Source organism: Algoriphagus sp. (assembly GCF_024305035.1).
Taxonomy (GTDB): domain Bacteria; phylum Bacteroidota; class Bacteroidia; order Cytophagales; family Cyclobacteriaceae; genus Algoriphagus.
In genome coordinates this window covers 1-113371 of record NZ_JAMWZB010000013.1, presented here as the reverse complement: position 1 = coordinate 113371, position 113371 = coordinate 1, and the positions used below count along the sequence as shown (strand labels likewise).

Here is a 113371-nt window from a genome sequence, read left to right as displayed (position 1 = left end):
AAGACCTATTCCCAGGGATTAGCAGACCTGCGTATCGGTGCAGGATATTGGCTTTTTTCAGATAAGCCGGAACGAAAAGGAAATATGGCTCTCGGACTGGGGCTGAAGTTGCCGACCGGTGATTATGCAGCCAAAAGCACCTTCTTTAATGTGGGCCCAAATGGCAGTTCAGAAATTCGAACTGTGGATCAATCCATTCAACTGGGTGATGGAGGTCTGGGTTGGATGGTGGATACCCAAGGAATCTGGGAATTGAAGCAAGGTCTTTATGCCTATTACAGTGGGTTTTACCTATTCAATCCAAGAAATACCAATGGTACTCCTACCAATCGAAGCCGACCCAGTGAAGCGATTATGAGCGTTCCAGATCAGTTTGCGCTAAGGGCCGGTTTTTTTTATGGGATCAAACCCGTGCATGGATTGGGGTTTATCCTAGGAGGTCGGGCTGAAGGAGTGCCCGTTCGAGATCTTTTGGGCGAAAGCGAAGGGTTTCGACGTCCGGGCTATGTGATTTCTGTAGAGCCCGGAATTAGCTATATGTTGGGAAATGTCACCGCAACAGTCAATGTCCCGATTGCTTTGGTGAGAAACCGGACTCAAAGTCTGACTGATATCGCCGATAGTACCCCAACGGATGTGGTTCACGGAGACGCAGCTTTTGCGGATTATTTGGTCAATTTTTCTTTGGCCTGGAGAATACCCAGAAAAGCGCCTGAGATTTTTAATACACTCAAATGAAAAGGGTTAAACTTAGCACTATGAAAATGAAACTAGAAAATAAAATCTGGATTTCGATCTCATTCCTACTCTGTCTGCATCTCATTTCTCAGAGTGCATTTGGACAGACACCGTTGGATGAATTAATGATGCCAAAACAGGATGTGTGTATTTTAGTCAACTATGAATTTGGAAAATTCGATCAGTATTGGGAAGGAGAGGTGCTGAGGAAAAATGGTACCATTGCTACGGTGCAGCGTAGGACAGCCATGGTCATGGCTGCTTATGGGATTACCGATCAGCTGGACTTCTACTTAGGATTGCCGTATGTCCAGACCAATTCAACGATTCCCAATGGAGGCAAGTTTGCCGGAACATCTGGATTACAGGATCTTTCAACCGGGCTCAAATACCAAATTTTGGATAAACGAACTGAAAAACGTCAGGTAAGCCTACTAGCATCTGCGATGCTTTCGGTACCGGTTTCGAATTATTTATCCGATTATCAGCCCTATAGTTTGGGCTTGAAAACCCCACAGTTGGCTTGGCGACTACTGGGACATTACCAATTAGCCCGAGGATTTTATGCTCGGGCAGTAGCTGGCTATTCATGGAAAGGATATACCAAGGCTGAGCGAGAATATTATTATAACAATGGGAGTTACTTCACGCCTTGGATGGATGTGCCCAATTCGATCAATTTTGATTTATCTCTTGGAAAATGGTTCTGGCAGAATTCTTTGCGAGTAGAAGCTACACTTTCCACCCAAAGTTCAACTTCAGGTGATGATATCCGGGCATACAATGCACCACAACCAACCAATAAGGTAGATTTTACCCGATTGGGTGGATTTGCACACTATTATTTCCAAAACCTCAAAGGATTGGGAGTTTTGGGTTATTGGAATCAAGTGGTGGACGGCAGGAATATGCCTGAGATGTCCTCATGGGGGATGGGAGTCACCTACCAATTCGGAATAAAAAACTAAAAGCATGAAATGCCCATGAGAATAAATCTCACACAGTGGAATAATTATCCAGGGCATTCCATCTGACTGCTAAAAGACAATTATAAACACATGAAAAAATTACTAATATTACTCCTACTAGCAGGGATTTTTTATTCTTGCATTAGAGACCTTCCTACCGAGCTGCAATTTGAAAGCTATGCTTTTTCGTCACTGGATGAACATGGAGGAACTTGGAAACCGGTTTTGGTTCAAAGCGGGTCCACGATTGAAATTCCAACTCCTTCGCCGGTAGGCTCTGGAGAATACCAAGTGGAGCTGGAAGAGCTCAAGCAGTTACTTGCCCAGGCAAGTCAGCAGGAAAGAGCCTCAGTTCAGCGGTGGACCAATAATCCTGTAGTCAGGTGGAATGAAATTGCTTTGGAGTTGATTGCCAAGTATAATTTGATTCCGGGTCCCAATGCGGACGGAACCTACACCCTTCCCAATCCGGCAAACCCAGCAGGACCACCTGCCTTTCCATTTGCCCACCCGCCTTACGCGAGTAGGGCACTGGCTTACCTATCGGTGGCTCAATTTGATGGATTAATTACTGCATGGCATTACAAATTCACTTTCGATAGAGCCGCTCCTTACCAAGTTGATTCTTCCATTTCCCATGAATGGGTGTCCCATCCCATTCCTTCCTATCCTTCAGATGGGGCGGTGGTAGCGGCCGCATCTGTTGCTGTTTTGAAAGCAATGTTTCCCTTGGAGGCGGATTACCTTGAAAATCTTGAGAAAGATCATCTTCAAGCCTTAATGCTTTCTGGCAGCCATGTGGAAAGTGATCTGGATGCAGGGGTGATTATTGGGAAAGAAATTGCCGCTATAGCGCTACAGCGAGCAGGCAGTGATGGAATGAAAAATGCCCAAGCACCCAAGTCTGTCTCGGACTCCCTAGCCAATGCGGCATTTGAACGATTTGGATGGAAATGGGAAAACTTGGAGGTGCCTCAGCGTCCAGTTGGATTGACCCCTTTATTTGGACAGGTGACTATGTGGAATGTTCCCAACGTGGAGGTAACTCGACCCCCTGTTCCTCCTGCTCCAGGTTCTCCAGAATATTTGGAGGATGTGAGATTGCTTAAGGAATACGAGGCAAACCGAACCGTAGAACGTAGGCGAATTGCCAATTTTTGGCAGGATGGATTAGGGACCTATACCCCTCCCGGGCATTGGAATGAATTTGCTAACCGCTTTATTGTCAAGTATAGATTAAATACCCTGAAATCTGCCCGTACCCTAGCCTATCTTAACATGGCGATTATGGATGCAGGGATAAGTTGCTGGGATGCGAAATATTACTATTATTACCCACGTCCCATTCAAATGATCGATGGATTTGAAACCATCGCCGGCACACCTAATTTTCCGGCTTATACTTCAGGCCATTCTGCATTTTCAGCAGCTGGAGCAGAAGTCTTGGCTTATCTATTTCCTCAGGAGGCCAATCAGGTAAGAGGATGGGCGAAAGAAGCCGCGCAATCTAGAGTTTATGGAGGGATTCACTGGACCTTCGATGCGGATGTTGGAACTACTCAAGGAATCCAAGTGGCCCAGTATACCATTGATCAGGCAAAAAGTGATGGTGCTGACTGAAACGTATAGAAATCAAAGTGCCTTTGCGGGCTCTTTGATTTCTTTTTTGATGCTTTGGGTAGCCAATACTAGCAAGGCGATCGCCAAGCTAAATAATAAAGTAGCAATAATGGAAAGCACGTAGACTTGATTCTGAAAATTTTTCCAAGCAAAAAGCCCCAAAGAAGCTAAGGTAACCGTGAACATAAAAAACATGGGAATGGTGACAAAAAGCGCATTTTCTTTCTTTCGAATCATCCAAACGGCGATGGTTAACAAGGCAAGCGCTGCCAAAAGTTGATTGGCAGAACCAAAGATCGGCCAAAGCGTGGTGAATTCTCCGGAGGCAAGTAATAAGACCGAAAAGATCACCACCAAAGCGGTGGAGATATAGCGGTTTTTTGAAAGGAATTGCGCCGAAGGATGAGGCATGTCCTCAAAATATTCCTGAACCGTAAATCGCGCCAATCTCGTGCAGGTATCCAAGGTGGTCAGTGCAAAGGCTGAAACGGTAAGGGCTACAAATCCAACGGCAAATTGCTCAGAAATCCCCAAGCTGGCGATCATTCCCCCAAGTCCGGTTGAAAAAAGCGCTACCGGGCCTTCCACTCCCAACCGCTCCATGTATTCCCCTTTTGTCAACACAACCACAGCTCCTACCGAGATAATAGCCAAAAATGACTCGATCAGCATTCCACCAAAGCCTACCATTTTGGCATCGGATTCTTTGTCTAGTTGTTTGGAAGTGGTTCCTGAAGCAACAAGCGAATGAAATCCACTGATGGCTCCGCAGGCAATGGTGACGAAGAGAACAGGGAAGATATAGCCCAAGTTTTCCGAAGAAAGGCTCACCTCATTGCTCATCTTGATTTCTGGATTGGCGACAAAAACCCCTGCAATGGCGGCGATCATCATTCCATAAAGCAAAAAGCTATTCAAATAATCCCGGGGCTGCAAGAGCATACTTACTGGAGTAACCGAAGCCACAAATGCATAGCCCAAAAGCAGTAAAATCCAGAGTCGATAGTCAAGTGCAAAAGGAATTTGCATGCCCAAGTAAACAAAATAATACATCAACATGACCCCGATGACGCTGATCAGAAAGAAAGCGGTTTTTCGGTTTCCAAGGAACCGGTTTGCTAGTCCAAAGGCCAGGGCAAGAAGAATAAAAAGAATAGATGCGGAAGCTACTCCTGGATTACTCACAAAGGTCTTAGCAATGATATCCGCAAAGACCCCAATGACCAAGATCAGGGTAGAAAAGCTGAAAATAATAAATAATTGTTTTCCCCGAAGTCCAATTTGATTTCTGATAATCACTCCAATGGATTTGCCCTCCGTGCGCAGAGAGGCTGCCATGCTTCCCAAATCATGCACTGCTCCAAAAAATATTCCCCCAACCAGTATCCAAATCACCGCTGGAATCCATCCAAAAGTTACTGCGATAATCGGACCGACGATCGGTCCTGCTCCGGCGATGGATGCAAAATGATGACCCAAAACGACGATGGGTTTGCTGGGTTCATAATCTACTCCATCCCTCAGGGTATGAGAGGGAGCTTGATTTTTGTCCGAAAGTCCAAATTTTTTGTAAACAAATGAACCGTAAAACTTGTAAGCCAGAAATAACAATCCAGCCGATAATACCAGTAAGAGAGGAAGATTCATTTCTTTGGGCTTAGTTATGATGGGTTTTGAAAAGGTTAATTTTCTTTCTATTTCAAAATTAGAAGAAATATGCGAGCAGAGAAATTGAATTTTAGGGCAATGGATAGTGCCCGCTTTCTGGCTTCATTCCAGTCACATCTCCCGCTTTCATTTTATTTAATGGAATTATGGTCTAAATTTGTACTCTTTGACTCGTCAAAAAAATCTAAAAACTCAATATGGCTTGGTTTAAACGAACTGATAAAGGGATCAAAACCTCAACCGCAGAGAAGAAAGATGCGCCGGATGGTTTGTGGTTCAAAACTCCGAATGGAAATATCATCCATACCCGAGAACTGAAAAATAATGCCTTTGTGTGTCCTGATGATGACTTTCACGTCAAAATTGGTTCCAAGGAGTATTTCGAAATTCTTTTTGACAATAATAAATTCACGGAGCTGGACAAAGACATGAAATCCGGTGATCCACTAAAATTTTCAGATACCAAACCCTATACTTCCCGGATTTCGGCCACCATCGAAAAAACCGAGCTCAATGACGCAGTGCGGACTGCCCATGGCAAAATGAATGGCTTGTCCTTAGTGGTAGCTTGCATGGACTTCAATTTTATTGGGGGATCCATGGGATCAGTAGTGGGAGAAAAAATCGCTCGAGCGATCGATTATTCCCTGAAACATAAAATTCCTTTTTTGATGATTTCCAAGTCTGGGGGAGCCCGGATGATGGAGGCAGGATTTTCGCTTATGCAAATGGCCAAGACTTCCGCCAAGCTGGCACTTCTAGACCAAGCAGCTATACCTTACATTTCCCTGCTCACCGATCCTACTACTGGGGGAGTAACTGCATCCTATGCGATGTTGGGGGATTTTAACATCGCTGAGCCCGAAGCGTTGATTGGTTTTGCCGGTCCTCGGGTGATTAGAGAGACCATTGGCAAGGATTTACCGAAAGGATTCCAAAGTTCAGAATTTGTTTTGGAACACGGATTTCTGGATTTCATCATCGATCGGAGGCAGTTGAAAAACAGGTTGACCACTTTGTTAAACCTCTTGAACAATTAATCAGTTATCCTATAAAAATCTAAGGTTTAAATTGGGCAAAATTGAGCAAAATTGAGCCTGGTTTTGGCCGCATTTGTTGATTAATAAATATATTTGTGTTCCCAATTGTGGGATTCAATCCATACGAAAAGTAAAACCAAAATTTCATGGGTTCTGTAATTATTACATCCATCGTAGCATTTACGCTGATTATTTTGCTACTGGTATTTATCCTCCTTTTTGCCCAGTCCAAATTGGTCAATTCTGGAGATGTTAAAATTGTCATCAATGGGGATGACAGCAAGCCAATTGTCACCTCTGCTGGTGTGAGCTTGTTGTCCACGTTGGGCAATCAGAAAATTTTTCTTCCATCTGCCTGTGGTGGAGGCGGTACGTGTGCCATGTGCAAGTGCGTGGTCGAAGAAGGAGGAGGGGAGGTTCTTCCCACTGAAGTAGGGCATCTCAGCCGAGCTGAGCAGCAAGGAAACGTTCGTCTTGCCTGTCAGGTAAAGGTGAAGCAGGATATGAAAATTCGAGTACCAGAAGAAATTTTTGGTATTAAGAAGTGGGACTGTGAGGTAATCTCCAATTACAACGTTTCAACCTTTATCAAAGAATTTAAAGTAAAGCTACCAGAAGGAGAAAATTTAGATTTCGAATCGGGAGGCTATATTCAAATTGATGTTCCTGAGATTACGGTCAATTTCAAGGATATGGATATCACTCCACATCCTGAGTTGGGTCACCCGGCCGATGTGTACAAAAGCGATTGGGACAAATTTGGCCTTTGGGATCTGGTGATGAAAAATGATGAGGAGCTCTTCCGTGCTTACTCTATGGCCAATCACCCAGCGGAAGGAAACATTGTGATGTTGACCATTCGTATTGCTACTCCACCATGGGACCGGGCCAATAACAAGTGGATGGATGTCAATCCGGGAGTATGTTCCTCCTACGTTTTCTCCAGAAAGCCAGGAGATAAAGTAACCATCTCTGGACCTTATGGTGAATTCCACATCAATCCTACTGATAGAGAAATGATTTACATCGGTGGTGGTGCAGGTATGGCTCCGCTTAGATCACACATCTTCCACCTTTTCCACACGGAAAAGACCAGTAGAAAAGTTTCCTATTGGTATGGAGGTCGATCTAAGAAGGAATTGTTCTATACTCCTCACTTCAGAAATATTGAAAAAGACTTTCCAAACTTTAATTTTCATATCGGACTTTCCGAACCGCTTCCTGAGGATAACTGGAAAATCAAAAAATCACTCGATGATAAGGAAGGGGATGGCTATGTAGGGTTTATTCACCAGGTATTGTACGACAACTACCTGAAGGATCATCCCGAACCAGATGAAGTAGAGTACTACCTTTGCGGCCCTCCTTTGATGAATGCGGCAGTTTTGAAAATGCTCGATGATCTAGGAATTCCGCAAGAGAATATTAGATTTGATGACTTTGGAGGATAATCTCCTTGAATAATCCCGCTTCGGCGGGATTTTTTTATTTTTGGGCGGGTTTTTGATTATTTTTACCGCATATCCACCCTTCTTTTATGAGTATACATTCTTTTTTTGAACCGGTAGCCGAGTTTCTTTGGCAAAAAAAATATGCTGAAAATTCCTTCTTCAAGCAGATCCATTGGTTTGGGGAAGAGTTTCCTGATTTGAAAGGGATTCAGATTGCCCTTGTTGGTCTCAAGGAAGATCGTGGAATAAAAAAAGGGGAAAGTATTGCACGTGGCGCAACTGAAATCAGGGAAAAGCTCTACGAGCTAAAAAGAGGAATGGGAGCCTATCGGATAGCTGATTTGGGAGACTTGATACCCGGCGATACCCTAAATGAAACCTATGAACGGATCCAGAAGGTCGGGGAATATTTGATGAAGCAGCAGATTCTCCCAATCTACATCGGAGGGACTCATGACTTGGATTTTGGCCAATACCTGTCTTACCAAAAGATGAAAAAATTGGTCAGTTTATTGACTGTGGACGCCAAACTGGACTTGGAGGAATCCGGACCCATGGCCGATCAGCATACTCAGGAAATCATCCTACATCAGCCCAATTTTTTATTTTCCTATGCGCATCTTGCCTATCAGAGCTTTTTGGTCGATCCATCTTTAATCAATGTCATGGAGAAATTGTATTTTGACCATATGCGACTGGGGATTGTGCGAAAAGAACTCAAAGAAATAGAACCAATGATCCGAAATGCGGATTTGTTGAGTTTCGATCTTTGTGCGATTCAATCGGCCGATGCACCTGGAGTCGTCGATGCCCAGCCATTTGGTTTGACGGCGCAAGAAGCCTGTCAAATCTGCTGGTTTGCTGGAATGAATGAGAAGCTCAGTTCTATGGGGATTTACGGTTATGAACCCTATTATGATGATGCCCACAATAAAACTGCAAAAGTTGCTGCAGTCATGATATGGTACTTCATAGAGGGATTTTATTCCAGAAAAGACAGCCTTTCCTTCAAGAGTAGTGATTACATTAAGTACACCGTTTCCTTAGACACCAAGCCTAATACTTTGGTTTTTTACAAAAGTAAAAAGAGCGGAAAATGGTGGATGGAAATTCCGCATAATGAGACCGAAAAATTTGACCGGGTGAGTACGGTGCCCTGCAGCTATTCTGACTACCAGATCGCCCAAAAAGGAGAAATCCCGGAGCGCTGGATCAATGCGCAGATTAAGCTACTTTGATGAAGGTTTATACCAAGCAACAGCTGGCCTTACGAAATGGGCAGGATAGACCTGAAATTTGGGTGGCCTACCAAGGAATTATTTATGATGTGAGTGCTTCCAAACTTTGGAGAAAGGGAAAACATTATGAACATTGGGCAGGTCAGGATTTGACAGAGGAACTTTCCGATGCTCCGCATACTCATCGGGTATTTGATCGATTTGAGCCCGTAGGAAAATTAGAGAATTTATGATAGTAATAGCAGATAGTGGCTCGAGTAAAACCGACTGGCGTGTCATCCATCCCGATGGAAAAATCACCCAGCATCGAGGAGTGGGATTTAATCCCTATTATCAAACCTCCGAAGAGATGGCGTTACAGATGCGGGATGAATTTCTGCTCAACTTGCAGGGGTCGGTGAAGCAAATTTTTTATTATGGGGCCGGGTGTTCTGCTCCCGAACGAAAGGCAGAGGTAGTTCAGGCGTTGCAGACCCTGTTTGCAGAGGCCCATATTGAGGTAGATCATGACCTCTCTGCTGCTGCCCATGCTACCTGCGGCCATGAAGCAGGGATTGCCTGTATTTTGGGCACTGGATCCAATAGCTGCGATTACGATGGTGAAAAAATTATTGATTCACGGCCAGCACCAGGCTATATTTTGGGAGATGAAGGTGGAGGGGGATACGTGGGAAGAAAATTTCTCCAAGACTTCATTAACGATGAAATGCCTCAACAGATCAAATCCGAAGTCTTATCACGCTTTCATCTGACTCGTGAAATTATTCAGGATCACGTCTATCGCCAACCCTTTCCTAATCGTTACATGGCGAGTTTCTGCCGGTTTATTACCGAGCATAGCTCCAATCCTTATTGTTACCGGCTTTTTTACGATTCCTTTCAGGAATTTTTCTCCAAACATGTACGCAAGTATCAAGACTATGACAAAAAGCCAGTAAACTTTGTAGGCTCAATAGCCCATTACAACTCGGACATTCTTCGAAAGGCGGCTATGGATATTGGATTACATGTTAAATTGATTCTTGAAAGCCCGATTGCGGGTCTTACACTTTACCATCAAAAGAAATTATAAATTCGAGCATGACTAAAAAGTCACACAGAGGGATGCCCCGATACACCGAGGTCACCCTGCTACATTTTCCAGGATCCCGATAAATCAGGACCGAGCAAGCTAAGTGACCTTTGAAAATCAACTAAAGACCTATGAAAGTAACAGAAAGCACTTCTCACTACGATAACTTAGAGCTCATGTCCGTACAGGAGCTTTTGCAAAATATCAACCAAGAAGATCATCGGGTTCCAGATGCTGTCAAGGAGGTCATTCCGACGATCAGTGCTTTAGTCGAGAAGATTGTTCCCCGGATGGATGCCGGCGGGCGCTTGTTCTACATCGGAGCAGGAACTTCAGGTAGATTGGGAATTTTGGATGCATCGGAATGTCCACCGACTTACGGTGTCCCGCATGATTGGGTGATAGGTTTGATTGCCGGGGGAGATGATGCAATTCGTAAAGCCGTCGAAAATGCAGAGGATGATCAGGAACAAGCCTGGAAGGATATGTTAGCCTATGGATTTAATGAAAAAGATACCGTAATCGGTATTGCTGCCTCGGGTACCACTCCATATGTTATCGGTGGAGTGAAGGAAGCAAGAAGCAAGGGGCTGTTGACTGCCTGTATTACTTGTAATCCCAACTCTCCTTTGGGCCAAGTGGTTGATTTCCCCATAGAGGTCGTGGTGGGGCCTGAATTTGTTACAGGAAGTACCCGAATGAAGGCCGGAACTGCTCAGAAACTGGTGCTTAATATGATCTCGACCACGGTCATGATCAAATTGGGACGAGTCAAAGGGAACAAAATGGTCGATATGCAGCTTTCCAATGCCAAACTGGTTAATCGAGGAACGCGTATGATTATGGAAGCTACAGGGCTCAATGAGCGGGATGCACGGGCTTTGTTATTATCTGAGGGCTCAGTCCGTAAGGCGACTGAGTATTTTTACAAGAATCAGTGATTTTGTTTAGTAATAAGTAAATTCCAATAATTGGTCGTACATTTGCAGCCCAATTAATGACTTGAGATCCAAGTCTTTATTTTACAAATCTTACTACAGCAGTGATGTTGCATATTCTATGAAAAAAGACAATTCAAAAAGACCATTTTTTAGCTCCAAATCCGAGACTGAAGAATCAAAAAGTCAATCAAAGACCAAATTTTCTGGAAAAGACGAGCCTAAGCGGGGCCCTAAGAAATTTGAGCCAAAGAAGGACGGTAGACGAGCTTCGAGTTCACGCAACTGGAAACAAGAAGAAAATCAAGAGCGAAAACTTCGATTTAAAAAAGACGAAGAACAGAAATTTCCAAAAAGGACACTTAAGCCAAGACCGGATTTTGCAAAAGAGGAGACTCCCCCAAAGTTTGAAAAGAAATTTGAAAGGGGAGATCGTAGAGATGAACGAGAACCTCAAAAGCGCACCTATTTAGGTAGGGGGAAGGATCAAAAGCCCATCTTTGGAGAAAAGGAACAGACACAAAGATCAAGTTCACCAGCTAAAAGAGGGTTTGGTAAAAACCGACCCAAGTCCCCGATTTTAGATGCGGATAGACCGGATTATAATTTCGATGCTTTACCTTCCAAAAAATCCAAAGCTGGGGTCAATGAAGAGATCCGACTCAATAAATACATTGCCAATTCGGGGATTTGTAGTCGAAGAGAAGCAGATGAGTTGATCAGTAAGGGTTTGGTGAGTGTAAATAATGAGGTCATCACCGAACTAGGCTATAAAGTAAAAAAATCGGATCGTGTGGTTTACAATGGGAAACGGATCAACCCGGAGAAGCCGGTTTATTTACTTTTAAATAAGCCTAAGGATTTTATCACTACCACCGATGATCCCATGGATCGAAAGACAGTGATGAATCTGGTTGGAAATGCCTGTGAAGAACGGATTTTTCCAGTGGGAAGATTGGACCGGAATACTACAGGTCTTCTTCTTTTCACCAATGATGGGGAATTGGCAGCCAAGCTTTCTCATCCTTCCAATGAGATTAAAAAAATCTACCAAGTCACCTTGGATAAGCCTTTGACAAAGAAAGACGAAGAGGCTATTTTAGAAGGCTTGACCTTAGAGGACGGTGCGGCAAATGTGGATGACATGCAGGTTCTTTCCAAGGACCGGACTATCTTGGGTTTGGAGATTCATATCGGAAGAAATCGGATTGTTCGCCGGATATTTGCGCACTTGGGTTATGAGGTGACCGCCCTTGATCGGGTGATGTTTGCCGGATTGGATAAGAAAGATCTGAAACGAGGACATTATCGTTTTTTATCCGAAAAGGAAGTGATTAAACTGAAGTTCTTTATCTAATATCCAAAAGCTCCTGAAAAGGAGCTTTTTTCATGAATAGGCCCAATGCTTATTCATTCCAATCATACATGTTGACTTTTTTTGAAACTCATGTTGGAATTCTTATGAGTTTTAAGTCATCCCCTGTTGTCTCCAATAATCGGAAAAGTTAAAGTGATTTCCGCCGCTTAGCGCCTCCGGCCTACCCCCCCCTTAGTTTTTATTCCCAAGCTCTTGTTTTTCCCTTTATTTAGTTCCTTTCTCTCATATTACATTGTTGATTTCCCTTCGTTGACTAGTTAAATCACCATGAAACAGCCAATTCTAGCTTCTTTTAAAAAAAATATAATCTGTGGAGACTGGCTCGATGCCAGTTTTCCGGAAATCTGAAGCAATCTGACCGCGATGATAGGTAGAGTGGTTAATGAGGTGAAAAAGTGTATCGCGAATACTATTGTCAAAGTGCAACCCCTTACTGTTGGTGTAATTAATGGATTGGTCTAGGTCGGCATATTGCAAAATATGGGTTGATCGTTGATAACTAGTTAAATTCAATTGTGGGAAATCATCAATAGGATGAATATCCCAAACGGCAAAAGGAGCTTCTTCGCCTTGAATCCTGCTGTTCCAGATATGATGGGCATTTAGGATATGACTAAACAGTTGCTGTGATTTTTCCGAAACTTGATTAGAATGGTTGAGAAAAACTTCGATTAATTTCTCATTGCTTTGAAAATTGTATTCCAGCAGTTGGGAGAAAAATGCTCTCATGGGAGGGTAAAGTTAAGTTTTGACCAATACCTCGTTTAGTTATCTAAAGTTTCTTTTAGATATGGGAACTCGTATTTTTTGTGGGTGAGGTAGTTATGCCAATTCCAAAATTTTAGCGGGTTTCTTTTACATGTGCGGTAAAGGGTAAGGTCTGAATAGTGAGGGTTCTCTTTTTTAAAATTAGAGAATTGTTCTTTCATCATATTGATTCCCCTTCCCTTTGAAGGGATGGAAGTAAATTGAAATTCCGCGTTTGGGGTTTGATACAAATCATGTGTACCAATGCCCTCTGTCAAAGCATTGATGTAGCCGGAAAAGATATTTGTTAAAATTAAAAACCCTAGGATGCTGATGAATAGGATGAGTTGATTTTTGCTCATTTGTTATGAGGGTTAAAAGTGGATCAACGATTAGTTATTTCTAGGTCATTTTAGGGTCTACTATTTCCCAGGTTTGATAATGGAGTAAGTGATGATCTGAAGACCATTCTCAAATTGCTCTGAATCTAGTAATTCTAATTTAAGTCTTTTTTGTGAATGACCAAATAGTCGGGTGCCTTCACCTAATACGATGGGATTGAGTTTGACTTTGAGCACATCGACCAGATCATTATCCAAAAGCCAGCCGGCAAATTCTCCGCCTCCACATAAGTAAATGTCTGTTCCCGATCCATTTTTGATTTCTAGAATTTTTTCCAATTCCACAGGATAAACATGAACTTTAGGGTCGGGATTTTCTAACATAAGCTGATTAGAAAAAATGTAATGAGTCATGTGCTGGTATGCCCGCTGACCGGGCTTCAGACCGAATTGGTAACCGAATTCGTAGGTATTTTTTCCCATGATGACCGTATCATACTCTTTGAGATCAGCTTGGTATTTGGTGAGGCCGGACCCTTCGCCAACGAATGTACTAATGTCGCCATTTGGTCCGGAGATAAACCCGTCTATTGAGGTTGCTACATAATATACAATCTTTCTCATAGGGAATATCGTCGTGGTGTTTTTATGGCTTTCAATCACTTCCATTCAATTTTACGAATAAAAAGCCTTGCAGGGGCTTACACCAGAAATAAAAATCCTAGAAAAATGCTTCGTCCCTATGGGACATTCAAGTTGGATCTCAGCCATTTTTCCAGCCGTTAAAACGGTTGGAAAGAAAACCGCCTGTCACTCCAAGCCTTTACACCTCGTTTTGTGTCCACACGAATCGAAAGAATAGGATTGATGTCGGTGTCATTTCTTTCGGTCTGCTATCTCCCGCCTTCCCTTCTACTTCTGTTTCCGGTCTCTTGTCTTCCCTCTCATTTCTATTTTCTCCTCACACAAACCCTTTCAAAGCCTGACTCAGATCCTTTTTGGTCATGATCCCTCCTTTGCGCCAAAGGATTTTCCCTCGTTTGAATAAGGCATAATGGGGGATGGATCTTACGGCAAATTGCTGGGCGAGTTGGGGGTGTTTTTCCACATCAATCTTGAGGAGCTTGATTTTTCCCTGCATGGAATCCAACACCTCTGAAATGATCGGCTCCATGGTCTGGCAAGGGCCGCACCAATCTGCATGAAAATCAACCAATAGGAGATCGGGACTTTTGCTGAGGAGTTCTTTGATGTTCTTTTTTGCCATGTTTCCTAAAATAAAAAAACCGGCTGAAAAACCGGTTTTTTTGAGAGTTGAGTGGAAGATTAATTTTGATCTGCCGGAGGAGTTGGCATTTGTAATCCCAACTTAGCCAAGACTAATTCTGTGAATTTATCTTCTTCTTTGGTATAAAGAAGAATGGGTGCCTGGCCTGCAGTCTCAGCAAATACATGGGTGTAATTGTTTTCTGCCGCTACCGCATTGATGGCATTGATGACTTTGGTTTGCACAGGCTCTAGTAGCTCTTGCAGCTTTCGCTGATAGCTGGTAGAGGCATCCTGATCGTATTTCTGGAGATCCTGCTGCAGTTTGCCAAGCTCTTGCTCTTTGGCAGCTCTGGCTTCCTCAGTCATTGTGGCTGCAGCCTGCTGATAGGATTGAACCTGTCTTTCAAAATCGCTGGCCTTAGTCTGGATACTGGCCTGAAGTTGGGCCTGATAATCCTGAAGGTCTGCTCCGATCTGCTCCATTTCTGGCATCAGATCCATGATAAATTCGACATTGGTATAACCAATTTTTAATTCTTGCGCTTGGGCGACAAATCCTACGCAAAGCATTGCGATTGCGGAAAGGATAACTTTTGCTTTCATCATTCTTGTTTTTGTATTTTAATTATTGTCTTCTATTCCTAATTCATCGAGTACAAATTCTGAGTAATCGTGTCGGGGATCTGACCAGATTATCGCAGTGGCACTCGCTGCTTTATCGTAAAGAATGCCCAGATTGTTACGTTTGGACACTCGGTCAAGGGCATCATAGATTTTGGACTGAAGAGGCTGCATGAGTTCAGCCTGTTTTTGATAGTATTGTCCATCGATCCCAAAGATCCGGCTGGTAAATGCCCGGGCTTCTTCTTCTTTCTTTTTGATGTCTTGTAATCTAGTTTGATACATTTCCTCCGTGAGAAGAACCTCCTCAGCTTTGAGTTGGCTATACATTTCTTGGATTTCTTTATCCAAACTTTGTGCCTCATTCTTCCAAGCGTCACTGAGCTTTTTTAGTTCCTCCTGCACGATTTTGTAATCGGGATGCTTGTTGAGAATGTATTCTGTATCCACATAACCCCATTTTTGTGCTGTCAGCGTACCTGAAATCAGCATAAAGAGCAACAAAAGTACGATTTTTGGCGATTTATTCATTGGTCTGTTTTTAAGATTTGACCCTTGACAACGAATCAAGGCTCAATAAATTTTGACATAAATTAACCAATTCGTCTTGTATTTCAACCTTATCTAAACTGTTGACCGATGGTAAAGTGGAATTGTGGTCCACTTCTTCGCGTGACGGGTATACCGTTTTCGAACGTGGTGATATCATCAAAGCCATATCCCCAGTCCACACCCAGTAATCCAAAGGCAGGCATAAAGATCCGTGCACCTACACCTGCTGATTTTTTCAAATCATAGGGGTTAAAGTCTCGATAGGACCCCCAGTTGTTTCCTGCCTCAGCAAATCCCAAAAGGAATATAGTAGCCGAAGGATTTGGAGATACCAAGAATCGCATTTCCATCACATATTTATTGTATACAATCCCTCCAAATGGATCGGGGTCTGGCTGGCCTCGAGTTTCTCTCCCCGGAGTGATGGACTGATTTTCATAGCCACGAAGTCCGATGATTTCCTGACCAAGAGCAAAGTTGTTGAATGTCATTCCATCCCCACCCATGACAAAACGCTCCAAAGGAATCATTCCGATTTTATTCCCATAGGACCCCAAAAAGCCCATGTGTGCTCGGGCACTGGCCACGAGTTTTTGTGAGCCAAATAGTGGGGTATAAACCGAGGCATCAAACATCCACTTGTGATACTCCAGCCATTTGTATTTTTCTTCATCTGGCGTTTCGCCATTGATGTTCTTATTTAGGGAAGAATAAGGAGGCGTTAGCGAGGTAGAAAGGGTGAAGTTTGACCCAAATCTTGGATAGATGGGATTATCTACGTTATTTCTACTGATCGTATTATTGAGCGTTAAGCTATTTGATCTTCCGGTAGGATAGCTCAAACCAAATGAAGTCCCAAATCGATCAAATTCATAAATCTGGAATTGGAGCGAATTACTGATGCTGAAGTTATCATCCGGCCACGTGACTCTTCGGGCCAAACCCAGCGTTGCTCCAGTGATTTTAAAGAATCCAAGTTCATTTCCGAAGTTATTTTGGCTAAACAGGTCAATTTGACGCTGTACAGAATGATTAAAGCTAAAGCTCAATGCATTGGGCTTTTTACCTCCAAACCAAGGTTCGGTCAGGGATACGGAGTAATTTTGGAAGGATCGACCATTAGCTTGTACACGAAGGGAAAGCTTCTGTCCATCTCCCACGGGTAGGGGATCCCACTTGTCAAAGTTTCTCACATTTTTGAGTGAGAAGTTGTTAAATACTAAGCCGACCGTACCGACGAATCCATAGAATCCACCCCAACCTCCGGAAAGTTCGATCTGGTCATTGGGACGCTCTTCCAACTCAAATGTAATATCCACGGTGGCAGCTTCGAAGTTGGGTCGAAGATCTGGATTGATTTTTTCCGGGTCAAAGTACCCCAATTGGGATAGTTCACGAATCGTACGAACTAGCAAGCTTCGGTCAAATTTTTGTCCAGGAAGAATCCGGATTTCCCGCATGACCACATGATCAGAAGTTCGCTCGTTTCCTTTAATCTTGACTGAGTTCACCGTAACCTGAGGACCTTCAAAAATCCGCATCTCCAAATCAATTGAGTCACCGACTACATTCACCTCAACCGGGTCGATATCAAAAAAGAGGTAGCCATTATCTTGGTAAAGTGAACTGACATCATCTCCTTTTTGTGGATCGTAATTCAAACGTTTATCGAGTTTTTCTTTATCATAGACATCTCCTTTTCGAATACCTAATCTAGCGAGTAAGACTTCGTCCGGGTGGATGAAATTTCCTTCAAAGGTGATGTTTCGGTAATAGTATTTTTGTCCTTCTTCGACCTCGATATCGATGTTGATTTTTTCATCGTTAAACTTATACACCGAGTCTTCCAGGATTTTCACATCTCTGAATCCTCTACTCTGATAGAAACTAAGGACATTTTCTTTGTCATTCCTGTATTCTTTAGGGATGTATTTTGACCCATTAAAGAAATTCAGCTTGAAGTTTTTGTGGATGTAGGTTTTTACACTTTCCTGAGAAACAGAGTCTGTACGGAATGCAGCATTTGCATAATCCCTGGCAGAAGCTGTCGTCAGTCGTGAGTAAATATCTCTGAATACGGATACCCGTGCATGTTCCTTGGTCTTTTTAAGTTTCTTTTTGACCTTGGAGTCTGCAATCTCTTCGTTTCCGAAGATTCGGATTTCGTTGATTTTTACTTTGGTTTTGGGATCGACATCGAAGCGTAGTTTTACGGAGTTGGGCAGGGTGGTGTCTCGAACCTGAACTACTTTGACTTCTGTATTAAGGAAGCCCTTGTCGAGAAAGTATTTTTCGATGTTTCGCTGTGCGGTATTCATGACATCCTCTCGGACGACTCTTCCGCGAATATTGACTTTGTCCCGAAGCTCACCTTCCTGAGTTTTATTTACCCCAGTAAATTCCACGCGTGAGAAGCGCGGGCGTTCAGTCAGGTCGAGTAAAAGGTAGATGTCTTCTCCTTCAATTTTGGTCACCAGAATTTGTACATCACCGATGATTCCCTGCCCCCAAAGTTTTTTGAGTGCATCGGAAATCGCATCTCCTGGCACTTGAATTCTATCGTCTAGTTTAAGCCCTGATAAAGAAATAATGGCATTTTCATCCAAAGTGGACAGCCCGACTGCTTTGATTTCGGCAATGCGGAAAGTCTGAGGTTTGGAATAATTCAATTCCAAAATATTCACAGGCTTGGGCGAAGTGTAGCGGCTTTGGCCCAGACGAATTTGCGCCGTAGCTGCTGTTGTCCAAATCAGACAAAACAGGATCAATAAACTTCTTTTCATTAATTACTTAAGATTTAACTTGCTCACCGGTTTTTCCAAACCTTCTTTCTCTGTTTTGGTAATCCGCAATCGCGGCCACCAAATGTTCCCTTCTGAAATCCGGCCATAATACGGGCGTAAAATGCAACTCCGTATAGGCCAATTGCCACAGGAGGAAATTGCTGATTCGAAATTCCCCACTGGTCCTGATCATCAATTCTGGATCAGGAATACCGGCTGTTTCGAGATGGTCAGCAACGACCTGCTGGGTGATTTCTTCCACCTTGAGTGTTCCTTCTGAGATTTTTTGAGCAATGCGTTGGGTCGCCTGAGTAAGTTCCCACTGCCCACTGTAGCTGAGTGCCAAAATGACTTTCAACCCATCATTTCCAGCAGTAGTTTTTTTAGCCTCCATGAGTTTTTCGTAAGCGGCTTGAGGGAGGCTGTTCAGGTCTCCGATGCTTTCCAGACGAATATTGTTTTTCATCATCATGGGGACTTCATCGGTGATGGTTTTCACTAAGAGCTCCATCAGCCCGTTGATTTCTTCCTGAGGACGGGACCAGTTTTCAGTAGAAAACGAAAATAAAGTGAGGTATTCTACCCCGAGATTTTCAGCTCCTTCAATGGCATCTTTAACTGCCTGAATGGCATGACGATGTCCAAATATCCGCATGGCTCCTTTCTTTTTGGCCCATCGGCCATTACCGTCCATGATGATTGCAATATGTCTGGGGATCCGCTCTCGGTCTAGTACTTCCTTCATTACTTGGTTTCCGATACCTTACATTTTTGGAGGTACAAAAATGGGATTTCTTTTCCAATAATTAAGCCTATGGCTCAATTAATTAATAGGCGTAACACTTTGTACTGGCAAAGGTATAGCTCAGCGTAAGGCCTAAAAAGTAATACCAATCTTTGTCATAGGGATTTCCATAATTGATCCCGTAAGGCTGATCTGGATTGGCAGGGTCCTGAAAACGCGGCACTGGCGGTGTACTGCTGTCCACTTTATCCAGATAATCGGTAAAGGTCGCTCTAATGCCTGCTTCTAAGGCCAATGTCCATCGATCATTCATCCGGTATTTGATCCCTCCTCCAAAAGGGACGACCACCGTGCCTACATTGTATCGTTCGGATATATTGTAAGCATAGGTATTTCCTTTGGCGAAAAGATGCGTGTATCCCAAGCCAAAGAAGGCATAAGGCGACCAGAAGAATTCTGAATCATTTCGTAAGAAATCCAGAAAATTAAACTCCATGACTGCCGAGCCTTCTACGAATCCGCCCCGAAAACGTGCATCCCTTCGTTCCATCGCCAGATCCAATGGGCGTACACTGTCAGTCGCCCGAAGTGTGCCCAATGTGATTCCTACCCGAAGAGTCCACACATTGTCAAAATTTCTCTTGCCAAACAACGTTCCTTGAAGACCTAAATGGTCTAGATCAATGTGACGGAGAATATCGCCGGTGTAAGCCGTCGTACCCAGTCCGCCTCCGATTTCGTATTTCTGAGCTTTCACTTCCTTTGACCAAAAGGCTACTAGAAATAAAAGCAAGAGACTGAGAATCTGAAATTTGACCTTTTTCAAGACGATGCAAGTTAGGAAGTACACGACGTTTAAAAAACGCTGTTTCGCATTTCTGCGGTTAATAATTGTTAAGCCTATTTTTGCTTAGTTTTTTAACGACCGAGAATCAATTTCTCATATCGAAGCCCCAATTTAATTTATATCTCAAGGTATCAAAAAAATTATAATTGGGTAATTTGATTAATCGGGCATGAAATCGCTCTTTTCGTACACTAAGTTTTAATTCTGATGAAATTGAGGTTGATCGTGAATCTAGCGAAATCAAAAACTTCTCTGTCCTGCCTTCAATCTCGAAGCTGATCTCGCTATCATCGGAAACGATGATGGGCCTCACATTCAAATTGTGGGGACTGACTGGAGTGATGACCAAATTCTTTGCCTCTGGCGATATCAAGGGACCACCGCAACTCAAGGAATAGCCGGTAGAACCCGTGGGAGTCGCCACAATTAAGCCATCAGCCCAGTAGCTATTTAAGTATTCTCCATTAATATAGGTGTGCACGGTAATCATCGAGGAGGTGTCCCGCTTATGAATGGTAAACTCATTGAGACCAAAGTTTAATCCGTTGAACAGCTTCCGCTTGCTCTGCAATGAGATGAGTGTTCGATCTTCGATTTGGTAATTCTCCTTTGCGATGTGATCAATTGCCTCTTTGATTTTATCGGTGGCAACGGTGGCCAAAAAACCTAATCTTCCGGTATTTAAACCCAAAATGGGGGTTTCCAAACTGCCCACTTGACAAACCGCATCCAAGAGGGTCCCATCTCCGCCAATAGAAATGAGAAAATCCATGGCTTTCATGTCTTTTTTGCTGTCCAATACCGCATAACTTAAGCCTATGTTTCCATGCATTCTAATTTGGCGGTCAAACTGTTTGGTTACAAAAATCTCAAATTGGTAGCGTTCTAATGCAATAAATAAGGCTTGGACATCTTTGAGGAATTCTAACTTTAAGGCCAAGCCGTGCAAAGCGACTTTCATATCTTAAATATCTAAAAATCTCAGCAAGTTTCCGATTCGGTCTTCCTCACTGCTTACGCCGGTTTCCTCCTGATAATGATCCAAAATCTTAAATCCAAAGCGTTCCAGCGTTGCCTTGATGTGTCGTAATTCAGGTTTGTCTAGTTTTAAGGTAAGTTTGATTTTGGAATCATCCAAAGGATCATTGCTGATAAAAGAGCTTAGAACTTTGGTGTTTTCCGATTCGATGATTCGACAAATTTCAGCGAGTGAATAATCGGTCATATTCATCGAAAGGATTAAAACAGAACCTTGAGATTGAATCGAAAGGCTGTCTGCAAAAGCCGAAATGGCATCTTCCATGGTCACGACACCCAGGTAGCTGAGCTCCCGGTCCAAAACCGCCACAACGTTGGACTGATGTTCAGCACTGGCTTTGAGTACATCATAAATATGTTTATCACTAAAAACCCAGCAATTGGCTGATTCCGGCTCTAGACTGCCTACATTTTCATCCGGATTATTTTGATCAAAAATCATTTCATCGCGAAGTAATCCTAAAAATTTACCCTGATCCACCACCGGCAATACGTCAGTACGGATTTCTTCCATCCAAGCAAGCGCCATTTTGAGTTTGTCGGTCAGCTTGAGCGGGGGAATCAGATTATTGATAAATTCGTAGGCCTGCATGAAAGAAAGATAGGGAATGATTTAGAACTTTTAAAACGCTGAAACCTGCTTTCTTGTTCCTTTTTTAAAATACGATAAATTCTGCGGGTTAAATTAGCCGATAAAATAGTTGTACCCCAGTCCCAAAATTATACCTCCGGCAATGATGAGCGGGGAGGTGATTTTGGTAAACTGCAGCAGAGCGTAGGTGCCCAGCACCATGAAAATATTGATCAAATTAGCCTCCATAGGCTCAAAAAGCAGGTAAGCAGCGGCGATCAGCATTCCACAGGAGACCGCATTGATCCCTTCCAGGGCCGCCCGGACGGGTCGGTATTTTTTCAATTGCTCCCAAAAGCGAATCACGAAGAAAATCATAAATATGCCAGGTAAAAAAATTCCTGCAGCCGCGATTAATCCACCCGATAAAAACCCCAAAAATCCATATTCTCTCATCGATAAGGCACCCACATAGGATGAAATACTGAAGGTAGGTCCGGGTACCCCTTGAGAAATCGCATAACCGGTGAGAAATTCCTCCGAACTCAAGAATTGTTTGAAATCCACAAATTCCGTGTAGAGGTAGGGAACCAATACCTGTCCGCCTCCAAAAATTAAACTCCCGTTCCGGTAGAAATTTTCGAATAAAATTACCGGTTGGTATTGGGTAAGCGCACCCAAAGTTGCCGCAAAAACAAGCACTCCAGCCCAGAGGTAAAAATTGCTCCATTGAATCACCAGCGGTTGGTCCTGTTCGATTTTGGGTTGTTTTTTGTATTTGATGGAGGTGCTGAGTCCACCTACTATCAACAATATAGGGAAGACATAAGGTGAAGAATAGAAAAATGAAATAAAGGTTGAGATCAAAACCAGAACCATCGCTTCGGTAGTTTGAATCATTTTACCAATGGTTTTCTGGGCAGCAAAAATGATAAAGCCTATAGCCATGGGCTGGATAAACTTGGCAAAGTTGAGTGCACCTGGCGTATATTCCTGCAGAAAAAAGATCAATGCCGCGGCAGATGTCATCAATAAGGTAGCTGGAATTATCCACACCAAAAGTGCCAAATACGCAAGATTTGGGCCACCAACCCGAAATCCTATCGCCGAAACCAGTTGGGTGGAGGAGGGGCCAGGAAGCATATTGCAAAGGGCATTAAGCTCCCAGAGTTCTTCTTCAGAAATGTAATTCCTCCGCTGAACCATGCGCTCCAAAAGCATGGCTAAAAATGCTTGGGGACCCCCAAAAGCGGTAACTGAAAGGGCCAGAATGTCCTTTAAAAACAAGTAATATCTGACCCTTTTTACAGACATGGGCTTACTTACGTAATCCTAGTTCGCGAAGTCGCTCTTCCAAAAACTCTCCGGCAGTTGCATCGGAAAATTGCTTTGGATGCTGCTCGTCTACACAGTTTGGCAAACAAGTCAAATCCATCTCAGATCTAGGATGCATGAAAAACGGAATAGAGTATCGACTCGTATTCATGAGTTCTTTGGGAGGGTTAACCACGCGGTGGATGGTAGATTTTAATTTTTTATTGGTCAGACGCTCCAACATATCGCCTACATTTACCACCAGCTGATCTGGCAATGCTGTGATAGGGATCCATTTGCCATCTTTTCGAAGGACCTGCAAGCCGTCAGCACTTGCCCCCATCAGAAGGGTGATTAAATTGATGTCTCCATGTTCGGCTGCTCGGACAGCATCAGCAGGAACTTCCTCTGGATTTTCGATGGGGAAATAATGAATTTGACGCAGGATTGAATTTCCATAGGCCACTTTTTCTTCAAAATAATCTTCTGGTAAATCCAAATTCAGGGCAATCGCTTTTAGCATATTTCTACCGGCATTTTCCAAAGTTCGGAAAGCCTCCAAAGCATCATTCTTAAACTGGGGAAGCTCTTTGGGCCAAATATTGTCTGGGTATTCACTTTTTACTGAATCTTGGTCGGGAATTTCGCTAAGCTCTTGGCCCACATGATAAAATTCCTTCAGGTCACCGGTATTTCGTCCTTTGGCATGTTCTTTTCCTTTGCCAGTGTATCCCCGCTGAAAACCGATTTCCGGTTTTTCATAGTTCATTTTGATTTCATCGGGAAGGGCAAAAAACTCTTTGATAGAGCTATAAAGTCTATTTTGGAGTTCTTGTGAAAGGCCATGATTTTTGATCGCCACAAAGCCGATGTTTTCATAGGCTTCGCCTAATTTTTTTACAAATTGAGCCTTTTGTTCAGGATTTCCAGAAGTAAAATCAGCTAAATCCAGGCTGGGTATTTGGTCAAATAGAATTTCCATGTTGTTGATATTCCAAAATTTTTGGGTAAAAATAATACCTTTAGTATCAAATTCTTTCACAATGATGAAAAACCTGAGCTTAGGAGTGGTTTTACTCGGTCTTTGCCTTGCCTGTGGGGAGGAGCGAAAGCGGATCAATGAGGTGGAAATGGATTCTTCCCAGGATTCGACAGCCTTCGCGGAAGAAAAACCAAAAGTGCAATTTTACCAGATTGAGCAGGAGGCGGCGTATCCAGATGCCATTCTGGAATTGTATTCCCCTTTGGGGAATCAAGTATTTAATCCAGGAGAAATTCCTTTTGAATTTAACATTAAAAATTACCCCTTCGGCGAGGTAGGCGATACTTCCTTTCGACTGTATACCATTCTTAACGGAGGTGATCCGGTGGGTTTTCGGACACCCATTTTTCAGCAAGACCTGCAAGAAGGGAGTTATCGGGTGCTTGCCTATTTAGTGGATGAAAATGGGATTTCGCTGAAGAATTTCGGGAATTACGTTGATCGGGATTTCCAAGTGGGTGACTCACGTCCTTTTCCCTATTCGGCTGAACCTTATTTGGGATTGAATCTACCCCGTTCTAATCAGGAGTTTGAGTCTTCAGAACCGATTGTGGTAGATTTTTTAGTCGTAGGTGGAGATATGAAGTTGGATGGACTGCTCGTCCAGGTGGAGCTCGGAGCATTGAGCTATGAGGTAGATCACATGGCTCCGATCCAAATCGAAAATATGGAACCGGGAGATTATTTGCTTCAAGTCAAGTTGCTGCGTCAAGATGGAAGGGAGCTTGAAGGTCCTTTCTCTTCGGTGACCAAGCGGATTCTTGTAAGATAGTTGTTTATCTTTGCTTTTCGAAAAAAATAAACCATGCTGTTAGTTAACACAATTCGAGATCAATTTGATCAGGTTTTAACCGGTCTGGAAAAGCGAAACTTTCCAGATGCTCATGCTATTTTAACCCAGGTCCTTGCGCTGGACGATCGGCGAAAAGCCAGTCAAACCCAGCGAGATCAGCTTCAGGCTGAGTCCAATTCCATTTCCAAAGAAATTGGACAACTCATGCGGGAGGGAAAGAAGGAACAGGCAGAACACCTCAAAGGTAAAACTGTCGAACTTAAGCAACAGGTAAAAGAGCTTGAGGATCAAAACTCTAGTGCTGAGGAGGAATTAAAAGCATTGCTTTACACGATTCCCAATATTCCCCATTCCACGGTGCGGGCCGGCAAATCTGCTGAAGATAATGAAGTGGTATTGGAGCATGGAACTATTCCTGATTTAGCTGGAAATAAGGCGCCTCATTGGGAATTAATCAAAACCTATGACATCATTGATTTTGATTTAGGTGTCAAAATCGCCGGCGCAGGTTTTCCAGTTTACAAAGGCAAAGGCGCCAGACTTCAGCGAGCCTTGATCAATTTCTTTTTGGATGAGGCAATGGCTGCGGGATTTGTGGAGGTACAACCTCCCATCGTGGTCAATGAAGATTCCGGTTATGGCACCGGTCAGCTGCCAGACAAAGAAGGTCAGATGTATCATGCCACGGCCGATAATCTCTTTTTGATTCCCACCGCAGAGGTACCCATTACCAATATTTATCGGGATGTAATCGTTTCCGAGGAAGATTTACCGATCAAAAATGTGGGCTATACGCCATGTTTCAGAAGAGAGGCGGGCTCCTGGGGAGCTCATGTTCGAGGATTGAATCGACTTCATCAGTTTGACAAAGTAGAAATCGTTCAAATTACCCATCCCGATCATTCCTATCAGGCACTTGAAGAAATGAGTTCTTACGTTCAAAGCTTGCTTCAAAAGCTGGAATTACCCTATCGGGTTTTACGCTTGTGTGGAGGCGATATGGGATTTACCAGTGCGCTAACCTATGATATGGAAGTCTATTCAGCAGCACAGGAGCGTTGGCTGGAAGTCAGCTCAGTTTCCAATTTTGAGACCTACCAGTCCAATCGTCTGAAACTTCGGTTTAAAGATGGGGATAAAAAAACGCAGTTAGCCCATACATTGAATGGCTCGGCCTTGGCTTTACCTAGGATCGTCGCAGCAATCTTGGAGAACAACCAAACTGAAGGCGGAATCCTGATGCCAAAAGTCCTGCAACCCTATTTAGGATTTGAAAAAATTTAAGCAAAAGCCGCTCTAGTTGAGCGGTTTTTTTGTAACGAGAATAATTTTAAGTATTGATAAAATCGAGCATGAGGTACCCGTCACACACCGGGATGAATATACTTGTGAGATTCCATGTGACCGCTAAAAGACAATGATCAAACACATGAAATCGAGCATGACTAAATAGTTATACACTGCGAGGACTATCAACCCTGCGAGATTCTAGATGACCTTTGAAAATTAATTATAGACGCATGAAATATCCTATCCTTCTTTTGGCTTTGCTGTTCAGTGGATTTTCGCTAAAAGCCCAGGAAAAATCTGATCGAGATCAAATCACTCAAACCATTCAGTGGTATTTCGAAGGAATGATCGAACCGAATCGAGATAAACTGGGTCAGGCCTTTTTAGCAGAGGCCCGGTTGATTGGTTATAGAGGAGAAAATTTGACCATTACGGATTTCAACTCCTGGTCGGAAAATACGGCCTCGGGAAGTCCAAGAAATCCAAAGGATTATCGTAATGAAATCATCTCTATCCGAGTTCAGGGGAATACTGCTTCCGTTGAGACTGAATTGTATTGGCCAGGGATCTACTATTATGATTTCCTGACCTTGGTAAAGGTGGAGGGAAATTGGAAAATCGTCCACAAAAGCTGGTGGGAGAAGCCACTATAATGTCAACTTTTGGTGAATTGCCAATACCTGAGGAATCAGAAGGGTATTGTCCTTATTTTTAATCACAAAGTCAGCCTTCTCATTTTTGATTTCATCGGGAAGCTGTTGATCGATGATTTGATTGACCTGTTCTAAGGTCCGGTGCGTGTCTCGAAGAAGAATTCGATTTATCCGTATTTTTAAGGGTGAACTGACTGTGATTACCGCGTCGAGTTTTTCTTCTCCCCCGATTTCAAATAGTAAAGCGGCTTCCTTTAGCACGTAGGGGCTGGTTTGTTGGTTTGCCCAATTTTCAAAATCTTGACCTACTGCCGGGTGTACAATACCATTGATGAGTTTGACCTTCTCGGGATCAGAAAACACAGTTTTTGCTAAAAATTCCCGATTGATTGTGCCTTGCTCTAGGTAGCTCTCTTTCCCAAAATGCGCTTGAATTTGTGCTTTTACTGCCGGATTATGATTCATTAAAAATTTGGCTCGATCATCGGCATGATAGATGGGAATACCTAAAATTTCAAAAATTTTGGCAACGGTAGATTTTCCAGAGCCGATTCCTCCGGTGATTCCTACTCTTTTTGGCTTATTCATACCTTAACCTGAAACGCGAAGGTTCTATACGAACTTGATCCAAAAAAGCCGGCATAGGCCTTACTTGCACATCAATGGTTGAATCTTGCTTGTTCCGTTTAGCAAAATCAAGGATGGCTTCAAATTCGATCTCCTTCAATTCGTCCGTTTTTCGTTCATCTACCAAATAATACATCATGATCAATGGGTCTTCCTCTTCCAGCGAGACCGTGCGAGGAAAGTTGATCTTTTTAATCTTCAGCCTTTTATTTCCTTCCAGAAAAGCCACTAAGTCTAAACTAACGGCAACACTTTTTTCTTCTAGGCTGATAAATTTCTCCAATTCCTTTGAAGCACTCAGCTCGATATTTTTGGTCAAGTCATCTTTGAGCCGATTTTCATCCAAGTTAATCGGGTACTTCCCCTCAAAGAGTTCGATTATAGATTCAGGACCCTTTACGGTGATTTGATTGGGTTCAAATACGGGTTGATCGACTAGTCTGAAATTTTCGGCAAGACTAAAACTGGTCGTATCCAAAACTGGGGTTAATTTCACCGTCCGAATGGGATCGATTTGGTAGTGAATAGAATCATCCACTATGGAAACCAATTGGGTAGGCGTGATGAATTCTGAAAATGTACGTTTGAGATCAGAAGTCAGAATGTAGTCCGAGTTGGCAGGCCGGTCCAGCTCTAGGATGTAGGGAGTATTGTTGACATTGAAATATTTGCGAAGCAGATCCCAGCCATTGCCACTGATTTCAATTTGGACGGACTCGGGCAAGGGCTTGACGGCCATGTAATTTTCTTGATCAAAACTAAATTCAATCGGAAAATCGACAATAGTTGTATAGTCGTCCTTATTCAGGGCGTTTAAAATCCAAAAAGTGGTAGCCGCTGCCACGCAGAGTACTACCACTTTTAGATTAGAGAGTTTTTTTGGAGAAATCCTTTCGGAGGATTTTTTAGTATCCGGCAAAATTCAATTTTATTTAGACGTTTTTTTGGAGAAATCCATGGAAACGGCAGATTTTTCAACCCTCACCTTCAAACCACGATCCAGTTCCAGAACCACGATGTCATTTTCGATTGAGCTGACTTTGCCATGAAGCCCACCAATGGTGACTACCTCATCTCCCTTCTTGATTTCTTCAATAAATTTTTTGGTCTCTTTTTGTTTTTTCTGTTGAGGTCTGATCATAAAGAAATACATGATCAATATAATAGAGCCAAACAGAAATACCTGTCCCATGATGCCTGAGCCACCCGAAGCGGCCTGTGCCAAAACTGTTGCGATCATAAATTATCTTTTCACCGGACCCACTGCACTGGAGCTCGCAACTTTAGGAGTCACTGTACCTCTCATGCGTAGTCTTGTTACTGTAGGATTGGTATTTGCCTGAATCGTAACGGTTGGAGACTGTGCTCCTGATTTTGCTGTGGAGTTAAATACCACTTTTACAAAACCTTCTTCTCCTGGATTGACCGGTTCTTTGGTCCAGTCAGGGCTGGTACATCCACAAGATGCAGTGATATTGGAGATAACCAAAGGCGCTTCACCGTTATTGGTGAAATTAAATATTCGCTCAACTACCTCTCCTTCACGGATGGTGCCAAAGTTGTATTCCATTTCATTGAACTGGAATGCTCCAAGGCTACTTGGGTCAGCAGTCTGAGTGGATTGAACATTTACGGGTGTGACCGAAGATCCCCCCGTTTCTAGTTGTGCGATTTTTTCTTCCAATGCCTTGATTTTAGCATCTTGTTCGCTTTTTTGGCTACAGGAAGTACCCAGAGCCAAGGCTAGGACCAAAGCTCCTAAACTCATGAATTTCATTTTCATATTAGTTTTTATCTTGATTTATTTGGTCGATTAATTTATTTACATCGGTAAGCAGGTTTTCGGCTTTATTTTTTGCTTCAGTGATCACCCGTTTGCCTTCGGTTTTGGCCTCGTTGAGGTGGAGTTCTTTTCCTTCGACGAGTTCGTCAATTAATTCTTCCAGCTCTTTTTTGTATTTGGAGAGCTTAAAAGAAAGACGGTCACGGGTGTTACTTCCGGTATCTGGGGCGAAAAGTACACCCAAAGCGGTGCCTACTCCGGCTCCAATGACAAATGCGATGAGTGAATTGCTGGTTTTGCTCATAATTCTTTTATTTATTGTCCAAAAGTCCTCTTCCGCTTTTACGGATTTTTCCAATCTCGGTTAGCTCTTTTGACATCACATCGAGCAATCCATTGACAAATTGCTTGCTCTTTGGCGTGCTATAAGTCTTGGAGATATCGATGTACTCATTGATACTTACCTTGACGGGGATGCTTGGGAATCGCTGCATTTCCGTAACGGCCATCGAAATGATGATTTTGTCGGTAAATGCTAAGCGGTCGATGTCCCAGTTTTTCGTTTTCTGGGCAATCATCCTCTTATTTTCTAGATCGCTTTCGATGGTGAAGTTAAAGATATTTTGAAAGAATTCCTTATCCTCCTCCCAGTTCATGGCGATTTCAGGCATTTCACCTTCCAAATTTTCTTCCGGATGAGCGGCATTTTTTAATACTTTGGAAGCCAAACTCCTTACGATGGACTTGTTCTCTGTCCAATTAAGGTCTTTTTCCGAAAAGTAGTTCAAAATGACTTCGTTTTTGAAGATGATTTTTTTCAAAAGTCCATCTACGGCATTGAAATCTTGCTCCCAAGTAGGTTCGGCGATCGAAATGTATTCCTGATATTCTGGGGAAGGTTTAATGTAATCTCTAAACCATTCTCTGATCTCAAGTTCAAGGTCATTTAGGTTGGCATTGTTCTTAGCTACTGCAGCCCGATACTGATCCGATTCCCGAAGATTGACCAGGATTTGATTTTTGGCCAGATTAAGCTCATTGGCAAACATTGTGGGCTTGGAGCTTGATAATCGACTTTTTTTCTCGGATTCTTTTTCCACATGTTTGGAAAATGCTTGAAGCAGTTCGATGGCCAATAAGTAGAGCTGTGGAATCCGCTCTGCGGAGGCGACCATATTTTTAAGAAGAAAATCTTGGTCTTTTTTATTGGATTTGTGAAACTGCTGAATGGCTTCTAGCACAACTTTTTTCACCTTGGGGCTGGTTTCGGCAGCTTTTAGCTGTCCCTGAGATTCCAGATTTTTTTCAAAAAGATGGACAGCCAGCTCTGCTTCTCTTCCCAATGCAGCTTTATCCTGCACTTCCATACTATTTAAATCGGGGAGAAAAGACTCTCGTATAAAGTCTTTGGCAAGGTTGAAATTTGAACCTTTGCACTGCTCATAGGCGTAAAGGTTTTGAAAAGCTTTGACCCTGAGGATTCTTCTATTTAGCATAATGAGTAAAACGAGCTGTAAATATAGGTATTTTGGATGGGCTTGTCCCAGCCTACCCAAGACAAAAAACCACCGAAAGTAATTCCGGTGGTTTTAAGGTGTAAGTTGATGTTTTTTTAAAAGGATAGTTTTACTTTTCCCATTGCCTGAATACGGTCTTGGGCTGCCTGGATTGCCGCTTGCTGAGCCGGGATTTTTTCTTCGGCTGATTTTTGTAAAATAGTCAGACAGGTATCGTAGATTTTTTCAGTTTGTTGGAAGACAATATCCCGGTTGTAACCTCCCAAATACTCGGCTCCCACATTGATGACCCCACCGGCATTGATTAAAAAATCCGGGGCATAGATTATTCCCTTATCTAACAGGATTTGTCCATGTTTGGCTTCATCCTGAAGTTGGTTATTGGCTCCTCCTGCGATTACGGCGCATTTGAGTCGATCAATGGTATCGTCATTGATTGTGGCTCCTAAAGCGCAAGGCGCATAGATGTCCATTTCCAAATCATAGATTAAGTTAGGCTCAATAGAAACCGCTCCGGTTTCTAGGGCTACTTTTTTGAGCTTTTCTTCGAAAATATCCGTGACCAAAACTTCAGCGCCTTCTTTTACCAGGTACTCGATGAGGTATTTGCCCACTTGTCCTACTCCTTGAACGCCGATTCGTTTTCCAGCTAAGGAGTCAGATCCAAATGCTTTTTTTGCAGCTGCTTTCATTCCCATGTAGACCCCGAAGGCGGTGACAGGTGAAGGATCGCCAGCTCCACCTTTGACTTCAGGTAATCCGGTCACGTGACGGGTTTCCATGGCGATATACTCCATATCTGAGGTTTTCATGTTGACGTCTTCTGCGGTGACATATCTTCCGCCTAGACTTTCAACAAATCGCCCGAATCTTCGTAAAAAGGCTTCGTTTTTCAATTTCGGATCCCCGATGATCACCGCTTTCCCCCCGCCTAAATTCAAACCGGCTAAGGCGTTTTTGAAAGACATCCCCCGTGATAATCGAAGCACGTCAGTAATTGCTTCGGACTCTGAGGCATAAGGCCACATGCGTGTGCCGCCCAGTGCAGGACCCAAGGTCGTGTTGTGTATCCCAATGAGGGCTTTTAGGCCGGTGGCCTGATCATGGCAAATCACGAGTTGTTCGTGGTCCATGGTGGTAATCTGTCCAAAGATGGATCCTTCTTTCACGGTTTGGGAAGCTTTAATCTCTAACATGTGAACTTAGCTTTTTAGAATGTGTTATATTTGGGTTATCCTTTACAGGAAACAGGCCGATACAAAATTAAATACTTTTATTGGCCTTCAAAGGGTGAATATATTCAGTTTCTACATTCTAATTCCTCGATTTTAACGTTTTTATTTGGTGAAGCCACTCTGGAGACTCAATAAGTATTTATATAAATACAAAGGCTTGTTGCTTTTGGGAATACTATTTACCGTAATCTCAAATATTTTCGTAATTATCCCTGCGCAACTGGTCAGACTTGCCATAGATTATGTGGTAGAAACTTTTTCCATTTTCAGGCCCTTGGAGCTGGGTGGATTGGGGGAAAGTGCCCAAGAAATTTTCTTAAAATTTGTGCTTGTCTTTGGTGTTTTGATCCTAGCCATGGCTTTGCTCAGAGGTTTTTTCCTCTTTTTGATCAGACAGACAATCATCATCATGTCTCGGAAAATCGAATATGACATGAAGAATGAGATTTTCGAGAAATATCAAAATCTTTCGCTGAGCTTTTACAGAAAGAATAGTACCGGAGACCTGATGGCTAGAATTACAGAGGATGTTAGTCGTGTTCGGATGTATTTGGGTCCGGCCATCATGTATGGATTGAACCTGCTGATCCTATTTCCGCTCGTCATCTCTTACATGATTACGGTCAATCCCGAGTTGACTTTTTATTCCCTGCTTCCCCTTCCAGTACTTTCGATCAGCATTTATTTTGTCAATAATCTGATCAATGAGCGCTCCGAAAAAATCCAGCGAAGCTTATCCAACCTCAGCACCTTTGTGCAGGAAGCCTTTTCCGGGATTCGGGTTTTAAAGGCCTTTGTTCGGGAAAATGACAGCGTTCGAAATTTTACCCTTGCCAGTGAAGATTACAAAGATAAATCGATCCGATTAACTAAGGTTAACGCGCTTTTTTTTCCTTTGATCATGGCCTTGGTTGGGATCTCAACCATTATTACAGTTTACATTGGTGGATTGCAGGTGATCAATGGGGAAATCGGTTACGGAGTCATTGCCGAGTTTATCCTTTACGTAAACATGTTAACCTGGCCGGTGACATCTTTGGGCTGGGTCACCAGTATTGTACAGCGGGCTGCTGCATCTCAGGCTAGAATCAATGAATTTTTGGATGAGAAAAACGACATCAAAAGTTCCGATCACCTCAAGGATCCTATTCAAGGGAGGGTCAAAGTCAGCAAGCTGAATTTTGTTTATCCAGACTCCGGAATTAAGGCTTTGGATGAGGTAAGTTTTGAAATCCAAGCCGGACAAACCCTGGGAATTATTGGAACCACAGGTTCTGGAAAATCCACGATCGCCAATCTGTTGATGCGACTGTATGATCCGGTGTCTGGAACCATTGAAATCGACGGGAAAAACATCCAAGCATTTGATATTTCCCATTTGCGAAAAAATATTGGTTATGTGCCTCAGGACGTCTTTTTGTTTTCAGATTCGATCGGAAACAACATCGCATTTGGATTGGATTCTGCCGATTCGGAAAAAATTGAGCAGGCTGCCAAAGATGCTGATGTCTACCAAAACATCATGGATTTTCCAAAGGGTTTTCAAACCATGCTCGGAGAGCGGGGAATAACGCTTTCCGGTGGGCAAAAACAGCGGGTTTCTATCGCAAGAGCGATCGCCAAGGAGCCGAGAATTTTGATTTTGGATGATTGTCTTTCAGCGGTAGATACCAAAACTGAGAATGTGATTCTCACGGCCATGAAAAATATCATGCAGGAGCGAACCTCCATTATTATTTCCCATCGGGTATCTTCAGCCAAGCTTGCCGATCATATCATTGTTTTGGATGATGGTAAAATCATCGAACAGGGAAACCATGAATCCCTTATGACTCAAAAAGGAGTCTATGCGGAGTTGTACGAGAAGCAAACTCAGGCAGGGGAATCTGTGGATTCAGATCTTTAAGCCTAGCTATTTTTTCATTATAAATCAGTAACTTACCTCCTACTTAGCTTTTTGAAGACATGGAAAAAGAGAAAAAAGGGATCAAAGAAATAGAAGCTACCTTACAGGAGGTCGGTCAAAAGATCGAAGAGCTCATCGCAAAAGGGGCTGAAGCTGGATCGGAAGTCAAAGAGGAAATTGAAAAAAAGATCGAAGAGCTTCGTTCAAACAAAACTACCCTAGAGGCAGAACTGAAAAAGGGGAAGGAATTGCTCCAGAAGGAGTTTGAAGAAAAGAAAGAGGAGTTCAAAAATAAAAAGAAGGAATTTGAGCCAAAGTTCACTGAATCCAAGGGACTTTTTAAAGAAGGGCTGAGGCAAATTGGGTTGGCATTCAAAGCGCTATTTAAGAAGTAGCTGGGGATCAAAAAAAACCTGCTTTTTTTAACAGAAAGCAGGTTTTTCAAGTGATGAGGTAAAGAAATCAATCGTCTTGCAGCGCATTGCATCGATCATAGGTCGGGTCAATGTCGATGAATACATCCTCTTTGGCAGTGACAAACCACTTGCTTAGGATTTCATCTTCTTTTTTACGTAAAGCCGCGGCTTTCATTTTTTCATAATCATCGTTGAGATTGGCGCGATGGGCCGGATAGCTTGCCTGATAGTACAGGATCCGAACTTTTGTTCCTTCTCTTGGATCTTCAAATCGAATCGGTTCGGTGATCGTACCTACTTTCATGCTGTCTATCATAAAATAAAGTACGGGATCTTCTAGGGTTCTTAAGGTAAGTCGGTTGGAGTTCGAACCCGGATCGGTGAAAAACCCACCATTATCAGAGGTGTTTCGATCATCAGAATATTCCTTTGCAGCTTTGGCAAATTCAATGGTACCTGCTTGGATTTCAGTGCGCAAACTGTCTAAGTAGCGTTCGGTTTTCAGAATATCTTCCTCTGTGGCCTTGGGAACCCGTAAAATATGACGAGTATTGAATTTTCCATCCCGGGTTTCCAACAATTGGATCATATGAAATCCAAATTGAGTTTCCACAGGATCAGAGATTTCACCTTGTCTTAATCCTAAGGCAGTAGCTTCATATTCAGGAGCAAGTTGTCCTCTTCCAAAAAAGCCCAAGTCCCCGCCTTGAATGGCAGATGCTGGATCTTCGGAGTATTGCTTTGCCAACTCTGCAAAGTCAGCCTCGCCGGACATGATATCTGCTTTAAACTTTAAAAGCTGATTGTAAATTTCCTCTTTGGTTTGACGGTTGACTTCCGGTTTCTTAATGATTTGTCCTACCGTCACCTCTTTTGAAAATAAAGGCAGAGAGTCGGTGGGAATACTTTCGAAAAAGGCCCTTACTTCAGCAGGGGACACGGTCACACCATCGGTAATGGTAGCTCTCATCCGCTCCACAATCATTTGTTCTTCAATGGCATCATACATTTCGCTTTTGAGTTGCTCGGCGGTTTTGCCATAGATTTCCAAGAGCTGATTTTCATCTCCCCCAAATTGTTGAAGGACCATATTGAATCGATTCTCGGTATTGAGCTGAACCTCGGCTGGCGACACCATGATAGAATCGATCTCGGCCTTAGCGACCATGAGTTTGTTGATAATCAGGGTCTCAAACACCTCGCATCGGGTAGGTGGGGTGATTCCTTGTTGGGATTGAGAAATGGCCTCTAGGTAGGTCTTTTGCACATCAGATTCAAGAAGGATATTATTATCCACCTTGGCCACGATTTTATCGATTACCTGTCCGGTTGGGTTACTTTCCTGTGCAGTGGCTTGTTGAATGCCTAGACCACAAAGCACGGCGATTGTAAGTCGGTTTAATTTATTCATTCGAATTCACGTTAGGACCTGATGGCCCCAGTATGTTTAGTTGTATCTAACTATTGATTGATGGCCACAAAAGCCTCTTCTATGGCTGATTTATTGATTTGGACCGCATATTTGGCTCGAAGACTTTCCAAGAGGCTTTCATCCAAGTATTCCTGATAATCTTTGATCACTTGACCTCGGGTTTCGTCGAATTTCTTTGGACCTGCGGGGATTTTTTCTCCTTTGAGTAAAAGGTAAGTTTCACCTTCAATTTCCAACTCTTCATAACCTGATTCTCGATTGGACTTGGACAGGACCGGATGGTTGGAAATTTCTTTGATTCCTGATTCGATTTTAAAAGCTAAGGGATTGTTTTGGCTCGATTGCGCTATAAATTCCTCGCTGACCGATTCGCTGTAATTTTTCCCTTCCAATTGAGCTTTGGCGGGAGCAAGCATTTCTTGATCCAGTACGTTCACAATCAAGGCAGGCATCCGCTCACCCCATTGGTAGCGATCTAGATGCTGCTGATAAAACTGACGTTGCCCCACTGAGTCTTGAATTCCTTTTTGCCACACCTGATCGTTCATTAAGGAAAAAAGAAGAATTCCATCACGGTATTCTTTGAGTAGCATTTGATATTCCTTATTGGTTGCTTCCAGCTGAGCCTCTTCTTGCTCATCCAATAGGGTACTTAAAAACCGGTTGTACCAAAGTTCAAAATTTCCCTGATTTTTGGATTTGGGATTGGCTTCATCATTTGCGATGAAAGCAATAAAATCACTTACCGGATAGCTCGTGCTTTGAATTTTGAAAAGCTCTTGTTCAGGAGAAATTTCTAAAGATTCCAGTTTAGATTCAAACTCATCCTTTGGAGTTTGGTAAAGTTCGGTCATCAGTCTTTCAACCAATTCCTCATTTTCTTTAAATCCATAACGGGATTTTTGAATGGCCAAAACTTGGGACTGAATCATCGAAGAACGGGATTCTCGGAGAATTCTGGATCGGATTTGATCTTCCATTTGCTCAAAACTATCCAGGGGTTTTCTATCCTCCAGTCTTAGAATATGGTATCCATAGCGGGTTTTGATCGGAGGAGACACTTCTCCTGATTCGGTGAGTGAAAAGGCTGCCATTTCAAATTCCGGAATCATGTTGCCTACGGAAAACCAGGGTAAAATTCCCCCTTTTTGGCTGGTGGCCGGGTCTTCTGAGAAGTTTTTGACAATATCTTCCCAAACCGTGGTTGGTTTTTGAATCTCAGCGTAAATATCTGCTACTTTTCGTTTGGCTTGATCTTCTGCGTCAGGATTCTCTGGATTGATCCGGACCAAGATGTGAGAAACCTGAACTTGGCCGGGATTGGGTTTCCGTTCCTGCACTTTGATAATATGGTAGCCAAAACTGGTCAATATCGGTTCAGAAACCTCCCCTGGTTGAAGTGAATACGCCGCATCCTCAAAAGGCTGAACCATTTGCAGGGAGGTAAAATAACCTAAATCTCCTTGGTTCTTATTGACCGAAGGATCATCTGAGTAGTCTACAGCAAGGCTGTTGATATCTCCACCGGCTATGATTTCCTGGCGGACCTTTAGTGCCATTTTGAGGACGATCAAACTGTCTTCAGCACTGGCATTTGGTGGAAACTGAAACAGAATATGACTTGCCCGGATGACTTCCTGCATTCGGGAATAGGCCTTACGTAACTCTCCCTCCTCCAATGAATTTTTGATCAGAAAGGGAGCTTTTAAATTCTCTTTGAAAGATTCAAATTCCCGATTGAACTCGGGCGTTTCACTGAGTCCCAGAGCTTCTGCCTCCCGGACCTTTAACTTGTAATTAATAAATAACTGAAGGTTTTCCTCAAAATCTTTTCTACTCAAGCCAGGAGCACCCGTGTTATTTCCTTTACCCATCAGATAGATGAATTCATCCTTGCTGACAGGCTGACCTCCCACAGAGAGGAGCTCTTGGGAATCATCCATAGTTTGAGCATGGACAAGACTACCTGGCAGGGTCAGGACGAGGACTGAAAATAGAATCGCCGATACAGTTCGGATGGTCATGGATCAGATTGCTGATTTGAAGATGCAATGTTACAAAATTATCAGGATTTCAAGGGAAATGCCTTTGTCAACAGTGATTTAACAAGAATTAGGAAGAGAAGCGTTTGATCAATCGACAAGTATTGGTCCCGGATTTGGATTCAAACTGGATCTCATCCATTATTTTCTTTACCAAAATGATGCCTAAGCCACCTTTTCTTTTTTGGGCGATCACATTTTTAAGGTCAGGAGCTTTGTAATCTAACATATTGAATGCTTCTCCTTCGTCTTGAATTTCAAAAATTAATTGGCCTTTTGCGTTTTTTACCGTGAGTTGGATCAGGTCATGCTCATTACACTGGTGAGAGTGGATGATCAAATTGGCACAAACCTCCTCCACAGCCAGCTTGAGTTGATGGTGGTCCTGCTGACTTAGGTGCAGCGGATCCAGTACCTTATCCAGAAAGGCTCTCAATTCAGCCAAAGCGGTGGTTTGGCAGGTAATCTGGAGTCGGTGAGTAATCATTAAATTTCTTTTATCACGGTTTCTTTATCCGGTTTGATGGATATCAACTGATCCAATCCAAGGATTTTAAATACCTCCCATACGCTGGGACTCAATCCATAAATGATAAACCTGATGCCTTCTTCTTGAAAATCCTCCAAATAGGACATAAATACTCCCAGTCCTGCCGAAGAAATGTAATGAAGATGGGTTCCATCAACTAGAATAGATTGAGCGCCATCATCAATCATTTTTCGCATTGACTCGTCGAGCTCTACGCTATTGCTTGCATCGATTTCGCCATTTAACTTTAAAATGTGATGCGGGTTTTCTTCTATGATTTCAAGTGATAGCATGTTTTTGGTGTATTCAGGTAAATTTTACAATGACCGTGGAGTAGTCATCGTCTATCATTCCATCTCCTCCCACAAATTCATGTAGGGCATCCACTAGGATGGTCTGTAGTTCACGAGGATGCTGGGTTTGATGTTTCTCGACTAAGCTGCGAATTCGTTCAAATCCAAATTGTTGATGTTGTTGATTTTTTGCCTCTACGATTCCGTCAGTGAACAAGACCAGTAAATCACCACCTTGAAAGGGGAAGGTCTTTTCCTCAACGTGATTTTCATATTGGATGTTTCTCAAAATTCCCAAACCCAGTCCATCAATCCCCAGGTATTCGGCTTTTTTAACTTGATTTTGATACAACAGAGCAGGAACGTGTCCCGCACGGGCATGGCAGAAGGATTTCTTTTGCGTATCAATGATAAAAATAGACGCTGTAATGAAGTGATTGCGCTCCAAACATCGGCTGAGGGCTGCGTTGGCCCGGATCATAAATTCCGAAGGGCTCAGATTCAGTTGGATCAAACTGTGAAAAATCCCCTTCATTTGAGACATGTGAAAAGCAGCCGAGGTTCCTTTTCCGGATACGTCTCCGATAATAATGACAAATCGGTGTTCATCAAGCTGAAAAGTATCGTAATAATCCCCTCCCACTTCATCTGCGGCATTGGAGTACGCACAGATTTCAAAGGCCTCATCATGGTCTAGTTTGGAGGGTAAAAGGGATTTTTGCACTCGCTGTGCAATTTTGAGCTCTTCCTGATAGCGCTCATTTTTTACGGCCTGATTGAGGAGTCGGTGATTTTCTACAGCAATACTCGCCTGACGTGCAAAGGTACTGATGATGTTGACCATTTCCTTGTTAAACCCGTCCCGTACCTCCTTGAACAGCACCAGCTGTCCAATCAGAGATTTATTGACCACGATAGGGACAATCAAAGCGGTGAGGTATTTAGGGTGATCGATTTTCAAAGAAAGTGGCTGCATGTGATCTGCCATTTTTTCGGCAAGCCAGTTTTGTCTAAGTTGGTTTTGCTCGATTAATGCAACCAGCTCTTTTTTGGATTTTTGATCCAAAAAACGCACCTGAGCAATTCCATTTTCCAATTCAGTATAAACCTCCAGCCAAGCTCCATCAGCATAGGAGGCGCTCATGCAGGAATCCAGTAAAATATCCAGTACCTGCTCTTCATTTTCTTCCGGTTTAATGGATTGGCTGAGACGCTGAAAATTGATTGCTTCGGTAAGTTTTTGCTCAAAAACTGAGGAGGTAGGGAGGTTGAATAAGGTAACCAGAAAGCTAAAAAAGGCATAGATGATGGTGAAGAAAAATAAAGAAATTAAAAAGAGATTGTCCATCAAATTGATGGGGTACATTTCTGTCGAGGAAAGAAATCGATTGGTTTGAACAAAGAGTAAGCTGGCACACAACAGGATGAAAAACAGAAAAAGTAAGGTTTTCCATTTTTCCTTGAATGTCAGGTAAGGAATCCACTTGAGATTGACCGAGAGAACCACTGCCATGAGAATGGTAATCGCCAAAACAAATAGAAAAGGATAATCGAAGGAGATCGGCTGAAAAAAGACAAAGAATAGACAGCTCAATAAGATGAGCTCATAGGTTTGCCATTGTTTGACGACCTGCTTGGTCTTTTGGTAAAGAATCAGACTTCTCCAGATCAAGGAGGTAGAAATGATAAAAATCGAAATCAGCGCAAAATGCACATGATAAAAGAAATTTCTTAGGAAAGGATCCTGGGCAAGTTTAGTGTCTCCCAGAAGGAAATAAAAAATCTGAATTAATACGTACACCCCGGTGGCAAAAATCCCGGTGGAGGCTGCCCGCCAGATCAATTCCAGGAAATCATTTTTGGAGTCTTTGGCTATTCGATATTGGTAAAAAAAATAAATCATCAGGAAAAACAGCGCCTCCAAAATCCAGGTGAATTCCTGGGCAATTCCCGCATCCATATTGTTGATTTTGCCAAAAAGCCTTACCAAATCCACAAAAAGCAGGGCAAGCCAGACTAAAATAGCCAGTAGAAAGCTGAGCTTGCCGATATGTATCGAAGGTAGTTTTGGCATAAAATCAATTCCCAATATTACTCATTGGAATCCGAAAAAAATGACAGTTCATTGTTAAGCTAACTCCCAAATTGTTAAAAAATTATAATTGAGGAGTCAAAGCCCTATACAAATACAATTTCATCAATGAGGTCTTTTCCGTAGCGTTCGTGAATCAGCTCCAGAATGTTACGCTTACTGAATTGCAATTCACGTTTTACCGGTCCGGAGTTTATTTTCACCACTAGTTTTTTTTGTCGGATAAAGACCGATTCGGTTCGGTCAGCTACCGTTTTTCCAACTAGCTCCGCCCAATCGTGGGTTAGAGATTTTTCTTTGAATTTATCTTCCAATCGATAGGCTTTCAGTAGTTCCTGAAAAGCCTCTTCCATAGGCGCAGCTTCTTTTTTTCTTCCGGGGAAATGTTTATTTGGGTACATAGGATTTATAAAAATAAGGCTTCAGCGATGCTGTCTGCAATTAATTTTCCGCTTCGACTCAAAGATAAGGTATTATCTTTCCAAAGCAGCCATCCTTCTTTTTCCATTTGAATCAAAACGGCAGATCGCTCGCTTTTCAAATCGAATCCAAAGCGGTTTTTTAACCAGCGTAAATCAACTCCCCAGCTCGTCCTGAGTGCGGTGAGCAGATAGTCATTCAATCGATCGGTTTCTGTGAGTATCTCTCGCTCCAAGGGAATCTGATTTTTTTGAAGTGATCGGATGTAGGAGGGATTATTTCTTGGATTTGCTCCTCGGTGTTCCCCGTCAAAAGAATGAGCTCCTGGTCCCAATCCCAAATAGGGCTTGCCCAGCCAATAGGAGGTATTGTGAATGGAACGATGACCGGGCAGCGCAAAATTAGAGATTTCGTATTGTTCATACCCAGCCTGCTCAGTGAGGTTTTGCATCAGTTCAAATTGCTCGGCCATAAACTCGTCAGAGGCGGGAGAAAATTTTCCTTTTTCTGTCCAATTGCCCAAGGCGGTTTTTGGTTCTACGGTCAGTCCATAGCAGGACAAGTGTCCGGGGTTTTGTGCCAAGGCTAAGTTGAGATCCTTTTCCCAAAGCGCATGACTGGAGGAGGGGAATCCATAAATCAGGTCCATGCTGAATTTACTGAAGCCCGCATTTCTGGCTTTTTCAATGGCGCGATGGGATTCTGCGGCCGAATGCGCTCGATGATAAAACTGGAGCACTGCTTCATCAAAGCTTTGAATTCCCAAACTGAGTCGATCAATTCCCAAAGTTTTCCAGGCAATCAGCTTTTCTTCGCTCAGATCATCGGGATTTGCTTCGAGGGTGACTTCTTTTAAATCTAAGGCAAAGGTTTCTTGGATTTTGCGCATCAAAAACTCAATCCATCGGGGATGGAGCAGAGAGGGAGTGCCCCCGCCAAAATAGAGGGTTTGGATGGGAAGCCCTTTGAGGTATTCTGCCCGAAGCGTAATCTCTTTTCCGATCATCTCAATCAGCTCATCCAGCAAAGTGGTATTGGTGCTGAAATGGAAATCACAATATCGGCAGGCCTGTTTGCAAAAAGGAATATGAATATAAATGCCTGCCATGTAGAATTAGTTATTTTGCAAAGATAATTAAACTCGATGCCGCTAAAAAGCCTACCATATCATTGCCTAATCGTCCTTCTGCTGTTTGCCAATTCAGCATTCGCACAGGAGGGCTACTGGCTGGGTTGGCCCGAGAAGGACCGCAAAGAGATTCGCTGGGAAAATTTTGAAACCGAAAAGAAGCGAGAGTCCAAGATCGATTCCTTACTTGCCCAATTGAAAGGTCTGGGTTATGTAGGAGCCGGCTGGGAGTCGGAATTTAATCGTAATGATTCCCTGAAAATCCGTTTGTACTATGGGCCTAAAATTGAATGGGTCGATCTGAGAAATCAAAATCTGCCATCGAACCTTTGGAAGGAAAAGCAAAGCAAAACCCTTAGCCTAGAGGCCTACAATCAGCTGCTCAGCGCCTGTTTGGAGCAACTCCAAAATACTGGATTTCCATTTGCATCGCTGGAATTGGATAGTTTGGAGTTAAAGGGGAATCGGTTGTCTGGATCCCTTTTTCTGGACAAAGGTCCGGAAATTCGTTGGGATAGTGTAGAGATTGCATCTTCCAGTAAAACGAATCCCAAGTACCTGCAGCGACTCAGTGGACTGGAGGTAGGAGCGCCTTTTTCTCAGCAGGACCTGGACCGCAGTGCCATTCGGATGAGTCGTCTTCCCTATTTTGAGCTTCAAGAAGCACCTGGAGTGAGATTTCGCTTTCAGAAGGCCCAGCCTAATTTTCTGTTGCGTGACCGGAATGCCAATGTAATCGATGGGATTATTGGGTTGCTTCCCAATGAAAACGATCCGCAAAAGGTGTTGATTACCGGCCAGCTGGATTTGCAACTCTACCATTTAGGCGGGAGGGGCAGGGATGTGGAGCTCAAATGGCAGCGCTTCAATGAGCTGACTCAAAGCTTGGATTTGGGATTTAAGGAATCTTTTGTATTTAATTCGGGTATCGATATTTGGGGTGATTTCAGGTTGCTTAAGCAAGATTCCACGTTCCTCAAACGGCATCTGGGCTTAACCCTAGGATTCCGGGCCAATCAACAGGTCTATGTGCGCTTTTTTACCAAAAGACAGGCCAGTGATCTTCTGGCAAATTTTGGATTTAACAACCTTACTGAGCTTCCGGATTTTGCGGATTTCCGGTGGAATGAATTTGGAATTGGAATTGTAGCAAACGGGCTGGATCAGCCAGTTTTTCCTCGGAGAGGCTTTCTGCTAGATTTTCGGTTTTCTGCTGGAAACAAACGCCTCCTTCAAAATACGGCACTTCCTGAGGACTTATACGGGGATAGGAATTTAAATACTCCCCAATATGCCTTGCAGCTGGAGATTGAAAAGCACATTTATTTCAAACCGTTTTGGGGAGCTTATCTCCGATCGGCAAGTGGTTGGATTCAAAATGAGAATCTTTTTCTCAATGATCTTTTCAGAGCGGGGGGACTGAGCAGTATTCGAGGGTTTAATGAAAATTTTTTCTTTGCCTCCGCATATTCCTATTTCAATTTGGAACAACGGCTTTTTTTTGATCAAGAGTCGTATCTTCTCATTTTTGCAGACGCCGGGATTTTAGAAAACCCTTACTTTGCAGGAAAAATAGATCAACCCTTTGCGCTTGGGGCTGGACTTAATTTGGATACTGGTTCGGGTTTGTTTCGGTTTATCTATGCAGTAGGAAAATCTGCTGAACAGCCCTTTTCCCTGTCCTTTTCAAAAATTCACTTTGGATATTTGGCGCGCTTTTAAAATCATGCGGTTAAAACTATGTTGAAACGATTCCATTTGCTGTTTTGTACGCTTCTGTTTGGGGGCTCACTTGTGACTCATGCCCAAACGCTGGAAGATTTTAATGATCGCTGGGAATATGGGGGGCTAGGGACTTGGTTTGAATCTCATGATTGGATTAGTCAGGAATTGGATTTAAGAACCTTTCCCAAATCAACTTTTTATTTGGAGCTACCTGAGGAGACGGTGGTTTTTGCAGGAGAAAAACTATGGTTTTATGCAGAATCAGACACGGTGATCAGACGGGAAGTGAACTCAGTGTCCAAAGAACTTGAAATGGATAAATTTCAGCTGACCTTATTTAAAGAAGGGATTAGTCCAGATCGAGTTTATTTGGCCAAAATAATCGGGGACAAATTTCTGAGAAATAAGCAGGAGGCCTCGAATGAGGGGATAAGTATCCGTGGTCAAGAACGCCAAAAAATCCGAGATTTTTTTGTGATCAGTCTTTTGGTAATCTTAGTGATGATTGCAGTATTTAAAATGGTTTACCCCTATTTATTTGCCTTGATGCTGCAGCCCAGGGGACTGTTGAGTGATGAAGATTTTTCAGATGTGGGGAGTTTGCAAAAATTCTTTTCCTTGGATGTGGTATTTTATGTGTTTAGTGTTAATCTGCTCCTTTCCCTTTTGAGCATCACCGGTTTGCTGATATTCAGACCTGATATTATCACGCAGATACAACAAGCCTTAACGCCATCGCTTTACCTTATTTGGTTAATGGGAGGTTTTTTCTTCTTGGGCTTGACGGTGTTAAAATTTCTAGGAATCCGCTTGATTGCCTTTTTATTTGATTTGGGCAAAATGGAATATGCCCATTTCTTTTACCTACTCCGGCTCATTGTTTGGTCCGGCATGATCGTGATACTCATCCTGTCTTATTTCCTACTCAATTCCTTTTATCGGATGGAATTTGTACTTGAATATACCCTAAATGGATTTTTTTGGTTTTACCTGTTAGGGGTTTCGGTCTTATTCTTTATGATGATGAATCGGTTAAGCTTTAAGAAATATCATTTATTTACTTACCTTTGCATCGCAGAATTAGTGCCCTTTCTGATCTTTTCCAAGTGGATTATGGGATTGGGTCAATTTTAACTAAAATCTCAAGGACAGTTACGCATGAATGCAACTATCAAGGATCGGTTTAAACCCGTCAAAAGTATTCTTGTCTCACAACCAAAGCCTAGCGATGTCAATTCGCCATACTTTCAGCTCGCCGAAAAATACAATCTGAAAATTGACTTTAGGCAGTTTATTAAGGTGGAGCCCGTTCCTCCCAAAGAATTCAGGAAGCAAAAAATCGATATCTTGAAGCATACTGCGGTGATTTTCACCAGTAGAAATGCCATTGATCATTTTTTTAATATCTGTAAGGAATTTAAAATTGAAATGCCTGCAGATATGAAGTATTTCTGCATTTCGGATCAAACGGCACACTACCTTCAGAAATACATTGTCATCCGAAAGCGAAAGCTTTTTGTGGGGCAAAAAACTGCTGAGGATTTGTTTGATTATTTCAAAAAGCACAAATCTGAAAAATACCTCTTTCCATGTTCGGATATTCGTAAAGATGACATTCCGGATTACATGAACAAAAACGGAATCGCCTTTACCGAAGCGATCATCTATCATACCGTGGCCGCCGATCTTTCCGATTTGGCGGATGTGAAATACGATATTTTGGCTTTTTTCAGTCCCTCTGGCATAAAATCACTGAAACAAAATTTCCCTGATTTTGAGCAAGGAAATACCCGGATTGCTGCATTTGGGCCCACCACCGCCCAGGCGGTCCGTGAGCTTGATCTCATTTTGGACATCGAAGCTCCCCTGCCCAACGCGCCAAGTATGACAGGAGCTTTGGAGCTTTACATAAAAAAAGCAAACAATTTGTAAATCTTAGAATCAAAACCTGTGGTTTTTCAGTTTAAATTCTTACACTAGTCTTTATTATTTGACGAAACCACATGCAAATGATTTTCAAAGGTTATCGGAAGTGCTTTTTTGGAATGGGATTGATCCTATGCTTTTTGTTCAGTCAAAAGGTTTATGCGCAGCAAGACGCGCAGTTTACCCAATACATGTATAATGGCCTGTATTATAACCCGGCATTTGCAGGAAAAGAAGGAGGTTATCGGTTTTCTGCGCTTCACAGGACCCAATGGGCCAATTATCAAACAAGCAGTGGAACAGGAGGAGCTCCCGTCACCCAACTGATTACCGCACAAGGGAGTTTGGAGGGTAAAAATCTTGGATACGGCTTAACTATTGTCAATGATCAAATTGGTCCTACATCCAATTTGGAGCTAAACTTACAGGGGGCCTATCATAAAAAAATCAATCGAGCTACTCTGAGCGTGGGTGGATCCATCGGTTTTTTTTCGAGTACTTTGGATTATGGAGAGCTGATAGTAGTCAATCCTGAACCAAATTTACCCACCTCAGGCAGAGAGAATTCCATGAATTTGAATATTGGCTTGGGAATTCTTTTTGATCGGGGAGATTATTACTTAGGTTTGAGCTCCAGACATTTGAATGAGCCTCAATTTGATTTTGGGGAGGGGAGCTATGGCAACCAATTAGTCAATCATAGTTATTTACTAGCGGGCTATCGGGTTCGTCCGATTGGCCAATTGAGATTGGAACCTAGTTTATTGATAAAATCTGCAGGGTTTAATAATTTTTCCTATGATGTGAGCGTTATGGCAACGCACCAAAATAGGATTTCTGGAGGTTTGGCTTATCGAGGAGAAGAATCAATTAGTATACTCATGGGATATGCGATACTGCCAGATAATTCATTAAATCTGGGATATGCCTTTGATTTGGTGGTCAGTGGGTTAGAGGCTAAATCTCCCACTAGCCACGAATTGATGCTTCGGTATCTACTCCGTACGGCTCGGAGAGATGTACAGCGGGTTATTCAGCGGACTCCCAGGTTTAGATTTTAATCGTATAGTTTGTTAATTTGGAGCGCGAAATATTAAAAAAGTTCAATTTTAACTTTATTTAATTTTGGCAGGTTATTTGCATAAATGAATTAAATTCTGCTAAATTTCGCTCTCTGAGTATGTTTTAATGCGCACATTCGTTTGATGATATAAAAAACGTCATTTATGTATAATAAATTCAACCTACGCTTTACGCCGGTTATAGTAGGCTTGGCCATAGCGACAATTCTTCCAGGTTGCGGACTCTTCAATAAGAAAGGAACTGCAAGTGAAAAGATGAACCGACGAGGTGAAGTGACTGGTGTTGCTAAGCGTGATAGTTGGCAGCAAAATCTTCCTTACGATATGGTTCCAGTTAAAGCTGGTACATTCTGGATGGGTCAGTCCGATGAGGATATTGCCTTCACTCAATCCTCAATGAACAAACAGATTACCATATCTGAGTTTTTCATGGATAAATATGAGGTATCTAATAATAAGTATCGTCAATTTTTAGAAGCGGTTAAAGAAGGAGTATATGCTACCGGTACTCCAACCACCCTGAAAGATGAGCCTCAATTAAATTACGATGAGCTCAGACCGGATACAACAGTTTGGTCTACTAGCTTTTCTTATCATTATGGGGATCCTCTGATGGAATACTATTTTGATCATCCCGCTTTTGACAATTATCCAGTGGTAGGGGTTACTTGGGATCAGGCCAAAAAATACTGTGAGTGGAGAACCTACCATCAAAATGCTAACGACGAGTACAACTTTGATGCTCCCTCGTTTAGATTACCCACAGAAGCAGAATGGGAATATGCGGCTAAAGGCGGTAAGGACGTCGCAAAGTATCCTTGGGGAGGTCCATACTTGAAAAATAAAAGAGGCTGCCTGATGGCCAATTTCAAACCCGGTCGCGGGAATTACATTGACGATGGATTTGCGTATACCGCACCAGTAGACGTTTTTGCCCCCAATGGATTTGGTCTTCACAACATGTCAGGTAACGTAGCTGAATGGGTCCTTGATGCCTATGCCCCAACCTCTCGGACTGCCACTTGGGATTTGGATCCGGTTTATGATGTACCGACCGAACCCAGAAAAGTGGTCAGAGGAGGAAGTTGGAAAGACATCGCACACTATTTGGAGACGTCCACCCGGACTTACGAATATCAAGACGTAGCCCAGGCGCATATTGGATTCCGGACCGTCACCACCTTTATTGGAAGATCTGGATCTATGGATGTGAAATCCAGTGCCAGAAGAAGACGTTAATTATCAAATACCCACCCTATAAAAACCAAAAACCTTAATTTCTACTCAAAAAATGGCTAGTAACAGCAACTTCTTTTATTCCAGCATCATGCCCAAAATCTATGGCATCGGTGCGGCAGTCGTAATCCTAGGAGCGATGTTTAAAATCCTTGATTGGCAAGGCGCAAACTGGATGATCGGTATTGGATTGACCACAGAAGCGATCATTTTCTTCTTGTCCGCATTCGAGCCTAGGGCGAATGAAGTGGATTGGTCTAAAGTCTATCCCGAATTAGCCGAGGACGGAGTTGCTGCTCCGAAAAGAGCTCCAAGAGCCGCAGCCGTGGCAGGAGATCAAACTTCTCAGAAGTTGGATGACATGCTAGCTAAGGCAAAGATAGGTCCTGAGTTGATCGAAAGCCTAGGTAAGGGCATGCAAAATTTGGCTAGTTCAGCCGAAAAAATGGGGAATCTTGCAGATGCCGCTGTAGCGACGAACGAATATGCCACTAATGTGAAATCTGCTGCCAAGACCCTTGTGGACATGAATGCATCTTACGGTAAAACTGCTGCTGCCTTGACGGAAATGTCAGCTGCTTCACAAGACGCAAAGGAATATCATACCCAAGTAGTCACGGTAACCAAAAATCTTTCCGCCCTGAATGCTGTCTATGAAATGGAATTGCAGGATGCCAACAGCCATGTGAAGACCTTGAATAAATTCTATTCAAATATGACTGCGGCAATGGAAGGTTTAAGCGAAGCAGGAAAAGAAACTGAAGCGTTTAAAAACGAACTTGCCAAGCTGAACCAAAATGTCAGCTCTCTTAATAAAATATATGGTGGAATGCTATCCGCTATGAAAGGTTAATTCTTTTCAATTCACAAAAAACCATTAGATAAGAACAAATGGCAGGAGTAAAAGAAACACCTAGACAGCGGATGATCGGAATGATGTACCTGGTGCTGACCGCATTGTTGGCACTTCAGGTAAGTAATCAGATCCTTCAAAAGTTCGTCTTGATCAACGACGGTATGGAGCGCACCTCGCGTAACTACATGCTCAAAAATGCAGCAACCGTTGAATCAATCGAATACACGGTAGAACAGCAAGGGAATAATGAAAAGGATGTCCCCAAAGTAGGAGCTGCTCAGGAAATCCGTGAAGCAAGCAAAGAGATTACGGCTTACCTAGAGGAATTGAAAAAGCAATTGATCGAACAATCTGGAGCGAAAAATGAAGAAGGAAACTTCGTCAATTCCTCGTTGAAGAATACCGAGGTTGCGGGTAATATTTTTGTCAACAATGGCAAAGGAGAAGAGTTAAAAGCTACCTTGAATGGTTTTCCACTAAAAGTCCAAGAAATTTTGGAAGGGGTTGGAATTACCGATCAGTCCTTTAACCCGATCGCTTTAGATGCCGCTGAGATTGACTTGTTTAAAAATGACAGTGAAGCTCGAAATAAAGACTTCACCAATTTGAACTTTGTTAAATCCCCAGTAGGAGCCGTGTTGGCTTTACTTTCGCAATACCAAAACGAAGTGTTGAATATTGAAAGTGAGGCTTTGGCTACCATAGCCAATACCATTGGATCCTTTTATTTCAAAGCAGATATCACGGAGGCTCAAATTTCAGCAGTCTCCAATATTGTAGCAGCTGGTACCAAATTTGAAGGTACTATGTTTATTGCTTCCTCCTCCTCTTCCGCCCGTCCGACTATGAATGTGGATGGACGCTCAGTTGAAGTGGATGAAAAAGGGTTTGGACGAATTGAATTTACCGCTACTCCAGCATCGGAATACGATGATAGAGGCCTTGCCCGTAGAGTTTTATCGGGTGAAATTATCACCAACATCGGAGGAGAAGATCAAGTACTTCCGGTTGAGTACGAATATTTTGTGGCCCAACCTGTGGTAAAAGTTTCTTCCGAAGTGGTACAGCAATTGTATGCAGATTGCGCAAACGAATTATTAATCGAAGTACCTGCTCTTGGAAACACTTATGCTCCTGAATTTGCAATCAGCAATGGTCAGTCCATCAAAGGAAATTCTCCTGGGCAAGTAACCATCATTCCAGGAGCTTCAGGTAAGGTTACCATCGGAGTGAGTAGTGGAGGAAATAAAATCGATGATGTGGTATTTGACATCAAACCGGTTCCTGCACCTTCTATTGTTCCTGTCATGGGCAATGGCAATGAAGTTGATCTAAGTCAATCTCAAGCCATTGGTTCGTTGACTGGTCTTCAAGTAAAAGCTGTTCCTGAGCCGACATTTGGAAGAACCATGGCCAAGGACGCAAACTTTGAAGTAACTGGAGGCGAGGTACGCTTATTGAGAAATGATGTGCCAAGACAGACCATTCAAATAGCAAGTGGCAATACTATCGCCATGCGTCAGTTATTAGAAAGTGCCCGACCGGGTGATGATATTGTAGTCGTGGTCAATCAAGTGACTCGAACCAACTTCAGAGGAAATAAAATTCCTTCGACATTGAATCAAATCATTCGGATCGGGGTGAAATAATATTCCGATAAGAATCTAGAATAAAAGATGATGAAAACTATCCTTCAAAAATTAATCCTTGCAGCCTTGGTATTTGGACTTTTTGCTCCACTTACTGCTCAGGCACAAGTAGCAACAAGTGTCAATCCATCTGGATTTGGAGATCGACAGTTTGATATGGATACCATTTTCTCTGCGAAAAAAATTCGCGAAGATGATAAAATGTATCAGATTGGAGTTTGGCGAAGAATAGATTTGAGGGAGAAGTATAATCTTTCACTCTATGGTTCCGGAGATGCAAAAGACAATGGAATCATTAATCAGATTTACGATGCCATTGTAGAAGAAAATGCGCTTGAAGTATTCGGTGATGAAGATTTCACCCAGCCGCTTTCCATTGCAGAGTTTCAGGAAAATTTCTGGTTGAATGCTACCGGGGATAGTATTTTCTCCAAGCAGTTGTATTACTTGGATTTTAAAGAGGATTTTGTCTTTGACAAACACCATTCCGATATGGTGTTTGATATCAAATTTATCCATTTGGTGATGCCTTCTGCGACTAATTCAAACGCAGGGGAAAAGACCATCGGGTATATTCGCTACAAGGACTTCTTCAACTATTTCAAAGATCATCCCGAAGCCAGATGGATCAACTTTAAGAATCTTTCCAAAAGTTTGACCTATGATGAGGCTTTCGAATCCAGACTCTTCAGATCTGTGGTGAGAAGATATACCAATCCGGATGAAGCCTTAGTTGCTGATATGGTAGATTTGGATCATCCTGATCCGGATATGCAAGCCTATTTGGATGCGCTGGCTTTTGAATACGATCTGTTAGAATTTGAAAATTCCCTTTGGGAATGGTAAACTTAAAAGGGGCTTCAGGCCCCTTTATTTTTTTCTTTCCATTTGATTAATTCAGCCGCCTTGCTTTTTCCAATAACTGCGGCAAGTTCTTCCTCCCCTGCCAAACTTATTTTCTTGACCGATTTAAAATGGGATAGCAATTTGTCCGCAGTGTTTGGCCCGATTCCAGGAATGGCGGTCAACTGTGTTCCAAAGGCATTTTTGCTTCTGACTTTTCGGTGAAAAGTGATGGCAAATCGGTGGGCCTCATCCCTGATCCGTTGTAAAAGTCTTAGGCTTTCGGATTTTTTGTCAATATGGATAGGGTAGGAATCGCCAGGGAAATAAATCTCTTCCAAGCGTTTTGCGATTCCGATGATTGGCATTTTGCCATAGAGCCCTAATTCCTGTAAGGCTTCCACAGCCGAGGAGAGTTGTCCTTTTCCCCCATCGATGACAATGAGCTTGGGTAAAGGTTTCTCCTCCTCTACTAAGCGCTTGTATCGCCTTCCGACGATTTCTTTCATACTGGCAAAATCATTGGGCCCCTCTACTGTTTTGATGTGGTAATGTCTATACTCTTTCACCGCAGGCTTTCCATGAAGAAAGCAAACCATACTAGCCACTGGGTTAGTGCCTTGGATGTTGGAGTTATCAAAACATTCGATGTGGTCAGGTATCTCCGGCAAACTTAAATCCTGCTGGAGTTGACGAATGACCCGATCTTTTTTATCTTGATTCAAGCCTTGAAGCAAGGCTTTTTCTTTTTTATAGAAGAGCGCATTTTTCACCGACAACTCAATTAACTGCTTTTTGTCTCCAATTTTGGGTTGAATGAGGTTGAGACCTTCAATGGGATCGGTGATGGTGATGTTGGTGAGTGTTTCGTCGGCGTCACTGTTAAATTGATCCTGAAGCCGGATCAATGCGGCTACCAGAAGTTCTTCCTCCGACTCGTCGAGCTTTTTCTTCAATTCAACATTTTTGGAAACAATGAGTGAACCGTTTTTTACCCGCATGTAATTCACGTAGGCCTGTTTTTCATCGACTACGATGGTACACACATCGTGATTGTGGATGCTGGGATTGGCCACCAAAGACTTGGCTTGGTATTTTTCGAGTAAGTCTAATTTTTCTTTGGTTCGTTGGGCTTTTTCAAATTCCAGATTCTCGGCATATTCCTGCATTTGCTGCTTGAAAATACTTTTAGCCTGTCCCAAATTACCTTTTAAAATATGCCTGGCTTGCTCCAAATCTTCGAGGTAATTCTTTTCAACCTGCTTGCCCACACAGGGCCCTTGGCAGTTACCGATGTGGTATTCCAGACAAACTTTGTATTTGCCTTCATTGATTTTATAGGGTGTCAAGTCCAGCTTGCAGGTGCGAATGGTGAATAATTCCCGGATGAGGTCCAATACATTATTCATCGCTTTGACACTGGCAAAAGGCCCAAAGTAGGTTCCTCGTTTGGGAATGTATTTCCGAGTTGGAAAAATCCTAGGAAAATGTTCTTTGGTAATCAGTAAATAGGGATAGGTTTTATCATCCCTAAGCAGAATATTGTATTTGGGCTGAGACTTTTTAATCAGATTATTTTCCAGCAAGAGGGCATCAAACTCGGAATTAACCAGTGTGATTTCAATCCGACGGATTTCCTTCACCATTCGTCGGGTTTTTAAATTGACTCCAGTACTCTTATTAAAATAGCTGCTGACGCGTTTTTTCAGACTTTTGGCTTTTCCCACATAGATCAGCTCATCCGACTCGTTGAAGTATTTATACACCCCAGGATGGTCGGGGAGTTGAAGGTGGGCTTCGGGTGTGAATGAGGAAGATTGCATAGGACTAAATTAAAAAACAGTCCCGAAACGAGACTGTTTTAATGAAAGGAATGGAAGGAATTTAAAAATCATTTTTTCTCGAATCGTAATCAAATTCTACAAAACGTTGACTTTCTTTTTCGTAAACATCACAATCTATTTCAATACTGAGTGGCCGTTCAGGCATAGGGAAAGGTCCTTTGGTATATCCCAAACTCTGATCAGCATACACTTTTTCCATGTATTTGACCCAAATCGGGCGAGCGGTTCGTCCCCCTTGCCCATCAATCCAGCTTCTAAAGTGAATCGCTCGGTCATCGCCTCCGGTCCAAACTCCGGAAACCAAGTCTTTTGTGATTCCGATGTACCAACCATCGGAGGCATTTTGGGTCGTCCCAGTTTTTCCGCCGAGTTGATTGCCTTCCCGTAAGGCCCAAGGGACGCCCTGACTGGTGCCTTGTTCTTCTTCGAATCCTCCTCGGAGCATGTAAGTCATCAGGTAGGCATGTTCCTCACTCATAGCGGGTCGCTTTTTAGGAGTAAATTGCTGGATGACATTTCCGTTTTTGTCCTCAATCCGATCAATGTAAAATGGGGTGGTGTGTTCTCCTTTGTTGACAAAGGTCCCGAAGGCCCCCACCATTTCGAAGATAGACACGTCATTTACTCCCAGAGCCAAAGCTGGGACCTCTTCCAAATCACTGGTAACTCCCAATCGTCTTGCGGTCTCCACCACGATTTTAGGGCTGAGCTTTTTCATCATGTAGGCCGTTACCGAATTAACTGATTTGGCCATGGCCTTACGAATGCTCATTTTTTCATAGGTAAATTTCCCGTCAGCGTTGGATGGAGACCAGGCAGGCTGCCCAGGAATATAGACTTCTACCGGTTGATCAATCACCGAATAGCAGGGACTATACCCGTTTTCGATGGCCGCAGCATAGACAAATGGCTTAAAGGTCGAGCCGGGTTGTCGTTTACTTTGCTTGACATGGTCAAACTTAAAGTATTTGTGGTCGATGCCACCAACCCAGGCTTTGATGTGTCCGGTGTGTGGGTCCATGCTCATAAATCCTGTTTGCAGGAATTTTTTGTAATACCGCATCGAGTCCATCGTGCTCATCAGGGTGTCAATTTCCCCATTCCAAGAAAACACCTTCATGGGTTTCTTCTCATTGAGCTTATATTCGATCGAATCGGTATTGTCCTTGTACCGAATTTTCAGCAAGCGGTAAGCTTCGGTCCTTTTTACCGCATTTTCGATAAAGTTTGGAATTACCCGGCCGTCGCTATCTATCCAAGGATCCCGATTTCCCATTTCGTTGAAAAACTTTTCCTGGAGCGCACGCATGTGTTCTTCTACCGCTTCTTCGGCATATTGCTGCATGCGGCTATCTATGGTTGCGTATATTTTTAATCCATCCCCAAACAGGTCATAAGAGGAACCATCCGATTTGATATTTTCATTGGTCCAACGAATCAAGTCTGCTTTGATTACTTCTCTAAAATAAGTCGCCAATCCTTTATTATGATTGGAAACATTGTAATTCAATTCAATGGGTAATTTGGATATTGAGTCGTATTCCGCCTGGGTGATGGCGTCGGTTTTCACCATTTGTCCCAATACCGTATTTCTTCTTCGGAAGGAGTTGTCCGGATTAAAAACCGGACTGTAATACGTGGGTGCTTTGAAAAGGCCGACTAAAACTGCCGATTCTTGTACGTTCAACTCCGAAGGGTCCTTCCCAAAAAAGGTAGAAGCGGCAGTTTTAATGCCGTAGGCATTGGAGCCGAATTCAGAGGTATTTAAATACAGGGTTAAAATTTCATTTTTGGTATAGGCTTTTTCCAGTTGAGTAGCCACAATCCATTCTTTGGTTTTTACGATCAGCATTCGCAGTCCAGGCACGGAGCTCAAATACCCCTGATTATCCACATTTCTGGTTTTAAAGAGGTTTTTGGCGGTCTGTTGACTTAAGGTGGAACCTCCGCCTGCACTTTGTTGGAGGATGATGGATTTGACAAAAACGCGGATCATGGCAATTAAATCGATCCCTGAATGATCCTCAAATCGCACATCTTCTGTGGCGATGAGCGCCTGGACCAGATTTGGAGATAATTCCTGATAGCTGACCGGAGATCTATTTTCCCGGTAATAGGTTCCGAGCAATACCCCGTCTGAGGAATATAATTCAGAGGCTTCCTCACTCTCGGGGTTTTCTAAAGTTTCGAAATCCGGCAGGGGGCCAAAAAGCCCAAGGAAGTTGATGCTGACCATCCACACGAATAGGATGAAACCCAAAATTCCGGCTGCAAATGCAATCCAAAGATATTTGATGGTTTTTTTAGCCCAAGGAGCTGTCTCAGGTCTGGTATTTTTACTCATATTTTATTGGTAAGCGACCTTAAAAAAGGCCCGGTATTCTTCGATGTTTTTCGTACGGTTCAGGACTTGAAAGTTTTCAATGGAAATAAAAAACGCATTGTTTTTTACCTGTTCGGAAATTTGGTCCGATTCAAAATCATTCAAAAACTTCTCGAAATAGCTTTTTGCCTTTTCTCGGTCAGTAAATGGACTGATGATAAAGATTGCATTCTCGCGATCCATATTCATATTGCCCGTTCTTAACCGTGCATTGGAGAAGTTTTTGGCGTGGAAATTTTCGAGATCTCCTACCACCCCTTGTGCTTTTTCTGCCTCTTCCGGACTCATGACTAAGACCACAATATGGGTTTGGGAATCATTGAGTTGATAGGGCGAGTCTGGCAAAGGATTAGTAATCTGCGTTGAATCATTCTCAGCCAGCTTAGTGGAATCTGATGCTGTTGCAGTGGAATCTACGGGATTCAGTGCAGCAAGTTCCTCCGATGACAAGAGTGGTTTTAGCATATTTCTTGCCAATTCTTTCAAGTCCCCTTCATCTGAGTTTTCAATGAAGTTTTCCAGCCTTTCCCGATATCGTGATTTGCTTTCGAGTTTGCCGCTCACCATGATGTCAAGCAGCAGCAGCCTTTCGGTATTTCGGGTTAATGGAAATTCCTCCAAAGTAGATTTAATTAGCGCTCCGGCTTGTTGGTATTCCCCTGAATAATAGGAATTGTAAGCTTCCTCATAGCGTTTGGAGGATTCAATGTAGGCTAGGTTTCCCGATGCCGCATCGGGATTGTTAACAAAATAGGTGTATTGGGAATCGGGGAACTCCCGGTTGAGTCTACTCACGTATTGCTGAAAATTCCCGCTTTGGTCTTTTTGTGCAAGGTAAAGGAGGTAGTAGGCCTCTGGTTTTCGATTACTTTCGGGATATTCCCGGACCAAGACCTCCAGATTTTTGATGCTGTTTTCGGCCTCACTTAAGTCAAAGTAGAGCAATTTTCCCAATTCAAAATAAGACTCCTCCAGTTCCTGGTTTAAAGTCGATAGGGCTTCTTGAGTGGATGGAATCTGAGCGAGTAACTCATCGAGGCTGGGAAGTTGATTGAGGGGATTGGATTCCTCTTCGATTTCTTCTCCAGATTCTGCCTCTTCCAGCGTCTCGGTTTGGCTATTGTCAAATACGACAGCTCTTCTTCGCCAATTATCCTGAAGTGGTCGGTCCCCCCAGGTTCGGTAAAAATCAATGGCTCCTTGCTGCATGGCTACCCCATTGTCAAAATAAAAGGTTGAAGATCCCGAACCCCGATCGGCAAAAGCGAGCAGATTATCAAAAATCCCATCACTTTCCGGCTCCTGTTGAGCTTTGGCTTCGGCGATGAGCCGCTCCTCTTCGGATTGGATAAATCGTTCTGCGATCACTCGCTGATCCTCTTCGGTAAGCTTACTTAAGACCAACAAGCTGTCATTAGTCTGAATCCGCTCCAGGTGAAATACAAACTGATCTAAGGTTTCTTTTTGATTGGCAATTTGGAGGGCTGCCGAACTTCCCTCCGGAATATGCGTCAATGCACTGTCTAAATAATACTTTGTGGCTCGGTAATCCCGAAATTCGGAAAGGTGAATAGCTGCCAGCTTTTCATAAATATATCCCTTCATCCGCTCATTGCTGCCAGGCTCTTTTGCCGCTTGATGGAGCAGGTCCAAGGTCAAGGGGATATCTCCTTGTTTTTCTTCAAAAAGTGCCTGTTCATAGACAATCACATCTTTTAAGTCTCGGTTTTTGGGATCTTTATAGAGGGATTCGTAATAATTACGCACTTTTCGCAAGTCTTTGGAGGCATTGAGTTCGGCAACTTGCTGTGCAAAAAGCTGCGCATAAAAACTCCGCTCATAAGGGGGATTTCCTTCTTGGGCTTTTTGATAAAAATCGTAAGCCAACGCATCCAATCCTTCCCTTTGATAGCGCTGGGCGAGGATAAAATTAATTCGGGATTTTTCTTTGGGGTCTTTGACATATTCAAGCGCCCGGTCCAATGCCCCAATCACGCCATTTTGATCCGCTCTCTTTTCGTAATAATAAGCCAAGGTCCGATACAGTTCGTATCGGTTTTCATCCGTTATATCACTTTCTTTGGAAAGGTAATCGATGGTGAAATTGGCATTTTCAACTTCCTCCAAATCCACATACAACCGGAGCAAGGAAATCAAGGCTTGATGACGAATGTCTTTATCTTTGCTGTTGACATTGACATATTTGAAGGCATTTTGAGCATCATCAAATTGACCTTGCAGGTAATCGATTTTTCCGATAAGGTAGTATGAGTCATCTACCCATTTTGAAATCCGATGCCATTCGATTGCTTTGGAGGCGAGTTCTCTGGCCGATTCCAGTTTTTCTTTATTGGCTTGAATAGTAGCCGAGTCAATCGGGTAAAAAACAGGCAAAACTTGGGTGTAGTCTTCCTTGTAATTGGTCTGAACTTCCCTTACTACTTCTTCGATTTTAACATCCGAAAGGTAATAGGCATTGTAGTGGGAAGTGAGATTATGAAACATCCGATTGGTAAAGGTATTTCGCTCAGAGGAACACGATCCGATAAAAATAACTGAAATAAGAAGGATGATTTTGAAAAACCGCATGTGAGAGGAGAAGAAATCCGAGTACCAAAATAGGGTTTTTAGCCTACTTTAAGAACGCTTAAGTGTTTTCAATTATTTTGCCAAGAAAATTTATGCTGATTAGCGCTGCCCTAAAATTGGTTAATTTGCGGTGATGAACAAAAAAGAACCTCAAAAACCGCGTTTTGAACCGCCGATTTATGTGAAATACCTCGGATTATCTTTTCAGCTTTTTGCAGTTATTGGTGGTGGAACCTGGCTGGGATGGTGGATCCAAGGGAAAAGCAACATGAAATTTCCGCTTTGGATTTTACTCTTCGTATTTTTATCCATTGCCTTAGCGTTTTATCAGCTTTGGAATTCCATGAAAGGGGATGAGCGGGACAAATAAATAATTTCCCGTATTTTTGTACCAATCCAACCGCATATGAAGGCATTCAAAAATTTCCACTTCAGTTTTTTGGCATTGAGTCTTTCCATAGGCCTGATCATCTTGATTTTATTGCAAGTTTTACCGCAGGTAATCCACCAGGAAATCTGGGTGATTTTTGGGTTTTTGACTTTTTTATCCTATTTCATTACGAGTCTGGCTGTTTGGCTCTATAAAAAGTCTCCTGAAAATATTCTGCAAATCAAGCTTTTGGGGATGGTGATTCGTATCCTAAGTGCCATGGGCTTTATTGGGATTATGGTATTTTTGGGAATGGAGAATATTATTTTGTTTATAGCGGATTTCTTCCTGATTTTTTTGTTCTACCTGATTTTTGATATCTACACCTTTATTTCTAACTTGCGGCCGATTTCGAAGTAGCCCTCAAAAAAACGAGTTGATGACGCGCAAAATTCTGGCCTTAAGTGTTTTATTCTCAGTATTGTTACTGAGCCTCACCAGCGCGACTTTCGCAGCAGGTTCTGAAGCCGAAGGAGGAGAAGATCCGACAGGTTTTATCATGCACCACATCAAGGATTCGCATGAATGGCATTTTTTCAATGTAGGGCACACCCATGTCACGCTTCCGCTGCCCGTGATTACCTACGCTCCTGACCGTGGTTTGGAGTTTAACATGTCCACCGACTTTCAAAATCATGAAACCCATCTTTTTGGGAAGGAGTACGCACATGATGGGATATACATCGATGAACATGAACATTTGGGAAGAGTAGACGGAGGGACGATCTACGATTTTTCCTTGACCAAAAATGTGGCAATGATGATCTTGGTGATAGGTTTGGTGTTGTATTTGATTTTGTCTGCCGCCAATCACTATAAAAAGCACGGAGCCGTAGCGCCTAAAGGGGCTGCTTCCTGGGTAGAGCCTGTGGTGGTTTTCGTTCGGGATGAGATTGCTGAGAAATCAATCGGTCCTAAATACAAAAAATTTGTTCCTTATTTATTGACTCTATTTTTCTTCATTTGGATTGGTAACCTTTTGGGATTGCTTCCAGGAGCCGCCAACTTGACTGGAAACATTGCCGTGACCTTTACCTTAGCGGTGTTGACCTTCATTATTGTCAATGTCAATGGAAACAAGGAGTATTGGAAGCACGTATTTGCGACTCCCGGCGTTCCGGTTGCTTTGCTTCCGATCATTGTTGTAGTTGAATTTATTGGACTATTTACCAAGCCTTTTGCCTTGATGGTCCGTTTGTTTGTGGCCATTACTGCCGGTCACATTGTGATATTGGCTTTTATTGCTTTGGTATTCATCTTTGAATCCTATGCGATCGGGGTAGTTTCTACGCTGATGGTTACCTTTATCAATATGATCGAATTATTGGTAGCAACGATACAGGCTTACGTGTTCACGCTGTTTACTGCGATGTACATCGGAGGTGCGGTTGCCGAGCATGCCCATGATGATCATCATTAATCGAATTTCTTTGTTCAATTTATAAATCTAACGTTTATGTTAACTTCTATCTTATTGTCTGCTGGATTGGCACTTATGGGTGCAGGTATCGGTGCAGGTATTGTTGCGATTGGCGCAGGACTTGGTATCGGTCGTATCGGTGGTCAGGCAATGGAATCTATCGCCCGTCAGCCTGAGGCTGCTGGTAAGGTTCAGACTGCGATGTTGATCATTGCAGCTTTGATCGAGGTGGTTTCCCTGTTTGCAGTAGTAGTTTGTCTACTCATTGCATTGAACGCAGGTGGAGTAGCCTTCTAAGAACAATGAATAGGGATTGGCGCTTGGCCAATCCCTTCCTTTTGAACAAAAACGAAATTTATCCCATTTACCATGGATCTGATTATACCTAGTTCGGGCCTGATATTCTGGCAATTGATTGGCTTCTTAGCCTTGTTTTTCATTTTGGTGAAGTTTGCATGGAAGCCCATGTTAGCTGCCTTGGAAGAGCGGGAAGGCAGTATTGATAATGCGTTGAAAGCGGCTGAACAAGCGAGAAATGAAATGGCAAATCTCAAAGCCGAAAACGAGAAGCTTTTGGCTGAAGCACGTGTAGAGCGTGATACGATTTTGACTAAAGCTCAGGAAGCTTCTAAGCGAATGATTGAAGAGGCCAAAGAAGAAGCAACAAAGCAAGGGGCCATCCTTATTGAAAACGCAAAAGCAGTCATCGAAAATGAGAAAAAAGCAGCCTTGGCTGAAGTAAAAAATCAGGTAGCGGTGTTAACCTTGGAAGTGACAGAAAAGCTTCTTCGTAAGAACTTGTCCGATCAAGCTGCTCAAAAAGAGTTGGTGGATGAATTTGTCAAAGACCTGAAGTTAAACTAATCAAATTCCATGACTAATCATCGAGTTGCTTCTCGCTATGCCAAATCAATCCTAGAACTTTCTTTGGAAAAAGGATTGCTTGAAGAGGTATATGCGGATTTCAAAAAACTGATTTCTTTTTCGGAAGAAAACCGGGAATTTGGGTTGATACTCAAAAACCCAATTGTTTCTTCGGATAAAAAGTTAACGGTTTTACAGGCACTTTTTGCGAAGGATACTCAAGAAATGACTGTTAAATTTTTTGAGATTGTAGCTCGTAAAAACAGAGCGGATGTGTTGATCGAGGTGGCTAAAGCGTTCCAAGAGCTTTATAATCTCCATCAGTCGATTCAAGTCGCCGAACTTACCACTACCTATCCGGTAGAGTCAGCTCAAAAGGCAGTATTTGAAAACCTAGTCAAAGAAATCTCTGGAAAAAAAACCGTTCAGTTTATTGAAAAAGTGAATCCTGAATTGATCGGTGGATTTGTATTGAAGGTTAATGACCGTCTTCTTGATGAGTCGCTGAAAAGTAAGCTAAACGCCTTGAAAATTGAGTTTAGCCAAAACCATTACGAAAGTAAAATCTAATTTAAAAAGCATTAATCAATCTATATCATGGCAGAAGTAAGACCAGATGAAGTTTCGGCAATCCTGAGAGAGCAACTCTCCGGTGTCAGAACAGAGGCCGAACTTGAAGAAGTGGGTACCGTACTCCAAGTGGGTGACGGGGTGGCCCGAATCTATGGACTTTCCAAGGCACAGTCCGGTGAATTGCTGGAATTTGAAAATGGTCTGAAAGCCATGGTGCTCAACCTGGAAGAAGACAATGTCGGTGCGGTACTTTTTGGAGATTCCAAAGAAATCAAAGAAGGAGATACAGTCAAGCGTACCAAGAAAATCGCTTCCCTCAAGGTGGGCGAAGGAATGCTTGGTCGTGTAGTTGATACACTCGGTAATCCAATTGATGGAAAAGGTCCTATAGCTGGTGAATTGTACGAAATGCCGTTGGAGCGTAAAGCACCTGGGGTTATCTATCGTCAGCCGGTTACCGAACCCCTTCAAACCGGAATCAAATCTATCGATGCCATGATTCCTATCGGACGTGGACAGCGGGAATTGGTTATCGGAGACCGTCAGACCGGTAAGACTGCGGTTGTGATTGATACCATTTTGAACCAAAAAGAATTTTACGATAAAGGCGAGCCGGTATTCTGTATTTATGTGGCGATCGGACAAAAAGCTTCTACGGTAGCAGGTGTAGTAGCTGCCCTTGAAAAAGGCGGTGCAATGCCCTATACGGTAATCGTTTTGGCTGGTGCATCAGATCCTGCTCCGATGCAGTTCTTTGCCCCATTTACCGGTGCGGCCATTGGTGAATTTTTCCGTGACACCGGACGTCCAGCCTTGGTGGTCTATGATGACCTTTCCAAGCAGGCAGTAGCTTATCGTGAAGTTTCTTTGCTTTTGAGAAGACCTCCAGGTCGGGAAGCTTACCCAGGTGATGTATTCTACTTGCACTCCAGATTACTCGAGAGAGCGGCTAAAATCAATAAGTCTGATGCGATTGCGCAACAGATGAACGATCTCCCGGATTCGATCAAGCATTTGGTCAAAGGGGGAGGATCTTTAACCGCCCTTCCCATCATTGAAACCCAGGCAGGTGACGTTTCTGCTTACATTCCAACAAACGTGATCTCCATTACCGATGGTCAGATTTTCTTGGAAACCAACCTATTCAACTCGGGCATTCGACCTGCGATCAACGTGGGTATCTCCGTATCTCGGGTGGGGGGTAATGCTCAGATCAAAACGATGAAAAAAGTAGCGGGTACTTTGAAGTTGGATCAGGCACAGTTCCGGGAATTGGAGGCTTTCTCTAAATTCGGCTCTGATTTGGATGCCACTACGAAACGAACGATCGAGAGAGGTCGTCGAAATCAGGAAATCCTAAAGCAACCTCAATATGCTCCGGTTGCAGTTGAACATCAGGTGGCGATCATCTATGCTTCCACCCGAGGCTTGATGGATTCAGTGCCTGTGGAGAAAGCAAGAGCATTTGAGCGGGAGTTCTACTTGTTGTTGGATTCCTCTTATCCCGATGCTTTGAAAGCAATCTTAGCCGGTGATATTGATTCAGCCGGAGAACTGCTCGAAAAGGCGGCAGCAGAACTTGCACCTAAGTTTTCAAAGTAATATACCAAAGACCGGGGCTTCGGCTCCGGTTAGTTGATAGAAGTACAATTAAGCACTGATGGCTAACCTTAAGGAAGTAAAGCAGCGAATCACCTCGGTAGTTTCTACCCAGCAGATTACCAAGGCTATGAAAATGGTCTCTGCGGCAAAACTCAGAAGAGCACAGGACAAAATCGTGCAGATGCGTCCTTATTCTCAGAAGTTGACCAATATCCTCAATAACGTTTCTGCGGCCGCCGAAGGGGCAGAAGACTTAGTCTATGCCCAAAAACGGGAGGTAAATAAGGTGCTAATTGTTCCGGTGACCTCGGATAAAGGGCTTTGCGGAGCCTTTAATTCCAATATCATCAAAGCAGCCAATGTGGCCATCAAAGGGCAATTTGCAGGAAAGGATATCGCTGTTCTGCCTTTGGGAAAGAAAGCGTACGAGTATTTTAAAAAATCGGATTATACGCTGATTGATCAGTTTTATCAGGTTTTTTCCGAAGTTGCCTTTGACAATGTCAAGTCCGCAGCGGAGTTTGCCATGAATGGATTTGTGGCGGGAGAATATGATCAGGTGGTTTTGGTGTACAATGAATTTAAAAACGTGGCTACCCAAATTATCCGAACTGAGCAATTCTTACCCATGGCCAACGAAGAGCAAAATGAGGTGAAAGCCGCCGAGGTAGATTATATTCTAGAACCATCCAGAGCCTACATCATTGAAGAGTTGGTTCCTACCTCCTTGAAGATTCAGTTTTACAAGGCTGTTTTAGAAAGTAATGCTTCTGAGCATGGTGCTCGAATGACTGCCATGGATAAGGCAACAGAAAACGCCGGAGATTTGCTGAAGGAACTTCGCTTGATGTACAACCGTACTCGTCAGGCCGCCATTACCAATGAGATTTTGGAAATTGTAGCCGGTGCCAATGCACTGGGAGGAAAATAAAGTCCAATAGACCCATATTTCTGGACCACAGCTTGCAAGGGCTGTGGTTTTTTGATTTTTATAAGGTGAACTAAAGTTTTTTAGGTATTAATATGCAATTAACCCGGAGAAAATTTCCTTCCCATTTCTTTTTAATCATCCGCTTTGGGTGAGACCGCATCGACCCATAAAATTGTATGGGTTTCCGTTGTGCAATCGTTTAAAGAAGTAGGTTATATCCTATAAAAAAGGAAAATAAGATTCGAATGTTTTAGATACCTCAGGATTCCAAGTGCTTTTGCCTGTGTGCCTCCCGCTAAGACCAAATCTAGTTTAGGGGAAAGGGTGGTTTCTTGGCGCAAAGGGAACAAGAGGAAACCGATTTGGTGGTCTTGTACAGTGCCCTGTACACGCATCTCTTCTAAATCTCACTTTTGGTAACCTACTAAAAGTAAGGGGGCCAAGTTGGAAGAGTAAGGGAGTTGGGTGGGTCAATCTCCCCTGTTCGGCGGAAAGGTGCCCACCTGAGTGGTAGTTATAGCTAAGGGTAAAGCTTCTTAGATTCTTCGCTTTTTTCCAGTTAGTCCATCGATGGAAAATTTTCCACCACCAAAAACTACTAAGCCTAAAAAGGTCAGAAAATAAAGTAAGGGCAGTTCCTTTCTTCCAAATGGATCATCCCAATGCGCATAAAAAGCTGCCGTTAGCATGGTAATCATCAAGGGAATAGTCGCAAGCCGAACCTTAAAACCTATCATGATTAAAACCGAACAAATCACCTCGGCAAAAATGGCTAAGCCTAAGGAAATGGTTGGGCCCAAACCAAAAGGATCTGCAAACTTAACTTCGTCGGCTAGGATTCGTTCAATTTTTGGTATGCCGTGGGTAAGCATCATTCCTCCAGCACCTAGGCGGATAATTAGAAGAATTAGATTTTTTTCAAAGGATTTTCTCATGGTAAGCAGACTTAGGGGTGAAAGAGGTTTACATGATCAAAAATAAGAGAGTTAAGGTTAGCCAAAAGTTAAATTTTATCGAGTTCTGGATAAGCCGGATGATTGGTTTTGAGCCTTTGTTTGGCCAAAGGGGGGTTAATTTGTCATTTCACTAAGCTCAGGCGTGGTTTTTATTATCTTGTGAATGCCGGGTTTAGATCAGATCAAGCAAATCTTCCGACCTCAAATTCATTGATATTCATTGTCGTATCTTTTTGCTGATGCAATTCAGCCAATAATTTCCCAGTAGCCGGGGCCATAGAGATTCCCATCATGGAATGCCCGCTTCCCACCAATACATTGGAATAGCCAGGGGCATAGCCGATGTAGGGCATGCCATCAGGTGAACAAGGTCGCAAACCTTTCCAAATTTCAGATTCTTTTGGAAATTTAGACTGAAAGTCAGGATAGTAGCGATTGATGGATTCAAAGATGCCCTGCACTCGCTTCAGGTCTATTTTCTGGTTGGTTCCGGCGATTTCCATCGTGCCCCCAAATCGAATGTGTTTACCATAGGGACTGACCGCTACTTTCATCTCGGTTAGGATGCTGGCTTGTTTGATTTCGGGTTGATTTTCTTGTAAAAAGGAATAGCCTTTTCCCCCCATCATCGGAAGGCTAAACCCGAGTTTTTTGGCCAGTTCCCCAGACCAAGAACCTCCGCAAAGTAAAAGCTTCTCGGCCTCGATTTTTCCTTGGTCTGTCAGGACAGCTAGGACCTTCTGACCTGATTTTTCAAAACCCAACACTTGAGTTTCAGTCAGAAATTTCACCCCTTTTGCCTCTAAGTATTTTTTCAAGTAGCTGTACAATGCTCCGGGGTCCAGGTGGGCATCACCGGGGAACAATACTGCCCCTTTTGCTTTGAGGTCCAAGTTGGGTTCGATGTTTCGAATATCTTCTGGATTTAGGATTTCTGCTTCCAAACCGTGCTTTCGGGCCAAGTGCGCAAATTCGGTTTCCTCTTTTTCCATGGCATCGGTTTGATAGACCATCATCAATCCCTTTTCCTGAAATGCCAAAGCCGCCTCAGGATGCGTTTCACGGAATGCCAAATAAAGTGATTTGGAAAGTAAACTGATGTTTTTTAGATAGGGGATGGCCTTTTCCACGTGCTTCTGATTGGCGGATTTGTAAAAAAGCAGGCTCCACTGCAAAAGCTTATAATCGAATCGAGGGTGAATGTAGAAGGGGCTTTTCGAAGAAAACATCCAAGAAATACCCTTAGCAATCATGCCGGGAGCAGCTAGCGGAATAATATGGCTGGGCACAATCATGCCGGCGTTGCCCGTAGAGCAGTTATCCCTTAGGTCCGTCCGGTCGACGATGGTGACCTCAACTCCCGCTTTGGAAAGGAAATAGGCTGAAAATAGGCCGACAATGCCGCCACCGATAATTAGAGTAGACTTCATTTTTAGTAGACTAGATCAAGAAATTAGAGACAAGAGACTAGAACCCAGGAATTAGATTCAATAAGGGTTAATTGTAGTGGTTTTTCTTTTCGTATCGAATAGCTTGATTGCTGTTAAATTACTTGGAATCCATGTACATAAGGATCGTCATCGTCCAGAATAAGGGTATTGTAACCATAGACTTTGGCCCAACCTTCGATGCTGGGGACAATGGCTGGTTTACCTGCGATTTGGGTTACTTCCTCGATTCTTCCAATGAATTTTGACCCGATAAAACTCTCGTGGATAAATTCATCCCCGGATTTAAGTTTTCCTTTGGCAAACCATTGCGCCATACGAGCTGATGTTCCCGTACCGCAAGGTGAACGGTCGATGGCTTTGTCTCCGTAGAATACCGCATTTCTAGCCGTACTGCTCTCCTCTAACGTTTTTCCGGTCCACATGATATGGGAAAGTCCTCGAATCCGATCATGCTCAGGATGAACAAAGTTGTAGCGTTCGTTCATTTTTGCCCGAAGATTTCTAGCCATAGCGATCAATTGCTCGGCTTTGAAATGCTCCAATCCGGGAAAATTCTCCTGAGGATCCACGATGCAATAGAAGTTGCCGCCGTAAGCCACATCTACGGTCAATTTACCTAGTTCTTCGATATCAATTTCCAGATTTTCTGCTGCCAAATAGCTTTTGACATTGGTCAGCCTCACTGATTTAACTTTTTTGCCCTCCTGCTTGTATTCCACCAAAACCAATCCTGCAGGCGCTTCCATTCGCAGAAAGCCAGGAGTTTTGGGATGAATCAGGCCTTCTTCGATGGCAACTGTGATCGTGCCGATTGTACCATGACCACACATGGGAAGGCAGCCGGAAGTTTCAATAAAAAGTATGGCAAAGTCATTTTCAGGATCATGTGGAGCGAAGAGCATGGATCCGGACATCATATCATGACCGCGTGGTTCAAACATCAGTCCGGTTCGGATCCAATCTAGATTTTCCAGAAAATACTGGCGTTTTTCCAGCATGGTGTTTCCTTTGAGAAATGGAACTCCTCCGGAAACTACCCGGACGGGATTACCACAGGTGTGGGCATCAATGCAGCTGAAGGTATGGCGAGAAGGCATTTAATCGTATGGGATGTTTGAAAGTCATTAAAATTGGAAAATTAACTGAATAAGAAATATAGGACTAGGAAATGAAGGAGACTTACAAGCAATCCGCAATCTCTACCCCACTCGAGTTCAACTTTTTTCAACCAAGGCAGGAATACTTTTTTTCACTGGTGTGCTACTCCCTACTATTTTTTGTATTCTCCATTCACTAGCCTCCAAATTCCAAGTGGATTATCGTTTCGCAAGGCATCAGGTAGTAATTCGTCCGGCATGTCTTGAAAGGCGATGGGACGAGCAAAACGCTTGATGGCATATGCCCCTACTGAGGTACTTCTTGCCTCTGTGGTCGATGGATAAGGCCCCCCGTGCTGCATGGCATGTCCTACTTCCACACCGGTTGGTACACCTTTGAAAAGCAACCTGCCGCATTTTTCCTCTAATAAATTGATGAAATACAACTGGTTTTTTAGCTCTTCAGGCTCAGCCCACACGGTGATCGTCAGCTGCCCATGAAGGTGCTTGGCAATCTCCTGCAATTCCTCTTCGGTCTCATAGACTACCATCATGGCAAAGGCACCAAAAACTTCTTTTTGAAAAACCGTGTCTTTGAGCCAATCGCTTGCTTTAATTTCTGCCAAAGCCGTACTTCCATTGATCAGATGCTGCGGATCGGCGACCTTTACCCAACGGAGTTCTTGGCGTGATTGAAGCAATTGAAGGGAATTGTAATAGGCCTCTGCGATCCCCGGATGAAGCATGGGTGCGGAAGCAATATCATTCAATTCCTCAGAAATGGCTTTTTCAAAGTCTTGGGCTTGTGCTTTTGGCACGAAAATCAAGCCTGGGTTGGTACAGAATTGACCTACTCCTAAGGTTAGTGAACCCACAAATGCTTTGGCCAAAGCCTCATTTTCCTTTTTGAGTTTCTCAGGAAAGCAAAAGATGGGATTGACCGAACCCATTTCGGCAAAGACGGGAATAGGCTCTTCCCGTTGATTGGCCAGATCGAATAGGGCTTTCCCGCCGGTATGGGAACCCGTAAAAGCGACTGCTTTTGCCAGCGGGTGCTTGACCAGGGCCTGCCCTTCGGAAATCCCTCCTTCGATATGGGAGAAAAGAGCCGAGGGTAAACCAGCTTTTAAAATCGCCTGATGGATACATTCTGCAACTTTTTGAGAAGTCTTCGGGTGAGCAGGGTGGGCTTTATAAATGACCGGACACCCCGCCGCTAAGGCTGAAACAGTATCTCCACCAGCAGTAGAAAAAGCTAAGGGGAAATTGCTCGCCCCAAAAACGACCACAGGACCTAGCGGGGTCAGGAAACGTCTAAGGTCAGCTCGAGGAAGCGGCTTGCGCTCGGGTAAGGCAGGGTCGAGGGTTGCCTCTACCCAGGAACCTTCTTTGACCAAATTGGCAAAAAGTCTGATTTGACCGATGGTACGACCTAATTCCCCATTAATTCGTCCATCGGGGAGGTTGGATTCTTCCACAGCAAGGGGGACGATTTCTGCCCGATTTTCCTCAAGTAGGGTTGCTAGGCCTTCCAAAAATTCACCTTTTTCTTTTCCCGGAAGGTTTTTATAAAAAAGAAAGGCTTCTTGGGCTGCATGGAAAATTTGGTCTAGGTTCATAGGAATTGGAAATTTAACGATGGTAAATTGGATTAAGAAGAGAAGTTGGGGAGAAAGACTCTGTGGCGTAACTGACCAGGGTATTCGGTCTCCCATTTTCCTGCTTTCTTACAATTTCGGTCTTTTTGCCAAGCCTTCCACAATAATTTGTTCAATTCTTTCCCTTTCTTCTCCGATGAGGGTTAATCTTGGGGCTCTAACATGTTCAGAACCGATTCCACAGTGCTGCTCGGCAAGCTTAATGTATTGGACCAGTTTGGGATGAATGTCCAATTCGAGCAAGGGTAAAAACCAACGGTAAATTTCCCGTGCTTTTTCAACTTCACCCTGTTGTACCAAGTTATAAATGGTGACGGTTTCCTTTGGAAAAGCACAAACTAAGCCTGCTACCCAACCGACAGCACCCATCAGTAATTCTTCCAAAGCCAGGGTATCCACTCCACACAGGATGTGGAACCGATCTCCAAATCGGTTGATCATGCGGGTCACATTGGAGATGTCGCGCGTAGATTCCTTGATGGCTTGAATAGTTTTGCATGCTGCCAGTTCGGCAAACATATCCACAGTCACCAGGGTCTTGTAATCCACCGGATTATTATAAATCATGATGGGAAGTGGAGTGGAATTGGCCACCGTTTTGAAATAAGTCACCACCTCCCTTGGATCTGCAGCATAGCGCATTGGAGGAAGAATCATCAGACCGGACGCTCCGAGTTCTTCTGCTTTTTTTGCCCAAAATAAGGCATCTCGGGTTGCCCCTTCGGCAATATTCAAAATCACGGGTACCTTTCCCTCAAGGTAATTCACCGTCTCACGAGTCAGGGTGATCTTTTCTTCTTGGGAAAGCACGGAGCTTTCGCCCAAAGTACCCCCAAGAATAATTCCGTGAACCCCGGATTCCAATTGAGCGTCTAGATTTTTAAAAAACAGGTCCATATCCAAACTTCCATCCGCGTGAAACTTCGTGGTAACTGCTGGGAATACGCCTTTCCAATTCATAGGTTTTGAGTTTATCGGCTTGAATCAGCCGGTTGATAATCATTCAAAAGTAGGCCTACTCGAATTGGATTTCTATCACAGGATTAATTCATTTTGATACGATATTGATCAGTTTGAATAGTTGGGAATTTATTTCGGTGAATTTTATATTAATTTAGAGCATGGCAAAAATTATTTCCTTTCAAGTTCCCAAATCCCAAAAGGAATTTGTCCGCTACCAGGAGGACAGGGGTAGTTACTTTTACGATAAACTCCATCAGCATCCGCAGCTTCAATTGACCCTAATCGTGGAGGGAAGAGGACAGTTTTTAAGTGGGGATTACGTAGGAAGATTTTCGGCAGGGGATGTCTTTTTTTTGGGTGCCCATGTGCCTCATGTCTTTCGAAGCGATCCAGAGTATTTTGAGGAAAATACCCCTTTAAGTTCCGCTGGAAATACGGTGTTTTTCGACTTTGCAGCCTTGGAGCGAGCCTTAGGGGAATTGGATGAGTTGCTCCCTTTACAGAAGTTTCATCAGTTTGCTGGGCTTTGTTTTCAGGTTTCGGGATCAACGCAAGAAAGAGTGATAGGCCTGATGAGTCATTTTGGAGAATCAGAAGGATTGTATCGGTTTCAATTGGCGATTCAGTTTTTAACTATTTTAGAAAAAGCGGGCAATGAGCTCAAACAACTCAATCATGGAGGAGTAATTCAGGGTCTTTCAGAGAAGGATGGAAACAGAATGAACCAAGTGATGCAATATTTATTGCAGCATCGATTTGAAAAAATCAGTCTGGAAGAGACGGCTGCAGTAGCCAATCTTTCCAAAGAGGCTTTTTGTCGCTTTTTCAAATTACGGACGCGAAAGACCTTCACTCAGTATCTGTTGCAACTTCGGATCAATGAAGCCCAGAAATTGTTACAGGAAACCGATTTGGGGATTTCTGAGATTGCCTATCGGGTGGGGTTTGAAAATCTTTCCTATTTCAACCGAACCTTTAAAAACATCACGGGCTTGACACCTCGGGATTTCAAACAACTAGCATAACTATTGGGAGATTTTTTCTCAGGTTGGTTTGTTGAGGCGTTGCTAAGTTAAGTAGTTGATAAATAGCGAATTTCCATCTTTGTCAACATGGAGAAAAAAAATCATCACTTGAGGTATTGAAACTAGGGGATTTGGTGTGCTAAACCTTTCCTGAAGATTTTAAAAATAATCAATTAAAGAATAGTGTGGAAGCCATTCGGCGATGTCTCAAAAATCTTTCTTTCCTGATCCCAAGAAACCGGAGTAGGCTGATAGAATCCAGTCCAAGGGGAGAAACGATAGACTTCATTAGGGATTTTATAAAAATTTGGTACCAGCCTAGTATGGATTACGGGAGGAGCGTTTTTAGCGAACCGTGATGTGAAAGCAGTTTTGCTTTCGTTCCTTTATCACAAAAATTTTATTTTCCTTTTGGAAGTGACTCAGTACTTTTTCCAGTTGCTTCTGTTTCTTGTAATCCCAAGACTTCACCCCGTTAAATCGGATGTAAGAAATATCAAAGGAGCGTCCATGGGAGTGGGAGGATATTCCTTTGGTCGCATTTCGGTTTCTGCGGCTCAGTTTCTTTTGCTGATCCATGGTGCGTGTGCCTGAGGTTACGGTGAAAAAGGCTTCGTCCCCGACCAAAGCCTGGAAAGTTTGCCCAAGTTCTTCTAAGACCTTTTTTGATTCTGGGGTGAGAAAGGGATGGCTATGGGTTAATTCTTCCACCTCATAGCCTATGCCTGAGTTGACTTCTTCCAGTAATCCATCTTCCACCAATTGAAAAAGTTGCTTTTCATCCAAAATAGGACCCACACTATTTTCTTCAGCAGCGGAAAGGTGATTGGAATAGCGATCTCTGCGGAGTTTGGCCTTGAATTCTTTTAGATCGGGGACAACAAAGATTTCTTCCGGCTCGGGTACGGGCTCTGGAACTTCGATGGGCTGTTCGGCTATTCTAGGTGTGGGATCTCCAAGGAGAATAGCGTAGGCATCGGAGAGTTGCTTTTTGAGCGTCGGTCGGTAGGTGACCATGGCAAGGGTGCCAAGAGAGAAAAGTGTGAAGAAAGCAAATACGAAGAAGAGGGTGGTTTTCTTCATGTAATTAATTAGTAAGCTGTTAAGGGTGATTTTGAAGGTAAGCAATCGGGCGACTTTTGCCTAACCTTACTTTTTTAACGGTTTTAATTCCTGATTTATTGTAGATCCTGTTTCATTACCTTTTTTTGAGGTGGTCTGTGATATCCATTAAGACCTTCTTTATCCGCACCTGTAAATATCGATCAGCAAAGACTCCCTCTAGTTGGAATCAATCCGGACCCAAAATTTGACTAGACTGGGAGAGTTTTGGTCAATCCAAGGGAAATTGAGGACTTGTTAACTCCTTCGGACTGACCAAAACAGGTAGAGCTCGCCTAGTCATTTAGCGCTTTACTCAATTTCTACTGAAAGGGTATTGTCATCGGGGATTCGGTCGATTAGTTTATTGTAGGGGTCGATTCCTGCCTTTTCGGGCAATCCTTTCACTTTTACCGTAATGATGCTTTGTCCGGGTTTGATTTTATGTTTTTGAAGGTAAAGGGGATTCACGCGAGTTCTCCCATTTTCATCTGTATCCTCTGCGGCAAAGACGCCAATATCTAGGTAATCTGCCTCGTATTCGGCATTGGATTCTCTGCCTGTTTCATCGGCATAACGTTTCTGCGATTGAATTTCCAGCGTGACCTCATATTCCCCTCCGGATAGTTTTTTGGCAGTAACTGACTCTGTTCGATTGTCGTAGAGGGTAATTTTCTCCCAAGTATCCACCAAATAGTACTGCAAGCTATCCGGAGTAGCCGCTTGCAGGTAGCCATACAGATCCGAACTCCCGGGGAATGGAGGACTTTCTTGCAAGCCGAAATCCTGGTTAAAGGCATACAATGCCGAATCCATTGCCTCTGCACCGATTAAATCTCGGAGCCCATAGAGGATCAAACTTCCCTTGTAATACCATTGATAGGCTCGGTTGCAGTTGATGAAGACATTCTCCTTTTTGCTTTCATTTGCTCTTCCTCGGAGATAACTGTCCAATTCGTCCTTCAAAAACCGTTTCATATTATCTTTCCCATACTTTCTTTCCGAAAGGATCAGAGCTGAAAATTCGGCCAAGGCTTCAGAAATCAAGTTGGAACCTCGGGTAGAATTGGGGGTGATTTGATGTCCCCACCATTGATGGGCAAGCTCGTGGGCTGTTACATAATAAACGTAATCGAAATCATTGGGATCCGAGAAGTTGGCCACCCAACCGAAGCTTTCGGCAAAAGGAACGGTATTGGGAAAAGACTGGGCGAAAGTAGCATAGCGCGGAAATTCAAGAAGTCGCATCTGCCGAAACTGAAAATCTCCATAGGTTTCTGAAAAATAGGTCAACCCATCCTGATACGACTCAAGAAAGCGATCCAGGTTGTAGGGGTGCCGGGCATCATAAAAAATCTCAATATTGACTTCTTCCCCATCCGGGAGGTAGGCTTTTTCCTGAAGGATCTCATAGTCTGCCGACACAAAATTAAAAAAGGCCTGAATAGGGGTATCCTGGACGTAATGGAAATAGCGGCGACCCTTTTCCTGCCACTCCCGCTGTAGATATCCCGGGGCAATGGCGATTTGGTCTGGGACTGTAGAAACGACCGCTTCAAATTGAATCAAATCCGCATCATCTGCAAAAAGAAGGGTTCGCTTTCCTTTTGGATCATCATGAGGGGGAAGATCCTCCGGTTTTTCAGGAAGATCATATTTTCTGCGATCCTCATCAGAGGAAATTTCTCCTCGCGCATCATAGCCTATTTCGGGAATTCCAGCTGCAATAAAGCTCCCATTGTATACCAATTCTCTTCCATAGCCGCTGTTGGGAAATCCAGAATGAATAACCTTGCTGATCATGGTGAGTTCCAAGGTATCTCCGGGCATCATCGGCTGGGGTAAGGCGGTAATTTTGTACCATTCCCGTTCCGGTTTTTTGCCAAAGAGTTGGAATTTTGCCTTTTCATACTCCAGAGGAAATCGGTGGCTAAGCGTATCTCCTTGCCAAACTACCTTAAAATCACTCAGGGATGTGGAGTTGAAATGAACCGAATCGATGGGACTTTCGGTCTTATTGACCAACTCCACCTGTGCGACAAAATAGGCATCACGCTCCTTGGGATAAAGGTCAGCCTGAATGTGAATCTTGGTATATTTAGGCTGTGGAATTCCCTCATATTTTTTGAGTTGTTTTTCATAAGCTACCAGTCGAATTGTTCCTTCTTCGCTTGTACGATAGGTGTTGTCATAGACCACCGATTTAAAAATATAGGCTCCAGAGCAGAGGGCAATCAAAAGAAACACGACAGAAAGCTTTATGGCCGGACTGGAGAGCTTGCTTTTGGCGGTTTCCAGTCGGCTTTTAAAGGCACTGTCGGTTCCTCGGCTGAAGAAAATGCTAAAAAAGAGAACCAAGAAAATTCCCCAGGCCGTCCAATAGAGATTAAACCAGAATAGCGGTTCGGCAAAATGACCGATTCCATTCATGTCGCTCCAGGTATAGCCGGGCTTGTAACTGTAAAAGAACAAGTTAAAATCGTACTCGGCAAAATTTCTAAGAACGATCATGATTAACCAAATCCCAATAGCCGTCGCATGTCCTGCAAATTTATTGTTGACCAAAAGATGAACTGCAAAAACCAACATGACCATTTGCAAGTAGTCTGGAAGGCTAATGAGGTAAGAGTCGATCAAATAAACTTTGAGATCGTATTCAAAAAAGCCTTTCAAGGTCTGAACAGTAATACCGATAAGAATGGGAAGGGTAGTCAGCAATAGGCAGATAAAGGCCATGCCCATAAATTTGGAAGTGATAATCACCCCGTCTTTGACCGGAAAGGTATCATGGATTACGGAGTATCCCGTACTTTTATCCCGGTGAAGGCTTTCTCCGGTGAAAAAGACAATGATGATAAACACGAAGAGGTTATAGTCCAAGGTTTTGTACTCCATCAAAAAGGAAGTAGCCGGAAAGTTGGGGACGCTGTAATAGGTCTGACCGATCCAAAAATCCAACACCAGGAAAATCAATCCACCCAAGAGAATGGATTTGAAGTAAATGTCTTTATAAATATTCTGTACCTCGATTTTGGTCAAGGTCTTCAAACTAGTCCATTGATATTTTTTAGAAAAATCAGTGATCGCAGTCAGACTTTTCTGTACAAATGCAGGTTCTTTTTCAACTTTGAGTTTTGTTTTCTTCTGAATGGTCTGAAAGAAATAGCTGAAACTAAAGCGGAAATAGGCTGCAAGGAAAAAAACCAATCCTACGCTTGTCCAGATTATCCGATTGAGTAACAGATTTCCTTCCAGGGGAAGTAGAAAGGTGTTTTGCTCAAAAGGGGTGAGGTAGCGAACCTGCAGTGAAAATGAATTCACTCCAAAAGGATCGATTAACTGCACCAAATCTTTGTTTTCGATATCCTGGGAAAGAAAATTGGCCAGTAGGTAGCCGATAAAGATGATGATCCCTCCCGAATAAATAGAGCGGATAGTTCGGGTGAAAATAATCAATGCAAAGAAGAGCGTGCTGGCCAACCAAAGATTGGGCAGCAGTAGGGTCAGCCAGGGATAGAGGTAGTTGACTAGTGGGTTTGGACCGTAACGCAAGGCATCTGTTCCAAAAGCGGGTCCTAAAAGACTACCCAAATAAATCCCAATTAAAGCACCTGTAGAAATAAATAGCAAAGTGAAAAAGGAGCCCCAAAACCTACCCATGAAGTAGCCAAATTTGCTGATGGGGTAGGAAAAAAGAAAAGTGCCGGTTTTATGTTCTAGATCCCGATAAAGCGGCACGCCCATGACAGCAGAAGCGATCAGAATCCCGAAGAAAGAAACAAGAATGAGAAAATTTGCAATGTTGATCGGGGCATTGTGATAGACTTTCTCCGAGGCCGGAGTATTCCCAAAGCCAAAGAGCAAAAAAGGAACAATAATTAATAAAGCGAAATAGATCCAAGTAGCCGGTCGCCCAAATCGGTATTTGAGTTCAAATAGAAAGATGTCCTTAAACATAGCCGGGAAGATTAAATGGTGATCGGATCTACTTTTTGGGAAATAAAACTGAAGTAAACGTCCTCCAAGTCTGCAGGACTGGGTTCGAAGCCGTTTTCTGGAGCTGTTTGACTTTCTATCCGAAGGCTAAGCTTGCCGGAGATTAATTTGGTAGAAATCACTTGATAGTTTTCCCGGTATTGATCCAATTCTGATTTTTCGATGGATTTTTGGTAGATTTTTCCATGGACCTGCGCCAAACCCTCTTTGGGTGTACCCTGCATCAAGACTTCTCCCTTACAGATGATGGCCATATTGGAGCAAAGGGTATTGACATCTTCCACAATATGAGTGGAGAGAATGACGATGGTGTTTTCGCCAATTTCAGAAAGCAAATTGTAAAAGCGATTTCGCTCCGAAGGATCCAAACCAGCAGTTGGCTCGTCCACAATGATCAGCGAGGGATTTCCGACCAAAGCCTGGGCAATGCCGAATCGCTGCCTCATTCCCCCTGAATACGTACCCAACCCTTTTTTCCGGTCTTTATATAGGTTAACTCGATTGAGCAAATTTTCAACGAGATCCTTTCGCTCAGCTTTATTTCCGACCCCTTTCATCTGTGCAATGTGATCCAGCATCGTCTCGGCATTGATCCGAGGATAAAGTCCAAAATCCTGAGGTAAATATCCCAGTCGCTCTCTGACCGCCTGTTTGTCTTTCAACACATCAATTCCATTTAAGGTGATGGAGCCGGAATCTGCTTCTTGAAGTGTGGCGATAGTCCGCATCAGGGTGGATTTCCCAGCTCCGTTGGGGCCGAGTAGGCCAAACATCCCCTGGGGGATGGTCAGGGAAATCTGCTTGAGTGCTTGAACTCCATTTGGATAGGTTTTAGATAAATTTTCGATACGTAGTTCCATAGTGACTAAATGTGAAGAGGGTTGGGGGAATAATTAATTCTGTTAAAAGGATAGATTTCAAAATTTTATACTTTTGAAGATACAGATTAAAAATTAATTCGCAATCAATCAGAGGGTTGAGTGAAGAAATTAACGGATGGTCGCAGGATTTTTTTAAGCGGTATTCAGATTTTTAGTAATTTTTTCTAATTAAGTCCTTCATTATCAATCTTTGCTTTCTTATGAAAAAAGCCATCCTCTTTCTTCTTTTCTGTGGTTTTGCCTTCTTGGCTCAAGCCACCGAACTCGCCCAAATGATTCAAACGTATCAAGCCGATCGGGGTGCCCTCAGCCGCTTGTACACCAATTCGCTTTCCGAAGAATATTTCAAACGAATGGAGGAGTTTAATCAAGAATATTTGCAAGCGCTGCAAAATTCCAATTATGATTCCTTTTCAGAGGATGGGAAAATCGATTATGTACTTTTTCGAAATTACCTGGAAACCCAACTCGCCCAGATGGCCTTGGAAAGAAAAGCCTTTGATGAGGTGAAATCAGTAGTGGCTTTCTCCGAGCCGCTTCATGATTTTGTAGTTGCTCGTCGCCGCGCCAAAGAACCGGATGCTCAAGCGTTGGCGGCAAGTTGGAATGCGGTGGCCAAGCAAATTGACCAACAAAAGGAAGCGATACCGGCCACTCCCCAATACAATTCTTGGCAAAAGGCAGATTTGGCTGCTTCAACAGTAGAAAGCCTGCATCGTACAGTCAAAGAAGCCTATGATTTTTACCTGGATTATGACCCGGAGTTTACCTGGTGGATGCCTGAGCCTTGGAAGGCCTTGGATGCCAGTCTGAATTCGTATGCATCCGCTTTGCGCGAGCACTATACCAATTCGGTGAAAGATGATGGAAGTGGTATCATTGGCAAACCGATCGGAAGGGAAGCCTTGCTCAATCAGCTGGCCTTCGAAATGATCGCTTATTCTCCCGAGGAGCTGATTGCTGAAGCAGAACGTCAATTTGAATGGTGTGAAAAGGAGATGCTCAAAGCTTCCAATGAACTGGGATTCGGGGATGACTGGAAAGCAGCCCTGGAAATGGTCAAGGAAACTTACCTGCCTGCAGGAGCCTGGCCTGAGGAAGTAGCCCGTCTTGGAGAAGAGGCTATCGGAATCATGGAGAAAAATGACTGGATTACCGTACCTGAATTGGCGAAAGAAACTTGGCGAACGCGGATGATTTCCGCTGAAAGACAACGCGTCAGTCCTTTCTTCCTGGGTGGAGAAGTGATTCAGATTTCTTACCCAACCTCGGAGATGACCCATGAGGAAAAAATGATGTCCATGCGGGGAAATAACCCCCATTTTTCACGAGCCACCGTTCAGCACGAATTGATTCCCGGACATCATTTGCAGCAATTTTTGAATCAGCGCTACATGACACACCGCCGGCTTTTCCGTACGCCATTCTGGACCGAAGGTTGGGCCTTGTACTGGGAATTTGTACTTTGGGATCGAGACTTTCCCCGGGATGCGAAAGACAAAGTGGGGATGCTGTTTTGGAGGATGCATCGCTGTGCTCGGATCATCTTTTCGCTCAATTATCACCTGGGTAAAATGACACCACAGGAATGCATCGATCTTTTGGTGGATCGGGTGGGACACGAGTATGCAAATGCTGAAGCAGAAGTTCGGAGATCCTTTGAGGGGAGCTATGGGCCTTTGTATCAGATCGCCTATATGATTGGGGCTTTGGAGTTTTATGCGCTTCGAGCGGAAATGGTGGACTCAGGGAAAATGGGAGAAAAAGCCTTTCACGACCTGATTATGCAGCAAAACACCATGCCGGTGGAAATCCTGAGAGCCAAAGTCACGGGACAAGTACTGGATAAAAATCATCAAGCGAGTTGGCGGTTTTTGGATTGATTGGGTTTACCCGTCAAGGAATTCGAACTCCTTCAAGGGTGGAGAATTAAAAAAGGAGGCCAATCAGCCTCCTTTTTCCATCTAATTTAAACCATCACCTAATTTTTGTATTTGAGCTTGACCCCATCTTTGAGGGTAATGATAATGACGCCATTTTTGGCTTTTTCTCCATAAACTTCTGTAGCGGATTTGTCTTTGAGTACAGAAATACTTTCGATGTCATTGGGGTCGATATCCAGATTGCTCATGGATGACTTTTCAACACTTCCTTCAGAAGTTTTAAAAATGAAGAAAGGCTGATTTTCTTTATTTTCACCTGCCACTGCGATTGAAACCCCCTGACTGGGATATCCGATACGTACTTTAGCTCCTGATGTGCTCCTGGAGGAACCGGTAGTTTCACTCCTCCCCAATCCAGATACCCTTCCGGAAAGTGTTTGGCTTTTGCCTAAGAATTGGCGATCCATGGCCAATACTTGGCTTTCGCTGAGCTCATTTTTAATGGCAACTAAAGTAGCGACTTGTTTTCTCTTCAATTGATTTTCTAAATTGAGCACTCGGTCCAATTGACTCATGACAGCGGCCTGATCAGTTTTTGGACTGGCCAAGAGTTTTTCCAGGCGGTCATTCGCTTGGTCCAAATCCCATTTGAGGCTGGAGAAGTCGCCCGCATTTTCAGCATGGATTTTTTTGATTTTGTCGGCTTGACTTTCGCTTAGATTGATCTTTTCTCGAGCCTGCATGATTTGATCTGCAGAATAAAGATTCTTCTTGAAGATGTCCTGGGCCAAGGTAAGGTTTGAGAGCAGGAGGAATCCGATTACAACTAGGTTTTTCATGGTAGCGTTGGTTTAGAAATCAGTCAAAAGGGAGGAGGTAGTTGATTCCCAGGTATCGATGAAGGCCTTTTCTTCGATGATCAATTGTTGTTCTTGGTTTTCGTTTTCTTGCAGTGAGATGATAATCAGGTCGGCTGGCGGCTCAGGTACAGGCTCGTTCATCAGGAAAAATCCACCCAAAAGCAAAGTAGCTGCTATGCCTAGGGGAATCCACCAATTGAAACCCCCGGTTTTTACTTCGGGAAATTCCGGAGTCGGTATCCGCTGATCTCCGGCCTTCATTTTTAGGAAGAAGTCCCGGATTAGTTCGTCATTAGCCATGTTGATTCAGGGTTTCAGATTTAAGGATTAATTCTTTCAATTTCTTTTTGCCTCGGTCATAATGCGTACGTGCAGTTCCTAGGGTAATTTGCAGCGTTTCGGCTGCTTCCTCTATAGTTAAATTATGGTAAAAGACTGCTAGGATTACTTCTCGTTGGCGCAAGGGAAGGCGTTGAATGATTCCTTCATAATTGCGCTGATCCAACTCATCCTCAAGAATGATCGGATCGTAGTTTTCTTCCAAGGATTCAGTTTTTCCTAGCTTCCGAAGTTCATCGATTGCCGTAAACCGGATAATGGAAAAAAGCCAGGATTTGATTTTTTCGGGATGCTGAAGTTTGGCCTTTCCTTCGAGAATTTTCAGGTAGCACTGCTGTAAGACATCTTTTGCAAGTTCATCATCGAAATAACAACATTGCCTAGCCCAGAGGAAGGCTTCCCGATGATGGGTTTTGAGAAGATGTTCAAGCTTGCTATGCTGCATATTCAACCCTTAGTCGTGAAAATGTGTGTTTATATGACAAGGGTGGAAAAAACATGGGATTTTTTAGGGATCAATCTTTTTCCCGAATTCGAAAAAGGTAGGCCAGTGTAAATTCCAGGTTGGTGGAGTTCATATCAAAAATCCGATCCTGTCCCTCAGGGTTGGTAAAATCATAAGCAAAGCGTACCTCGGCAGCCAGTGTACTTTTTCCAAAGAGCTTAGAAATTCCTGCTCCTCCTGTGAGCCCATACATGAGTTTTTTGGGTTGGTCATCAGCTCGGCCATAAGTTGGGATTTCCGGGCTGGCCGAATTGGTAAAGTCTCGCTGAATATCCCGGGCATCCATCAGATAACCTACGTGGGGTCCGATTTTGATTTGAAATCTTCCGGAGCGTCCTGCAAAGAAACTCGCAAGTAGGGGCATTTTCAAGTAGTCCAACTCGGTGATGTTTCGCTGTACGGGATCCGTATCGGGATTAGGAAGATTCATTCCAAGTGTAATGAGTTGGAGATTGAGTTCAATGCCTGCATTTTTGGAATTGAAATGCTCCATAACCAAGGCAACAGTAGGCTTACCCACTGCCTCTGTGCTGATGGCACGGAAATTGGCTGCCGGGCGATAGGAATAGGTGGAGGTGGTGTAACCGGCTCGAATTCCAACACTGGTTTGGGCGAGCGTAGGCAGCGAGGTGAAGGTGGTCAAGAGCAGAAGAAGAAAAAAGCGCATAGGTGATTTTGGCATTTGGAAGTTCAAAAAAAGCTCCCAAAATCAGGAGCTTTTTGATCGATTATTCATCCTCCGGGCCTCGTTTGATATCCTCGAGGTCCTCCCGGTCTTTCAGTTTTTTGTCCTCGACATTCTTGTTGAGGAATTCATTGATTTTATCGATCGGAAAGGAAGAGGAGATTTCTCCAAACGAATCTATTTCCATTTTGAAACCCTTCAAATCACCATGGACTTTCGGGTCTTCTTGTTGTTTTTTCTTCTTTTTTTTGCTCATTGTTGCTCAAATTAGCCATTAACTGGAAGCTGGTCGAGGGCAAATCGAATTCGATTGGCCAACTCCTTTACCCCTAAGATAGCAAATATCTCCATCAAATCCGGCCCTGCACCTGCACCAGTCACGGCTAGGCGTACAGCCTGCATGACTTTGCCGAGTTTTACTTCCACGGCATCTGCTGACGCTGCCAGTAGGTTTTTTGCAGTCTCCGCATCAAATTCGCCAGAATGATTTTGCAGGCGCTCGGCATAATGGGTCAATACCTTCACCGCATCGGCATTCCACCTTTTGGAAGCTACCTGATCATCAAAAGTTGAAGGAGTTACAATCAGAAACTTACTTTCCTGCCAAAGTTCGGCAGGGAATGTCACCCGATCTTTGGTCAATCGGACCATTGCCGCAGCCTTTTCTTCGCTCACTTCAAATCCCTCTTTTTGGGCATCTTGAATTACAAATTGCTGTAATTCATCCACTGATTTAGCACGCAAATAGTGCTCATTGTACCACTTGGCTTTGGCGATGTCAAACTTGGCTCCTGCCTTTCCGATTCGGTCTATGCTAAATGCTTCCACCAATTCCGCTTTGGTGAACAACTCCCGTTCGTCACCGGGATTCCAACCCAGGAAGGCTAAGAAATTAAGTAAAGCTTCGGGCAGGTACCCTTGTTCACGGAAACCCATGGCCGTTTCGCTAGAACTTGGATTATTCCAGTCTATGGGAAAAACCGGAAAACCCAATCGGTCCCCGTCCCGCTTGGAGAGTTTACCATTTCCGTCTGGCTTGAGCAAGAGAGGCAAGTGGGCAAATTCAGGCATGCTGTCTTCCCAACCAAAAAACTGGTAAAGGAGCACATGCAAGGGTGCGGAAGGAAGCCATTCTTCCCCGCGGATGACATGGGTGATTTTCATCAGATGATCATCGACGATATTTGCCAAATGGTAGGTGGGCATGCCATCTGATTTCATTAAGACCTTATCATCCAAAGTAGAAGAATGCACCATCACCCAGCCTCGAATAAGATCATTGAGACGAACTTCCTCTTTTCTGGGAATTTTGACTCGAATGACATAAGGTTCTCCAGATTCCAATCTCGCCTTTACCTCTTCTGCGGACAGTGTCAGCGAATTTTTCATCTGCGTTCGCGTGATACTGTTGTATTGAGGTTGTACCACTCGGGCGGCAGTGAGTCGTTCCCGCATGGCCTCCAGTTCCTCTGCGGTATCAAAGGCATAATAAGCATGACCTTTTTCGACTAAATCCAAGGCGTATTGCATGTAGTCTGGCTTACGCTCAGACTGTCGATAGGGACCGAAATTTCCTGGATTCCAGGGGCTTTCGTCAGGAGTGATACCCAGCCAATCCAAGGATTCTTTAATGTATTCTTCTGCACCGGGCACATAGCGGGCCTGATCGGTATCTTCAATTCGCAGGATAAAGGTACCCTGATGTTTTTTGGCAAAAAGGTAATTATATAGAGCGGTTCTCACTCCACCAATATGCAGGGGGCCTGTGGGAGATGGGGCAAAACGAACGCGAACTTCTCGACTCATGATTTGGAATTTCTAAATGAAAACGAACACTCAGATCAATGGTTTGATCATTAAGCCTGCAAAGATAGGAATTTGTGAGGGAAGGGGGATTTTTGATAAAGATAATTCTAAGGAATCTCCCGGTCCTTATTCTTGTCGGATGACTTTTTTCAAATAGTCCAAGACAAAAAAACTAATCAGGGCCCCAATTGCCGGAACAGCAAAAAAGGCCATACCCCAAAAAGGAGAGTTCTCCTCTTGGGTAAAGTGAAAAAATTCACTTTTGATCGAAAGGGTCCAATCGTTGAGTAAATCCAATGAAGCGAGGTTAATCAAATAAATCGAACCACAAAAGGCCAATCCGCAGAGAACTTGAAACACGGTGACCAAGACTAATGCCAAGTCTTTTGCTGGGTCTGATTGATCAAAAGCATTCATACCTATAAAGCTAAAGGAATATTCAAGTAAAGTCAACAGGGTGAATTAAAACGGAAGCAGGAGATTTAAATTGTAGAAACTCGCTAAAAGGGAATAAAAAAAGGAATCCATTGCTGAATTCCTTTTTTTATGTTGAGCAGGATCATCCTTAGTGTTTCACCTGGATTTTTTCCTTGATACGGGCAGCTTTACCCTGACGTCCTCTCAAGTAGAACAATCTTGCTCTTCTCACTCTACCTTGTCTCAATAGATCGATTTGCTCGATAGATGGAGAAAGGATAGGGAAAATACGCTCCACACCAATACCGTTAGAGATTTTTCTTACCGTGAATGTTTCGCCGTTTGAATTCGGGTTTTTACGCTGGATTACAGTTCCTTGGAACTGCTGGATACGCTCCTTGTTACCTTCTTTGATTCGTACGTGTACGTTGATGGTATCACCAGCTTTGAAAGAAGGGAATTTGGCTCTCGCCTCGTTGTATTCCGCTTCTACGATTTTCATTAGTTCGCTCATAGCTTCTATATTTTATGCTTTCGCTGTTTGGCCAACGCGTGGCTTATTCAATTACTTTTTGTTCGATTTCAATTCGCCTTTCTCCAATCCCGACTTGGCCCACAAATCCGGCCTTCGTTCTTGGGTTCGGCGCACCGATGCTTCAAATCTCCATTCATTGATCTTGGCTTCATGACCTGATAGCAGCACTTCCGGTACTTCCATTCCTTGCCATTCGGCAGGTCGGGTGTACACTGGAGGAGCCAATAAATGATCCTGAAAAGAATCAGTCAAGGCCGAAGTTTCGTCATTGAGAACTCCCGGAATCAATCGAATTACTGCATCAGTAATTACTGCCGCGGCCAATTCGCCTCCCGAAAGGACATAGTCCCCGATACTGATTTCCTGAGTAATGTACCGCTGACGAATTCGCTCATCCACTCCCTTGTAGTGACCACAAAGAATCAGAATATTCTGCTTCATCGACAGGGTATTGGCCATGGGCTGATCGAAGGTCTTACCATCCGGAGTGACATAAATGATTTCATCATAGGTTCGCTCTTGTTGTAAAGCCTCAATGCAGCGGGCAATGGGTTCGATCATCATTACCATGCCAGCTCCCCCACCAAATGCATAATCATCGACATGCTTTTGCTTGCCGGTGGCATAATCGCGTAGATTATGAACCCGGACCCTTGCAATCCCTTTATCCTCGGCTCTTTTGAGAATCGAATGGGAAAAAGGACCTTCCAGTAATCCAGGTACTACGCTGATGATGTCAATATGCATACTCAGTCTTGAAGATAAATGTCAAGTAAACCTTCGGGCAAATGACAGTAAACTTTTTTAGCTGCCTTGTCCACCTTTTGAATAATACCGTCCTGTATGGGAATGAGCACTTCTTTTTCTTGGTGTTTTACCCCGAGGAGATCTTGGGTCTCCAGATCGTAGATGGTTTCCACCGGTCCGAGGACCCCGTGTGTGTCATCAATGACTTCAAACCCGATTAATTCGTGGAAGTAATATTGATCCTCATCTAGCTCGGGAAGGGCTGTGAGTGGGAGATATATCTCCGAACCCACGAGTTCTTCTACTTGCTCTATGCGGTCAAGATCCTCAAATTTTGCCAAAACCCGATTCCCGGGTTGGAGAACGAAGTGTTCCAGAAAGAAGGGAACCAATCGGCCTTTTTGTAAGAGGAAAAGATGCTTGAGGTCTTCATAATCTTCTGGATAATCAACATCGAGCATCACTACTACTTCACCACGAAGTCCATGAACCTTGGCTACATAGCCTAATTGAAAGCATTGCTCCTTGTTCATGGGGAGATGATATTAAGCTTGTGCTTCGTCGCCTTCTGCAGACGCCTCGGGAGCTTCAGCAGCAGCTTCTTCGCTTGCTTCTTCAGCAGGAGCTTCTGCGGCTGCAGCAGCTGCTTTTGCCTCCTCTTCTCTTGCTTTGATCGCATCAAGACGAGCTTGGTTTTTAGCGGTTTCAGCTTCCAAAGCTTTCTTACGAGCTTCTTCTTTAGCCTTACCGATCGAATCCATCTTGCCTGCAATCTTGGTCTCTTTGTCTTGAAGCCAAGCATCAAATTTTGCATCGGCCTGCTCTTGAGTAATCGCTCCTTTGATTACACCGATTTGAAGGTGTTTTTTCAGCATGACACCACGGTAAGAAAGCATGGCTTTTACCGTGTCGGTAGGCTGAGCCCCATTCAATAACCACTGGAGAGCGCGCTCATTGTTGATGTTGATGGATGCGGGGTTGGTGTTCGGATTGTAGGTTCCGATTTTCTCGATGAAGCGTCCATCTCGTGGAGCTCTTGCATCTGCGATAACCACGTCATAGATAGCCATTTTCTTTCTACCTCTGCGTGCTAATCTGATTTTTACTGCCATAATTTTTTATGTGTTTGTTAAGCGGATGGAACCCGTCCATCCTAAATTTGGAGTGCAAAGATAGGGTAATTCCCTGTAAAGCCATAAGTTGGGAGAGAAATATTTGACTAAAAGTGGGCTTTTCTCTTAACTTGCGAACGATTGAAGGGTGGAGGTCGCTAGACTCGGTCAAAACCTGCTTCTTGGCCCCGTAGTTCAACGGATAGAACAAGCGTTTCCTAAACGTTAGATCCAAGTTCGATTCTTGGCGGGGCTACTCAAAAAAAACCTCGAAGATCCAATCCTCGAGGTTTTTCGGTTCTGGTGCGATTGTGTTATTGTAATCGCGCTTGAATTTCTTCCACTAGGCCTTGATACTTGACCATAATACGGGACCAATCTTTAAATAATTCATCATCCTTTACGGTGATGACTTCCTTAATCCTGTTGGGATCATTAAGTTCGGCAGCCTGACTGACTAATTTCACAGCATAGGCCAATTGATCAGAATTTCCTCCGGAACTAACTATTACCCGAGTTCGGATCACGGCGGAATTGAAATTCTCCACTTGCCAAGAAGTGGTCAGATATCCAGTGTTGTAATCTACTGTTTCCAAAATATCAAAATAACGGGTGACGATGGAAGAAAGAATTCTCCAAGCTTCTTCACCGGAATAGGCGCTATCTACAGGAACGGTAATCCGTACATTGGCAAGGTCAGAAGAAACTGAGTTGTCATAAGCCTGATCACGGGCCATTTCAATTGTTTCTGTTACCGGAGGAGCATTTCGGTCTGCCTGATTACAATAATCTTTGTAATACTTAACGAATCCATCTTTGGATACTACCACCGATATGCATCGTCCATTCGGAACTTTCAAATCATAGGCGCCAATGCCGACTCGCTGTCCGGCGATTTCAATTGCCGCATCATTGGGAACAGTGTTTAATTTGACTAAACGCTCATCCAAAACAGCCGATTCCCGGACAGGAGGCTCCGGGTCAACTCCCGGTTTGTTGCAAAATACACGGGTATATTCTACAAAACCTTCTTTATTCACGGTGACCGTGACACAATCTCCATTGGGAACTGCCACATCCTGGTTCCCTTTTCCCATGAGTACGCCGTTTAAGCTGACTTCTCCATCAGCAGGCTGAACCTCCAGCCGAACCTGTCGGTCTTTTAGTTCAAAAAACTCGCGGATCGGAGGAGTTTCTCGCTCAGGAGAGTTATAATAGGTCTTGGTGATCGGGGCAAAACCTGGTTTTTTGATTTCCAGAGTCGCTGATCGATCTTTTGGGATAGTCATAAAAATGGCTTTGGTACCGATTTTTCGTCCATCAACAAAAATCTCCGCATCAAAGGGTTCTACACTGATGTCGACTCGACGGGTATCCAAGGAAACCCGCTGATCTTTGTCCCACTTCAGATCTTTGTTGTATTCTTTGATAACCGGATCGAAGCCGGGCTTGGTGATTTTGATCCGATTTCTGGAGTTTTTGTCCAGCTTGTACTCGATGCTCCCTGTACCCAATTCCTGTTTTTCGGAATTGTCATAGTCGTTGAGAAGAATGAATTTAGCATCGGTGTGGTTGGCGGTAATTTGAAGTTTTTGGCCTTGGGCTTGGATAATAAGCATTCCAAGCACCAAAAGGGTGAGTAAATGTCTGTAATTCATATTTTAAGGGTTGGCAATTTCTCCTGCAAGAAATTGAATCTACAGAACTTATGCAACCCCAATTAAAAATTGCTAGAATTAAAAACGCTCATCTTTAACTCCAAGAATTCTTCAAAAAGTTCAACCAATTGCCTGACATCAGGTTTTCTACTTCAGGTTGGGTAAAGCCTCGCTGTAGAAATAAGTCTGGAATTTTTTGTAAATCGGCAATCGTTTCCAAATCCCATGGGCATTGCTCAGACCCAAAAGCTCCATCCAAATCCGATCCGATTCCAATGTGATTGGCATTGCCCGCAATCTGACAAATGTGATCCAAGTGGTCTAAAACCGTAGAAATCGTAACATTTCGCTCTTTTGGAGTACTTTTTCCTCTCACCCAATCCGGACTGAGCATCCAGGCATCAAAAGCTCCACCAATCACCGCACCCCTGTCAATTAAGGCTTTGATCATCTCGTCGGAAAACTGCCGATTGTGGTCCACCAAAGCCCGACAATTGTTATGACTGGCCCAGATAGGCCCCTGAAAAATCTCTAAAGCATCCCAAAAGGCTAAATCGCAAAGGTGCGTTGCATCTAAAATAATCCCCAACTCATCCATTTTGCGAAGGAGTTCTTTTCCTTTCGCATTCAAAGGAGCTGAGGCATCGGTTCCATGAGCATAGCGTCCCGGACCATAATGGGCAGGACCTAATGCACGCAAGCCATACTCGTATGCTTTTTCCAAGTAATCGAGGTTGACAATTGAGTCGGCTCCCTCCAGGGAGAGGATAAAACCTACAGCCTCTTTACTCTTATCTTCTGCTTTATTCCAAATCGCCAAATGTGCCTCCAGTTCATGCCGATTTCTGATTTGCCGCATTTCCCCCCTTTCGGTCATGGCTTGGTACCAAGCGAACTGCCCTTGAGTTTGGGCCCAGGCTTGCTCGGGAGAATGCCAGCCAGGGAGAGAATTGTTGGGGGCGACATAGCGGGCAATTTGAGTGGCGACAACCAGGCCGATATTCCCTTTCCGGAGTTCGGGAAGGGAAACCACTGCATTGCCTCGATCAGGTTTGTCTTTGAGCCCATTTTCCCGAGCATTGATCTCCGCGACAGGTCGGGTCAGGTCTCGGTTCCACTCCATGGCATTCATACTCAGGTCCAGATGGGCATCGATGGTCAGCATTGCTTAGAAACTTTGAAGGATAAAAACGGTGGGAATTTTATGCAGATCGATTGGGCTTTTCTTCCAATCAAGCACGGTTTTCGTTTGGATGACTTGGTCTGATGCGGTTAGATTTTTGGCGATACAGAGCTTGGTTTGAGACGAAAGCGTCCGGGTCAAATCCTCTAAAAGCTGATTGTTGCGAAAGGGCGTCTCCATAAAAATCTGGGCCCGCTTTTCCCGAAGGGATTCTGCTTCCAATTTTTTCAAGGCAGCAGCCCGCTCTTTTTTATCAATGGGTAAATAGCCGTGAAAGGCAAAGGACTGACCCGAAAAACCCGAGCCCATCAAGGCCAAAAACATGGAACTCGGACCGGATAGAGGTACAACTTGGATTCCCCGGGTGTGCGCGTGGGCTACGGCCAAAGCTCCCGGATCGGCGATTCCCGGACAACCTGCTTCAGATAGGATTCCTACATCGGCACCGTTAAATAGCGGCTGAAGGAGTCTGTTGATGGATTCTGGCGGAGTGTTTTTATCTAAAATTTCCATGTGGACTTCCTCCAGGTTCACTCCCAGCTTCAGACTGGAGATATAGCGACGGGCAGTCCGTAGATTTTCGACCAAAAATACTTTGGTATGAGCGATCACCTCACGCACTTGAGGAGTGATGACCTGATCGGCTGTATTCTCAGCGAGGATGTTGGGGATTAAAAAAAGCTTTCCTTGGGGCATAGATTCATTCGGGTAATTTAATTTAAAAATCTCCTTACCTGCTGAATTACCACCTCTGGTTTTTCGGCATGCAGCCAATGTCCGGCATCGGAAATAAATTCAATCTCATAATTGGGAAAGTGATTTAAAATATCCGGTAAGTCACTTTGTTGGATATAGTTGGAATTGGCACCAGCTAAGAATAGGGTGGGTCCTTGATATTTTCCACTTTCAGGAAGGGCTTTTCCCACCTCTTCAATGTTTTTGGTGATTACCGGAAGGTTGATTTTCCAAGCAAATCCATTTTCATCCCTTCCCAAGCTTTTGAGTAGAAACTGGCGGATTCCTGGTTCGTGGATATACTTGGAAAGATGCTCATCGGCTTCTTTCCGGGATTTGATCTGAGCCAGGGGGATGGAATTGAGACCTTCTAAAATCGTTTGATGGTGAACCGAATAATAGCGTGGAGCAATATCGGCAACGATTAGCTTTTCTACGCGATCAGGATGAGCCAAAGCAAAATTCATAGCTGTTTTCCCACCCATGGAATGTCCCATCAGAAACACTTCACTTAGCCCTTCATCATCAAAAAGCTCCAAAAGATCCTTGACCATCACTCGATAATTCCATTCTTCTGCATGCGGAGAATCCCCATGGTTTCTTTGATCCACTAGGTAAAGTGTGAAGTCTTTTTCTAGCTCACGAGCGATGGAAAACCAATTGTCTGCCGATCCAAAAAGTCCATGAAGGATTACAAGGGGTTGGCCGGTTCCGGATTTTCTAAAATTTAATTTCAAACCTATTAACTTTTAACGTTGAACAATTAACTATTCTCTTCGAGTCTTCTTCTGTACATCTGAATGGTATTTTCCAGACCATAGTAAAGCGCATCGCAGACGAGCGCATGGCCAATGGAAACCTCATCCAAAAATGGAATTTTATGCTTCAGAAAAGCTAGATTCTGCAGATCCAAATCGTGCCCAGCGTTCAATCCTAGACCGAGTTCCTGTGCGATTTTTGCCACTTCCACATAGGGAGCTACAGCTTTTTCTCGGTCTACCAGGTAGTGAGAAGCATAGGGTTCAGTGTAAAGCTCTACGCGGTCGGTACCGGTGAGTTGGGCCGGTTCAAAATATTTTGCCTCCGGATTGATGAAAATAGAAACCCGACAGCCGGATTCTTTAAGTTCGGACACGATATCTTTCAACATGCTCTGATGGGTAATCGTATCCCAGCCGGTATTGGAGGTGATGGCATCCGGCGGATCGGGCACTAGGGTGGCTTGGGTGGGTTTCACCCGCTTGACTAGCTCCATATAGCGCTTGTCTGGGTAACCTTCAATATTGAATTCAGTGGTCACCACTTCTGCTAAATCCAGTACATCCTGATAGCGAATGTGGCGCTCATCGGGACGCGGATGAACTGTAATTCCTTCCGCTCCAAAACGTTCGGCATCTTGTGCCACCAGAACCACATTGGGGTTATTTGCTCCCCGGGCGTTGCGAAGGGTCGCAATCTTATTGATATTTACACTTAGCTTAGTCATATCGCGTTCTAAAAAGGGTATTTTTGCAGTGAAAACAAAGTTACAACATAATCTAACTAGCAATGAGTTTAAAACAAACCATAGAATCTGAAATTAAATCTGCCATGATCGCCAAGGACAAAACTCGACTGACGGCTTTACGGGCGGTTAAGTCCTTGATTTTGTTGGAAGAAACCAAAGGGGGTGTTAAAGGAGATCTATCGGCCGACGAAGAGATGAAATTGCTCACTAAAGCGGCCAAACAGCGTAAAGACTCCGCGGATATCTATGAGCAACAAGGAAGATTTGATTTGCACGAAGTAGAAATGGCCGAACTGAAAGTAATTCAGGAGTTTTTGCCCAAGGCACTGACCGATGAAGAACTGACTCAGGCGGTTGAAGATATTATTGCTAAAACCGGCGCAAGCGGGCCCAAAGATATGGGAAAAGTGATGGGCGTGGCCTCCAAAGAATTGGCCGGAAAAGCGGATGGAAAGGCAATCGCTGATAAAGTGAAAACGTTATTGAATAGCTAAGTTGGAAACGCAGTCCTACATCGATATTGTCATCGTTTTGATTTTAGTCCTAGGAGCCTATGAGGGATACCGCCAAGGATTCCTCTTAGGGATCTTGGGACTAATTGGTTTTGTGGTGGCACTGGTTTTGGGATTTTATTTTATGGAACCGGCAGCTGCATGGCTGGGGGAAAATATGGATAGTGTCAACCTTTCTTATCCAGTCATGGGGTTTTTGCTCATTTTTGTTTTGAGCTTGATTCTGATTCGTGTGGTGGGATGGACCCTGAAAAAGCTGATGGATTTAACGATTTTGGGCACCTTTGATTCCATTGCAGGGATATTTTTGGGGGTAATTAAAGCGGGTTTTTTTCTAAGTTTGTTTTATTGGTTTGTTCGGGAGTTTGAAGTGGATTATCCCAAAAAATGGGAGCGACAGTCCGAGTTGGTTTCTTACATCGAACCCTTGGCGCCTTTTGTGATTGATGTAGTGGCACCGTTTTTCCCTCCGGTAGATTCGACAAAGGGAATCGTGGAGGAATGGGTCGAAAAAGTAAAAGATGCTGCTATTAATCGATAATTTTGATTCCTTTAGCCATATTTTGGCGGATTTAATCCGGCAGACGGGACAGGATTTAAAAATGCTGAGAAATGATTGCACTCATCAAGAAATCGAAGCCCTTGAGTTCAACGGATTGATCCTTTCTCCGGGACCGGAGACTCCCTCAAAAGCTGGAAATCTGATGAATATGTTGAGGCAATATCATCGGCAAGTTCCGATTTTGGGAGTATGTTTGGGGCATCAGGCGATTGGTGAATTTTTTGGAGCCAGCCTAATTAAAAACAAAAAGCCGACGCACGGTAAAGTTCATTCAGTCTATCGGATCCAAAATCATGAGGTATTAGCCGGTATACCTGAGAAATTTTCAGTAACCCGGTATCATTCCCTCCAGCTTTCAGAATTGCCCGAATGTCTGATTCCGCTATTGAAAACACAGGAGAATGAAATCATGGGTATGGTCCATCGGAATTTGCCGATTGTAGGGATTCAATATCATCCCGAGGCTTTGCTCACCGAGTATGGGTTACGCTTGATTCAAAATTGGATATCCTGGACAACTAGTGGATTGGAAAGGAAGCCACAAACAAAAGGGGTTACTTTAACCTAAAGCTTACTGTTCGATAATTTCTCACATGAAGGAAAAGGATAATCGGGTTTCCAGAAGGTTTTACCTCAAATCTATCACCTCAATGCCAGGGTATTTTTTGGCATCAAAAGCAAAATAGGTTGCCGGAAGATTGGCGTTTTGCTTGAGGTTTTTAAAGGTGTAGGAAAACATCCCTCCCTGTCCATCAAACATCTCCCAACCCAGCAAATCCTTACTGTTTTTGTCGATCATTAATTTGACTTGCTCAAAAGGAGCATCTGAACTGGTCGCATTCAGTTCAACCACTTGGGTAGCTTTGCCTTGGAATACTTTTTCCTTCAAAAGTTTGTAATCAAATCCCGATTCATACATTCGGTAGATGTTGGAGGGTGTCAATTCGCCTTCCATTTGTGAGACATCATTGATGGTAACTTCCTTGTATCCATCTGCTTGAATGTAGGTCCAGACCGTTTTTCCATCGTTGAAGATTTCTTGCTCAGGAAGTTTGAGTCGATATTGTTCGCCTTTGACTGCGATTTCCCCGCTTTGTCGCTCTGAGCTTCCACTCGCATCTTGATAAGTAAAGTCAAATTCTGCCGTAAAGCCATTGAGGCTTCTGAATTTTTGACTCATTTGGTCCAAGACCTTTTTTGCCTCCGGTTGCTTTTGGGCTTCTGCTGATAGGGCAAAGAAGAAAAAGTGAAGGATACTGATGAATAGGGCAAATTTTTTCATGAATCTATAGCCGTTTGCTGTTCTACTCGGCTACTATAAACTATTCAATAATTGTTCCAAACTAGCGTCGTCTTGAATCAATACTTCCCGTGCCTTGGAGCCTTCAAAGGAACCCACGACTCCAGCCGCTTCAAGTTGATCGATAATCCGGCCTGCCCGGTTATATCCGAGCTTAAGTTTTCGTTGAATCAGCGAGGTACTCCCTTGCTGGTGAAGAACGATAAGTCGAGCAGCATCCTCAAACAAGGGGTCTCGATCGGAAAGGTCCACTTCACCGATGGAGTTATCCCCGTCTTCTCCTTCAAATTCCGGCAAAAGATAAGCGTCCGAATACCCTTTTTGCTCTCCGATCCAATCACAGATGGCATCTACTTCCGGGGTATCTAGGAAAGCACATTGCAAACGGATCATTTCTGACCCTTGAGAAAGTAGCATGTCCCCCATACCAATCAACTGGTCAGCTCCACCCGCATCCAGGATCGTTCTGGAGTCAATTTTGGAGGTCACTCGGAAGGAAAGCCGTGCAGGGAAGTTGGCTTTAATTATTCCTGTGATTACATTTACAGAAGGTCGCTGCGTGGCTACCACCAAATGGATCCCAATGGCCCGTGCGAGCTGGGCCAGCCGGGCAATGGGCCCCTCGATTTCTTTTCCTGCAGTCATCATCAGGTCGGCTAATTCATCAATCACCAAAACGATGTAGGGCATGAATCGATGACCTTTCTCAGGATTGAGTTTTCGGGCAATGAATTTTGCGTTGTATTCTTTAAGATTTCGCGCCCCAGCATCTTTGAGCAGGTTGTAGCGATTGTCCATTTCGATGCACAAGGAATTTAAGGTATAAATTACCTTTTTGGTATCGGTGATGATCGCTTCTTCCGATCCGGGGAGTTTGGCCAAAAAGTGCCGCTCAATTTTGTTAAACAAGGTCAATTCCACCTTCTTGGGATCGACTAAAACAAATTTCAGTTGGGAAGGGTGCTTCTTGTAGATCAGGGAAGCCAAAATCATGTTCAATCCCACAGATTTTCCCTGGCCTGTGGCACCGGCCATCAGCAAATGAGGCATTTTGGCCAAATCGCCGACAAAGACTTCATTGGAGATGGTTTTACCCAAGGCAATCGGCAAGTCCTTATCCGAGCGCATAAATTTTTCAGTACCCAAAACTGCACGTGCCGGAACGAGCTCCCGGTTTTTATTGGGCACTTCGATCCCAATGGTGCCTTTGCCTGGGATGGGTGCGATGATACGGATTCCCAAAGCAGCCAAACTCAAGGCAATATCGTCTTCCAGATTTTTGATTTTGGATATCTTCACCCCGGGTTCCGGAACAATTTCATATAGGGTTACGGTTGGGCCGATTGTTGCCTTGATTTCCTGTATGCCAATTTTAAAGTTTTCAAGGGTCTCGACGATTTTGTTTTTATTCTCCTCGAGTTCTTGACGGGTGACGGTGACCTTTTGAAGGTCATATTCGTTGAGTAAATCCAGGGTTGGATACTGATAGCGGGGCAAATCCAAGGTGGGGTCATAGGGGTCAAGGTTTTCGACTTCTTCCGCTGTTTTTTCCTCATTGACCGCTTTGGTGACAGAAAACTGCTTTTCTTCCGTTTTTTTGGATTCAGCCCTTTCCTCGGATTCATCCAAGAGATTGACTTGATTGATTTCGAATGGATCTTCCTCCCCATTAGGTTTACCCTCAAAAGGCTTTTCCTCTCCCCCTTTGATGATCCAGTCGGTCCCATCATCCTCAAATTCTTCCTCTTCCTCCAGGTTAAATGGATCTTCATTTTTAGCCGCAGGCTTGATGCTCAAATCCTCTTTTTCGGTGGTGACTAAGTCTGAATCCTCCTCTAGCTCATCCTCACCTGATTTACTGCTAAACCAGTCCAATTTGTCAATATCAAAAAAGAAAATCACAAAAATCAAAAGAGCTCCCCCGATGAGAATGAACGTGCCCCATCCTAAAAAATCTGAAGATAATTTGGCCAGTTCATAGCCGAATCCTCCGGAGAGAAAACTCCAGTAGGAGTAGCCTTTGACTAAAATAACCACGTATCCGGTTAATAAACCCAACCAAAAGGTAAAGAATAGTGCAAATGTCGAGTATCGCGTCAGCGAAACCAGCGAAAATCGAAAGGTCCAGCGAAAACCAATTAGAAAAAGAAAGGGAGGAAACAGAAAAGCGGCCAGTCCAAACCAGCGGTAAATCATCCAATGCCCGGCCTGCGCACCCAAATACCCAAGCCAGTTTTGAGTTTCACGGGCAGATTCCCGAATGGCCTCCGAATCCGAGTTCATGACCACACTTTGGTCGGTAGGTCCATTTAAAAAATAGCTGATGAAGGCAATGAATAGGAAGATACCGGCAGACATCAAGGTGATCCCCAAAGCCAAGACAAGTTTGGAAGCTTTGAAAGTCCCCAACGAAAACTTGAACCCTCCAGTACTGGAAGATGGCTTTTTGGATTTTTCTCCTTTTTTTCGAAAAGTGTTGGTCCTGGGTGAATTAGTGGCCATGAATATCGATCGCGTCCTGGGTTTGAAAACCGAATTTAAGGGTTAAGATGTACAAATTACTTCGAAAAATAAGCGGTTAAGCCTTTTTTGATTTCTTTGATCAATCCAGGTCCCTCATAAATCATGCCTGAGTACACCTGAACCAGGCTGGCTCCTGCTTCCAATTTTTCGATGGCGTCCTCGGCAGAGAAAATTCCACCCACTCCGACAATGGGAAATGAACCGCCAGATTTTTGGTGAAGGTATCGAATCACCTCCGTGCTTCTCGATTGGAGTACTTTGCCACTAACTCCCCCTGCTCCGATTGCCTCGACTTCTTGCCTAGAGGTTTCCAATTGTGTCCGATCAATGGTGGTATTGGTGGCGATTACCCCATCAATTTGTGTTTCGTTGACGATTTCGATGATGTCATCCAATTGCCCATGGGTTAAATCCGGGGCGATTTTTAGCAAAATGGGTTTGGGTTTATCCTTTTCGTCATTGGCTTTTTTTACAGCCGAAAGCAACGCTTTGAGCGGTTCCTTTTCCTGTAAATCCCGAAGATTGGGTGTGTTGGGTGAACTGACATTAACCACAAAATAATCCACATAATCGTGCAAAGCCTCCAAGCAATAGAGGTAATCGTGGACTGCCTGTTCATTGGGGGTGACCTTATTTTTCCCAATGTTACCCCCAATTATTACGTTTGATTTCCGCTTCTTCAACCGTTCTACAGCAGCCAAAACCCCACCATTGTTAAACCCCATCCGATTAATCAGGGCTTGATCTTTGGGGAGGCGAAAAAGCCGGGGAAGAGGATTCCCAGGTTGAGGTTTTGGGGTCAAAGTTCCGATTTCGATAAATCCGAAACCCAATTGTGCCATTTCATCGATGAGTTTGGCGTCCTTGTCAAAACCTGCAGCAAGTCCAATCGGGTTTTTAAAGGTCAACCCAAAAACCTTGCGGGCTAAAGATGGATGCTCAAAGGCATAATTGCTTTTTAAAATTCCCTTAGCTCCCGGAAGATTAAATGAGAGTTTGGTCAGGTCAAAAGTCAAATGATGAGCAGCTTCGGCAGGAAGATGAAAGAGTAGGGGTTTGAGTAGTTTTTTATACACGGCAAAGGAATTTGTAGGCAGAACAAATGTACAGAATCCCCTTAAAAATCCGGTGCTTTTCTTAAGGTGAGCAACTGCAATCGCTGACTAGATTTTTGATGCCTTTCCGGGTGGCGATGCTGACCGCTTTGATGACTGAGCCGAAATTCAGGGTAAGTGTTTCTCCATCTCCAATCGGGATAGGCATTCCATTAATTGTGGCTTCCACTGCGTAGTCAGAGACGATGTCTCCGGCAGCGGTTTCAAAAAGGGCAATTCGGAGCATGCTACTCACCTGAGTATCTTCCTCCCAATAGGTACCCGCCTCGGGAAAATCAGGATCAATGGCTTCCCAATTTCCCGACCAGTTGCTTTCGCCCAAACTCAGACCCAAGAGGTAGGGGATTCCCAATTCCAAATTGATATTGGCTCGTTGAATAGGATCATTGACGTCTCGGATGCCGGCATGGAGCAATTCATACTCCATCCGATCATAAAGCTCTACCTGGGTAAAACCCTCCTCTCTGAAAATTTCTAAAATCAGTTGCTCCAATTCATTTATCTGTGCGGTGCTGAGCTGACGAAAGCTCGGATCCCACTGCAAAGGCATCAGGAGAATCCCGTCCGATTTGCTAACGCAAGTTTGACACTTGATTCTGGGGTAAATTTTGGTGGAAGCACAGGAAAATTGGAGAAAAATCAGGAAGAGAAAAGGGATAATCTTTTTCAAAAGGGATTTAATTTAAAAGTGAAAGGATTCTTGATTTGAACCAATTAAGGGATTCTGGTTGAGCTGAGGCTAAAGATATTTTCTCCTCGAGAACACCATTTTTGATCGGGAAGTGTGTGGGAGAAAGTGTGATATTTAATTTTTCTTTGACCCAACTCCTTTCGACACTGGCTGTTTGATAGCCAAAGTCTCCTCTTTTGGAGAAATAGCGTTCATTTTTTTTTGGAGATGACATGGAAAAATTCAAAAAAATTACGTTCTCAGTTGTGGAAAATTCATCAGTAAGCTTTTTAAGAAATGGTTCTTCTTGCTTACATCCCGTGCAGCCAACATACCAAATATTTACTACGATAAGTTTTTCTTGGAGATCCTCATAACTTAGTTTTTTACCATCAAACTCGAAAGCTGTAAAGTCAGGAAACCTCGAGCCAATTTCTGGGCCTTCTGTAGATTTTTTGACGACTTCAATGTATTCTTTGAGCTCTGATGGATTAGCAAGATTGTACTCTTGGCTGTAGGAAACCGAGAAGGAAATGATCCAAAAGAAAAATAGTAAGCTTATCTTCATGAATGAGTAGGAGTAAAAAGAATTATTCAACGATTTTAAATTTTTCCCCAGCCTCTTTTCTGCTGTAGGCGTTGAAGTGCCACCATTCGGAGCCTATTCCTGTAAAACCTGCTTGGTTCATCACTTTTCGAAGGATTTTCCGATTTGTGATTTGAGCTGGGGTGATGATCCCTTCTTCGAGCATTTGTTCTTCCCGGTCGGGATAGGCCGCATAGCCAAAGAAATCATAGTCCGTTCCCATATCCAACACCGAATCGGCCTCGGAATCAAAAATGGTCAAATCCACAGCCACACCGAAATTGTGAAGGCTGCCGACTTTTGGATCGGCTACATACAGCGGCTTGACACTGTCGGGTTTGTCCAAGTTGTCCCAAAGAATCTGCTGAACAGACCTGGGCCTTACGCCATCGTACACATGAAGGGTAAAGTGGGGATAGTCAGCTTGAAGTAATTCTTGGGCTTTTTTAAGACGCGCTACCGCCTCAGGTTGTAAATAAGCTCGGGTCAGGTCTCCATAGACATCTTCTCCAAAGAAATTATCCGTAGTCGAATACTTCAATTCCACGCGAATTCCTGGAATTTCTACTTCAACATTTTCCAGCCCTTGGTCGATGAGTTTTTGCTCGAGTTCAGGAAGTGGAGCCGGATTCAATTCGGCGATTGGTCGTGCATTTTTGAGTTGATCCTCAGAAAATTTTTCCTGCTCACTTTTCGGTGCAGAACAGGAAATGAGCAGGATGCAAAGAATGAAATAGTGGTATTTCAAAGCTTAGTTGTTTTTATGGACTAACGTAGCGGAAGCCTGAGCGGTTGGCAGTACGACGATATCGGCCAAAACCACATGTGGGGGACGATTGATACAAAACTCCACGATCTCGGCAATATCCTGGGCCAAAAGCGGTTCGTATCCCTGGTATATTTTTTCGGCGCGGTCTTCGTCTCCCTTGAACCGGACCAAAGAGAATTCGGTTTCAACCAAACCCGGATGAATTCCAATTACTTTGATGCCAAAAGAATTGAGGTCTATTCGCATGCCTTTGGTTATCGCGTCCACAGCATGCTTGGAACCACAATACACGTTTCCGTTGGGATAAACTTCTTTTCCGGCGATCGAACCGATATTGATGATGGTTCCCGATTTCCGTTCGCACATACCGGGGATAATGGCTTTGGAGACATAGAGCAGCCCTTTGACATTGATGTCCAACATGGCATCCCAATCATCCGTATTCCCGGTTTGAATCGGGTCAAGACCATGTGCATTTCCAGCATTATTGATGAGAATATCGATGTTTTTCCAAGGTTCAGGTAGATTTCCCAACAGTGTAAAAACAGCCTCCTTGTCCCGAACATCAAAAGTGAGCGGTAACACCTCGATTCCCTCAGGCACTTCCTGTTGAACTTGCTCCAATCGATCAGTTCGGCGACCGGTCACAATAAGATGATAGCCGTTTTTTGCCAAAATTAAGGCGCAAGCTTTTCCGATTCCGGAGGTAGCTCCGGTGACTAAAGCAATTTTTCGTTCCATGGTTAAATGTAGGATTATTCGCTAAAAATTTAAAGGATTTCCTGGCCTACTGAAAATTCAGATAGATGGTAATGTTCTTTCGCTTGATTGAAGAAATGGCATCCCGAAAATCAGCCTGCGTATTTTCGACCTGATAAAGATTGTTTAAGCCATGAGAAAAGCGGATTTCGGGAGCAAATTTGAAGTATTTGAAATAGATCTCGAAGCCCATTCCCAATTCGATGGTATAATCTTGTCCGGTAGTCACTAGCTCCTCCAAATTGGCTTCCTCTTGGGTTTTGGTGCGGAATTGATAGCTGGCACCACCTAGAAAATACATTCGGGTATTGTTGAATCGCTGGGATCGATATTTGAAAAGTAAGGGAAGCTCTACCATGGTAGCTTCTGAGTTATAGGTGATAATTTCTCCCCTATTTTCTCCGGTTACAATAACATCTCCACCTATTAACTCTGTGTCGATTTGATCGTTAAAATAGTGAACCTCGGTTTTGTATTCATAAAAACCGACTTTTGGCGTAAAAAGCATCTGCACCTGATCATGGAAACGGAGCATTCCTATAAACCCAAGGGAAAACCCAGGGGAGTATCTTGGAAAGATTGCTCGTACCTCAGGGGAGACATTGGCATTGGGATCGACGAAGGCATCGGAATAGTTGACCCGAAAGGTGCTATGGTGTCCGGCTAGGAAAAAGCCGTAGGAAATTAACTTTTCATCAGAACCTGAAGAACTCGTCAGCCCAAACATCCCCTGAGCTTGGACGGGTAGCTGGTGAAGAAGAATAAAAAGAATAAGGATGGAACCGGATATTATTTTTCTCCGATGTAAATCGAGCTTATTCCAAAAGTGAGTGGTTTGCATACGGTGCTGTGAAATCCAACTTTTTTAAGTACGGCCAGAAAATCCTGTCCATCCGGAAAAGCCTGTACCGACTCGGGAAGATAAGTATACGCAGAATTGTCTTTGGATACAATCTTTCCTATTTGAGGGAGCACGGCATTGGAATAAAAGGCATAAGCTTGCTTCATGGGGAAAGCACGTGGCTTGCTAAATTCCAGGATAACAGTCTTGCCTCCCGGCTTCAAAACCCGATACATATCCGCAAGTCCTTTTTCCAGGTTTTCGAAGTTCCTAACTCCAAATGAAACGATGACCGCATCAAACTTATTATCTTCGAAAAGCAAACCTTCTGAATCCCCGAGTTGCATTTCGATCTTGTCCTCCAGCCCCCGCTTTTTCATTTTCTTTCGGCCTTCGTCAAGCATTCCTTCGGAAATATCCACCCCGATGATTTTATCTGGATTCAGAGCCAATGCTTCAATGGCAAAATCGCCCGTTCCGGTTGCGATATCCAAAATCAGTTTGGGCTGATCTTTTTTCAGCATCTTGATCGCTTTTTTTCTCCAAATAATATCAATTCCCAAGCTCAGGACATGATTGAGCAAGTCATATTTGGGGCTGATATTGTTAAACATTTCAGCGACCTGTGCTTTTTTGGGGTCTTCTTTATCTTTGTAAGGGACTACGGACATTTCGTATCGAGCTAATGGATTGCAATATTACCAAAGAAACCCGAGGATTGGAAAAATGTTGAAATTGAGAAGTATTCTCTTCCAAAATAATAATCCCTTATTTTTACAGCGAAAATAAAAATCATGATCAAGAAAGCCGAATTTGTCATTTCTAATGCTGACCCGGGGAAGTGCCCCAACCCTGACCGGGCTGAAATCGCCTTTATCGGTAGGTCCAACGTGGGTAAAAGTTCCCTGATCAATGCGCTGACGGGAAAAAAAGATCTGGCTAAAACTTCACAAAAGCCCGGAAAAACCCAGTTGATTAATCACTTTATGATCAACGACCGCTGGTATATGGTGGATTTGCCGGGTTATGGTTTTGCCAAAGTCAATGTGAAAGTGAAAAAAGGTTGGGAGAGCATGATTCAGACCTACCTGCTGAAACGGGAGAATCTCTGTGGGGTATTTGTATTGATTGACAGCCGGCTTGAACCGCAGAAGATTGACTTGGAATTCTTGCTTTGGTGTGGCACAGAAGGAGTGCCCGCAGCGATCGTATTTACCAAATCAGACAAGCAGTCCAAAAGTAAGACGGCTCAACATGTCCAGCAGTTTCTCAAGAAGACGGAAGAGATTTTCGAAGAAGCCCCGGATTATTTCGTTACGAGTGCCGAGACAGGCCAAGGATCCGAGGAATTGCTCAATTTTATCGATGATTTGGTCAAAGAGTACGAAAGTGGTGTGAACAATTGATGTCATTTCTATATTTGCAAGCTCAAAATGATAACTGATGAATTTTAAAGACATTGCTACCGTTGCCGGCAAGCCCGGCTTGTATAAAGTTTTGAAGCCTTCCCGCTCGGGGGTGATTTTGGAGAGTATGGATGAAAAGAAGGCCAAATTGGTGGCAGGGATGTCCCAGCGGGTTTCCATTCTTTCAGATATTTCGATTTACACCCTGACTGAAGAAGGCGCCGAACCGCTGCAAGCGGTGATGCAGAAAATCGAGGCAGAATTTCAAGGGGATTTGGGCTTGGATGCCAATCCGGATGATGCCGAACTGAGAGCCTTTATGAAGCATATCCTTCCGGAAGTGGATGAATCCCGAGTATATACTTCCGATATCAAAAAATTGATTTCTTGGTATAGACTCATTCGAGTCCAAGCTCCTGAGGTTTTGGAGCCGGCCAGCGAGGAGGACGCTGCCGAATCAGGCCAAGAAGAATCTGAATCGTAAACTAACCCAGCCCGGTTCTCCGGGCTTTTTTGATGCCATGACTGCGCCGCTCACTGAGATCGAGAAAATTGCCTTAGATTTGGTTAAAGCGGATTGGGACTTGCCCAGCCTAGCCCATCCTATTTCTGAAGCTGAAGTGGTGATTTTGCTTTCCCAAGCAATTAGTCAACTGCTCGATCGGGATTTTGAGCGCTTGCTTCAGATTTGCTATCGGATAGATTTGGGAGAAGCACAGCTGCGGAGAATTCTACATGAATCCGAGCCGGACCAAATCTCCCTAGATTTAGCCAAAGCCCTTTGGGAGCGGCAAAAGCAAAAAGCTGAAATCAGGAAAAGGTATTCCTGAGTTGTTGCCCGCTGAAAAATCAACATCCCTGCCTCGAACGAAAATAGCCTAAAGCCGTCCGGATAGAAGGAATAGCCAGTTTCGAATTTACTCCAAGGATAAAGCCTTCCATCGCGTAGCAAATAGGTGCCATGCAGAGCTAGGCTGTTCCGCAATTGGTTTACCCTAATGCTACCAGGTAGGTTGCCTGTGGGAATCAGTCACTTTTTTCAATTATTTTTCAGGGGGAGGATCCCCCCGACTCCTTGACTTTTTGGAATAGGTTCTTCGTCCTCAATGCGATTCCTATTCAGCTATTCTTGGAAGCAAAAACAACTATTCCTTAATTTCAATCACCTTAAACTCGGTACGCCGGTTGACTTGATGCTCTTCTTCGGTTTGCGCGTTTTCAATGATGAGTTGGGTTTCTCCATAGCCTTTGGCCACCAAACGATCTTCATCAATTCCCTGAGAGACGATGTAATCTACAGCTGATTGGGCCCTACGCTGCGAAAGGTCTAGGTTGTATTGATCCGAAGATCGCGCGTCAGTATGCGAACTTAACTCAATTCGGATAGCAGGATTATCTTTGAGAATCTGCACCAATTTATCCAATTCCACTGCAGCATCCGCCCGGATTTCGGCTTTATCCAAGTCATAGTAAATATTTTCCAAAATGATGGATTTATCCAAAATCAATTGATCCAAAACTATAGTCGTGTCAAGACTGACGTTGGTCACGTCCTGCACCAAGGTACTTGGATCCGGGGTTTTGCCTCGGGTAGAGTAGGCGATGGATTTGGAGAAATAGCCGTTTTTGGAGGTAATGATCGTGTAGTCTGATTCCGGCTCCATGGTAAAGCGAACCTGACCTCGGGAGTTGGAGAAGTCTCCGCCGATTTGTTTGTTTTCTTCATCATAGAGCACGACTCGGGCCTGTTCCAGAATTTGATCTTCCTCTCCGGCTACCCGCTCTTTGGTCGTGACATCCAGCAAGACATTAACGATTTTTGGGGTAGGGGTTTTGTCCTCAAAATAATAAATGTCATCGTCTCCAACTCCGTCTTCACGGTTGGAAGAAAGGAAGCCCTCTTTGGGGTAATCCGTAAAGAAAATGGCGAAATCATCTGCCGAACTATTGATATTTTCTCCAAGATTTTTGATGATTTGTTCACCATCTTCATTGGATTCGGCTACGAAAAGATCAAGTTTTCCGAATCCGGGATGCCCGTCGGAAGCAAAGAAAAATTTACCGTCGGGAGCCATTCTTGGGAAAAGCTCATTGCCGGCGGTATTGATGTTGGGGCCGAGATTCACTGCATTTCCAAAATCTCCATTAGCCAGTTTAGTGGCTTTGTATAGGTCAATTCCCCCAAATCCCCCGGGACGATTGGAAGCAAAAAAAAGTTCCTCTCCATCGGGACTAAAAGAAGGGGTGGAATTCCACCAATATTCATCTTCATTTACCGGCATCCAAATCGGCTGAGAAAATCCGGATCCACGAAAATAAGAAGCAAAAAGGGCGGTTTCAGGAAGGTCGCGTGGGGAAGTTGAATTACCTCGGGCATAAATAATGGTATTTCCATCTGGACTGATTGCCGCTGCGGCTTGATTCAATCCTTCCTCATTTTGGAATTCGGGAAGCGGTTGAATCCCACTGACATCCACTCGGAGGTCTTCGGCTCGCGTACGGAAGAGCTTGGTATAAGGTGTTCCCGTAGCCGGATAAATGCCAGAAGCCTGTCTAGCACTGGTAAAGTATAAAAACTGCTCGCTGACAATCGGGGCATAATCCGGACCGGAAGTATTCAGTTCGCGATAGTTGACCAATTCATGGTAAGGCCAGTAGTTTTCGATTCCTTCGGCAAATTCAATTCCGGAGAGCTCTTGGTTTACTCGGGCCAAAAGACTTTCATCCTGAGTGTATTCCCGGGCTTTTTCAAAGGCTTCTTTTGCCTTTTCGTCTTCTTGCTGGGCTTTTAAACTTTGTCCGAGAAAAAAGTAATTCTCAAAGTTTGGATCTTCTTCAACTAGCTTTTCATAGTAGGGAGCCGCTAGCTCTACCCGATTGGATAAGCGGTAACTTTCGGCAACGATTTGATTGGCCTCTTGATTTTCTGGATCCTCTTCCAGAATCTGCTTGAAGGTGTTAATCGCATACTGATATTCCCCGGAAAGGTACTGTTCGGTACCTTTTTCCTGAAGGCTTTTGCAGGCATTGAGTAAAATCAAGCCTAGAAAGAGTGTCCACAAAAAATGGTTTTTCATCGGAGGGTTCTTTGATGATCAGAGTTGAATATTACTAATTAATTTGGAAAGTATTTGTTTAACCAGCTATTCTCTGCTGAAATCCAAACATTTTCCAGATCCATTTTAGAATTTACCTGGGGATTTATGATCAACGTATCAGCTTGGATCTCGCCGGCTTGGATTTTTGATTTGATGCCTAAAGCACTGGTGACTTGAATTTTACCTCCCAACTGGGGTTTAAAGCTGACTTTTCCGCTGTCTGTCAAATTTACTTGGAGTTGGCTTTCCAGTTCTTTCAGCGCTCGGACCGAGCTATCGATCGAGCAGCCACTGGCACCGAGACCGCTTTCGTCCGCAGCCAAAACAAGGAGTTGGTTATCAATTATTGTATAGGAGGTGGGCAATGGATTGCCGTGCACATTCCATCCCTCACAAAACTGACTGAGTCGATGATGAATTTGCTGTAATTCCTTATCTGAAAACTCCCGCTCGGCTTGATAAACCCACACTCGGGAATTTTCTGGCATCTGTGCAAATGGGATATACATTTTTTATTTTCGTTTAAATTGAAAAACCCTTCCTACCTAACGGTAAAAAGGGTGAAATTGATTCAATTCGGGGTGTTCAAATCCCCATATCTTTGGCAATCATTTCGGCAAGGTCATAGACTTTGACCTTTTCTTCCTGCTCTTTGTTTTTAACTCCATCGCTCATCATGGTCAAGCAGAAAGGACATCCTACGGCAATAGTGCTCGCTCCGGTGGCCAAGGCTTCTTCAGTCCGCTCGATATTGATGTCTTTTTTGCCCGGTTCAGGTTCTTTAAACATTTGTCCGCCTCCTGCCCCACAGCAAAGCCCTTTGGTGCGGCAGCGCTTCATTTCGACCAACTCCACGTCCAAGGCCTTGATGACTTCCCGAGGGGCTTCATAGACGTTGTTGGCGCGGCCAAGGAAGCAGGAGTCGTGAAAGGTAATTTTCTTTCCTTTGAATTCACCACCGCCTTTTAAGGCAACTTTTCCTGCATTAATCAATTGCTGGAGAAACTGGGAATGATGAATTACTTCGTATTCGCCACCTAGTGCAGGGTATTCATTTTTGATCGTGTTAAAGCAATGCGGGCAAGCAGTGACTACCTTTTTGATGTTGTATCCATTGAGTACTTGTATATTGGCTACGGCCTGCATTTGAAACAGGAATTCATTTCCTGCACGTCGGGCAGGATCTCCAGTACAGGCTTCCTCTGGGCCCAAAACAGCAAATGAAACTCCTACCTTGTTCAATATTTTGACAAAAGCCTGGGTTACGGCTTTGTATCGGTCATCAAATGAACCGGCACAGCCTACCCAAAAAAGGACTTCAGGCTCCTGGCCATTTGCGGCCATTTCGGCCATGGTGGGTACTTTATAGGTTGACATTTTTTAGACGTTTAGAAATTAGATAATTGAAACAAACCGGAGCCTTATTTCACTTCCTCTTCTTTGAGGCTCTCGGCCCAATTGAAGCGATCTTGAGGACTGAATTTCCAAGGGGAAAAACTTGTTTCCATGTTTTGGAACATGGCATTCCATTGAGCAGGGGAACCTGACTCCTCCATGGCCGTGTAGCGTCTCAGCTGCAAAATGATTGCAAGTGGATCGATGTTGACCGGGCAGGCTTCCACGCAGGCATTGCAGGAAGTGCAGGCATTGATTTCCTCTTGGGAAATGTAATCGCCTAGAAGAGATTTGCCATCTTCCAAACCGGGTCCACCTGCATCCAGACTTTTTCCTACTTCCTCAGTGCGATCACGGACATCCATCATAATTTTTCTTGGGGATAATTTTTTTCCGGTCAGGTTTGCAGGACACTCTGCAGAACAGCGTCCGCATTCGGTGCAGGAATAGGCGTTAAGTAGGTTGACCCAAGAAAGGTCATTGATGTCCTTGGCGCCAAACCGGCCTATCTCAGCAGGAGGGTCGGAAGCATTTTCCGTAGGAATTCCTAGCATCATATTGACCTCATTGGTCACCTCAGGCATGTTGATCATTTCTCCTTTAGGTTTTAGATTGGAATACCAGGTATTGGGGAAAGCCAAGAAAATATGTAGGTGTTTTGAATACGTCACGTAAATGGCAAAAGCTAAGATTCCGGCAATATGGAACCACCAAGCGAATCGCTCCAATAGAACCAGTGTTCCATTGGAAAACCCTTCGAAGAGCGGCTGAATCAGACTGCTGAAAAATAAGGTGCCCAGCGCAAGGTAATGCTCATCTCCTCTATTTGCCAAAATCTGATCGGTAGCATTCATGGTCAAAATCGCAACCATCAAAATAATTTCAATGACCAAAATCAAATTGGCGTCTAAAGCCGGCCAACCTTTCAATTCGGGTTTTTGGAATCGTTCCACACGGGTGACATTTCTTCGGATCAAAAATACCACACAGGAGAAAAGCACGGCTACAGCCAGAAACTCAAAGATATTCATGGCCACGGTATAGGCGTTCCCGAGTAGGGGAGCAAAAAGGCGGTGGGTACCTAGGATCCCATCGAGGATAAACTCAAGTACTTCCAAATTGATGACCACAAAGCCCACATAGATCAGGAGGTGAAGAAATGCGGGGATGAATCGCTTGAACATTTTCTGCTGGCCAAAGGCAACAAGAAACATGGTTTTCCATCGAGCATCGGTTTGGTCATTCCGGGTTTCGGCCTTGCCGAGCAGGATATTTCTTTTCAGAAATTGGATCCTTTTGCTCAGAGAATAGCCTGCCACGCCCAAAATGATCAAAAATAGGAGTTGAGGTAAAAAGCTCATAGTGATTAATTTAGTCTGTTATTCGGGTTTATATAAATATTTTTTTCTCAAATGATTTGTATCAAAATGCCAAATACCTACCTTTGCATCACTTTACAAAACGGTGATGTAGCTCAGTTGGTAGAGCATCGGACTGAAAATCCGTGAGTCGGTGGTTCGAGTCCACTCATCACCACCAGCCCCAAAGCAATTTGGGGCTTTTTTTATGCCTAAGGGGTTTTTCGGTCCTTTCATTTGTTTTTCCTTATCGCTTGCAAAATATAAAATAGTCTGCATGCATACCATTTTTTACCTAATTTAAATTAAATCTAAAATTAGAGCATTCCCAATTGTGAAATTAACAGTTTGGAGCGGAAACTGTTGAGCCCATTGAATTTTGGAACAGAGAAAAAAGATGAAAAAAATTCTGATAAAGCTGTAACTTTTTAAAAACCCATGCATCATCTACCTGAATGAAGTCATTTTTTGAAGCACATATCTGGCCCTTGCGCAGTCGTCTCTACCGCCTGGTTTACCTATGGGTACGAGACAGGAGCTTGGCTGAGGATCTGCTTCAAAATGTCTTCGAGCGTTCTTTTCAAAGACAGGATCAATTGGAAAAACATCCCAATCTAAACGGATGGCTGGTTCGTTCGCTAAAAAATGAAGCCTTGATGCACTTCCGAAAAGAATCCAAAATCACGGGCTTAGAAGAGCTTGATGATTTGCCAATCGAAGGAAAACCGGAGAATGCGACCGCCGAAAAGTTGGAAAAAGTTTATGTGATGCTCAAATCTCTTCCAGAAAAGCAACTGGAGGTTTTTCAGCTCCGGGAAATGGAAGGCTTGACTTATGAAGAGATCGCAGAATACTTGAAAATCAGCTTGGAACAGGTTAAAGTCAACCTTTTCCGTGCCCGCCAAGCCATTAGGAACCAATTAATCAAACCAAATTAATGAATTCGAGAATCGAAGAATTGCTTGAAAAATATTGGCAAGCCAAAACCAGCCTGCAAGAGGAGGAGGAACTGAAAGATTTGCTTAAAAGTGCGGATGGGTTTGATGAGCTCAACTTGCTTTTTGCGGGATTGGATCAAGCCAAAGACGAAGAGCCTGAGAGGTTAATCTTACCTCAAAGTAAGTCTTCCAAGACGATCCGAATCCAATGGATCGGCTGGGCAGCGGTGATTTTGATGAGTTTGGCGGGGACTTGGATGTATCAGGAAAATGCCCAAAGCCGTGCCGAGGAGGCTGCGTACAGGGAAGTCATGCAGGCCTTGGCCTTAGTTCAGGGTAACTTGGAAAAGGGAAGAGGTCAATTGGAACCCTTAAAAGAATTGCAGCACCTGAACAAGCCTCAGGAGCTATTTGATATAGACCAATAAAAATATGAAATCGAGCATAACCTACCCGTCACACACCGGGATGATTAGAATTGCGAGATTCCATGTGACCGCTAAAAGACAATTATAAACACATGAAAAAGACATTAGTATTACTGATTTTCTTCTTGGGAATACTCTCCCAGAGTTTTGCCCAAGACGATGCAATCCAACGATTTTTCTCCAAATACATGGAGGATGACCGCTTCAGCCGGGTGTACATTTCGCCCAAAATGATGCAGATGGCCGGTGGCTTTCTGAAAAATAACGCAGGAGAGGATGAAGATGCGGAGGAGATGGGCAGCTTGATCTCCAAGATAAAGGGGATTCGGATTTTGTCTTCCGAGGAAGTGGACGGGATGACGCTGTATAAAGAGGCGATGGGTACCCTGACCAAAAACCAATACGAAGAGTTGATGGATGTGCAGGACAAGGGGAGTAGTTTGAAATTTATGATTCGGGAGAAAAATGGCCTGATTCAGGAATTGATGATGGTATCGGGTAGCGGAAAGGAATTTTCTCTGATTTCCCTTATCGGGAGCTTCACCTACGAGGATCTAAATCTCCTGGCCGAAAAAACCTCCCTGCCAGGAATGGATCAATACGGAAAAGGATCAAAGGGGCCGAAAGGAATAAAGTAGCCCTGTTGGAGGTTAATTAAGTGTTTTAATGGAATTTAAACCCTTTATCCGCTTCTGATTTTCCGGAGGGTATGAACTGAAAAATATGCAACATAGAACAGGAAATAATTGAGAATATGAAAAAATCTATCTTTTTACTAGTTGGGATTATGGCTTTAGCTTTTTCTGCTATGGCTCAGCAAGATCCTTATTCCTCCATCAATGAAAAATTGGCTAACCAAGCCCAAAAGCCCAGTCAACTTTGGCCCATGGATTTGGAAGGAATACCGGTCAAGGATGAGGCTATGAAATTGAAGTATACCTTCCCTTTTCTATCTGAGGGTTCTGAGCTAGCCTTTAATTTCAGTCAATTCGAAAAGCTTGAGAGCAGCGTGTACGATTTATCAAAGTTGAACGCTAAGGACTTGGTCCAAGGATTTACGGCAGGAATTCCTTCGGGATTTAAGGAAGACTTCTCCAAAGTCGGATCCGAAGACTTTTGTTTGATGTATTCCAAGACAGAAATAAATCAGCCTAAGGAAGTCTATTTGCTTGTCGGAAACCGCAAACAGGCAGAATTGCTTCATTTTACCTACTCCCCAGAGTCAATGAAAAATCACCAAAATCTCAAAGTTGAATTAAATAACGTATTAAACTAAACCTACACATGAAAAAGCTATTATTCACCTTGGCCTTCTTAGGTCTTGTACTCCAAGTTTCTGCTCAAAGCAAATCTGTTGCCCAGCTTAAGGAAAAATATCAGGGCCATGAGGATTTCTTCAACATGGAATTGGGAGGTAATTTCCTCAACTTTGCCGAGGGCTTTAAAATTGATTTGGATGAGGATGATATGGCTACGGTGGCAAAATCCCTTGAAAAAATGAATTTCTTCAAGTTGCCTGAAGGATCCGATGCCAATCATTCGGAATTTAAAGCGCTGCAAAAAGGCCTTCAAAAGGAGCGATATGATTTGTTGATGGAAGCCGCCGAAGGTAAAAGTGGTGTTATGGTTTACTCCAAAGGAGCCCGGACGATTTCTGACTTGGTGGTCCTGGTCGGTGGCGATGAGGGGGACCTGATGGTTGTCGAGCTCAAAGGAAGCTTTGCCCAGGAAATGGTTGAGAAAGCCTTAGCTGAAAAGAACTAAAAAGCCTTATTGGATCCAAGTTTTGGCCCGGTGACTTGACTAGTTGCCGGGTTATTTTTTTACTTTCCTACTGAAATCTCTAAGTTGCAGCGCATATTAAGAATTTCAAACCTAAGACAATAAGTTTTTAAATTTTGAAAATAGTAACTTTTAAGTTACATTTGTATTGTGGAAAAAGTAAGGGAGGTTATTGCTTATCAGGACCATTTTAAAAACTTTTTATTAGCCCAAACTGAAAAAGTTCAAAACAAGATTTTTAAGGTCATTGAAGCGATTGAAACTTTGGAAAGAGTTCCGGAGACTTATTTGAAACCCATCAAAACAAAGAAAGGGCTATATGAAGCAAGGGTTCAGTTGGCATCTAATATATGGAGGGTGTTTTGTTTTTTTGATGAAGGAAAACTTGTGATTTTGCTCAATGGCTTTCAGAAGAAAACTCAAAAAACACCACCCAAAGAAATAGAAAAGGCTGCTAAACTGATGGATAAATATTATGTTGATAAGGAAGTTCAAAAAGAAAAAAAGAAAAAGAAATGAATACGAAGAGTTGGAAGGAAATTAAAGACGATGTGTACGGCGTCAAAGGAACCGAACGAAGGGATGAATTGGAAAGAGATTTTGAATCTTTCAAAATTGGTCTGCTATTAAAGAAGGCACGAGAGGGAAGGAATCTAACCCAAGAGCAATTAGCGGAATTAGTTGATAAAAAAAGAACTTACATATCAAGAGTTGAAAATAATGGGAGCAACATGACGCTAAAAACACTTTTTGAAATTGTAGAAAAGGGTTTAGGGGGAAAAGTGAAAATTTCAATAGAACTCTGAAAAAGGGGAGTACGCGCTATAACATCACCTTGGATACAGCTGGCGGTACGATTAAAAAAATTAGGAGTAGGCTGCAAGGGGACCTCTACGAATGCCTGACAGGCAGGCCTGACGTTTTCAAGCAAAATCTTGATAAAAAGGCCCCTTTTATCTAAAACTAACTCCATTTTAAGAGATTTTTAAAATTCTTAGAAAAAAAAGTGAAATTTTTTTCTCCCCATACAAACGATTGCGAAGCAGTATATTTTTAATTTGATATAATGACAATATTCTGTAAAAATTATAAAAACGGTATATAATTTTGGTATCTCTTAAATTGGCCTAATTAGAGGGCTTTCGCTATCGATTGCGGGATAATTTTATGATATTTTTAATAAAAGATTAATATTATTAAGGATTATCAAATAAATAGATATTTTTATTGAAACATTTTCAATTTCACTACCGTTTGGTATCTTTGTAGAGTCAACAGACAATTTCGATCCCCATCAGACTCGATGGACCCTGTAGCCCAAAATACCTCCGAGAGCGGATCAGCCGTTCCGGGTTGCAAATTTTAAGAAGAACCTATTAAACCAATTATTAAAATGAAAAAATTATTCACGATGCTTTTTGTTGCCGGGATGGCGACTGGAGCCTTTGCCGCAGGCAATGAAAAAACAGTAGAAATCAGAAAAAGTGAAGCTTCCAAAGTAGTCGTCGCTGTAAGCGAAGCGCCTGAAGGAACAGTTATCGTCAAGATTAAGGATGCAGACAACCATTTGGTGCTTAGAGACCGCATTACTAAAGATGAGGCTTTTGCCAAGCGTTACGATTTGGAAGCCCTTCCTAAGGGAACCTATTCAGTAGAAGTAATGGATCAGTCAGGGGTTTTGAGAACAGCAACCTTTGAAAACTTCATTGCCGAAACTCCTTCTGTTTATTCAAGAGTAGCTAAAATAGATGATAACAAATATCGTTTACTAGTTAGTAACCTTGAAGCAAGCGAAATCACCGTTTCTATCTATGATGGAGATGAATTGATTCACACTGAACGAGTATCAGATGAGCAGGGATTGCACAAGATTTATTCCATCAAAAGGCCGTCCTCTGAAATCAGTTTCCGAGTTTCGACCGCAGGTGGATTCAACAAATACTTGACAGCCCTTTAATTGGACAAACCAACTAGAATTAAACCCCGCTTTAGTCTGAGGCGGGGTTATTTTTTTGCTTTTTAATTCAGTATCAGGATAATAATGTAGCAGAACTCCAGGTATTGGCATTGGTCAATTGCTTTCTGTAGTCGGTAATTGAATATGCACCAAAAATAGTAATTAGGAATGCACCAAAAAT

At 43.4% G+C, this 113371-nt stretch carries 115 protein-coding genes and 2 tRNA genes (1 of these 117 cut by a window edge); 49 read left to right on the top strand and 68 right to left on the bottom strand.

Annotated elements, in window-relative coordinates:
• The 3 genes from Q0L00_RS09360 to Q0L00_RS09350 all read left to right on the top strand — a co-directional run.
• Positions 1-738 carry the 3' portion of a hypothetical protein gene (locus Q0L00_RS09360; protein ID WP_297336614.1) on the top strand. 375 nt of this gene lie to the left of the window's left edge, so 738 of the gene's 1113 nt are visible here — the last part of the coding sequence; its start codon lies beyond the left edge, outside the window; its stop codon occupies positions 736-738.
• Positions 739-758: 20 nt separating this feature from the next.
• The gene (locus Q0L00_RS09355; protein WP_297336613.1) at positions 759-1706 is read left to right on the top strand and encodes a transporter; all 948 of its coding nucleotides are present in this window, start codon (positions 759-761) and stop codon (positions 1704-1706) included.
• 90 nt (positions 1707-1796) lie between these two features.
• Positions 1797-3326, top strand: a complete 1530-nt coding sequence (locus Q0L00_RS09350; protein ID WP_297336612.1) for a phosphatase PAP2 family protein — start codon at positions 1797-1799, stop codon at positions 3324-3326.
• Positions 3327-3338: 12 nt separating this feature from the next.
• Here Q0L00_RS09350 and Q0L00_RS09345 read toward each other — a convergent pair whose 3' ends face one another.
• On the bottom strand, positions 3339-4973 hold the full coding sequence (locus Q0L00_RS09345) for a carbon starvation protein A (RefSeq protein ID WP_297336611.1): 1635 nt from the start codon (positions 4971-4973) through the stop codon (positions 3339-3341).
• 218 nt (positions 4974-5191) lie between these two features.
• On the opposite strand from Q0L00_RS09345, the gene accD reads away from it, so the two are divergent.
• The 7 genes from accD to Q0L00_RS09310 all read left to right on the top strand — a co-directional run bounded on the left by accD (position 5192) and on the right by Q0L00_RS09310 (position 12090).
• The gene (gene accD / locus Q0L00_RS09340; RefSeq protein ID WP_297336610.1) at positions 5192-6034 is read left to right on the top strand and encodes an acetyl-CoA carboxylase, carboxyltransferase subunit beta; all 843 of its coding nucleotides are present in this window, start codon (positions 5192-5194) and stop codon (positions 6032-6034) included.
• Positions 6035-6180: 146 nt separating this feature from the next.
• Positions 6181-7485, top strand: a complete 1305-nt coding sequence (gene nqrF, locus Q0L00_RS09335) for an NADH:ubiquinone reductase (Na(+)-transporting) subunit F (RefSeq protein WP_297336609.1) — start codon at positions 6181-6183, stop codon at positions 7483-7485.
• Positions 7486-7571: 86 nt separating this feature from the next.
• Positions 7572-8723: a formimidoylglutamase gene (locus tag Q0L00_RS09330; protein ID WP_297336608.1), complete on the top strand. Its 1152-nt coding sequence runs from the start codon at positions 7572-7574 to the stop codon at positions 8721-8723.
• Entirely contained in the window at positions 8723-8956 is a 234-nt protein-coding gene (locus tag Q0L00_RS09325; protein WP_297336607.1) for a cytochrome b5 domain-containing protein, read from the top strand. The genes Q0L00_RS09330 and Q0L00_RS09325 overlap by 1 nt, the downstream gene beginning before the upstream one ends.
• A complete protein-coding gene (locus Q0L00_RS09320; protein WP_297336606.1) occupies positions 8953-9795 on the top strand; it encodes an N-acetylglucosamine kinase in 843 nt (280 codons plus the stop codon). Before Q0L00_RS09325 ends, Q0L00_RS09320 begins: the two co-directional genes overlap by 4 nt.
• A gap of 131 nt (positions 9796-9926) precedes the next feature.
• Positions 9927-10736, top strand: a complete 810-nt coding sequence (gene murQ / locus Q0L00_RS09315) for an N-acetylmuramic acid 6-phosphate etherase (RefSeq protein ID WP_297336605.1) — start codon at positions 9927-9929, stop codon at positions 10734-10736.
• 118 nt (positions 10737-10854) lie between these two features.
• Positions 10855-12090 (top strand): pseudouridine synthase, encoded by a 1236-nt coding sequence (locus tag Q0L00_RS09310; protein WP_297336604.1) that lies wholly within the window; start codon positions 10855-10857, stop codon positions 12088-12090.
• A gap of 303 nt (positions 12091-12393) precedes the next feature.
• Here the strand turns inward: Q0L00_RS09310 and Q0L00_RS09305 are convergent, their stop codons facing one another.
• From Q0L00_RS09305 to Q0L00_RS09245, 13 genes are all read right to left on the bottom strand, one after another.
• Positions 12394-12840, bottom strand: coding sequence for a DinB family protein (locus Q0L00_RS09305; protein WP_297336603.1), 447 nt, complete (start codon positions 12838-12840; stop codon positions 12394-12396).
• A 35-nt stretch (positions 12841-12875) separates the two neighbouring features.
• A complete protein-coding gene (locus Q0L00_RS09300; protein WP_297336602.1) occupies positions 12876-13220 on the bottom strand; it encodes a hypothetical protein in 345 nt (114 codons plus the stop codon).
• A 60-nt stretch (positions 13221-13280) separates the two neighbouring features.
• On the bottom strand, positions 13281-13823 hold the full coding sequence (locus Q0L00_RS09295) for a dihydrofolate reductase family protein (RefSeq protein WP_297336601.1): 543 nt from the start codon (positions 13821-13823) through the stop codon (positions 13281-13283).
• 337 nt (positions 13824-14160) lie between these two features.
• A complete protein-coding gene (locus Q0L00_RS09290; protein WP_297336600.1) occupies positions 14161-14466 on the bottom strand; it encodes a thioredoxin family protein in 306 nt (101 codons plus the stop codon).
• Positions 14467-14525: 59 nt separating this feature from the next.
• Positions 14526-15074: an OmpH family outer membrane protein gene (locus Q0L00_RS09285; protein WP_297336599.1), complete on the bottom strand. Its 549-nt coding sequence runs from the start codon at positions 15072-15074 to the stop codon at positions 14526-14528.
• A 15-nt stretch (positions 15075-15089) separates the two neighbouring features.
• The gene (locus Q0L00_RS09280; RefSeq protein WP_297336598.1) at positions 15090-15620 is read right to left on the bottom strand and encodes an OmpH family outer membrane protein; all 531 of its coding nucleotides are present in this window, start codon (positions 15618-15620) and stop codon (positions 15090-15092) included.
• A gap of 89 nt (positions 15621-15709) precedes the next feature.
• Complete coding sequence (locus tag Q0L00_RS09275; RefSeq protein WP_297336597.1) at positions 15710-18424, bottom strand: POTRA domain-containing protein; 2715 nt, start codon at positions 18422-18424, stop codon at positions 15710-15712.
• Positions 18425-18431: 7 nt separating this feature from the next.
• Positions 18432-19169: an isoprenyl transferase gene (locus tag Q0L00_RS09270; RefSeq protein ID WP_297336596.1), complete on the bottom strand. Its 738-nt coding sequence runs from the start codon at positions 19167-19169 to the stop codon at positions 18432-18434.
• 82 nt (positions 19170-19251) lie between these two features.
• Entirely contained in the window at positions 19252-19995 is a 744-nt protein-coding gene (locus tag Q0L00_RS09265; protein WP_297336595.1) for a DUF6089 family protein, read from the bottom strand.
• Positions 19996-20101: 106 nt separating this feature from the next.
• Positions 20102-20977, bottom strand: coding sequence for an NAD kinase (locus tag Q0L00_RS09260; protein ID WP_297336594.1), 876 nt, complete (start codon positions 20975-20977; stop codon positions 20102-20104).
• Positions 20978-20980: 3 nt separating this feature from the next.
• Positions 20981-21646, bottom strand: coding sequence for a CBS domain-containing protein (locus tag Q0L00_RS09255; RefSeq protein WP_297336593.1), 666 nt, complete (start codon positions 21644-21646; stop codon positions 20981-20983).
• A 93-nt stretch (positions 21647-21739) separates the two neighbouring features.
• On the bottom strand, positions 21740-22939 hold the full coding sequence (chrA, locus tag Q0L00_RS09250) for a chromate efflux transporter (RefSeq protein ID WP_297336592.1): 1200 nt from the start codon (positions 22937-22939) through the stop codon (positions 21740-21742).
• 4 nt (positions 22940-22943) lie between these two features.
• Positions 22944-23921: a 2-oxoglutarate and iron-dependent oxygenase domain-containing protein gene (locus tag Q0L00_RS09245; RefSeq protein ID WP_297336591.1), complete on the bottom strand. Its 978-nt coding sequence runs from the start codon at positions 23919-23921 to the stop codon at positions 22944-22946.
• A 61-nt stretch (positions 23922-23982) separates the two neighbouring features.
• Here Q0L00_RS09245 and Q0L00_RS09240 point away from each other — a divergent pair, with 61 nt between their 5' ends.
• The 3 genes from Q0L00_RS09240 to Q0L00_RS09230 all read left to right on the top strand — a co-directional run bounded on the left by Q0L00_RS09240 (position 23983) and on the right by Q0L00_RS09230 (position 26717).
• Positions 23983-24753: a hypothetical protein gene (locus Q0L00_RS09240; RefSeq protein ID WP_297336590.1), complete on the top strand. Its 771-nt coding sequence runs from the start codon at positions 23983-23985 to the stop codon at positions 24751-24753.
• Positions 24754-24786: 33 nt separating this feature from the next.
• The gene (serS, locus tag Q0L00_RS09235) at positions 24787-26058 is read left to right on the top strand and encodes a serine--tRNA ligase (RefSeq protein WP_297336589.1); all 1272 of its coding nucleotides are present in this window, start codon (positions 24787-24789) and stop codon (positions 26056-26058) included.
• 236 nt (positions 26059-26294) lie between these two features.
• Entirely contained in the window at positions 26295-26717 is a 423-nt protein-coding gene (locus Q0L00_RS09230; protein WP_297336588.1) for a nuclear transport factor 2 family protein, read from the top strand.
• On the opposite strand, the gene coaE is transcribed toward Q0L00_RS09230, so the two are convergent.
• The 7 genes from coaE to Q0L00_RS09195 all read right to left on the bottom strand — a co-directional run bounded on the left by coaE (position 26712) and on the right by Q0L00_RS09195 (position 31840).
• Positions 26712-27305 (bottom strand): dephospho-CoA kinase, encoded by a 594-nt coding sequence (gene coaE / locus Q0L00_RS09225; protein ID WP_297336587.1) that lies wholly within the window; start codon positions 27303-27305, stop codon positions 26712-26714. The two genes, Q0L00_RS09230 and coaE, sit on opposite strands and share 6 nt — an antisense overlap.
• Positions 27298-28203, bottom strand: a complete 906-nt coding sequence (locus Q0L00_RS09220; protein ID WP_297336586.1) for a YbbR-like domain-containing protein — start codon at positions 28201-28203, stop codon at positions 27298-27300. The genes coaE and Q0L00_RS09220 overlap by 8 nt, the downstream gene beginning before the upstream one ends.
• Before the next feature lie 69 nt (positions 28204-28272).
• Positions 28273-28584 (bottom strand): preprotein translocase subunit YajC, encoded by a 312-nt coding sequence (gene yajC, locus Q0L00_RS09215; protein WP_297336585.1) that lies wholly within the window; start codon positions 28582-28584, stop codon positions 28273-28275.
• 3 nt (positions 28585-28587) lie between these two features.
• Positions 28588-29121 (bottom strand): DUF1573 domain-containing protein, encoded by a 534-nt coding sequence (locus Q0L00_RS09210; RefSeq protein WP_297336631.1) that lies wholly within the window; start codon positions 29119-29121, stop codon positions 28588-28590.
• Between the two features lie 7 nt (positions 29122-29128).
• Positions 29129-29431 carry a YtxH domain-containing protein gene (locus Q0L00_RS09205; RefSeq protein ID WP_297336584.1) on the bottom strand — a complete coding sequence of 101 codons (303 nt, stop codon included), beginning with the start codon at positions 29429-29431 and terminating at the stop codon, positions 29129-29131.
• A 7-nt stretch (positions 29432-29438) separates the two neighbouring features.
• Complete coding sequence (gene nusB / locus Q0L00_RS09200; RefSeq protein ID WP_297336583.1) at positions 29439-30623, bottom strand: transcription antitermination factor NusB; 1185 nt, start codon at positions 30621-30623, stop codon at positions 29439-29441.
• Between the two features lie 116 nt (positions 30624-30739).
• Complete coding sequence (locus tag Q0L00_RS09195) at positions 30740-31840, bottom strand: Glu/Leu/Phe/Val dehydrogenase dimerization domain-containing protein (RefSeq protein WP_297336582.1); 1101 nt, start codon at positions 31838-31840, stop codon at positions 30740-30742.
• 148 nt (positions 31841-31988) lie between these two features.
• Between Q0L00_RS09195 and Q0L00_RS09190 the strand changes: the two genes are divergently transcribed.
• Together Q0L00_RS09190 and Q0L00_RS09185 are read left to right on the top strand one after the other, a co-directional pair.
• Positions 31989-33785: an ABC transporter ATP-binding protein gene (locus Q0L00_RS09190; RefSeq protein WP_297336581.1), complete on the top strand. Its 1797-nt coding sequence runs from the start codon at positions 31989-31991 to the stop codon at positions 33783-33785.
• Positions 33786-33844: 59 nt separating this feature from the next.
• Positions 33845-34180, top strand: a complete 336-nt coding sequence (locus Q0L00_RS09185) for a hypothetical protein (RefSeq protein ID WP_297336580.1) — start codon at positions 33845-33847, stop codon at positions 34178-34180.
• Positions 34181-34247: 67 nt separating this feature from the next.
• On the opposite strand, the gene Q0L00_RS09180 is transcribed toward Q0L00_RS09185, so the two are convergent.
• From Q0L00_RS09180 to hemW, 7 genes are all read right to left on the bottom strand, one after another.
• Positions 34248-35612 carry a peptidylprolyl isomerase gene (locus Q0L00_RS09180; protein WP_297336579.1) on the bottom strand — a complete coding sequence of 455 codons (1365 nt, stop codon included), beginning with the start codon at positions 35610-35612 and terminating at the stop codon, positions 34248-34250.
• Positions 35613-35662: 50 nt separating this feature from the next.
• Entirely contained in the window at positions 35663-37657 is a 1995-nt protein-coding gene (locus Q0L00_RS09175; RefSeq protein WP_297336578.1) for a peptidylprolyl isomerase, read from the bottom strand.
• Positions 37658-37745: 88 nt separating this feature from the next.
• Positions 37746-38162: an ATP-binding protein gene (locus Q0L00_RS09170; RefSeq protein WP_363318533.1), complete on the bottom strand. Its 417-nt coding sequence runs from the start codon at positions 38160-38162 to the stop codon at positions 37746-37748.
• A complete protein-coding gene (locus Q0L00_RS09165; protein ID WP_297336577.1) occupies positions 38162-38497 on the bottom strand; it encodes an STAS domain-containing protein in 336 nt (111 codons plus the stop codon). The genes Q0L00_RS09170 and Q0L00_RS09165 overlap by 1 nt, the downstream gene beginning before the upstream one ends.
• A gap of 13 nt (positions 38498-38510) precedes the next feature.
• Positions 38511-40571, bottom strand: a complete 2061-nt coding sequence (locus Q0L00_RS09160; RefSeq protein ID WP_297336576.1) for a SpoIIE family protein phosphatase — start codon at positions 40569-40571, stop codon at positions 38511-38513.
• A gap of 104 nt (positions 40572-40675) precedes the next feature.
• Entirely contained in the window at positions 40676-40990 is a 315-nt protein-coding gene (locus Q0L00_RS09155) for a DUF721 domain-containing protein (RefSeq protein WP_297336575.1), read from the bottom strand.
• Positions 40991-40995: 5 nt separating this feature from the next.
• Positions 40996-42117 carry a radical SAM family heme chaperone HemW gene (gene hemW, locus Q0L00_RS09150; RefSeq protein WP_297336574.1) on the bottom strand — a complete coding sequence of 374 codons (1122 nt, stop codon included), beginning with the start codon at positions 42115-42117 and terminating at the stop codon, positions 40996-40998.
• Positions 42118-42153: 36 nt separating this feature from the next.
• Here hemW and Q0L00_RS09145 point away from each other — a divergent pair, with 36 nt between their 5' ends.
• From Q0L00_RS09145 to gldN, 8 genes are all read left to right on the top strand, one after another.
• Complete coding sequence (locus Q0L00_RS09145; RefSeq protein WP_297336573.1) at positions 42154-43860, top strand: BamA/TamA family outer membrane protein; 1707 nt, start codon at positions 42154-42156, stop codon at positions 43858-43860.
• A gap of 18 nt (positions 43861-43878) precedes the next feature.
• Positions 43879-44997, top strand: a complete 1119-nt coding sequence (locus Q0L00_RS09140) for a DUF4271 domain-containing protein (RefSeq protein WP_297336572.1) — start codon at positions 43879-43881, stop codon at positions 44995-44997.
• Positions 44998-45021: 24 nt separating this feature from the next.
• Positions 45022-45795: a uroporphyrinogen-III synthase gene (locus Q0L00_RS09135; protein WP_297336571.1), complete on the top strand. Its 774-nt coding sequence runs from the start codon at positions 45022-45024 to the stop codon at positions 45793-45795.
• 77 nt (positions 45796-45872) lie between these two features.
• Entirely contained in the window at positions 45873-46850 is a 978-nt protein-coding gene (locus Q0L00_RS09130; RefSeq protein WP_297336570.1) for a type IX secretion system membrane protein PorP/SprF, read from the top strand.
• Positions 46851-47015: 165 nt separating this feature from the next.
• Positions 47016-48110, top strand: coding sequence for a gliding motility lipoprotein GldK (gene gldK, locus Q0L00_RS09125; protein WP_297336569.1), 1095 nt, complete (start codon positions 47016-47018; stop codon positions 48108-48110).
• 52 nt (positions 48111-48162) lie between these two features.
• Positions 48163-48960 carry a gliding motility protein GldL gene (gene gldL / locus Q0L00_RS09120; protein ID WP_297336568.1) on the top strand — a complete coding sequence of 266 codons (798 nt, stop codon included), beginning with the start codon at positions 48163-48165 and terminating at the stop codon, positions 48958-48960.
• Positions 48961-48998: 38 nt separating this feature from the next.
• A complete protein-coding gene (gldM, locus tag Q0L00_RS09115; RefSeq protein WP_297336567.1) occupies positions 48999-50612 on the top strand; it encodes a gliding motility protein GldM in 1614 nt (537 codons plus the stop codon).
• A 30-nt stretch (positions 50613-50642) separates the two neighbouring features.
• Entirely contained in the window at positions 50643-51458 is an 816-nt protein-coding gene (gene gldN / locus Q0L00_RS09110) for a gliding motility protein GldN (RefSeq protein ID WP_297336629.1), read from the top strand.
• A 14-nt stretch (positions 51459-51472) separates the two neighbouring features.
• Here the strand turns inward: gldN and uvrC are convergent, their stop codons facing one another.
• The 3 genes from uvrC to Q0L00_RS09095 all read right to left on the bottom strand — a co-directional run bounded on the left by uvrC (position 51473) and on the right by Q0L00_RS09095 (position 58271).
• Positions 51473-53278, bottom strand: a complete 1806-nt coding sequence (uvrC, locus tag Q0L00_RS09105) for an excinuclease ABC subunit UvrC (RefSeq protein WP_297336566.1) — start codon at positions 53276-53278, stop codon at positions 51473-51475.
• A gap of 61 nt (positions 53279-53339) precedes the next feature.
• Complete coding sequence (locus tag Q0L00_RS09100; RefSeq protein WP_297336565.1) at positions 53340-55643, bottom strand: transglycosylase domain-containing protein; 2304 nt, start codon at positions 55641-55643, stop codon at positions 53340-53342.
• Positions 55644-55646: 3 nt separating this feature from the next.
• Positions 55647-58271, bottom strand: a complete 2625-nt coding sequence (locus Q0L00_RS09095) for a tetratricopeptide repeat protein (protein ID WP_297336564.1) — start codon at positions 58269-58271, stop codon at positions 55647-55649.
• A 133-nt stretch (positions 58272-58404) separates the two neighbouring features.
• Between Q0L00_RS09095 and Q0L00_RS09090 the strand changes: the two genes are divergently transcribed.
• The 8 genes from Q0L00_RS09090 to atpG all read left to right on the top strand — a co-directional run bounded on the left by Q0L00_RS09090 (position 58405) and on the right by atpG (position 64091).
• The gene (locus tag Q0L00_RS09090; protein ID WP_297336563.1) at positions 58405-58641 is read left to right on the top strand and encodes an AtpZ/AtpI family protein; all 237 of its coding nucleotides are present in this window, start codon (positions 58405-58407) and stop codon (positions 58639-58641) included.
• A gap of 36 nt (positions 58642-58677) precedes the next feature.
• Entirely contained in the window at positions 58678-59061 is a 384-nt protein-coding gene (locus Q0L00_RS09085) for a hypothetical protein (protein WP_297336562.1), read from the top strand.
• 19 nt (positions 59062-59080) lie between these two features.
• On the top strand, positions 59081-60121 hold the full coding sequence (atpB, locus tag Q0L00_RS09080; protein ID WP_297336561.1) for a F0F1 ATP synthase subunit A: 1041 nt from the start codon (positions 59081-59083) through the stop codon (positions 60119-60121).
• Between the two features lie 36 nt (positions 60122-60157).
• Positions 60158-60418 carry an ATP synthase F0 subunit C gene (atpE, locus tag Q0L00_RS09075; protein ID WP_087938802.1) on the top strand — a complete coding sequence of 87 codons (261 nt, stop codon included), beginning with the start codon at positions 60158-60160 and terminating at the stop codon, positions 60416-60418.
• A gap of 72 nt (positions 60419-60490) precedes the next feature.
• Positions 60491-60985 (top strand): F0F1 ATP synthase subunit B, encoded by a 495-nt coding sequence (locus Q0L00_RS09070; protein WP_297336560.1) that lies wholly within the window; start codon positions 60491-60493, stop codon positions 60983-60985.
• 9 nt (positions 60986-60994) lie between these two features.
• On the top strand, positions 60995-61555 hold the full coding sequence (atpH, locus tag Q0L00_RS09065; protein ID WP_297336559.1) for an ATP synthase F1 subunit delta: 561 nt from the start codon (positions 60995-60997) through the stop codon (positions 61553-61555).
• A gap of 27 nt (positions 61556-61582) precedes the next feature.
• A complete protein-coding gene (atpA, locus tag Q0L00_RS09060) occupies positions 61583-63160 on the top strand; it encodes a F0F1 ATP synthase subunit alpha (protein WP_297336558.1) in 1578 nt (525 codons plus the stop codon).
• Positions 63161-63218: 58 nt separating this feature from the next.
• Complete coding sequence (gene atpG, locus Q0L00_RS09055) at positions 63219-64091, top strand: ATP synthase F1 subunit gamma (protein ID WP_297336557.1); 873 nt, start codon at positions 63219-63221, stop codon at positions 64089-64091.
• 536 nt (positions 64092-64627) lie between these two features.
• Here the strand turns inward: atpG and Q0L00_RS09050 are convergent.
• The 5 genes from Q0L00_RS09050 to Q0L00_RS09030 all read right to left on the bottom strand — a co-directional run bounded on the left by Q0L00_RS09050 (position 64628) and on the right by Q0L00_RS09030 (position 70213).
• The gene (locus Q0L00_RS09050; RefSeq protein ID WP_297336556.1) at positions 64628-65026 is read right to left on the bottom strand and encodes a DoxX family protein; all 399 of its coding nucleotides are present in this window, start codon (positions 65024-65026) and stop codon (positions 64628-64630) included.
• A gap of 203 nt (positions 65027-65229) precedes the next feature.
• A complete protein-coding gene (locus tag Q0L00_RS09045; protein WP_297336555.1) occupies positions 65230-66477 on the bottom strand; it encodes an FAD-dependent oxidoreductase in 1248 nt (415 codons plus the stop codon).
• A gap of 113 nt (positions 66478-66590) precedes the next feature.
• Positions 66591-67595 (bottom strand): 4-hydroxyproline epimerase, encoded by a 1005-nt coding sequence (locus Q0L00_RS09040; RefSeq protein ID WP_297336554.1) that lies wholly within the window; start codon positions 67593-67595, stop codon positions 66591-66593.
• Positions 67596-67768: 173 nt separating this feature from the next.
• Positions 67769-69214, bottom strand: a complete 1446-nt coding sequence (locus tag Q0L00_RS09035; protein ID WP_297336553.1) for an aldehyde dehydrogenase (NADP(+)) — start codon at positions 69212-69214, stop codon at positions 67769-67771.
• Between the two features lie 108 nt (positions 69215-69322).
• A complete protein-coding gene (locus Q0L00_RS09030; protein WP_297336552.1) occupies positions 69323-70213 on the bottom strand; it encodes a dihydrodipicolinate synthase family protein in 891 nt (296 codons plus the stop codon).
• A gap of 161 nt (positions 70214-70374) precedes the next feature.
• Between Q0L00_RS09030 and Q0L00_RS09025 the strand changes: the two genes are divergently transcribed.
• Positions 70375-71241: an AraC family transcriptional regulator gene (locus Q0L00_RS09025; protein WP_297336551.1), complete on the top strand. Its 867-nt coding sequence runs from the start codon at positions 70375-70377 to the stop codon at positions 71239-71241.
• 345 nt (positions 71242-71586) lie between these two features.
• Here Q0L00_RS09025 and Q0L00_RS09020 read toward each other — a convergent pair whose 3' ends face one another.
• From Q0L00_RS09020 to Q0L00_RS09010, 3 genes are all read right to left on the bottom strand, one after another.
• Positions 71587-72324, bottom strand: a complete 738-nt coding sequence (locus Q0L00_RS09020) for a DUF5715 family protein (RefSeq protein ID WP_297336550.1) — start codon at positions 72322-72324, stop codon at positions 71587-71589.
• Between the two features lie 330 nt (positions 72325-72654).
• Positions 72655-76299: a M1 family aminopeptidase gene (locus Q0L00_RS09015; protein ID WP_297336549.1), complete on the bottom strand. Its 3645-nt coding sequence runs from the start codon at positions 76297-76299 to the stop codon at positions 72655-72657.
• 11 nt (positions 76300-76310) lie between these two features.
• Complete coding sequence (locus tag Q0L00_RS09010) at positions 76311-77198, bottom strand: ABC transporter ATP-binding protein (RefSeq protein WP_297336548.1); 888 nt, start codon at positions 77196-77198, stop codon at positions 76311-76313.
• Between the two features lie 221 nt (positions 77199-77419).
• Between Q0L00_RS09010 and Q0L00_RS09005 the strand changes: the two genes are divergently transcribed.
• Positions 77420-79102 (top strand): DUF885 family protein, encoded by a 1683-nt coding sequence (locus tag Q0L00_RS09005; protein ID WP_297336547.1) that lies wholly within the window; start codon positions 77420-77422, stop codon positions 79100-79102.
• A 98-nt stretch (positions 79103-79200) separates the two neighbouring features.
• On the opposite strand, the gene Q0L00_RS09000 is transcribed toward Q0L00_RS09005, so the two are convergent.
• The 11 genes from Q0L00_RS09000 to Q0L00_RS08950 form a co-directional block, all read right to left on the bottom strand.
• Positions 79201-79941: a periplasmic heavy metal sensor gene (locus tag Q0L00_RS09000; RefSeq protein WP_297336546.1), complete on the bottom strand. Its 741-nt coding sequence runs from the start codon at positions 79939-79941 to the stop codon at positions 79201-79203.
• A gap of 12 nt (positions 79942-79953) precedes the next feature.
• A complete protein-coding gene (locus tag Q0L00_RS08995; RefSeq protein WP_297336545.1) occupies positions 79954-80262 on the bottom strand; it encodes a hypothetical protein in 309 nt (102 codons plus the stop codon).
• Complete coding sequence (locus tag Q0L00_RS08990) at positions 80255-80746, bottom strand: RNA polymerase sigma factor (RefSeq protein WP_297336544.1); 492 nt, start codon at positions 80744-80746, stop codon at positions 80255-80257. Before Q0L00_RS08990 ends, Q0L00_RS08995 begins: the two co-directional genes overlap by 8 nt.
• Before the next feature lie 70 nt (positions 80747-80816).
• Positions 80817-81473 (bottom strand): porin family protein, encoded by a 657-nt coding sequence (locus Q0L00_RS08985; RefSeq protein WP_297336543.1) that lies wholly within the window; start codon positions 81471-81473, stop codon positions 80817-80819.
• Between the two features lie 61 nt (positions 81474-81534).
• The gene (locus Q0L00_RS08980; RefSeq protein WP_297336542.1) at positions 81535-81747 is read right to left on the bottom strand and encodes a hypothetical protein; all 213 of its coding nucleotides are present in this window, start codon (positions 81745-81747) and stop codon (positions 81535-81537) included.
• 11 nt (positions 81748-81758) lie between these two features.
• A complete protein-coding gene (gene gltX, locus Q0L00_RS08975) occupies positions 81759-83297 on the bottom strand; it encodes a glutamate--tRNA ligase (protein ID WP_297336541.1) in 1539 nt (512 codons plus the stop codon).
• 126 nt (positions 83298-83423) lie between these two features.
• Complete coding sequence (locus Q0L00_RS08970) at positions 83424-83714, bottom strand: hypothetical protein (RefSeq protein WP_297336540.1); 291 nt, start codon at positions 83712-83714, stop codon at positions 83424-83426.
• Between the two features lie 148 nt (positions 83715-83862).
• The gene (gene rplS / locus Q0L00_RS08965; RefSeq protein WP_092792971.1) at positions 83863-84228 is read right to left on the bottom strand and encodes a 50S ribosomal protein L19; all 366 of its coding nucleotides are present in this window, start codon (positions 84226-84228) and stop codon (positions 83863-83865) included.
• A 51-nt stretch (positions 84229-84279) separates the two neighbouring features.
• The gene (trmD, locus tag Q0L00_RS08960) at positions 84280-84996 is read right to left on the bottom strand and encodes a tRNA (guanosine(37)-N1)-methyltransferase TrmD (protein ID WP_297336539.1); all 717 of its coding nucleotides are present in this window, start codon (positions 84994-84996) and stop codon (positions 84280-84282) included.
• A gap of 2 nt (positions 84997-84998) precedes the next feature.
• Entirely contained in the window at positions 84999-85529 is a 531-nt protein-coding gene (gene rimM, locus Q0L00_RS08955) for a ribosome maturation factor RimM (protein ID WP_297336538.1), read from the bottom strand.
• A gap of 12 nt (positions 85530-85541) precedes the next feature.
• Positions 85542-86108, bottom strand: a complete 567-nt coding sequence (locus Q0L00_RS08950) for a 30S ribosomal protein S16 (RefSeq protein ID WP_297336537.1) — start codon at positions 86106-86108, stop codon at positions 85542-85544.
• Positions 86109-86292: 184 nt separating this feature from the next.
• On the opposite strand from Q0L00_RS08950, the gene Q0L00_RS08945 reads away from it, so the two are divergent.
• Positions 86293-86364, top strand: a tRNA-Arg gene (locus tag Q0L00_RS08945).
• Between the two features lie 58 nt (positions 86365-86422).
• Here the strand turns inward: Q0L00_RS08945 and Q0L00_RS08940 are convergent.
• The 5 genes from Q0L00_RS08940 to Q0L00_RS08920 all read right to left on the bottom strand — a co-directional run bounded on the left by Q0L00_RS08940 (position 86423) and on the right by Q0L00_RS08920 (position 91170).
• The gene (locus Q0L00_RS08940; RefSeq protein WP_297336536.1) at positions 86423-87766 is read right to left on the bottom strand and encodes a hypothetical protein; all 1344 of its coding nucleotides are present in this window, start codon (positions 87764-87766) and stop codon (positions 86423-86425) included.
• 94 nt (positions 87767-87860) lie between these two features.
• Positions 87861-88931, bottom strand: coding sequence for a membrane dipeptidase (locus tag Q0L00_RS08935; protein ID WP_297336535.1), 1071 nt, complete (start codon positions 88929-88931; stop codon positions 87861-87863).
• A gap of 3 nt (positions 88932-88934) precedes the next feature.
• Positions 88935-89645: an SAM-dependent methyltransferase gene (locus Q0L00_RS08930; RefSeq protein WP_297336534.1), complete on the bottom strand. Its 711-nt coding sequence runs from the start codon at positions 89643-89645 to the stop codon at positions 88935-88937.
• Between the two features lie 17 nt (positions 89646-89662).
• Positions 89663-90421, bottom strand: a complete 759-nt coding sequence (locus Q0L00_RS08925) for an alpha/beta fold hydrolase (protein WP_297336533.1) — start codon at positions 90419-90421, stop codon at positions 89663-89665.
• Positions 90422-90447: 26 nt separating this feature from the next.
• Positions 90448-91170 carry a pyridoxine 5'-phosphate synthase gene (locus Q0L00_RS08920; protein ID WP_297336532.1) on the bottom strand — a complete coding sequence of 241 codons (723 nt, stop codon included), beginning with the start codon at positions 91168-91170 and terminating at the stop codon, positions 90448-90450.
• Between the two features lie 62 nt (positions 91171-91232).
• On the opposite strand from Q0L00_RS08920, the gene Q0L00_RS08915 reads away from it, so the two are divergent.
• The 3 genes from Q0L00_RS08915 to Q0L00_RS08905 are packed head-to-tail and all read left to right on the top strand — an operon-like array spanning position 91233 to position 92833.
• A complete protein-coding gene (locus tag Q0L00_RS08915; protein WP_297336531.1) occupies positions 91233-91685 on the top strand; it encodes a GatB/YqeY domain-containing protein in 453 nt (150 codons plus the stop codon).
• 1 nt (position 91686) lies between these two features.
• On the top strand, positions 91687-92244 hold the full coding sequence (locus Q0L00_RS08910) for a CvpA family protein (protein ID WP_297336530.1): 558 nt from the start codon (positions 91687-91689) through the stop codon (positions 92242-92244).
• Positions 92225-92833, top strand: a complete 609-nt coding sequence (locus Q0L00_RS08905; protein ID WP_297336529.1) for an aminodeoxychorismate/anthranilate synthase component II — start codon at positions 92225-92227, stop codon at positions 92831-92833. The genes Q0L00_RS08910 and Q0L00_RS08905 overlap by 20 nt, the downstream gene beginning before the upstream one ends.
• A 60-nt stretch (positions 92834-92893) precedes the next feature.
• Here the strand turns inward: Q0L00_RS08905 and Q0L00_RS08900 are convergent, their stop codons facing one another.
• From Q0L00_RS08900 to ubiE, 9 genes are all read right to left on the bottom strand, one after another.
• Positions 92894-93547: an outer membrane lipoprotein carrier protein LolA gene (locus Q0L00_RS08900; protein ID WP_297336528.1), complete on the bottom strand. Its 654-nt coding sequence runs from the start codon at positions 93545-93547 to the stop codon at positions 92894-92896.
• A gap of 33 nt (positions 93548-93580) precedes the next feature.
• Positions 93581-96067, bottom strand: a complete 2487-nt coding sequence (locus Q0L00_RS08895; RefSeq protein ID WP_297336527.1) for a DNA translocase FtsK — start codon at positions 96065-96067, stop codon at positions 93581-93583.
• Positions 96068-96123: 56 nt separating this feature from the next.
• Positions 96124-97164 carry a quinone-dependent dihydroorotate dehydrogenase gene (locus Q0L00_RS08890; protein WP_297336526.1) on the bottom strand — a complete coding sequence of 347 codons (1041 nt, stop codon included), beginning with the start codon at positions 97162-97164 and terminating at the stop codon, positions 96124-96126.
• A 61-nt stretch (positions 97165-97225) separates the two neighbouring features.
• Positions 97226-97873, bottom strand: a complete 648-nt coding sequence (locus tag Q0L00_RS08885) for a hypothetical protein (RefSeq protein ID WP_297336525.1) — start codon at positions 97871-97873, stop codon at positions 97226-97228.
• Positions 97874-97880: 7 nt separating this feature from the next.
• Positions 97881-98441, bottom strand: coding sequence for a redoxin domain-containing protein (locus Q0L00_RS08880; protein ID WP_297336524.1), 561 nt, complete (start codon positions 98439-98441; stop codon positions 97881-97883).
• Positions 98442-98463: 22 nt separating this feature from the next.
• Positions 98464-99102 (bottom strand): M15 family metallopeptidase, encoded by a 639-nt coding sequence (locus tag Q0L00_RS08875; protein ID WP_297336628.1) that lies wholly within the window; start codon positions 99100-99102, stop codon positions 98464-98466.
• 108 nt (positions 99103-99210) lie between these two features.
• Positions 99211-99969: an SDR family NAD(P)-dependent oxidoreductase gene (locus tag Q0L00_RS08870; protein ID WP_297336523.1), complete on the bottom strand. Its 759-nt coding sequence runs from the start codon at positions 99967-99969 to the stop codon at positions 99211-99213.
• 46 nt (positions 99970-100015) lie between these two features.
• Entirely contained in the window at positions 100016-100828 is an 813-nt protein-coding gene (locus Q0L00_RS08865) for an outer membrane beta-barrel protein (RefSeq protein WP_297336522.1), read from the bottom strand.
• A complete protein-coding gene (gene ubiE, locus Q0L00_RS08860; protein ID WP_297336521.1) occupies positions 100777-101499 on the bottom strand; it encodes a bifunctional demethylmenaquinone methyltransferase/2-methoxy-6-polyprenyl-1,4-benzoquinol methylase UbiE in 723 nt (240 codons plus the stop codon). Before ubiE ends, Q0L00_RS08865 begins: the two co-directional genes overlap by 52 nt.
• Before the next feature lie 123 nt (positions 101500-101622).
• Between ubiE and yihA the strand changes: the two genes are divergently transcribed.
• The 3 genes from yihA to Q0L00_RS08845 are packed head-to-tail and all read left to right on the top strand — an operon-like array spanning position 101623 to position 103064.
• Positions 101623-102234 (top strand): ribosome biogenesis GTP-binding protein YihA/YsxC, encoded by a 612-nt coding sequence (yihA, locus tag Q0L00_RS08855; protein WP_297336520.1) that lies wholly within the window; start codon positions 101623-101625, stop codon positions 102232-102234.
• A gap of 37 nt (positions 102235-102271) precedes the next feature.
• A complete protein-coding gene (locus Q0L00_RS08850; protein ID WP_297336519.1) occupies positions 102272-102718 on the top strand; it encodes a DUF5606 domain-containing protein in 447 nt (148 codons plus the stop codon).
• 37 nt (positions 102719-102755) lie between these two features.
• The gene (locus tag Q0L00_RS08845; protein WP_297336518.1) at positions 102756-103064 is read left to right on the top strand and encodes a hypothetical protein; all 309 of its coding nucleotides are present in this window, start codon (positions 102756-102758) and stop codon (positions 103062-103064) included.
• Between the two features lie 315 nt (positions 103065-103379).
• Here the strand turns inward: Q0L00_RS08845 and Q0L00_RS08840 are convergent, their stop codons facing one another.
• The 4 genes from Q0L00_RS08840 to Q0L00_RS08825 all read right to left on the bottom strand — a co-directional run bounded on the left by Q0L00_RS08840 (position 103380) and on the right by Q0L00_RS08825 (position 108088).
• Entirely contained in the window at positions 103380-105311 is a 1932-nt protein-coding gene (locus tag Q0L00_RS08840; protein WP_297336517.1) for an OmpA family protein, read from the bottom strand.
• Between the two features lie 38 nt (positions 105312-105349).
• On the bottom strand, positions 105350-105841 hold the full coding sequence (locus Q0L00_RS08835; protein ID WP_297336516.1) for a hypothetical protein: 492 nt from the start codon (positions 105839-105841) through the stop codon (positions 105350-105352).
• Positions 105842-105917: 76 nt separating this feature from the next.
• The gene (locus tag Q0L00_RS08830; RefSeq protein ID WP_092793031.1) at positions 105918-106709 is read right to left on the bottom strand and encodes a (Fe-S)-binding protein; all 792 of its coding nucleotides are present in this window, start codon (positions 106707-106709) and stop codon (positions 105918-105920) included.
• A 44-nt stretch (positions 106710-106753) separates the two neighbouring features.
• A complete protein-coding gene (locus Q0L00_RS08825; protein ID WP_297336515.1) occupies positions 106754-108088 on the bottom strand; it encodes a 4Fe-4S dicluster domain-containing protein in 1335 nt (444 codons plus the stop codon).
• A gap of 102 nt (positions 108089-108190) precedes the next feature.
• On the opposite strand from Q0L00_RS08825, the gene Q0L00_RS08820 reads away from it, so the two are divergent.
• The 9 genes from Q0L00_RS08820 (at position 108191) to Q0L00_RS08780 (ending at position 113190) form a co-directional block, all read left to right on the top strand.
• Positions 108191-108266 (top strand) — tRNA-Phe (locus tag Q0L00_RS08820).
• A 274-nt stretch (positions 108267-108540) separates the two neighbouring features.
• Positions 108541-109023 (top strand): RNA polymerase sigma factor, encoded by a 483-nt coding sequence (locus Q0L00_RS08815; RefSeq protein ID WP_297336514.1) that lies wholly within the window; start codon positions 108541-108543, stop codon positions 109021-109023.
• On the top strand, positions 109023-109451 hold the full coding sequence (locus tag Q0L00_RS08810; protein ID WP_297336513.1) for a hypothetical protein: 429 nt from the start codon (positions 109023-109025) through the stop codon (positions 109449-109451). Before Q0L00_RS08815 ends, Q0L00_RS08810 begins: the two co-directional genes overlap by 1 nt.
• A gap of 92 nt (positions 109452-109543) precedes the next feature.
• Positions 109544-110089 carry a DUF4252 domain-containing protein gene (locus tag Q0L00_RS08805; RefSeq protein WP_297336512.1) on the top strand — a complete coding sequence of 182 codons (546 nt, stop codon included), beginning with the start codon at positions 109544-109546 and terminating at the stop codon, positions 110087-110089.
• A 116-nt stretch (positions 110090-110205) separates the two neighbouring features.
• On the top strand, positions 110206-110727 hold the full coding sequence (locus tag Q0L00_RS08800; protein ID WP_297336511.1) for a hypothetical protein: 522 nt from the start codon (positions 110206-110208) through the stop codon (positions 110725-110727).
• A gap of 8 nt (positions 110728-110735) precedes the next feature.
• Positions 110736-111215, top strand: coding sequence for a DUF4252 domain-containing protein (locus Q0L00_RS08795; RefSeq protein WP_297336510.1), 480 nt, complete (start codon positions 110736-110738; stop codon positions 111213-111215).
• A gap of 168 nt (positions 111216-111383) precedes the next feature.
• Positions 111384-111752 (top strand): type II toxin-antitoxin system RelE/ParE family toxin, encoded by a 369-nt coding sequence (locus tag Q0L00_RS08790; protein WP_297336509.1) that lies wholly within the window; start codon positions 111384-111386, stop codon positions 111750-111752.
• Positions 111749-112039 (top strand): helix-turn-helix transcriptional regulator, encoded by a 291-nt coding sequence (locus Q0L00_RS08785; protein WP_297336508.1) that lies wholly within the window; start codon positions 111749-111751, stop codon positions 112037-112039. The genes Q0L00_RS08790 and Q0L00_RS08785 overlap by 4 nt, the downstream gene beginning before the upstream one ends.
• A gap of 587 nt (positions 112040-112626) precedes the next feature.
• On the top strand, positions 112627-113190 hold the full coding sequence (locus Q0L00_RS08780) for a hypothetical protein (protein ID WP_297336507.1): 564 nt from the start codon (positions 112627-112629) through the stop codon (positions 113188-113190).
• Positions 113191-113371: the final 181 nt, after the last annotated feature.

Excerpts from the sequence above, each read along its gene's own strand:
- gldL (WP_297336568.1), top strand. The coding sequence starts at position 48,163 with ATGGCTAGTAACAGCAACTTCTTTTATTCCAGCATCATGCCCAAAATC.
- Q0L00_RS09000 (WP_297336546.1), bottom strand. The coding sequence starts at position 79,941 with ATGAAAAACCTAGTTGTAATCGGATTCCTCCTGCTCTCAAACCTTACC.
- nqrF (WP_297336609.1), top strand. The coding sequence starts at position 6,181 with ATGGGTTCTGTAATTATTACATCCATCGTAGCATTTACGCTGATTATT.
- Q0L00_RS09155 (WP_297336575.1), bottom strand. The coding sequence starts at position 40,990 with ATGTACCCAAATAAACATTTCCCCGGAAGAAAAAAAGAAGCTGCGCCT.
- Q0L00_RS09035 (WP_297336553.1), bottom strand. The coding sequence starts at position 69,214 with ATGAACCTAGACCAAATTTTCCATGCAGCCCAAGAAGCCTTTCTTTTT.
- Q0L00_RS09205 (WP_297336584.1), bottom strand. The coding sequence starts at position 29,431 with ATGAGCAAAACCAGCAATTCACTCATCGCATTTGTCATTGGAGCCGGA.
- Q0L00_RS09270 (WP_297336596.1), bottom strand. The coding sequence starts at position 19,169 with ATGAAGGAAGTACTAGACCGAGAGCGGATCCCCAGACATATTGCAATC.
- gldM (WP_297336567.1), top strand. The coding sequence starts at position 48,999 with ATGGCAGGAGTAAAAGAAACACCTAGACAGCGGATGATCGGAATGATG.
- Q0L00_RS08940 (WP_297336536.1), bottom strand. The coding sequence starts at position 87,766 with ATGAATTACAGACATTTACTCACCCTTTTGGTGCTTGGAATGCTTATT.
- Q0L00_RS09195 (WP_297336582.1), bottom strand. The coding sequence starts at position 31,840 with ATGTTAGAGATTAAAGCTTCCCAAACCGTGAAAGAAGGATCCATCTTT.
- Q0L00_RS08920 (WP_297336532.1), bottom strand. The coding sequence starts at position 91,170 with ATGACTAAGCTAAGTGTAAATATCAATAAGATTGCGACCCTTCGCAAC.
- Q0L00_RS08810 (WP_297336513.1), top strand. The coding sequence starts at position 109,023 with ATGAATTCGAGAATCGAAGAATTGCTTGAAAAATATTGGCAAGCCAAA.
- Q0L00_RS09050 (WP_297336556.1), bottom strand. The coding sequence starts at position 65,026 with ATGAGAAAATCCTTTGAAAAAAATCTAATTCTTCTAATTATCCGCCTA.
- Q0L00_RS08995 (WP_297336545.1), bottom strand. The coding sequence starts at position 80,262 with ATGGCTAATGACGAACTAATCCGGGACTTCTTCCTAAAAATGAAGGCC.
- Q0L00_RS08870 (WP_297336523.1), bottom strand. The coding sequence starts at position 99,969 with ATGGAACGAAAAATTGCTTTAGTCACCGGAGCTACCTCCGGAATCGGA.
- Q0L00_RS08985 (WP_297336543.1), bottom strand. The coding sequence starts at position 81,473 with ATGCGCTTTTTTCTTCTTCTGCTCTTGACCACCTTCACCTCGCTGCCT.
- yihA (WP_297336520.1), top strand. The coding sequence starts at position 101,623 with ATGATCAAGAAAGCCGAATTTGTCATTTCTAATGCTGACCCGGGGAAG.
- Q0L00_RS08840 (WP_297336517.1), bottom strand. The coding sequence starts at position 105,311 with ATGAAAAACCATTTTTTGTGGACACTCTTTCTAGGCTTGATTTTACTC.
- Q0L00_RS09165 (WP_297336577.1), bottom strand. The coding sequence starts at position 38,497 with ATGCTATCACTTGAAATCATAGAAGAAAACCCGCATCACATTTTAAAG.
- Q0L00_RS09305 (WP_297336603.1), bottom strand. The coding sequence starts at position 12,840 with ATGAGAGCATTTTTCTCCCAACTGCTGGAATACAATTTTCAAAGCAAT.
- yajC (WP_297336585.1), bottom strand. The coding sequence starts at position 28,584 with ATGATCGCAACAGTTTTGGCACAGGCCGCTTCGGGTGGCTCAGGCATC.
- Q0L00_RS09275 (WP_297336597.1), bottom strand. The coding sequence starts at position 18,424 with ATGAAAAGAAGTTTATTGATCCTGTTTTGTCTGATTTGGACAACAGCA.
- Q0L00_RS09005 (WP_297336547.1), top strand. The coding sequence starts at position 77,420 with ATGAAAAAAGCCATCCTCTTTCTTCTTTTCTGTGGTTTTGCCTTCTTG.
- rplS (WP_092792971.1), bottom strand. The coding sequence starts at position 84,228 with ATGAGCGAACTAATGAAAATCGTAGAAGCGGAATACAACGAGGCGAGA.
- Q0L00_RS09090 (WP_297336563.1), top strand. The coding sequence starts at position 58,405 with ATGAACAAAAAAGAACCTCAAAAACCGCGTTTTGAACCGCCGATTTAT.
- Q0L00_RS08850 (WP_297336519.1), top strand. The coding sequence starts at position 102,272 with ATGAATTTTAAAGACATTGCTACCGTTGCCGGCAAGCCCGGCTTGTAT.
- Q0L00_RS09180 (WP_297336579.1), bottom strand. The coding sequence starts at position 35,612 with ATGAATAAATTAAACCGACTTACAATCGCCGTGCTTTGTGGTCTAGGC.
- Q0L00_RS08805 (WP_297336512.1), top strand. The coding sequence starts at position 109,544 with ATGAAAAAGACATTAGTATTACTGATTTTCTTCTTGGGAATACTCTCC.
- Q0L00_RS08795 (WP_297336510.1), top strand. The coding sequence starts at position 110,736 with ATGAAAAAGCTATTATTCACCTTGGCCTTCTTAGGTCTTGTACTCCAA.
- murQ (WP_297336605.1), top strand. The coding sequence starts at position 9,927 with ATGAAAGTAACAGAAAGCACTTCTCACTACGATAACTTAGAGCTCATG.
- trmD (WP_297336539.1), bottom strand. The coding sequence starts at position 84,996 with ATGCATATTGACATCATCAGCGTAGTACCTGGATTACTGGAAGGTCCT.
- Q0L00_RS09285 (WP_297336599.1), bottom strand. The coding sequence starts at position 15,074 with ATGATGAAAGCAAAAGTTATCCTTTCCGCAATCGCAATGCTTTGCGTA.
- Q0L00_RS08895 (WP_297336527.1), bottom strand. The coding sequence starts at position 96,067 with ATGGCCACTAATTCACCCAGGACCAACACTTTTCGAAAAAAAGGAGAA.
- Q0L00_RS09245 (WP_297336591.1), bottom strand. The coding sequence starts at position 23,921 with ATGGAAATTCTATTTGACCAAATACCCAGCCTGGATTTAGCTGATTTT.
- Q0L00_RS08835 (WP_297336516.1), bottom strand. The coding sequence starts at position 105,841 with ATGTATATCCCATTTGCACAGATGCCAGAAAATTCCCGAGTGTGGGTT.
- Q0L00_RS08780 (WP_297336507.1), top strand. The coding sequence starts at position 112,627 with ATGAAAAAATTATTCACGATGCTTTTTGTTGCCGGGATGGCGACTGGA.
- Q0L00_RS09255 (WP_297336593.1), bottom strand. The coding sequence starts at position 21,646 with ATGCAGGCCTACGAATTTATCAATAATCTGATTCCCCCGCTCAAGCTG.
- atpG (WP_297336557.1), top strand. The coding sequence starts at position 63,219 with ATGGCTAACCTTAAGGAAGTAAAGCAGCGAATCACCTCGGTAGTTTCT.
- Q0L00_RS08815 (WP_297336514.1), top strand. The coding sequence starts at position 108,541 with ATGAAGTCATTTTTTGAAGCACATATCTGGCCCTTGCGCAGTCGTCTC.
- Q0L00_RS09310 (WP_297336604.1), top strand. The coding sequence starts at position 10,855 with ATGAAAAAAGACAATTCAAAAAGACCATTTTTTAGCTCCAAATCCGAG.
- Q0L00_RS09045 (WP_297336555.1), bottom strand. The coding sequence starts at position 66,477 with ATGAAGTCTACTCTAATTATCGGTGGCGGCATTGTCGGCCTATTTTCA.
- Q0L00_RS08915 (WP_297336531.1), top strand. The coding sequence starts at position 91,233 with ATGAGTTTAAAACAAACCATAGAATCTGAAATTAAATCTGCCATGATC.
- Q0L00_RS09295 (WP_297336601.1), bottom strand. The coding sequence starts at position 13,823 with ATGAGAAAGATTGTATATTATGTAGCAACCTCAATAGACGGGTTTATC.
- Q0L00_RS09260 (WP_297336594.1), bottom strand. The coding sequence starts at position 20,977 with ATGAAAGTCGCTTTGCACGGCTTGGCCTTAAAGTTAGAATTCCTCAAA.
- rimM (WP_297336538.1), bottom strand. The coding sequence starts at position 85,529 with ATGAACAAGGAGCAATGCTTTCAATTAGGCTATGTAGCCAAGGTTCAT.
- Q0L00_RS09070 (WP_297336560.1), top strand. The coding sequence starts at position 60,491 with ATGGATCTGATTATACCTAGTTCGGGCCTGATATTCTGGCAATTGATT.
- Q0L00_RS08880 (WP_297336524.1), bottom strand. The coding sequence starts at position 98,441 with ATGAAGATAAGCTTACTATTTTTCTTTTGGATCATTTCCTTCTCGGTT.
- Q0L00_RS09230 (WP_297336588.1), top strand. The coding sequence starts at position 26,295 with ATGAAATATCCTATCCTTCTTTTGGCTTTGCTGTTCAGTGGATTTTCG.
- Q0L00_RS09145 (WP_297336573.1), top strand. The coding sequence starts at position 42,154 with ATGCCGCTAAAAAGCCTACCATATCATTGCCTAATCGTCCTTCTGCTG.
- hemW (WP_297336574.1), bottom strand. The coding sequence starts at position 42,117 with ATGGCAGGCATTTATATTCATATTCCTTTTTGCAAACAGGCCTGCCGA.
- Q0L00_RS09085 (WP_297336562.1), top strand. The coding sequence starts at position 58,678 with ATGAAGGCATTCAAAAATTTCCACTTCAGTTTTTTGGCATTGAGTCTT.
- Q0L00_RS08990 (WP_297336544.1), bottom strand. The coding sequence starts at position 80,746 with ATGCAGCATAGCAAGCTTGAACATCTTCTCAAAACCCATCATCGGGAA.
- Q0L00_RS08930 (WP_297336534.1), bottom strand. The coding sequence starts at position 89,645 with ATGCCCCAAGGAAAGCTTTTTTTAATCCCCAACATCCTCGCTGAGAAT.
- Q0L00_RS09210 (WP_297336631.1), bottom strand. The coding sequence starts at position 29,121 with ATGAAATTCATGAGTTTAGGAGCTTTGGTCCTAGCCTTGGCTCTGGGT.
- Q0L00_RS09185 (WP_297336580.1), top strand. The coding sequence starts at position 33,845 with ATGGAAAAAGAGAAAAAAGGGATCAAAGAAATAGAAGCTACCTTACAG.
- Q0L00_RS08970 (WP_297336540.1), bottom strand. The coding sequence starts at position 83,714 with ATGAATGCTTTTGATCAATCAGACCCAGCAAAAGACTTGGCATTAGTC.
- Q0L00_RS09015 (WP_297336549.1), bottom strand. The coding sequence starts at position 76,299 with ATGTTTAAGGACATCTTTCTATTTGAACTCAAATACCGATTTGGGCGA.
- Q0L00_RS08800 (WP_297336511.1), top strand. The coding sequence starts at position 110,206 with ATGAAAAAATCTATCTTTTTACTAGTTGGGATTATGGCTTTAGCTTTT.
- chrA (WP_297336592.1), bottom strand. The coding sequence starts at position 22,939 with ATGTCTGTAAAAAGGGTCAGATATTACTTGTTTTTAAAGGACATTCTG.
- nusB (WP_297336583.1), bottom strand. The coding sequence starts at position 30,623 with ATGCTAAATAGAAGAATCCTCAGGGTCAAAGCTTTTCAAAACCTTTAC.
- Q0L00_RS09020 (WP_297336550.1), bottom strand. The coding sequence starts at position 72,324 with ATGAAGAAAACCACCCTCTTCTTCGTATTTGCTTTCTTCACACTTTTC.
- serS (WP_297336589.1), top strand. The coding sequence starts at position 24,787 with ATGCTGTTAGTTAACACAATTCGAGATCAATTTGATCAGGTTTTAACC.
- Q0L00_RS09025 (WP_297336551.1), top strand. The coding sequence starts at position 70,375 with ATGGCAAAAATTATTTCCTTTCAAGTTCCCAAATCCCAAAAGGAATTT.
- Q0L00_RS08935 (WP_297336535.1), bottom strand. The coding sequence starts at position 88,931 with ATGCTGACCATCGATGCCCATCTGGACCTGAGTATGAATGCCATGGAG.
- Q0L00_RS09010 (WP_297336548.1), bottom strand. The coding sequence starts at position 77,198 with ATGGAACTACGTATCGAAAATTTATCTAAAACCTATCCAAATGGAGTT.
- Q0L00_RS09240 (WP_297336590.1), top strand. The coding sequence starts at position 23,983 with ATGATGAAAAACCTGAGCTTAGGAGTGGTTTTACTCGGTCTTTGCCTT.
- Q0L00_RS08905 (WP_297336529.1), top strand. The coding sequence starts at position 92,225 with ATGCTGCTATTAATCGATAATTTTGATTCCTTTAGCCATATTTTGGCG.
- Q0L00_RS09290 (WP_297336600.1), bottom strand. The coding sequence starts at position 14,466 with ATGGCAAAAAAGAACATCAAAGAACTCCTCAGCAAAAGTCCCGATCTC.
- Q0L00_RS08865 (WP_297336522.1), bottom strand. The coding sequence starts at position 100,828 with ATGCAAACCACTCACTTTTGGAATAAGCTCGATTTACATCGGAGAAAA.
- Q0L00_RS09170 (WP_363318533.1), bottom strand. The coding sequence starts at position 38,162 with ATGATTACTCACCGACTCCAGATTACCTGCCAAACCACCGCTTTGGCT.
- atpA (WP_297336558.1), top strand. The coding sequence starts at position 61,583 with ATGGCAGAAGTAAGACCAGATGAAGTTTCGGCAATCCTGAGAGAGCAA.
- Q0L00_RS09355 (WP_297336613.1), top strand. The coding sequence starts at position 759 with ATGAAAATGAAACTAGAAAATAAAATCTGGATTTCGATCTCATTCCTA.
- accD (WP_297336610.1), top strand. The coding sequence starts at position 5,192 with ATGGCTTGGTTTAAACGAACTGATAAAGGGATCAAAACCTCAACCGCA.
- gldN (WP_297336629.1), top strand. The coding sequence starts at position 50,643 with ATGAAAACTATCCTTCAAAAATTAATCCTTGCAGCCTTGGTATTTGGA.
- Q0L00_RS08950 (WP_297336537.1), bottom strand. The coding sequence starts at position 86,108 with ATGGCAGTAAAAATCAGATTAGCACGCAGAGGTAGAAAGAAAATGGCT.
- atpB (WP_297336561.1), top strand. The coding sequence starts at position 59,081 with ATGACGCGCAAAATTCTGGCCTTAAGTGTTTTATTCTCAGTATTGTTA.
- Q0L00_RS09100 (WP_297336565.1), bottom strand. The coding sequence starts at position 55,643 with ATGAGTAAAAATACCAGACCTGAGACAGCTCCTTGGGCTAAAAAAACC.
- atpE (WP_087938802.1), top strand. The coding sequence starts at position 60,158 with ATGTTAACTTCTATCTTATTGTCTGCTGGATTGGCACTTATGGGTGCA.
- Q0L00_RS09040 (WP_297336554.1), bottom strand. The coding sequence starts at position 67,595 with ATGCCTTCTCGCCATACCTTCAGCTGCATTGATGCCCACACCTGTGGT.
- gltX (WP_297336541.1), bottom strand. The coding sequence starts at position 83,297 with ATGAGTCGAGAAGTTCGCGTTCGTTTTGCCCCATCTCCCACAGGCCCC.
- Q0L00_RS09345 (WP_297336611.1), bottom strand. The coding sequence starts at position 4,973 with ATGAATCTTCCTCTCTTACTGGTATTATCGGCTGGATTGTTATTTCTG.
- Q0L00_RS09330 (WP_297336608.1), top strand. The coding sequence starts at position 7,572 with ATGAGTATACATTCTTTTTTTGAACCGGTAGCCGAGTTTCTTTGGCAA.
- Q0L00_RS09095 (WP_297336564.1), bottom strand. The coding sequence starts at position 58,271 with ATGCGGTTTTTCAAAATCATCCTTCTTATTTCAGTTATTTTTATCGGA.
- Q0L00_RS08830 (WP_092793031.1), bottom strand. The coding sequence starts at position 106,709 with ATGTCAACCTATAAAGTACCCACCATGGCCGAAATGGCCGCAAATGGC.
- Q0L00_RS09140 (WP_297336572.1), top strand. The coding sequence starts at position 43,879 with ATGTTGAAACGATTCCATTTGCTGTTTTGTACGCTTCTGTTTGGGGGC.
- Q0L00_RS08900 (WP_297336528.1), bottom strand. The coding sequence starts at position 93,547 with ATGAAAAAATTTGCCCTATTCATCAGTATCCTTCACTTTTTCTTCTTT.
- Q0L00_RS08980 (WP_297336542.1), bottom strand. The coding sequence starts at position 81,747 with ATGAGCAAAAAAAAGAAGAAAAAACAACAAGAAGACCCGAAAGTCCAT.
- Q0L00_RS09325 (WP_297336607.1), top strand. The coding sequence starts at position 8,723 with ATGAAGGTTTATACCAAGCAACAGCTGGCCTTACGAAATGGGCAGGAT.
- Q0L00_RS09300 (WP_297336602.1), bottom strand. The coding sequence starts at position 13,220 with ATGAGCAAAAATCAACTCATCCTATTCATCAGCATCCTAGGGTTTTTA.
- ubiE (WP_297336521.1), bottom strand. The coding sequence starts at position 101,499 with ATGTCCGTAGTCCCTTACAAAGATAAAGAAGACCCCAAAAAAGCACAG.
- Q0L00_RS09160 (WP_297336576.1), bottom strand. The coding sequence starts at position 40,571 with ATGCCAAAACTACCTTCGATACATATCGGCAAGCTCAGCTTTCTACTG.
- Q0L00_RS09135 (WP_297336571.1), top strand. The coding sequence starts at position 45,022 with ATGAATGCAACTATCAAGGATCGGTTTAAACCCGTCAAAAGTATTCTT.
- Q0L00_RS09320 (WP_297336606.1), top strand. The coding sequence starts at position 8,953 with ATGATAGTAATAGCAGATAGTGGCTCGAGTAAAACCGACTGGCGTGTC.
- atpH (WP_297336559.1), top strand. The coding sequence starts at position 60,995 with ATGACTAATCATCGAGTTGCTTCTCGCTATGCCAAATCAATCCTAGAA.
- Q0L00_RS09030 (WP_297336552.1), bottom strand. The coding sequence starts at position 70,213 with ATGAATTGGAAAGGCGTATTCCCAGCAGTTACCACGAAGTTTCACGCG.
- Q0L00_RS08845 (WP_297336518.1), top strand. The coding sequence starts at position 102,756 with ATGACTGCGCCGCTCACTGAGATCGAGAAAATTGCCTTAGATTTGGTT.
- uvrC (WP_297336566.1), bottom strand. The coding sequence starts at position 53,278 with ATGCAATCTTCCTCATTCACACCCGAAGCCCACCTTCAACTCCCCGAC.
- gldK (WP_297336569.1), top strand. The coding sequence starts at position 47,016 with ATGTATAATAAATTCAACCTACGCTTTACGCCGGTTATAGTAGGCTTG.
- Q0L00_RS09280 (WP_297336598.1), bottom strand. The coding sequence starts at position 15,620 with ATGAATAAATCGCCAAAAATCGTACTTTTGTTGCTCTTTATGCTGATT.
- Q0L00_RS09130 (WP_297336570.1), top strand. The coding sequence starts at position 45,873 with ATGATTTTCAAAGGTTATCGGAAGTGCTTTTTTGGAATGGGATTGATC.
- Q0L00_RS08825 (WP_297336515.1), bottom strand. The coding sequence starts at position 108,088 with ATGAGCTTTTTACCTCAACTCCTATTTTTGATCATTTTGGGCGTGGCA.
- Q0L00_RS08785 (WP_297336508.1), top strand. The coding sequence starts at position 111,749 with ATGAATACGAAGAGTTGGAAGGAAATTAAAGACGATGTGTACGGCGTC.
- coaE (WP_297336587.1), bottom strand. The coding sequence starts at position 27,305 with ATGAATAAGCCAAAAAGAGTAGGAATCACCGGAGGAATCGGCTCTGGA.
- Q0L00_RS09350 (WP_297336612.1), top strand. The coding sequence starts at position 1,797 with ATGAAAAAATTACTAATATTACTCCTACTAGCAGGGATTTTTTATTCT.
- Q0L00_RS09175 (WP_297336578.1), bottom strand. The coding sequence starts at position 37,657 with ATGACCATCCGAACTGTATCGGCGATTCTATTTTCAGTCCTCGTCCTG.